This window comes from Methylorubrum rhodinum, from assembly GCF_014199935.1.
Taxonomy (GTDB): domain Bacteria; phylum Pseudomonadota; class Alphaproteobacteria; order Rhizobiales; family Beijerinckiaceae; genus Methylobacterium; species Methylobacterium rhodinum.
In genome coordinates this window covers 1-113,891 of sequence record NZ_JACHOP010000014.1, presented here as the reverse complement: position 1 = coordinate 113,891, position 113,891 = coordinate 1, and the positions used below count along the sequence as shown (strand labels likewise).

97 protein-coding genes and 1 pseudogene (1 of these 98 running past the window's edge) are annotated in these 113,891 nt (G+C 70.0%); 54 read left to right on the top strand and 44 right to left on the bottom strand.

Annotated features, from left to right (window positions below; all coding sequences use genetic code 11):
- The 6 genes from HNR00_RS16010 to HNR00_RS15985 all read right to left on the bottom strand — a co-directional run.
- Positions 1-377, bottom strand: partial view of a UvrD-helicase domain-containing protein gene (locus HNR00_RS16010; protein WP_183571070.1) — the start only. The gene continues 2,974 nt to the left of window position 1, outside the view; only the first 377 of its 3,351 coding nucleotides appear in the window; its start codon is at positions 375-377; its stop codon lies off the left edge, out of view.
- Entirely contained in the window at positions 377-3,034 is a 2,658-nt protein-coding gene (locus HNR00_RS16005) for a PD-(D/E)XK nuclease family protein (RefSeq protein ID WP_183571068.1), read from the bottom strand. The genes HNR00_RS16010 and HNR00_RS16005 overlap by 1 nt, the downstream gene beginning before the upstream one ends.
- Positions 3,035-3,191: 157 nt before the next feature.
- Positions 3,192-4,421 carry a hypothetical protein gene (locus HNR00_RS16000; RefSeq protein ID WP_183571066.1) on the bottom strand — a complete coding sequence of 410 codons (1,230 nt, stop codon included), beginning with the start codon at positions 4,419-4,421 and terminating at the stop codon, positions 3,192-3,194.
- Between the two features lie 504 nt (positions 4,422-4,925).
- Positions 4,926-7,100 carry a DEAD/DEAH box helicase gene (locus HNR00_RS15995; RefSeq protein ID WP_376770390.1) on the bottom strand — a complete coding sequence of 725 codons (2,175 nt, stop codon included), beginning with the start codon at positions 7,098-7,100 and terminating at the stop codon, positions 4,926-4,928.
- A 137-nt stretch (positions 7,101-7,237) separates the two neighbouring features.
- Positions 7,238-8,587 (bottom strand): ATP-binding protein, encoded by a 1,350-nt coding sequence (locus HNR00_RS15990; RefSeq protein WP_183571062.1) that lies wholly within the window; start codon positions 8,585-8,587, stop codon positions 7,238-7,240.
- Positions 8,584-11,856 (bottom strand): TerB N-terminal domain-containing protein, encoded by a 3,273-nt coding sequence (locus HNR00_RS15985; protein ID WP_183571060.1) that lies wholly within the window; start codon positions 11,854-11,856, stop codon positions 8,584-8,586. The genes HNR00_RS15990 and HNR00_RS15985 overlap by 4 nt, the downstream gene beginning before the upstream one ends.
- A gap of 406 nt (positions 11,857-12,262) precedes the next feature.
- Between HNR00_RS15985 and HNR00_RS15980 the strand changes: the two are divergent.
- From HNR00_RS15980 to HNR00_RS15970, 3 genes and pseudogenes are all read left to right on the top strand, one after another.
- A pseudogene (locus HNR00_RS15980) lies at positions 12,263-12,397 on the top strand ((R)-mandelonitrile lyase); the annotation flags it as partial.
- 139 nt (positions 12,398-12,536) lie between these two features.
- Positions 12,537-13,352 (top strand): hypothetical protein, encoded by an 816-nt coding sequence (locus HNR00_RS15975; protein ID WP_183571058.1) that lies wholly within the window; start codon positions 12,537-12,539, stop codon positions 13,350-13,352.
- An 8-nt stretch (positions 13,353-13,360) separates the two neighbouring features.
- Complete coding sequence (locus tag HNR00_RS15970; RefSeq protein WP_183571056.1) at positions 13,361-14,743, top strand: FAD-binding protein; 1,383 nt, start codon at positions 13,361-13,363, stop codon at positions 14,741-14,743.
- A 286-nt stretch (positions 14,744-15,029) separates the two neighbouring features.
- Here HNR00_RS15970 and HNR00_RS25575 read toward each other — a convergent pair whose 3' ends face one another.
- The 4 genes from HNR00_RS25575 to HNR00_RS15950 are packed head-to-tail and all read right to left on the bottom strand — an operon-like array spanning position 15,030 to position 17,801.
- Positions 15,030-15,365, bottom strand: a complete 336-nt coding sequence (locus HNR00_RS25575) for a cupin domain-containing protein (RefSeq protein WP_376770389.1) — start codon at positions 15,363-15,365, stop codon at positions 15,030-15,032.
- A gap of 37 nt (positions 15,366-15,402) precedes the next feature.
- On the bottom strand, positions 15,403-15,717 hold the full coding sequence (locus HNR00_RS15960) for a hypothetical protein (protein ID WP_183571053.1): 315 nt from the start codon (positions 15,715-15,717) through the stop codon (positions 15,403-15,405).
- A gap of 45 nt (positions 15,718-15,762) precedes the next feature.
- Positions 15,763-16,818, bottom strand: a complete 1,056-nt coding sequence (locus tag HNR00_RS15955) for a hypothetical protein (RefSeq protein ID WP_183571051.1) — start codon at positions 16,816-16,818, stop codon at positions 15,763-15,765.
- Positions 16,815-17,801 (bottom strand): nucleoid-associated protein, encoded by a 987-nt coding sequence (locus HNR00_RS15950; RefSeq protein ID WP_183571049.1) that lies wholly within the window; start codon positions 17,799-17,801, stop codon positions 16,815-16,817. The genes HNR00_RS15955 and HNR00_RS15950 overlap by 4 nt, the downstream gene beginning before the upstream one ends.
- Before the next feature lie 442 nt (positions 17,802-18,243).
- Between HNR00_RS15950 and HNR00_RS15945 the strand changes: the two genes are divergently transcribed.
- On the top strand, positions 18,244-18,609 hold the full coding sequence (locus HNR00_RS15945; protein WP_183571047.1) for a hypothetical protein: 366 nt from the start codon (positions 18,244-18,246) through the stop codon (positions 18,607-18,609).
- 203 nt (positions 18,610-18,812) lie between these two features.
- Positions 18,813-19,145, top strand: a complete 333-nt coding sequence (locus tag HNR00_RS15940) for a hypothetical protein (RefSeq protein ID WP_183571045.1) — start codon at positions 18,813-18,815, stop codon at positions 19,143-19,145.
- Between the two features lie 64 nt (positions 19,146-19,209).
- Here HNR00_RS15940 and HNR00_RS15935 read toward each other — a convergent pair whose 3' ends face one another.
- The 3 genes from HNR00_RS15935 to HNR00_RS15925 all read right to left on the bottom strand — a co-directional run bounded on the left by HNR00_RS15935 (position 19,210) and on the right by HNR00_RS15925 (position 21,426).
- Positions 19,210-19,371 carry a hypothetical protein gene (locus tag HNR00_RS15935; RefSeq protein WP_183571043.1) on the bottom strand — a complete coding sequence of 54 codons (162 nt, stop codon included), beginning with the start codon at positions 19,369-19,371 and terminating at the stop codon, positions 19,210-19,212.
- Positions 19,372-20,194: 823 nt separating this feature from the next.
- A complete protein-coding gene (locus HNR00_RS15930; RefSeq protein ID WP_183571041.1) occupies positions 20,195-20,677 on the bottom strand; it encodes a hypothetical protein in 483 nt (160 codons plus the stop codon).
- A gap of 11 nt (positions 20,678-20,688) precedes the next feature.
- The gene (locus HNR00_RS15925) at positions 20,689-21,426 is read right to left on the bottom strand and encodes a hypothetical protein (RefSeq protein ID WP_183571039.1); all 738 of its coding nucleotides are present in this window, start codon (positions 21,424-21,426) and stop codon (positions 20,689-20,691) included.
- A gap of 194 nt (positions 21,427-21,620) precedes the next feature.
- On the opposite strand from HNR00_RS15925, the gene HNR00_RS15920 reads away from it, so the two are divergent.
- From HNR00_RS15920 to HNR00_RS15905, 4 genes are read left to right on the top strand one after another with little or no spacing between them, the layout of a single operon-like run.
- Complete coding sequence (locus tag HNR00_RS15920) at positions 21,621-21,977, top strand: hypothetical protein (RefSeq protein ID WP_183571037.1); 357 nt, start codon at positions 21,621-21,623, stop codon at positions 21,975-21,977.
- A 52-nt stretch (positions 21,978-22,029) separates the two neighbouring features.
- Positions 22,030-22,362, top strand: coding sequence for a hypothetical protein (locus tag HNR00_RS15915; protein WP_183571035.1), 333 nt, complete (start codon positions 22,030-22,032; stop codon positions 22,360-22,362).
- 35 nt (positions 22,363-22,397) lie between these two features.
- Complete coding sequence (locus HNR00_RS15910; protein ID WP_183571033.1) at positions 22,398-22,547, top strand: hypothetical protein; 150 nt, start codon at positions 22,398-22,400, stop codon at positions 22,545-22,547.
- Complete coding sequence (locus tag HNR00_RS15905) at positions 22,544-22,837, top strand: hypothetical protein (RefSeq protein WP_183571031.1); 294 nt, start codon at positions 22,544-22,546, stop codon at positions 22,835-22,837. The genes HNR00_RS15910 and HNR00_RS15905 overlap by 4 nt, the downstream gene beginning before the upstream one ends.
- Here HNR00_RS15905 and HNR00_RS15900 read toward each other — a convergent pair.
- The 8 genes from HNR00_RS15900 to HNR00_RS15865 form a co-directional block, all read right to left on the bottom strand.
- Entirely contained in the window at positions 22,834-23,379 is a 546-nt protein-coding gene (locus tag HNR00_RS15900; RefSeq protein WP_183571029.1) for a hypothetical protein, read from the bottom strand. The genes HNR00_RS15905 and HNR00_RS15900 overlap by 4 nt on opposite strands.
- Positions 23,380-23,432: 53 nt before the next feature.
- Positions 23,433-24,017, bottom strand: a complete 585-nt coding sequence (locus HNR00_RS15895) for a hypothetical protein (RefSeq protein ID WP_183571027.1) — start codon at positions 24,015-24,017, stop codon at positions 23,433-23,435.
- A 91-nt stretch (positions 24,018-24,108) separates the two neighbouring features.
- Positions 24,109-24,690 carry a metallophosphoesterase gene (locus HNR00_RS15890; RefSeq protein WP_183571025.1) on the bottom strand — a complete coding sequence of 194 codons (582 nt, stop codon included), beginning with the start codon at positions 24,688-24,690 and terminating at the stop codon, positions 24,109-24,111.
- Between the two features lie 176 nt (positions 24,691-24,866).
- The gene (locus HNR00_RS15885; RefSeq protein ID WP_183571023.1) at positions 24,867-26,384 is read right to left on the bottom strand and encodes a tyrosine-type recombinase/integrase; all 1,518 of its coding nucleotides are present in this window, start codon (positions 26,382-26,384) and stop codon (positions 24,867-24,869) included.
- 212 nt (positions 26,385-26,596) lie between these two features.
- Entirely contained in the window at positions 26,597-28,171 is a 1,575-nt protein-coding gene (locus tag HNR00_RS15880; RefSeq protein WP_183571021.1) for a sensor domain-containing diguanylate cyclase, read from the bottom strand.
- A 123-nt stretch (positions 28,172-28,294) separates the two neighbouring features.
- Positions 28,295-30,058 carry a methyl-accepting chemotaxis protein gene (locus HNR00_RS25820; protein WP_183571019.1) on the bottom strand — a complete coding sequence of 588 codons (1,764 nt, stop codon included), beginning with the start codon at positions 30,056-30,058 and terminating at the stop codon, positions 28,295-28,297.
- Between the two features lie 258 nt (positions 30,059-30,316).
- Positions 30,317-30,565 carry a magnesium transporter CorA family protein gene (locus HNR00_RS15870; protein WP_183571017.1) on the bottom strand — a complete coding sequence of 83 codons (249 nt, stop codon included), beginning with the start codon at positions 30,563-30,565 and terminating at the stop codon, positions 30,317-30,319.
- 434 nt (positions 30,566-30,999) lie between these two features.
- The gene (locus tag HNR00_RS15865; protein ID WP_183571015.1) at positions 31,000-31,467 is read right to left on the bottom strand and encodes a PAS domain-containing protein; all 468 of its coding nucleotides are present in this window, start codon (positions 31,465-31,467) and stop codon (positions 31,000-31,002) included.
- A gap of 210 nt (positions 31,468-31,677) precedes the next feature.
- On the opposite strand from HNR00_RS15865, the gene HNR00_RS15860 reads away from it, so the two are divergent.
- On the top strand, positions 31,678-33,687 hold the full coding sequence (locus HNR00_RS15860) for a methyl-accepting chemotaxis protein (RefSeq protein WP_246390702.1): 2,010 nt from the start codon (positions 31,678-31,680) through the stop codon (positions 33,685-33,687).
- Between the two features lie 7 nt (positions 33,688-33,694).
- Positions 33,695-34,009: a hypothetical protein gene (locus HNR00_RS15855; protein WP_183571013.1), complete on the top strand. Its 315-nt coding sequence runs from the start codon at positions 33,695-33,697 to the stop codon at positions 34,007-34,009.
- 40 nt (positions 34,010-34,049) lie between these two features.
- On the opposite strand, the gene HNR00_RS15850 is transcribed toward HNR00_RS15855, so the two are convergent.
- Complete coding sequence (locus HNR00_RS15850; protein ID WP_183571011.1) at positions 34,050-35,159, bottom strand: PAS domain-containing protein; 1,110 nt, start codon at positions 35,157-35,159, stop codon at positions 34,050-34,052.
- Positions 35,160-35,600: 441 nt separating this feature from the next.
- Between HNR00_RS15850 and HNR00_RS15845 the strand changes: the two genes are divergently transcribed.
- From HNR00_RS15845 to HNR00_RS15830, 4 genes are all read left to right on the top strand, one after another.
- The gene (locus tag HNR00_RS15845) at positions 35,601-37,079 is read left to right on the top strand and encodes a methyl-accepting chemotaxis protein (protein ID WP_183571009.1); all 1,479 of its coding nucleotides are present in this window, start codon (positions 35,601-35,603) and stop codon (positions 37,077-37,079) included.
- Between the two features lie 39 nt (positions 37,080-37,118).
- On the top strand, positions 37,119-39,401 hold the full coding sequence (locus HNR00_RS15840; protein ID WP_183571006.1) for a chemotaxis protein CheA: 2,283 nt from the start codon (positions 37,119-37,121) through the stop codon (positions 39,399-39,401).
- 15 nt (positions 39,402-39,416) lie between these two features.
- Positions 39,417-39,893, top strand: coding sequence for a chemotaxis protein CheW (locus HNR00_RS15835; protein ID WP_183571004.1), 477 nt, complete (start codon positions 39,417-39,419; stop codon positions 39,891-39,893).
- A 184-nt stretch (positions 39,894-40,077) separates the two neighbouring features.
- Positions 40,078-42,510, top strand: a complete 2,433-nt coding sequence (locus tag HNR00_RS15830) for a putative bifunctional diguanylate cyclase/phosphodiesterase (RefSeq protein ID WP_312886067.1) — start codon at positions 40,078-40,080, stop codon at positions 42,508-42,510.
- A 213-nt stretch (positions 42,511-42,723) separates the two neighbouring features.
- Here the strand turns inward: HNR00_RS15830 and HNR00_RS15825 are convergent, their stop codons facing one another.
- Entirely contained in the window at positions 42,724-46,395 is a 3,672-nt protein-coding gene (locus tag HNR00_RS15825) for a M10 family metallopeptidase C-terminal domain-containing protein (protein WP_183571002.1), read from the bottom strand.
- A gap of 408 nt (positions 46,396-46,803) precedes the next feature.
- On the opposite strand from HNR00_RS15825, the gene HNR00_RS15820 reads away from it, so the two are divergent.
- On the top strand, positions 46,804-46,944 hold the full coding sequence (locus HNR00_RS15820; RefSeq protein WP_183571000.1) for a hypothetical protein: 141 nt from the start codon (positions 46,804-46,806) through the stop codon (positions 46,942-46,944).
- A 27-nt stretch (positions 46,945-46,971) separates the two neighbouring features.
- On the opposite strand, the gene HNR00_RS15815 is transcribed toward HNR00_RS15820, so the two are convergent.
- Positions 46,972-47,667, bottom strand: a complete 696-nt coding sequence (locus tag HNR00_RS15815; protein WP_183571086.1) for a GntR family transcriptional regulator — start codon at positions 47,665-47,667, stop codon at positions 46,972-46,974.
- Positions 47,668-47,834: 167 nt separating this feature from the next.
- Here HNR00_RS15815 and HNR00_RS15810 point away from each other — a divergent pair, with 167 nt between their 5' ends.
- From HNR00_RS15810 to HNR00_RS15795, 4 genes are all read left to right on the top strand, one after another.
- A complete protein-coding gene (locus tag HNR00_RS15810) occupies positions 47,835-48,776 on the top strand; it encodes a ribokinase (protein ID WP_312886066.1) in 942 nt (313 codons plus the stop codon).
- 74 nt (positions 48,777-48,850) lie between these two features.
- Positions 48,851-49,315 carry a hypothetical protein gene (locus tag HNR00_RS15805; RefSeq protein ID WP_183570996.1) on the top strand — a complete coding sequence of 155 codons (465 nt, stop codon included), beginning with the start codon at positions 48,851-48,853 and terminating at the stop codon, positions 49,313-49,315.
- A gap of 277 nt (positions 49,316-49,592) precedes the next feature.
- On the top strand, positions 49,593-50,204 hold the full coding sequence (locus HNR00_RS15800; RefSeq protein ID WP_183570994.1) for a glutathione S-transferase family protein: 612 nt from the start codon (positions 49,593-49,595) through the stop codon (positions 50,202-50,204).
- Between the two features lie 80 nt (positions 50,205-50,284).
- Positions 50,285-50,497, top strand: coding sequence for a hypothetical protein (locus tag HNR00_RS15795; protein WP_183570992.1), 213 nt, complete (start codon positions 50,285-50,287; stop codon positions 50,495-50,497).
- 226 nt (positions 50,498-50,723) lie between these two features.
- On the opposite strand, the gene HNR00_RS15790 is transcribed toward HNR00_RS15795, so the two are convergent.
- Complete coding sequence (locus HNR00_RS15790; protein ID WP_183570990.1) at positions 50,724-51,902, bottom strand: amidinotransferase; 1,179 nt, start codon at positions 51,900-51,902, stop codon at positions 50,724-50,726.
- Between the two features lie 222 nt (positions 51,903-52,124).
- Between HNR00_RS15790 and HNR00_RS15785 the strand changes: the two genes are divergently transcribed.
- The 6 genes from HNR00_RS15785 to HNR00_RS15760 all read left to right on the top strand — a co-directional run bounded on the left by HNR00_RS15785 (position 52,125) and on the right by HNR00_RS15760 (position 58,690).
- Positions 52,125-53,258 carry an HpnL family protein gene (locus HNR00_RS15785; protein ID WP_183570988.1) on the top strand — a complete coding sequence of 378 codons (1,134 nt, stop codon included), beginning with the start codon at positions 52,125-52,127 and terminating at the stop codon, positions 53,256-53,258.
- On the top strand, positions 53,249-53,863 hold the full coding sequence (locus HNR00_RS15780) for an MlaC/ttg2D family ABC transporter substrate-binding protein (protein ID WP_183570986.1): 615 nt from the start codon (positions 53,249-53,251) through the stop codon (positions 53,861-53,863). The genes HNR00_RS15785 and HNR00_RS15780 overlap by 10 nt, the downstream gene beginning before the upstream one ends.
- Positions 53,864-53,956: 93 nt before the next feature.
- Complete coding sequence (hpnI, locus tag HNR00_RS15775; RefSeq protein WP_183570983.1) at positions 53,957-55,153, top strand: bacteriohopanetetrol glucosamine biosynthesis glycosyltransferase HpnI; 1,197 nt, start codon at positions 53,957-53,959, stop codon at positions 55,151-55,153.
- Between the two features lie 58 nt (positions 55,154-55,211).
- Entirely contained in the window at positions 55,212-56,636 is a 1,425-nt protein-coding gene (hpnJ, locus tag HNR00_RS15770) for a hopanoid biosynthesis associated radical SAM protein HpnJ (RefSeq protein WP_183570981.1), read from the top strand.
- Positions 56,637-56,761: 125 nt separating this feature from the next.
- Positions 56,762-57,601 (top strand): hopanoid biosynthesis-associated protein HpnK, encoded by an 840-nt coding sequence (gene hpnK, locus HNR00_RS15765; RefSeq protein WP_183570979.1) that lies wholly within the window; start codon positions 56,762-56,764, stop codon positions 57,599-57,601.
- Positions 57,602-57,829: 228 nt separating this feature from the next.
- Positions 57,830-58,690: a YfdX family protein gene (locus HNR00_RS15760; protein WP_183570977.1), complete on the top strand. Its 861-nt coding sequence runs from the start codon at positions 57,830-57,832 to the stop codon at positions 58,688-58,690.
- A gap of 79 nt (positions 58,691-58,769) precedes the next feature.
- Here the strand turns inward: HNR00_RS15760 and HNR00_RS15755 are convergent, their stop codons facing one another.
- Complete coding sequence (locus HNR00_RS15755; RefSeq protein ID WP_183570975.1) at positions 58,770-61,418, bottom strand: MMPL family transporter; 2,649 nt, start codon at positions 61,416-61,418, stop codon at positions 58,770-58,772.
- Between the two features lie 638 nt (positions 61,419-62,056).
- Here HNR00_RS15755 and hpnH point away from each other — a divergent pair.
- Positions 62,057-63,223, top strand: a complete 1,167-nt coding sequence (gene hpnH, locus HNR00_RS15750) for an adenosyl-hopene transferase HpnH (protein WP_183570973.1) — start codon at positions 62,057-62,059, stop codon at positions 63,221-63,223.
- Here hpnH and HNR00_RS15745 read toward each other — a convergent pair.
- Positions 63,173-63,877 (bottom strand): phosphorylase family protein, encoded by a 705-nt coding sequence (locus tag HNR00_RS15745; RefSeq protein WP_183570971.1) that lies wholly within the window; start codon positions 63,875-63,877, stop codon positions 63,173-63,175. The genes hpnH and HNR00_RS15745 overlap by 51 nt on opposite strands.
- A gap of 115 nt (positions 63,878-63,992) precedes the next feature.
- Positions 63,993-65,159: a polysaccharide biosynthesis/export family protein gene (locus HNR00_RS15740; RefSeq protein ID WP_183570969.1), complete on the bottom strand. Its 1,167-nt coding sequence runs from the start codon at positions 65,157-65,159 to the stop codon at positions 63,993-63,995.
- Positions 65,160-65,433: 274 nt separating this feature from the next.
- Between HNR00_RS15740 and HNR00_RS15735 the strand changes: the two genes are divergently transcribed.
- From HNR00_RS15735 to rpmF, 5 genes are all read left to right on the top strand, one after another.
- Positions 65,434-66,774, top strand: coding sequence for an alpha/beta hydrolase (locus tag HNR00_RS15735; RefSeq protein WP_183570967.1), 1,341 nt, complete (start codon positions 65,434-65,436; stop codon positions 66,772-66,774).
- Positions 66,767-67,309 carry a gluconokinase gene (locus HNR00_RS15730; protein ID WP_183570965.1) on the top strand — a complete coding sequence of 181 codons (543 nt, stop codon included), beginning with the start codon at positions 66,767-66,769 and terminating at the stop codon, positions 67,307-67,309. The genes HNR00_RS15735 and HNR00_RS15730 overlap by 8 nt, the downstream gene beginning before the upstream one ends.
- Positions 67,310-67,317: 8 nt before the next feature.
- Positions 67,318-68,127 carry a Cof-type HAD-IIB family hydrolase gene (locus HNR00_RS15725; protein WP_183570963.1) on the top strand — a complete coding sequence of 270 codons (810 nt, stop codon included), beginning with the start codon at positions 67,318-67,320 and terminating at the stop codon, positions 68,125-68,127.
- 177 nt (positions 68,128-68,304) lie between these two features.
- On the top strand, positions 68,305-69,171 hold the full coding sequence (locus HNR00_RS15720) for a transglycosylase SLT domain-containing protein (RefSeq protein WP_183570961.1): 867 nt from the start codon (positions 68,305-68,307) through the stop codon (positions 69,169-69,171).
- A 186-nt stretch (positions 69,172-69,357) separates the two neighbouring features.
- Entirely contained in the window at positions 69,358-69,546 is a 189-nt protein-coding gene (gene rpmF / locus HNR00_RS15715; RefSeq protein WP_183570959.1) for a 50S ribosomal protein L32, read from the top strand.
- 50 nt (positions 69,547-69,596) lie between these two features.
- Here the strand turns inward: rpmF and HNR00_RS15710 are convergent, their stop codons facing one another.
- Entirely contained in the window at positions 69,597-69,848 is a 252-nt protein-coding gene (locus HNR00_RS15710; RefSeq protein ID WP_183570957.1) for a hypothetical protein, read from the bottom strand.
- 521 nt (positions 69,849-70,369) lie between these two features.
- On the opposite strand from HNR00_RS15710, the gene HNR00_RS15705 reads away from it, so the two are divergent.
- The gene (locus tag HNR00_RS15705; protein ID WP_183570955.1) at positions 70,370-70,579 is read left to right on the top strand and encodes a hypothetical protein; all 210 of its coding nucleotides are present in this window, start codon (positions 70,370-70,372) and stop codon (positions 70,577-70,579) included.
- Between the two features lie 290 nt (positions 70,580-70,869).
- Positions 70,870-71,544 carry a DUF2147 domain-containing protein gene (locus HNR00_RS15700; protein ID WP_183570953.1) on the top strand — a complete coding sequence of 225 codons (675 nt, stop codon included), beginning with the start codon at positions 70,870-70,872 and terminating at the stop codon, positions 71,542-71,544.
- A 163-nt stretch (positions 71,545-71,707) separates the two neighbouring features.
- On the opposite strand, the gene HNR00_RS15695 is transcribed toward HNR00_RS15700, so the two are convergent.
- Positions 71,708-72,877: a zinc-binding metallopeptidase family protein gene (locus HNR00_RS15695; RefSeq protein WP_183570951.1), complete on the bottom strand. Its 1,170-nt coding sequence runs from the start codon at positions 72,875-72,877 to the stop codon at positions 71,708-71,710.
- Positions 72,878-73,113: 236 nt separating this feature from the next.
- On the opposite strand from HNR00_RS15695, the gene HNR00_RS15690 reads away from it, so the two are divergent.
- From HNR00_RS15690 to HNR00_RS15680, 3 genes are read left to right on the top strand one after another with little or no spacing between them, the layout of a single operon-like run.
- The gene (locus tag HNR00_RS15690) at positions 73,114-76,386 is read left to right on the top strand and encodes a transglutaminase family protein (RefSeq protein ID WP_183570950.1); all 3,273 of its coding nucleotides are present in this window, start codon (positions 73,114-73,116) and stop codon (positions 76,384-76,386) included.
- Positions 76,383-78,923 (top strand): circularly permuted type 2 ATP-grasp protein, encoded by a 2,541-nt coding sequence (locus HNR00_RS15685; protein WP_183570948.1) that lies wholly within the window; start codon positions 76,383-76,385, stop codon positions 78,921-78,923. The genes HNR00_RS15690 and HNR00_RS15685 overlap by 4 nt, the downstream gene beginning before the upstream one ends.
- Complete coding sequence (locus HNR00_RS15680) at positions 78,920-79,849, top strand: transglutaminase family protein (protein WP_183570946.1); 930 nt, start codon at positions 78,920-78,922, stop codon at positions 79,847-79,849. Before HNR00_RS15685 ends, HNR00_RS15680 begins: the two co-directional genes overlap by 4 nt.
- A 450-nt stretch (positions 79,850-80,299) precedes the next feature.
- Here HNR00_RS15680 and HNR00_RS15675 read toward each other — a convergent pair whose 3' ends face one another.
- On the bottom strand, positions 80,300-81,457 hold the full coding sequence (locus HNR00_RS15675; RefSeq protein WP_183571084.1) for an alpha/beta hydrolase: 1,158 nt from the start codon (positions 81,455-81,457) through the stop codon (positions 80,300-80,302).
- 460 nt (positions 81,458-81,917) lie between these two features.
- Here HNR00_RS15675 and lexA point away from each other — a divergent pair, with 460 nt between their 5' ends.
- Entirely contained in the window at positions 81,918-82,643 is a 726-nt protein-coding gene (gene lexA, locus HNR00_RS15670; protein WP_183570944.1) for a transcriptional repressor LexA, read from the top strand.
- Here the strand turns inward: lexA and HNR00_RS15665 are convergent.
- Positions 82,637-84,880 (bottom strand): ComEC/Rec2 family competence protein, encoded by a 2,244-nt coding sequence (locus tag HNR00_RS15665; protein ID WP_183570942.1) that lies wholly within the window; start codon positions 84,878-84,880, stop codon positions 82,637-82,639. The two genes, lexA and HNR00_RS15665, sit on opposite strands and share 7 nt — an antisense overlap.
- A gap of 147 nt (positions 84,881-85,027) precedes the next feature.
- Between HNR00_RS15665 and gltX the strand changes: the two genes are divergently transcribed.
- From gltX to HNR00_RS15650, 3 genes are all read left to right on the top strand, one after another.
- On the top strand, positions 85,028-86,452 hold the full coding sequence (gene gltX / locus HNR00_RS15660; RefSeq protein ID WP_183570939.1) for a glutamate--tRNA ligase: 1,425 nt from the start codon (positions 85,028-85,030) through the stop codon (positions 86,450-86,452).
- 213 nt (positions 86,453-86,665) lie between these two features.
- Positions 86,666-87,955 (top strand): citrate synthase, encoded by a 1,290-nt coding sequence (gene gltA / locus HNR00_RS15655; RefSeq protein WP_183570937.1) that lies wholly within the window; start codon positions 86,666-86,668, stop codon positions 87,953-87,955.
- 249 nt (positions 87,956-88,204) lie between these two features.
- Positions 88,205-90,016, top strand: a complete 1,812-nt coding sequence (locus HNR00_RS15650) for a cation:proton antiporter domain-containing protein (protein ID WP_183570935.1) — start codon at positions 88,205-88,207, stop codon at positions 90,014-90,016.
- A 10-nt stretch (positions 90,017-90,026) separates the two neighbouring features.
- Here the strand turns inward: HNR00_RS15650 and HNR00_RS15645 are convergent, their stop codons facing one another.
- Entirely contained in the window at positions 90,027-90,629 is a 603-nt protein-coding gene (locus HNR00_RS15645; RefSeq protein ID WP_246390700.1) for a phospholipase A2 family protein, read from the bottom strand.
- A gap of 112 nt (positions 90,630-90,741) precedes the next feature.
- Between HNR00_RS15645 and HNR00_RS15640 the strand changes: the two genes are divergently transcribed.
- On the top strand, positions 90,742-90,996 hold the full coding sequence (locus HNR00_RS15640) for a hypothetical protein (RefSeq protein WP_056245438.1): 255 nt from the start codon (positions 90,742-90,744) through the stop codon (positions 90,994-90,996).
- Between the two features lie 530 nt (positions 90,997-91,526).
- On the opposite strand, the gene HNR00_RS15635 is transcribed toward HNR00_RS15640, so the two are convergent.
- From HNR00_RS15635 to HNR00_RS15625, 3 genes are read right to left on the bottom strand one after another with little or no spacing between them, the layout of a single operon-like run.
- On the bottom strand, positions 91,527-91,823 hold the full coding sequence (locus HNR00_RS15635) for a hypothetical protein (protein ID WP_183570933.1): 297 nt from the start codon (positions 91,821-91,823) through the stop codon (positions 91,527-91,529).
- Between the two features lie 47 nt (positions 91,824-91,870).
- Entirely contained in the window at positions 91,871-92,275 is a 405-nt protein-coding gene (locus tag HNR00_RS15630) for a cupin domain-containing protein (protein ID WP_183570931.1), read from the bottom strand.
- Positions 92,276-92,279: 4 nt separating this feature from the next.
- Positions 92,280-92,750 carry an RNA polymerase subunit sigma-70 gene (locus HNR00_RS15625; RefSeq protein ID WP_183570929.1) on the bottom strand — a complete coding sequence of 157 codons (471 nt, stop codon included), beginning with the start codon at positions 92,748-92,750 and terminating at the stop codon, positions 92,280-92,282.
- Between the two features lie 227 nt (positions 92,751-92,977).
- Here HNR00_RS15625 and kdoO point away from each other — a divergent pair, with 227 nt between their 5' ends.
- Positions 92,978-93,847 (top strand): Kdo hydroxylase KdoO, encoded by an 870-nt coding sequence (kdoO, locus tag HNR00_RS15620; protein ID WP_183570927.1) that lies wholly within the window; start codon positions 92,978-92,980, stop codon positions 93,845-93,847.
- A gap of 12 nt (positions 93,848-93,859) precedes the next feature.
- Here kdoO and HNR00_RS15615 read toward each other — a convergent pair whose 3' ends face one another.
- Both HNR00_RS15615 and HNR00_RS15610 read right to left on the bottom strand, forming a co-directional pair.
- The gene (locus HNR00_RS15615; RefSeq protein ID WP_183570925.1) at positions 93,860-94,972 is read right to left on the bottom strand and encodes an AI-2E family transporter; all 1,113 of its coding nucleotides are present in this window, start codon (positions 94,970-94,972) and stop codon (positions 93,860-93,862) included.
- Positions 94,973-95,064: 92 nt separating this feature from the next.
- The gene (locus HNR00_RS15610) at positions 95,065-96,165 is read right to left on the bottom strand and encodes a GGDEF domain-containing protein (RefSeq protein ID WP_183570923.1); all 1,101 of its coding nucleotides are present in this window, start codon (positions 96,163-96,165) and stop codon (positions 95,065-95,067) included.
- A gap of 338 nt (positions 96,166-96,503) precedes the next feature.
- Here HNR00_RS15610 and HNR00_RS15605 point away from each other — a divergent pair, with 338 nt between their 5' ends.
- From HNR00_RS15605 to HNR00_RS15575, 7 genes are all read left to right on the top strand, one after another.
- On the top strand, positions 96,504-96,983 hold the full coding sequence (locus HNR00_RS15605) for a hypothetical protein (RefSeq protein WP_183570921.1): 480 nt from the start codon (positions 96,504-96,506) through the stop codon (positions 96,981-96,983).
- Positions 96,984-97,402: 419 nt separating this feature from the next.
- On the top strand, positions 97,403-97,699 hold the full coding sequence (locus HNR00_RS15600) for an acyl carrier protein (RefSeq protein WP_056242804.1): 297 nt from the start codon (positions 97,403-97,405) through the stop codon (positions 97,697-97,699).
- A 16-nt stretch (positions 97,700-97,715) separates the two neighbouring features.
- Complete coding sequence (locus tag HNR00_RS15595; RefSeq protein WP_183570919.1) at positions 97,716-98,180, top strand: 3-hydroxyacyl-ACP dehydratase FabZ family protein; 465 nt, start codon at positions 97,716-97,718, stop codon at positions 98,178-98,180.
- Positions 98,177-99,319, top strand: a complete 1,143-nt coding sequence (locus HNR00_RS15590) for a beta-ketoacyl-ACP synthase (RefSeq protein ID WP_183570917.1) — start codon at positions 98,177-98,179, stop codon at positions 99,317-99,319. The genes HNR00_RS15595 and HNR00_RS15590 overlap by 4 nt, the downstream gene beginning before the upstream one ends.
- A gap of 56 nt (positions 99,320-99,375) precedes the next feature.
- Positions 99,376-100,662 (top strand): beta-ketoacyl-ACP synthase, encoded by a 1,287-nt coding sequence (locus HNR00_RS15585; RefSeq protein ID WP_183570915.1) that lies wholly within the window; start codon positions 99,376-99,378, stop codon positions 100,660-100,662.
- Positions 100,659-101,414, top strand: a complete 756-nt coding sequence (locus tag HNR00_RS15580) for an SDR family NAD(P)-dependent oxidoreductase (protein ID WP_183570913.1) — start codon at positions 100,659-100,661, stop codon at positions 101,412-101,414. The genes HNR00_RS15585 and HNR00_RS15580 overlap by 4 nt, the downstream gene beginning before the upstream one ends.
- A 19-nt stretch (positions 101,415-101,433) precedes the next feature.
- Positions 101,434-101,721: an SH3 domain-containing protein gene (locus tag HNR00_RS15575; RefSeq protein WP_183570911.1), complete on the top strand. Its 288-nt coding sequence runs from the start codon at positions 101,434-101,436 to the stop codon at positions 101,719-101,721.
- On the opposite strand, the gene HNR00_RS15570 is transcribed toward HNR00_RS15575, so the two are convergent.
- Complete coding sequence (locus HNR00_RS15570) at positions 101,703-105,002, bottom strand: PAS domain-containing protein (RefSeq protein ID WP_246390698.1); 3,300 nt, start codon at positions 105,000-105,002, stop codon at positions 101,703-101,705. The two genes, HNR00_RS15575 and HNR00_RS15570, sit on opposite strands and share 19 nt — an antisense overlap.
- A gap of 435 nt (positions 105,003-105,437) precedes the next feature.
- Between HNR00_RS15570 and HNR00_RS15565 the strand changes: the two genes are divergently transcribed.
- Positions 105,438-106,460 (top strand): zinc-binding dehydrogenase, encoded by a 1,023-nt coding sequence (locus HNR00_RS15565; protein ID WP_183570909.1) that lies wholly within the window; start codon positions 105,438-105,440, stop codon positions 106,458-106,460.
- A gap of 97 nt (positions 106,461-106,557) precedes the next feature.
- On the opposite strand, the gene HNR00_RS15560 is transcribed toward HNR00_RS15565, so the two are convergent.
- The 4 genes from HNR00_RS15560 to HNR00_RS15545 all read right to left on the bottom strand — a co-directional run bounded on the left by HNR00_RS15560 (position 106,558) and on the right by HNR00_RS15545 (position 109,480).
- Positions 106,558-107,475: a LysR family transcriptional regulator gene (locus HNR00_RS15560; RefSeq protein ID WP_246390696.1), complete on the bottom strand. Its 918-nt coding sequence runs from the start codon at positions 107,473-107,475 to the stop codon at positions 106,558-106,560.
- Positions 107,476-107,733: 258 nt separating this feature from the next.
- Positions 107,734-108,174 carry a cupin domain-containing protein gene (locus HNR00_RS15555; protein WP_183570907.1) on the bottom strand — a complete coding sequence of 147 codons (441 nt, stop codon included), beginning with the start codon at positions 108,172-108,174 and terminating at the stop codon, positions 107,734-107,736.
- 20 nt (positions 108,175-108,194) lie between these two features.
- A complete protein-coding gene (locus HNR00_RS15550) occupies positions 108,195-109,160 on the bottom strand; it encodes a hypothetical protein (RefSeq protein WP_183570905.1) in 966 nt (321 codons plus the stop codon).
- Positions 109,157-109,480, bottom strand: a complete 324-nt coding sequence (locus HNR00_RS15545) for a hypothetical protein (protein WP_183570902.1) — start codon at positions 109,478-109,480, stop codon at positions 109,157-109,159. Before HNR00_RS15545 ends, HNR00_RS15550 begins: the two co-directional genes overlap by 4 nt.
- A 200-nt stretch (positions 109,481-109,680) precedes the next feature.
- Between HNR00_RS15545 and HNR00_RS15540 the strand changes: the two genes are divergently transcribed.
- Positions 109,681-112,620 carry a phosphoenolpyruvate carboxylase gene (locus HNR00_RS15540; RefSeq protein WP_183570900.1) on the top strand — a complete coding sequence of 980 codons (2,940 nt, stop codon included), beginning with the start codon at positions 109,681-109,683 and terminating at the stop codon, positions 112,618-112,620.
- A 102-nt stretch (positions 112,621-112,722) separates the two neighbouring features.
- On the opposite strand, the gene HNR00_RS15535 is transcribed toward HNR00_RS15540, so the two are convergent.
- Positions 112,723-112,968, bottom strand: coding sequence for a hypothetical protein (locus HNR00_RS15535; RefSeq protein ID WP_183570898.1), 246 nt, complete (start codon positions 112,966-112,968; stop codon positions 112,723-112,725).
- Between the two features lie 208 nt (positions 112,969-113,176).
- On the opposite strand from HNR00_RS15535, the gene HNR00_RS15530 reads away from it, so the two are divergent.
- Both HNR00_RS15530 and HNR00_RS15525 read left to right on the top strand, forming a co-directional pair.
- Positions 113,177-113,395 carry a hypothetical protein gene (locus HNR00_RS15530; protein ID WP_183570896.1) on the top strand — a complete coding sequence of 73 codons (219 nt, stop codon included), beginning with the start codon at positions 113,177-113,179 and terminating at the stop codon, positions 113,393-113,395.
- Positions 113,396-113,406: 11 nt separating this feature from the next.
- Positions 113,407-113,763 (top strand): hypothetical protein, encoded by a 357-nt coding sequence (locus HNR00_RS15525; RefSeq protein ID WP_183570894.1) that lies wholly within the window; start codon positions 113,407-113,409, stop codon positions 113,761-113,763.
- The last annotated feature ends 128 nt before the right edge of the window (positions 113,764-113,891 follow it).

The window sequence follows — 113,891 nt, the reverse complement described above, 5'->3', positions numbered from 1 at the left end:
CGCTGGCAGAAGCCGTGGATGGTCGTGCAGACGAGCTCGTCGAGCCGCGCCTCGGCCTCGGCCAGGTTCACCTCCTGGAGCGGCGACAATCCGTGCGGGAGCGCGAGCCTCAACTCGTTCGGGACCTCGCCGTCGAGCAAGCGGGCGACGACGTCGCCGACCCGTTCAAGGAGTTCGCTCGCGGCGAGTTCGGTGAAGCTGACGGCCGCGATTGCCCCGGGCGCGACGCCTGAGGCGAGCATCAGGGCGATCCGGCCCGACATCAGCGCCGTCTTGCCGGAACCGGCCCCGGCCTCCACGATCATCGAGCGCTCGTGCGCGGCGATGGCGAGGGCCCGCTGGGCGGCGTCGGCCAGGGTCTTGTCGTGCGCGGTCATCAGGCAGCCTCCCAGATCTCCGCGGCCTCGCCGAGCACGGCCCTGACAGCGTCCCGCTTACGCGGGCAGTAGAGCTCGGCGGCGTTGGCCGGGAGCGCGAACGACAGGTCGTTGTAGGCATCCTCCGCGTCGGGGCCGGGATGCGCGTTGCCAGCCCTGAGGCTGTTGCCGGCTGCCGCAAGATGGCGGGCGAGGTCGCCGAGCGCCGTGTCAGGCTGTTCGAGGGGCAGGCAGATGCCTTCCCTCGGGTAGTGAAGTGAGGCGTCGACGGAGACGACCGGGCCCAGGAGGACCCGGGCGGCGTAACCGTACAGGCACCGTTGCAGCTCGCGTCCGCCGGCGAGCACGTCGGTGGACTTGCGCGGCTTCTCGGTCTTGTAGTCACGCACGCGCGCCTCCGAGCGGCACTCGGACAGGTCCAGCCGGTCGATGAAGCCGGAGATGCGAAATTCCGTGCCCGGGATCTCTACCGGCAAGCCGTGGTCCCACGGCACCCCGGCCCCGTCCCGTCTCGGCGCCTGCCCGCCGAACGGAACCTCCACCCAGGTGGTCTGCCCGGCGTAGGCCGCATCCGGATGGGACAGGGCGGCCAGCGAAATCCCGGTCACCTCGTCCAGGGTCCGCCGCCAGACGAGTGCCGGAGGGACCGGCCTTTCGCGCTCCCACGTGGCTGCGACCGACGCCACGGCAGCGGCCAGGGCCTCCCGTCGGCGGTCCGCTGATGCCGCCGCGAAGCCGCCCCCGGCCTCCAGGGCGCCGACGGTGGCTTCGAGGACTTCATGCATGAGGCTGCCGAACCCCCTGTGGTCGAGCGTGAAGGTCTCCTCGCTCGGGTCCGCGGTCTCCAGGCCGAGCCCGTACCGCCAGACGAACCCGAGCGGGTCGCGCAGCAGCTTGCGCAGCGACCGAGCTGAGTGGACGCGCCCGAGCACCGAGAGCACGACGGGATGGTTCGGGCGTATCCGCCCGTCGTGGGCAGTGAGCCCGGCGCCGGCCCAGGCCCTCCAGCAACTCGCGGCGGCCGTGGCCTGGGCTGTCGCCCGGAACTCCTCCGGCCTCGCCATCAGGCGGTCGATCTCGCCGACGGCGTGCTCGGGGACCCGGTTCCGGCCGAGGTGCGTCCCGTCGGGGTAGCCGCGCAGGAGCGGGCTCTTCCCGAGCAGGCGGCCGTCGGCGCCGCGGCGTGGACGCGAGAGAACGACCGCCTCGGAGCTGGTCGACAGGATGGCGGCGAAGTCGCCGCGGTCGGAAACCGAGCGCGGCACCGGATCGAGGATGCGGGACGGCACCAAGTGGTCCGATAGAAGCCGGTCCTCGGAGACCACCTGCGGCCAGCCGCGCGAGCTCAGCCCGAGAAGACGGACGAACCGTCTGGGGGCGCAGGCTAGGGCCGAGGCCGGGGCCCATACGACCGAGGTCCCGGCGTCGGCGTCGTCGTCGATGCGCTGGCGCGACAGCGTCAGGTCGACGACCGCCGGCGAGCCTTCCAGGAGCGCCTTCCGCCAGATCCGCAGCGACAGTCCATGCAGGAGGGTCTCGCCGGCCTCTGCGGCGGCCGACGTCCCCCGTGCCAGGAGCGACAGGATAGCGCGAAGGTCCTTGGCGACGGTCGGCCCGTCGGGGCGGGTCAGGACGTCCCTGCCGGCGAGCAGGCGCTCCCAGGCCGCAAGGTCGGTCAGCGGCGCCTCGCGCGGGAGCATGCCTGTCCATCCGGGCGGGAGCGCCCCGAACGGACCGGGACCCTGGCGCAGGAGCGCGGCGAGGCGTCGGATGCCGTCCTGCGAGAGGCCCCTCACCAGGACATCCGCAAGCGCGGCCGCCGCCTGTCCCTCGCGCACGGAGGCGGACGGGACGCCGTGGACGAACCGGACGTCAAGGTGCGCCTCGGCCCGCAGCGCAAGCACGACGTCGTCGTATTCCTCGGTGCGGCAGGCGGCGATGGCGATCTCGGACGGCTTCGCGCGGCCGGACGCCATCAGCCCGCGGGCCCAGCGGAGCGCCTCTAAGACCTCGTGCCGGGGCGTTGCGGCGCTGCAGACCTCGACGACGGGGGCCGCCGACTCGCTGGAAACAACCCGGACGGCGGTCGCCGCGATCCAGTCGGGTACGGGCCGCGGTCCCGAGGCCCAGGTGACCGCGACGCGCTGGGCGAGCGCGACGACGACGGGGCGCCAGCACGGCGCCAAATCCGGGAGATCAACGAATTCGACGGGCCCGAGGATGGCTGGTGCGTGGTCGATCCGCGCCGCGGCGGCCGCAGCCAGGTCGCAGGGGCGCAGCATGCCCGGCGGCAGCGCTGCGACCACCGCCCGCTCTAGGTGGGCAATGGAGGCGACGCGGTCGCCGCAGCTGGCAGTGGCCTGCAGGTTGAAGCCTGCGGACCATGCCTTGCGCAGCGTTTCCGCTGCCGCGTCGATCATCCCCGGCAGCGCCTTGATGGGATTAAGCTCGCCGAGTTCCGTCTCGGGAAGCACCGCTTTCAGGGTCGACTTGAGCGTCTCCTCGTCGACCGGCCGCGCGAAGCCCCCTGCCAAGCGTGCCACCAGGGCGTCGATGGATAGTACGCGGACGCCATGCTCCCCGCGCCGCGCGGCGCCCAGGCGCGCGTCCGCAGTCGCCAAGCGGCCCTGAACCACGACCGCTCGATGAGACACCATACCAGACATCCTCAATCTCAGGTTGCGAAAACTCTCCGAAATTGCCGACTTGCGGTCAAGCTTAGTAAGCTGTGCATTGCGTGCAGAACTCAGATGCTGAGAAGCAAAGTCTGCCGCTTGGCCCAGTTGCTTGAAGCGATTTCCCGAACTAGCGCGTCTAGCGTGATCCCCCTACGTTGATCGCAGTGACAGTCGCTGTCACGGGGCTTGGAGGGGCCTGTATCGTCAATATCGTTGATAGGAGGGCAAAATTCTTCTTCGAAGTTTTATCCTCATTCAGGATGTAGTACCAGAAACCGTCTCTGTAGGTCTCTACGAAAGAGTTGGCGGGTCTGATCTGACTTTTGGCGATTAGTATAAGTGCTCTATCGCTTCCTAGAGCTCTCAGCACATCGGCCTTGGCTGCGGATGACAGGCCCCGATTGAGGCTTGTATTGAAATAATCCGCCCACTCATCCTGTATGGTACGAGTTTTGGATCGTCCGGCGAAATAAAACTCCGAGTTACCGCAGGAATAGTATTTATTCTCATGTATGATGTGATAAATTTCCTCTGGAGATGCTACGTATACATTCTGTGTTTCTGATTGCTGCAGAGCTCCTTGGCCAGTCCTTGTAAAAACAACAGGTCCTTTCAATTCTTTCACATTCTGTGTAGCGCCGGCAGAATTCAGATTGATAGTTTTTCGATTTGAAACCGAGTAAATTTGTTCGACTTGGCTCCACAAATAATTAATGTCGCCGTGGCTGATGCCATCGATTTTACACTGCAATGGCTGGTCGCCGCTGATCTCCGAGTTGGGAGTTGTCAGGGCTCCTTTACCCATAAAATTAAGCGATAAAACTCTGTCATCGGGAGATGAGACAGTTATAGCTCCGGCGAGATCTAGCAAATATATAAGGTTTATCGCCCTATTATAGTCGGTAAAGCCGGGAGTTAAGCGCACAAAGGACAAAACGAATAATGGAGTTGTTTCGGGAACAGAATTATATATTCTATAAACGTTTGATAGTGAGATAGGGTTGGAAAGTTGTTGTATTAACTCTTGCCCAGATAGCGGAACGTATTTTGCAACCGGGTTGTCTGATGCGCTGATCATACCTGTCAGTTGGCCGAGCGGCAGCAAAGCGCCAAGATTTGAAGACCCACCCGAAGGTCCACCAGACAGACTCCGCGTCGCGTTTATCTCAGGCACGCCTATGAAAGTAGGCGCTTCGAAGAAACGGGCTGCTATGATGTTTTCCAAGATTTGTTCTTGGTTGGTTTGTTTTATAGCCTCCCGATAGAAGGCTCTATCGTTTTTTATTCCAGCAGGACCGACGCCGATGCAGCCTGTCAACGTAGATGCCAGAACGATTCCTGCAACTAGTCGAGATAGACAGAGCACGGGTCGACTCCAAGTATTCTGCTGATTTGGCGGAACTATGCGATCGGCGTCAATTATGTTAAAAATCTTTTTGGCAAATGTTGCAATTATGCGACGCCCATGTTGTTCGATGATATCGGCCTGTATACCGGTGCAGGAGTGTTAACATTGGCGATCATCATACATGAAATATACGCATTTAGCGGCGCATCGGAGATCGAGATGGTCTACAGTATCTGATTGGAATTTCAGAAATATGCACTTTTTATGTTGTAGTCACAAATTTGATCCATCAATGGCGGTCACTGTGCGACCGCAAGCTCAAATTGATCTCGCTGCACGCGTCATTTCGGCGTGCAGATAAGAGGTAGGCGGATTACTATTTAACGAAATTCTACCACCAGCGTAGGCCTCAGTTTCATCAGGACGCTGGTTAGCTTCAGAGCGCCAAGGTCAAGTGGAACATTGTGATGAGCACCATGCTACGCAAGCGTCGATGAACTGAGTTTGCAGAATACATGTTGATCAAGTGCATGGTTCAAGGATGCGGCGGGCGGCGGCCGGTATCGACGCTGCGTCTAGCCGCTCCGCTGTCGCGGCCTTCACGAGCAAGGAGTCCGTAAGGTAGCGGTCGTACTTCTCCCGCGCTGTCTTTGCGGCAACTCCTGCCAGAGCCTCTCCATCGGGCGGCGGCGATGCGGCCATCTCGGACAGGACTGTGCGCAAGTCGTCGGCGGAACAGTCCCGTACCTCGACGGTGTGCCACAGGGGGGATGCCTGGAAATTGCGCGCCAGCAGCGCCAGCGCTAGCGTCTGAAGCTTGAGGCTCCCGACCCAAGGGAAGATCACGCAGTCGCGCTTGATCTGCAGGATGGAGCGTTTGTCGAGGTCGTCCGCACGGAAGGCCTGCCTGCCCTGTTCGAGCAGCGCGCGCGCGCCGGGGTCGAGGAACGCCGGCACGTGCGTGCCGGCTAGGCACCTCCGCATCGCCGCTACGACCTCGTCGTGGATGGCGGCACCGGCCCCACCGAACCGCGGCGGCAACGCGGCCACGGTCGGGCTCACCAGGAGCACCTTGGCGCGCGCGTCGATGCTCTCGATCCGCCATCTCCGGCCGTTGAAGATGATGGTCTGCCCCGGTGCGAGAGTCGTGTCGAGCGGCACGGTGCCCAGGGTCTTACCGCCTGCGACGACCACCCGGTACTCCTCGTCCACCTGAAACACGGCGTAGAAGTCGTAGCCCGCCGCAAGGCGCTCGCCGGCCCGGCCCAGCATCAGCAGGCCGTCCGGGGACATCTCGACAAGGGCCCCTTCCGGTCGGGCGATGGCGCGCAGCACCTCGACGAACAGCTCGCGACCGACGTTCCGGAACGGGCCCCGCCGGCACAGCACCTGCCAAGCCGTGTCCGGGCGCAGGCCCCCGGTCTGGGCGATCAACGCGAGAACCTGATGGATCAGGGTGGAGAGGTGAAGCCCCTGCACCCGCGGCGGCTCACACCACCGGGCGAGGAGAAGCTCGACCATGGCAACCGCCTGAACGAGGTCGAGCCTGAGCCGGTCAGCGGGGTGGAGCGTCGGTGCGAAGGCGTCCTCCGCCACGTAGATGCGGAGGATCGACGGCTTCCCCTTGCGGCGGCCAGAGCGTCCCAGGCGTTGGCGGAGAGACGAGACCGACCAGCCGGGCCCGATTTGGGCCACGCTCTCGACGTCGCCGATGTCGATGCCGAGCTCCAGCGTGGTGGTCGCCACTGCGGTGGTGGGCCGCCCGTCCTCCCGCAGGCGCGTCTCGACCGTCTCGCGCTCGGCCCGCGCCAGGTTGCCGTGATGGGGGAAGAACTCGTTAGGCAGGCGCGCCGCCTCCGAGAGCGAGCGGAGGCGGTCGGTGTAGATCTCAACGTTCTGGCGCGAGCCGGCGAACAGGAGGTTGCGCCGGCCCCGCAGCACCTCGAAGAGGTGTTCGGCGATAGGTCCGACCTCGTCCGATGCCGGGTGGGATCCGTCCTCTGAGCGGACAGGGAGGGTGCCCCTGGCGCCGAGGCCGGCGGGGAGCGCTGGCGTGTCCCGTGACGGCTCCCTGCGCTGGGGGCATTCGTAGCCGCGAACCTGCAGAAGCAAGTCGGAGCCGCCTTCCCCGCTCTCGACCAGCCTGACGCGGTCGGGCTCGCCGGGACGCAGCGCCTCGCGGGCGAGCGCCATGTCGCCCAGCGTCGCCGAGAGCCCGATCCGGTCGATCCGGTCGCGGCCCGCGCCGACCTCGATGCGCGACAACACAGACTGGAGTTGGCGCCCGCGCTCGGTCCCGACGAAGGCGTGGAGCTCGTCGATGATGATGGCGGCCAGGGCGCCGAACAGACGGGGCGCGTCCCCCCCGCGGCGAACGAGCGTGGCCTCCAGGGACTCGGGCGTGATGAGCACTACGCCCTGCGGACGCTCCCTGGCCTTGCGCTTGGCGTCCGCGGACACATCGCCGTGCCAACGGTGCAGCGGCAGGTCGCAGGCTTCGAGCAGGCTTTCCAGGCGTCGGAACTGGTCGTTGATGAGAGCCTTGAGTGGGCTGACGTAGAGCACGGAGAAGCCGGGCCGACCGCCGTCCAGGGTCGGCAGCACCCGTGACAGGAGGGGCAAGAACGCGGCCTCCGTCTTGCCGGCGGCCGTGCGCGCGGCGAGAATCACGTCGCCGCCAGCGAGGATGGCGGGCACGGCCTGCTCCTGGACGTCCCGCAGCTCCGACCAGCCCTGCTGCCAGATCCAACGGCGGACCGGCTCGGCGAGCTGTTCGAAGGCCCGCGAGGCGCGGTCCTCGGAAGGGACCGGGACCGGGGCGGCGGCGGGGCCGGTCACAACTGAAGGCGCGCGAGTTCGTCGTCGCGATGGACGGGCTCGCCGTCGTCCGGGCCGGCCGCGACCGTCAACTCGTCGACGCCGCCGCGGTCCTCCGACACGATCACGACGCCGAGCCGCTCGCGCCAGTCGGTCCCGGGGTTCTGCTCCAGGACCGCGAGCAAATCGACGAAGGCCTTCACCGTGTTGCGGGGCGTGCGGAAGTAGGCGTCGCCGACCCGAGCCCGACAGTGGTCGAGGAACGCGTGCAGCGCCTCGTCCGGCACGAGGTGGCACATCGGATCGCCGCCCGCGAACACGGTCCGCAGCCGCTCCAGCAGGACGAGCATCTCCTCGGGGGTCAGGTTCTGGAGCCTCACCACGGGCCCCGAGAGATCGACGAGCCCATCGGTGGCGAAGCTGTTCCCGGCAAGGCGGGACTGGAGCGCCTCATACGAGTAGAGCCCCCGCCTTGTGTCGAGCATGAACTCGGGCGTGCCCCCGAGCACGAACCCCAGGCCCTCGACGGTGCCCTGCAAGACGTCGTTGAGAATGCGCAGGATCTGCTCGTAATTCTGGTTACGGGCCTGGGCGCTCTGGAGCTTGTAGAGGTTCACGAGCTCGTCGAGGCACACGAACAGCCCGCCGTAGCCCGCCATGCGGACGAAGCGGGCGAGCAGCTTCAGGCTGTCGTAGACGTTGGCATCATCAATGATGCTGCGCACGCCGAGGTCCTGCCGCGCTTCCGTCTTCGTCGTGTACTCGCCGCGCAGCCAGCGAAGGGCGTTCGCCTGCCGCGTTTCGTCGCCGTCCTCGTGGGCGGCCGCGTAGGCCGCCACCACGGTCGCGAAATCGTACCCCCCAACCTGTTCCTGCAGGTCGACGAGCCTTGCGTGTATCCAGGCCTCGGTGCCGCGGCCTTCCCGGCCCGCATGCTCGATGGCCTGGGCGACGAAGCGCTCCAGGACGTTGCGCAGCGCCCCCCCGTCCGGCGCGGTCCGGGTCGCGAGGTTGCGCACGAGTTCGGCGTAGAGCAGGCGAGCCTGTCCACCGGTCGCATGGAGGCGCCGGTCCGGGGCTAGGTCGGCCTGCAGGACGACGAGGTTCTTGGCGAGCGCAAGCTGCCGCACCAGGAACAGGAAGAAGGTCTTGCCAGCCCCATATTCCCCGACGACGAAACGCATCGCGGCGCCCCCGTCGGCCACCCGCGTGACGTCGGCGATGAGCGCTTCGATCTCCCGGCGCCGGCCGACCTGGATGTGCTGGAGGCCGAGGCGGGGGACGACGCCGGCCCGCAAGGCGTTGATGACGGTGTCCCGGTCTCGGGGCTTGATGGGGGGCGCGGACTTGGTCCCGGGGGCGGTCATGCGGCTTCCGACAGGGTCTCGGGGAGCAGGTGCAGGTTGACGTGGACGGGATCGCCCTCCTCGACGAGGACGTCGTCGAAGCAGTCGTAGGCCCACGCGTTCAGGTCTTCCATGGCGGCGCCCGGCATCAGGCCGAACTCGCGCGCGAGGCGGTCGAACTCGGCCCGTGGCCAGGCCGGTCGCGCGATCAGCTCGCGCAGGAGGCGGGCGTGGCGGGGGTCGAGGCCGGCGAAGGGGCCGCCAGCCTCCGCTGCGTCCTCCTCGGCTCGTGCGGCCCCGGTAGATCCGGCGTTCGCCGCCTCCGGCTCGGTATCGAAGACGCCGGCGAGGACAGCGCTGATCGCGAACGTCTCGGCTCTGATCGCCGCCAGGCGCTCGGCATCGACCTGGTCCGCCGCCTCGGCGGCTACCGTGCGTCCGCCCTGGACGCTCGACGTGTCCGTGACTGCCGCCTGTCGCGCGGCCGCCGCCGAGGGGTGGGGCGCGGCGATGGGCGCCAGGGCACCGGGGATGGCGTAGGTTCTCTCACTGTACGTTCCGAGCGCGACGCGCACCAAGTCGTCGGGAGCCTCGGCGACCCGCGCCGCATCGGGGCCGGGACCTGCCCGGTGCAGCGCCGCGTAGAGGCGGTCTTGATCGAGGCCCATCTGCCTGAACGCCTTTTCGAGGAGCGCGATTTCCGCCCGGTGATGGCTGCCGTCACTGGAGGCAACGCGCACGAGTGCGTCGCCGATGGATTGCCTTTGCCCGATATCGAGCTCGGAAAGTCGGGAGCGCAGCGACGGCAGCTCGGCGGGATGGGCTTCGAGCCAGGATGCGTCAGCAGCCAGGCGGCGTCGCTCGTCAGGGGCGAGGCCAGGCGTTGTTGCCACCAATTCGTTCAAGGTGGAGCGCTCATCGTCGGTGACCTCACCGTCGGCCTTCGCGACCAGCATGCCTACCGACAAGGTCAGGAACGCCGCCTTGTAGATGTCCGACGGCGGGCCGACCGACTCGCTCGGGGCGTCCAGAGGGAAGAGCAGCAGGGCCGACGAGGAGGGCGCGCGCACGGGGAAGCGCGGGTCGGGGATGAGCCCCAGCCCGAAGCGGCAGAGCGTGTCCGCGAGGTCGCGGAGCCTTGCCGGCGTGGCCTTCTCCTGGGGCTGCCCACCCACCCGCGCGCACACTTCCTGGAAGGGCACGGGTGCGCCCGCGGCCGCGCGTGCCGCCAGCCAGGCGAGGCCGTCGCCTACGGCCTCGCGCGATGCGCTCTCGCGCCGGCCCGGCGGCAGCAGCGCCAGGGCATGCAGGGTCTCGCCGGCCGAGGCGCCCCCTCTCCCTAGGTGCCGGCTATATGCGTCTAACCGCTCGGTGCACAGGTCCAGCAACTCGCGGCCGGTGGCGAGCGCCTCTGGATAGCGTGCCAAGTCAGGCAAGCCCTCCGCGCCGGCCGGGCACAGGTCGGCGCTGAAGGTTCCGCTCGCGGAGCGGTACCGGATGAGCGAGATTCCGCCCTTGCGGACCTTCAGGGTAAGGCCTCCGGACGGGTTTCTGCGACTGAACTCAGAGGCGAACTCGGACCTGAGATGCTCGAAGGCGCGACGTGCAGGGGTCCGCACCCGCGTTTCGGGATGCGACATCGTCCATGCCAGCAGCCAATCCGCATCGACCGGCCGCCCGTCCTGGATCCGGGCCCCGATCCCGATGCGGATCGCGGGTGGGAGGTCCCCGCCGCTCGGGAAGAAGACGGGCGGTGGATCCTGCCCGGGCGCGAGGTCGAGGATGTCGAGGGCTGCGAGAAGGTCGCCGGCGTAGCGACGGAACGAGCCGTGGTGGCCATACACGGCGAGCAGGCGCTCCACCTCGGCACGGATGGCAGGGCGGTCCTCGACCGACCGCTCCAGCACTGCGCGCCGCTCCAAGCCGTAAAGGTAGACGAAGACGTAGCCGATGTACGTGTCGGGTCCGGAGCGGTCGCCTGACAGCCATTCGAGGAACGCGCGTCGCGAGGACGGTCGCATGCTCTCGTAGGCTGGCCAGTAGTCCATGTGCTGGCCGACGGCATCGGCGTTGCTCTTGGAGACGGTCAGGCCGGGATCGACGAGGCAGTTGTCGTTGCGGCCGTAGCCTTCGGCGGGCGCCAGGATCCGGCCGACGTAGACCAAGCCGGGGATCGCGAAGCCGGCGACCGTCGCCCTAGCGCCCGCGGGAACCCATGCTTTGTCACCGGCAGCCCTGTGTGGCGACGGTTTCGCCGGCGGCTTTGGCGTCGCCGGCTCGCGGTCCGGGCGGCCCGCGGAACGCGGGGGCGGCGCTTCCGCGCTCGCCGAAAACTGAGGAGGCAAGCCCCTCGTGCCGAATGTCGCCCGGGGCTCGGGCGTGGTACTCGGCGAGGTGGCGGGGGGTGCACTGTCAACTTGAACGGACGCTACAGGCGGGACGCTGGGCGGGACGACGGGGGATGGGCCGACAGGCTGGGCTGCCGGAACGTGCGGTGCGCTTGCCGGTGGCTGGTGGACCGTTTTGTCGGGTTGCCCCGGAACGGTCGCGGGTGACGGGACCTGCCCGCCTTGAACGCCGCTTGGCCGCTCCGAAGTCTTGTCGGTGTCGTTCCCGGAGGCACCGCCCTCTCCCGACGCAGCCTGGGAACGCCGACGCATGCCCCAGAACGCCAGGAGGCCGCCAGCCAGGAGTCCAAGCGCCCAACGCGGCATCGCATTCGACCAGCCTGGACCGGAATGGGCCGACGCTTCCCCCTCGGCCTCGCTGGCGTCCGCGAATACTTTCGGAAGGTCGGGCGCGGCATTGGCGGCCGGCTCGGGGGGAGAGTCGGTGACGGGCGGCGCTTGCGGCGCCGGGTCCGAAGTTGCGGCGGTGCCCCCGGGAGTGGTGGGGGACTGGATCCCTCCCTGGGCCGTATCGTCGGCTGTTGCCGCCACAGGAACCGGAAGGGCCGGTGGCGGGGGTGCGCTAGAGGTCGGCCAAGTGGGTGCCGATACGGAAGGGGTGGCCGTCTCGATCCCACCCGGCGGGGCAACAACGGCCTGCCTCCGCTCTCGCAAGCGGGCTACGGTCACGGGGTCGGCGCGTCCGCTTGGAGGCAGGCCTTCCGTTCGCTGAAAGCGGAGAAGGGCTTGAAGCGACTGGCGACCCCATCGACCGTCGATGACGCCGGGATCGAAGCCGAGTGCGTGAAGGTCGGCCTGTACGGCGCGCGCAGGCGCAACTGGCCCACCTTGCTGTGCCGAAGCCGGCGACGGGATGGAACCGCTCCCCGCGAGGGCAGTCATTCCGCAGAGGAGCAGCCACCGCGGCGCGGTTCGCATAGCCTTGGCCACGTAGGTCGCGCCCCCACTCGCAGCCGTCAGATCCCCGGTCCTGCGCCCTTCCAACCGACTGTATTCTAAGTTGCTGGGTCAAACCAAGGCCTCATCTGCAACCTGTGAGACTCACTACCTCCTCACTCCTGGGCTCATGTGAAGGGACGCCTTTCGAGGGTTCACGCCGGCGACCGTCGGTCGACCGATGCCTCGTCCATCCAGTCATGCCTGCCTGCCGTTTGCCGGCCCGCGGCCCGATAGCCTGAGCAGGCCGGCATCCAGCCTGCACAGATGGCAGGCACCAGTTCGTCAGACCCACTCCATCTCGCCCTTGATCGGCTTCAGCCCGTTCGTAGCCTTGAGCCTGCCGGACATCCCGCCCAGGGTGAAGCACTGGCACGGGGCCCTCCCCACCGCCGGGAAGAGCCACATCGCCCTGTCGGAGGCGGTCGACGGCAAGGTCGTCGACTGGCTGGAGCACGTCACCGACGCGCAGTACCGGGGTGAATGAGCCCTTCGAACCACGCGAGTGAGTAGCCCGATAGTCCGGTGCGCAGGCTGGGAAGGCTCTACCGCTCGACGCTGACAAGCCCTATTCTCTTCCCGTGACAAGAAGGGACGTGGGGCCAACCTCGCGTCGGACTAACGGTATGAGCGAGACCAGGGACTTGGCCGAACCTGTCGAAGCTGCGCGCCGCGCCGGCGCCGGTGCGAGCGGGCTTGCGTCTCTGCACGCCGACCTGACCAGTTCGACGAAGCAGCCACAGAAATCGCAGCCCGTCATCGTCCCGCGGTTTAGGGCCCTGGGACCTCACGTATCCGGGAATCCGAAGGGCAAGAAGGCTGCTAAGCGGGAGTTCTGGAGGAATGTCCGCCATGCCGGCGGTTCCGACGCGGCTTCGATGCTGATTCGGAGGGAGAACAGGTTCGATCCCCGAGCTGCCAGGGCCCCTACGGTGGCCCATGCCGTTCCATCCGGTGTGGATGCAGGGTGGGCGGCCCTCGGACAGGAGTTCGGGTTCCTCCCGGTCTGGAACGACATCGCCGTCATCGAGCACCGGAGCCCGACCTATGTCGGGGCGCTGGCCAAGGTTGAAGGCGCATCGCGCAAGGTCGCCAGGCTGAGGGAACTCCTCGCAACGAAGGGCATCGACGACGTCACCGTGGTCCTGGCCATATCGAAGCCGAAAGCCGAGGAGATCGACCTCATCTGCGACCAGGACGCTCATGTCGTCGCGGTGCCGGAAACGTTCTGGGCGCAGGATGCGGCCGGACGGGTCGGCACCTGCAGGGGCTTGATCGCCCAACCCTCGGGCGTCGACCATCTCCTTCCCGGCATCACGGCCGACGAGATGAGGCTTTGCGACCGGGTCGATGGCCAATACTCGGGCAGGAACCCGGACCTGGATGAGGCGGACGTCGAGGAATGGCGGCATAGGGTGTTCGAGACGGCAAGGGTCGCCTAAGCGCCCCGATGCCTAAGGACCCGGTGCTGTCGGCGCACGCCGTCAGCGACAACCTGTTCGAGATCGGCGGAGAGTTCGCGCCCGCGAGCATCCGTGACCAGATGGTCAGGGCGCGCCTCGTCGTGGACCGCCTGATCGAGAACGGTCGCATCGGCAAGGGCGGTCCCGACCTGCTCGTGATCGGAGCCGGTTCCACCGGGCTGACGGCGGCCATCCGCGCGGCGAGCCTCGACGTCAGGACCGTCGTGGCGGACAAGGAACCGCCTGGCTTCCGCCTGAGCCGGTGCACGTCCAGGGACGTCGAGCCGACGCTATATGACTGGCCAGCCTCCCACTGGCCCGAGGCGCGTTTCCCCTGGGGTGGCGAGGCCATGCCGTTGCCCTGGACGGCGAAGAAGGCCAACGAGATCGCCCTCGACTGGGACATCCGGCTTCGGGCCTGGCGCCGCGCCCTCGGCAAACGGCTCGACATCCGTTACCGGACGACGGTCCGGCTCAGTTCGAACGTCCTCGCACCGTCCGCCACGCCGTCGGACCTCGTGGAGGTATCGTGCGTGAACACGGCCGTCCAGGCGCCCGAGAAATTCGGTGCTGTCATCAGTTGCATCGGCTGGGGACAGGAGAGCTGTGAGGGTCTCTCGGCGCCCTACCGAACCAATTATCGCGGCTTCGATTTCTGGGAGAAGGACGAGTTCCAGGATCGGAATTGCGGATTGGCCTCGCCGCCGAACATCCTGATCTCGGGTGGTGGGGACGGTGCCCTGCAGGACCTGATCCGGATCTTGACGCGGAGGAGCGCGGCCCAGGCCTTCGCGCTCGTCCTAGATGCCATGCGGGGGCATCCTGGCGTGCTCGCGGCGGTGACGGAGGAGATCCGCGAGGCCGAGGACATCGCCCGGCGCGCCCTGTCGTGGAACCTGACCGAGCAGCACGACGCCGCCGTGTTCAGGGGCCTGGAGGACGCGCATCTCAGGGCCATCGCCCACCTCAAGGGTTCCGCGGCCTGGCCATCGGTCCTCCGTGCCGTCCGGCTCATGCTGGTCGACCCGGAGCCGATAGTCCACGTGGGACACGGCAACCCGTGGTTCTCGCAGTGTTACCCGCTGAACCGTTTCCTCGGGCTCCTTCTCCTCGACGTGGCGGGCGGACGTATCCGCAAGCCCGAAACCCGCGTCGTGCGCGTCGTAGGCCACGGTCACGTCTGCGGCGGGATTCCCGGGGATTGCCACGGCAAGGCCCACGACGTGTGGATCCGGGATGCCGCGGGTGTCGTCACCCGGCACACCTACGACGTCATCATCCTGCGGCATGGCCTCGTGGGTCCGAAACGCTTCTTCCCCGGCGAAGCCCTTCGCGTCAGGCAGATCCTGCCCTATCGCGTCCAACCCTAGCGCCGGCGGTCGATCGAGGCTTCCCCGGGACCGAATGCGCGATCCGCGACCGGGACGCCGAAGCCTCATACGCCGCGACTGCTGAACTCAGCTCACGACGACATGCCGGAACGAGCGGGTAGTCATCGTGAACGCATCGGATAGGCTGCTCCGGGGATCCTATCCTTCGCCGGCCCCAACGACGTGAGGTCGACTTCGTCTGCGCCGACCGATGGTCATCAAGGCGCCCGACGCCGAGCATCGAGAGCGCACGTCAACCCGGCAGGGTGCCGGTCGTGAAGGTCCGTCAGTCTCGATAGTGCTCGTACTCGACCCGTTCGAGCCAGCTTACGACCTTGCCGTCGACCGCCTTCTGGATGGCGATGTGGATCATGGCGTTCGTCGTGGTCGCGCCGTGCCAGTGCTCGACGCCCGGCGGGATCCAGATCACGTCCCCGGGACGGATCTCGCGCTTCTGCCCGCCGCGTTCCTGAACCCAGCCCAGGCCGGCGGTGACGACCAGCGTCTGGCCGGCTGGGTGGGTGTGCCAGGCCGTGCGCGGCCAGGCTCGAAGGTCGCGGACGCCAGTCCGGCGCGGGCTTGGCGGAAATGGTCGGTTCGAGGATTGGCTCCGGAGCGACATGACGTCGGGTCCCGGGAGCCGCCGCGGTCACGAACGGCTAGGGTCTCGCCGGACCGGCCGTCGCCCACGCGTCCCGGGCCGCGGACACCCATCCCGGTTCCGCCACCGCCACGAGGTAGACGGCTGCCGCGACGTAAAGGGTCGCGACCACCGGCAGGGCCAGGCGATAGACGGCGCGACCGCGACGGATCGGTCGCTCGACCAGCCTCACCCACTCGGTGTTCGAGATGAACGCGTAGAGCTTCATGCGCCACTCCGCCCGGGCCTCGTCCGCGAGCCTGTTGAATCGGGCGTTCGCGAAGACCGTGACGCCGAGGCTGATCGCGAGCAGGAAGGCTGTCGCGAGCGTCACCCACCGCAGGACCTCGGCGCTCGCGATCTGTGGGGCCGTCGGTGATTAGAGCGCGAGCACGACGCCGGCGACAGCAAGGTCCCGCCACAGCGCGGAGAGCAGGTCGCGGGTCGCGGCCTGCGCGCGCGCCACCTCGTCCTGCAGGCTCTTCCTGAGATCGCCGAGCGTTTTCAGCGCGTCCTTGCTCTGGTCCTGCAGGTGGAAGGCGTAGGACTCCCTCGCGCTCGCGAGGCTGCCCGGTAGCAGGTGGAGGAGGCCGTCGGGCCAGTGCAGGCCGTCGCGCCAGTCGAGGGAGAGGTGGTTGTTCAGGAACAGGAACCGCGCCTCAGCCTCGCGCGGGGCGGCGTAGACCCAGGTCGCGGCCTCGGTCAGGGGCTCCCGGATCTGGGTGGGCCAGTCGCTCGACGAGGGGACGACCGCCACCGGGGTGGCGCGGGGCCCCTTCAGCACGACGCGCTCCTCCCCGTCGACGGATCGGACCTCGTACGTCAGGGAGAAGGCGAGCTTCTCGACCGCGACCGCCGACCACGCGTCGAAGACCGCCGAGCCCGTCGCGGGCGGCGTCGTCAGCAGCCAGGGCCCGATCAGCGGCGGGGTACGCCCGTGGGTGAGGTCACGCACCAACTTGCGCGGCCGCTCCGGCGGCGTTCCGGCCTCGGGCGGCGTCCGTGCGCCGCCCCAGGGGGCCACCGTCAGCGTCATCGACGCGAAGGGTGCGAAGGTTGTCGCGACCCAGATGGCGAGAGGCTCGGCGACGAAGTCATCCCGAAGGGACGCCGCGAAGCCGGCTTCCGTCAGGAAGTAGCACCAGCCCGGCTCGCTCGCCTTCGTGAGCACGACGCGGAGCGGTTCCGTCTCCAGGTCTTCGTAGGGATGGGTCGCGGGATCAATCTCCCCCGAGAAGGTCCCGTAGACTTTCAGGGTACCCAGGCCCTCTGCGGCGACGAGCCGACCGACCTCGCCTAGGCGGGCGAGCGCTTCGGCATCGGCGCAGATCGTCTCGTCGACGCGGCAGATCCCCACCGTCTCCGAGATTGCCGCTCCCTCCCGGGCCGACAGGTCGCGGAGCAGGCCGGCGAGGATGTCCCCGGCGGCGCTCATCGTTCGGTCACGTGGCCGGTCCGGATCGTCACGAGCGTCGAGCCGTCCGGTTGGGTCTCGATGCTTAGCGTGTCACGGGCCGCCTCCGGGACCACGATGTTGACGCCCTCCTTCGTGCGATATTTGCGCGGCCCGTCGTTCGGCAGCGCCGTCGCCTCGAAGGTGAAGCCCTCGCCGTCGAAGCCCTGGCCGGCGAGGTGCCGGTCGAAGGTCGCGCGGACGGCGTCGGTTCCGTGGACTCCGAAGTAGTCCCCGAAGAACCGGTCGGCGTCGAAGTCCGGCCTTCCCTCCGCGATGCGCACCAACCGCTGCTTGACCTGCGCAGTGATCTCGGCCGGCAACTCCTCGGCGTGGGCGCGCACCGTCCTGACGAGGGTACGGGTCACGGCCTGGGTGAGTTCGGCCTCCCCGTGCAGCCGCCGCACCCCGAGAAAGTCGCGGAAGAAGTCCGTGATGCCGGTCGGCTTGCTGCGGTCCAGCACGACGAGGCTGCCGCCGTCGGCGTCCAACTCGATGAGCGCGGATTTCTGGAGCGCCTTCGCCGATTCGGTCAGGCCGGTCACGACCGCGCGCAGGGCCGCGCCGGCATCGACGACGTCGAACGCGATGACCCGCTCGTGGTCGTACTTGATGAGCGAGTAGAGTTTGCGGGGGCCCGTCGCCAGCGTCGTCACCATCAGGATGCCGCGTCGGAAGCGCCCGTCGTCCTTGTGGAACTGCCGGGCCAGCGCCTTCGAGGCCTCCACGAAGGCGGCGGGGCCGCCCTCGGCGCTCCTGAGCTCCCCCAGGGTGGAGGACCTTTCCTCGAAGACGAAGCGGTTGCCGCGCAGCGTCTCAACCACGCGCCCGATGAAGAAGGGCTCGAACTCGCCGATGGGCGTGCTGTCGAAGAGCACAGGCTCCGCCTCGCCATGGTGCACGACGTGGAAGATGAAGTTCTCGACGCGCAGATCGGCCTTCTTGGCATCCGTCAGCAGCGGCATCCCCGACCCTTCCCCCGGCCCCCCATCCCAGGATAGAGGTTCCGCATTTGTTCTATCTAGCATGGCTGCTTGGGGTTGCCAGAGCGATCGTTAGGAGGTGGCCAGCAATCCCGATCCGTCCGTGACCGGCCACCTCCGACCACAATCCATTAATGTCGCACAAGGTCAGGACGGCCTTGCGCAGCGGCGACCTCTCCGGCTGGGACCTGTACCGTCAGCCTGCCGGCACGGCCTTGCTGGGCCTCCGGGCCCGGATCGTCCTAGAGCCGGCCTGATCTGACGGGCCGCCGTGCGCCCGCCGTCGGACCGACGTGCGCCCGTGAAAATAAACAAACGTCCAGGTTCGGAACCTACGTCACGATTTCAGCGGCCTCCAGAGTGACATGTCCTGGTTCCTTGCGGCCTCCGGGTCCATCCTCCGGGAAGACGAAGGAGGGATACCATGGCCAAGCGGCTCACACTGCCCCCCGAGGAGCGCGCTGCGCACGAGCGCGCACTCGCCCGTTCGAGGAAGGCTGAGGAGCGCTGTCGCCGGCGCGACGCCGGGCGCCCCGAGCCGGCCATCCTCGACAAGGCGATCGCCGACGCGCTGCGCTCGTTCCTCTCCCGGGACGACCACTCCCTGACCCGGCCGCTCAACCCGGCGGCGCTCCTCCGGACCGTGCAGGAACACCTCCTTCTTCGTAGCGTCAGGGCGGAAAAGGCCGGTCGAGAGCCGGTCGTCTACGACCCGCGGCAGGTCGTCGGGGCCCTGAAGGAGCGCCTGCTCACCCCGGCTTGGAGTTCAAGAAACTCGATTCATTCCTGAGGCTAGCCGTTACAGTCTATAAGAGTAACGGGGGGACAGCTCTTCGTCCCAAAAAGCACTCCCGAGAGGTGGCTGTATTCGGGGGCGACCTGTCACGGCGTTTACCTCCGGCCAGGGATACCTGTCGAACAGGCAGCCAGCCCGGTTGACGGCAGAATCCGGCCAGGCCCATCTTCAGGGCACACAGCCGCCGGAGCCGCCCCATGTCGCACCACGCAGCCTACCTTGCCCTCGATGCCGGCAGCCGGGTCGGTCAGGGCCTCACGCTAGGGCACATGGCCGTCGAGGGGTTCACCGGGGAGATCTGCCGCCAGCGCCGGGCCGCGGCGAACTCGGTCGCCGAGCTTGCGATCCGGCTGGAGGAAGCGCGCGAGGCCGAGGCGATCGCGATGCAGCGAGCCGCCGTGGCTGAGCAGGCCGCCGCGCATGCCCGGCGCGCCGCGGCGAACTTCGTCGCCGAGAACCACGCCATGGCGCAGGAGATCATGGCTCTGCGGGCCGAACTCGCCGCCGCCCGGCGGGGCTACGCCGCCTGAGCGATCCGACCCCGTGAAATGAAGAAGGCCCGCCTCGGGGCGGGCCTTTGCGTTGCGGGGTGCCTCAGCGCACGAAGGCGGGCCGCAGCGGCGGGACCGGGCCGGGGGCCGCGTCGACCTCGCGCTCCTGGCGGGCCTTCCAACGGCGCTCCTCCGCATCGTGAGCCGCCGCCTGGGCGGCCTCCTTCTCCAGGAGGGCGCGCGCCTCCTCTTGGCTAAACCCCATCTGATGCAGGCGCTCCTCCAAGCTGAGGACGGGCCGCAGCTCGGAGACGTAGCCGGGGACCGGAGGCAGAGCCGCGTTCCGGTCACGGGGTCCCGCGCCAGGATGTGCGCTTCGAGCCGCTCGGCGGGCAGGTGCTTGAGCAGGCGGAGCTCCGATTCCGTCAGGGTCCCCATCCACTGGATCACCGTCGTGTCGATAGGCGGGAGGCGGTAGATCGCCTCGCGGTCCCGCTTGAGCCAGTGGTGGGCATACTCCTGGACGAGCTCACCGTGGCGCTCCGGGGCGAGCCAGCGCAGCCCGGGCGAGAGGGGCCTGGTCGAGGCCCGGGCTGGGGTGAGGGCTGGGACGGCGGGCGCCCGCCCGCGGGCGTCATCGTTGGCGACCGCGGCGTCGGCGAGGCTCTTCGCCGTGACCGGCGGGGTCGGGAGCATCGCGCCGAGGGTCCGTCCGACCGTGCCGCCGACGGCTTCGACGGCGGTGCCGGCCACGATCGCGGTGCCGGCTCCGGCCAGGGCGGCCCCGCGACCCACGGCGGCAGCGCCCTTGCCGGCGACTCTGGCGGCCTTGCGGGCGGGCATCAGGTCATCCCACAGCATGGAGAGGGCTTCGGACACCGCCGAGGAGGCGGCGTTGCCGGCCGAGCGGACGCCCGAGACGGCGGCCGTCGCGGCATGCCCGATGGGGGTGAAGAGCGCGGCCAGGAAAGCGAGGAGGCGAGCGAACACGGGGAGGTCTCCCAGGCGGCGAGGAAGGGGAAGGCGAGTGCCGCGAACACACCCTCGGCTCGCGGGATGAAAGTCACAAAGCGTGACGCGTCACTTTTTTATCGGGGCGGTCGGTAGGTGTAGGAGGCGGTCAGGCCGAGCTCGGCCAGCGCCTCCGCCAGGTCGGTGCCGCGGGTCGGGCCGCCCCCCTTGCCGCCCCCGCCCGACGCCGGCGGGGGCGCGACGGGCCCGGGCAGCACCGGCGGTAGGCGGAACGGCCCCGCCGCGGTGCTGCCCTCCAGCCCGTTCGCGATGTGCCGGTGCAGGCGCCCCGCTTCGCAGCCGATGACGAGCCCGAGCTGCGTCGCGTCGAGACGGCTGAGCCACGCGGCGAGCGGCGTGGGTAGGGGCAGCGGATCCGGAAGGCGCTCGTGACGAAACAGCAGCGTCCTCGCGTGCTGTTGGACGAGCTCTGCCACCGGCCAGGACTGCCTCGGCGCGCGGACGACTTCGGGCAGCGGCCAGGGCGCCCGGGCCGTCGGCGCCGGGGCCGGCCTCCCGCCGACGAGGCGGCGCAGGGCGGCACGGATTCCCGAGAGCATCAGGGCCTCCCTCAGAACCCGAGCCGGTCCTGCAGCGCCGACGGCAGCTGCGCGCGGTGCGGATAGACGAGCCGCCGGGCGTGGGCCGCCTGCAGGACGTCGAGCGCGCTGGCCGCCGCGAGCCGGTGCCCGGCGGCACTCGTCACAGCGCTCCAACCTGCGCCGTTCCGATCGCGGCACCTGTCGGCGTCGAGGCCGGAGAGGTGCCGGCAGGCGGCGAGGAGGTCCTCCCGGATGTCGGCCTCCTGCACCGCCGCGAGGTCTTCCTGACCGGCCGGCTCTGCCAGCCGCCGGTCGACCGCGGCGACGACGTCCCGGGCCTCGTGCAGGAGGGCGCGCGCGAATCGGTGCTGCCCCGGCGTCAGCCGCGCGGCCCCCGCGAAGCCTTCCGCGAGGGGCGCCTTGTCCCGAAAGGCCCACGCGTACCTCGCGAGCGCATCCTCCAAATCGGCCTGCACCGCCGCGAGGGCCTCCGCGTCGACGGGCTGGCGGGCCGCCTCGCGCGCCTCAATCGCGGCGAGCTCAGCCCGGGTGACCCGCTCCCAGGCGGCGAGCCGGAACGAGAGCTTCGGCTCGGCCGGGGCCCGGGCGAGATCCCACGCCACCAAGCCGTCCCGAACGTCGAAGCCGGCCTCGCGCACGCCGCTGCGGCACCGATCCCAGGCTGTCTCGGCGAGCCGCGTGCGCGGGGCGATCCAGCGCCCGTCCGGGGCCTGCGTCCACGCGAGGTCAAGGAACGCCGGCGGCAAGGCCACATCGGCAAGATCCGAGCATTCAATCCGTCCAAGCATCGACTACTCCAATCTTTCCCCATGATAATGAACAGCGTTTCACTTCATCATGGGTAATTTTGCACCGTCTACGTGTATTTTTCGCCTTTACGCGCATTTGCGCAAGTGCTCCAATGGGGATTGAGCTTGGATTAGTTCGAGGAGGACCTCCGATGGAAGCCGAAGGCGATCGCTGGGTGCGCCTCGTTACTTACGACGACGTGATCGCCCGCATGCGTGAGGGCGTCGCGCTGGCAGGCTCCCAGCGCGCTTACGCCTGGGCGACTGGCCTGCACGAGGGCGACCTCGGGCAAGTTCTCCGCGACCGGAAGCTGCCCTCCGAGCGGATGTGCAATCTTGTCGGGATTGAGAGGCACCTCGTCGTGATGGGTGAGCCGTACAGCCCAGTTTGGGAGCTCGATCTCAGCGGGGCGTCCGTCCTCGACGCGGATCTCCACGCCCTCAGGCAGCGCATCGCGCGCCTGTCTGCAGCGAAGCGCGCTCGGGCCGCAGCGGAGCCGCCGAGCTGACTGGCGCGCCTCGCCCCTATCCCTTCCCCTTCTTCATCGGTGGTGCTGCATCGTGATCAAGAACGCTTTCCCCCTGACCCCCTTGACCCGCCTCCGCCACGGCCACGACGAGGGCGCCCCCGAGGGCGTCTGCAACGTGCGGGTCGCCGGCCGCGAGGACGGCCTCGACGAGCTCACCGGCTGCTCACGCTCGACGATCGTCCGCCTGGCCGCCGGCGTCGGCATCACGATCGGGCGGTACTGCACGTGGCTCGGGATCTCGCCCGAGCTCGACGCCACCCTGCGCGCGTGGTGCCGGGCGCCCCGCTCGAAGGCTGATCTTGGGCAGGTCTGGGGCGTCCGGCACCACCGCCAGGAGCCCCCGTATGAGTGGCTGCGCGCATGAACCGGAGAGGATCCCTCCGCGCCGCGATCGAGCGCTTGCCCCTCCGCCTCCAGACCGCCGAACGGGACGGCGATCTCGTCCGAGACCGCCTCGTCGCCGGGCAGCCGCCCCGCGTCTACTGCGTTCGCCACTTCCCGAACGGCATCGTCTACGTGCCTGTCACCCTGCCCGGAGCCCGCCTGTGAGCCGTCCCGATCACGCCTCCATCGACGCCGATGTCCTCGATGCCCGCGAGGCCCTGGCCAACCCGCCGGCCGAACGGTCCCGCCGGCTCACACTCTTCGCAGCGTACGCGAGCCGCCTCGTGATCGTGTCGCAGCCGAGGCAGCCCGAGCATCCCCTCGCGGCGGAGGGCCGCGAGCTGCGCGCACGGTTGCGGCAGGCCTTCGAGGAGGACCTCGCCGCGCAGAAGGCAGAGCACTCGGCCGCGATCTCGGCGGCGCGCCGGCGGAACGAGGAGTGGCTGCGACGTTAGGGGGCGAGCCCGCCCAGGGCGTCCTCGTCGTCCTCCGGGATAGGCCCCGGGGGCCTGACCGGGATCGGAGTGCCATCCTCGGCGAGCCCGGCCATCTGCTGCACGTAGTAGCCGACGATGAGCCCGTCGCTCCGCCCGCCCCCGGCCGTCCAGACCCAACGGCGCGAGAGGCCGACCCAATCCCGCCCCCGCCTATACAGCGGCCCGTATTGACCGTAGGCCGCAGCCGCGGTCGTCGTCGCGCTATCCCGCTCGCCCGGCGCGAACCGGCGGCCCTCGGCGCGCCAAATCAGAGCTTGGACCTCGCCGTCCTCCTCGTGCCGGATCGCCTTGAGCACGGAGCGCTCCCAGCCCAGCATGTATGCTCCGAAACGGGGCGCGACGGCCGAGCGCTCGAAGAGCGGGTGCTCCCGGAGGAGCTCCCGGCTATACGGCAGCGTCTTGATCCAGAGCCGGCGCTCCGGGAGATCCCAGTGAGCGTACTGGCCGTGGTCGTCTAGGAGGGCGAGGGAGCTCTTGGCGAGCCGATACGTACCGGGCATGCCGCGGTCCTAGCCGTCCCCCCTTACCGGCCCATTCACGCCATCCCGCCGGGTCAGGGCGCCAGCGTGCCCAGGGCGTCGAGCTCCTCGACCGCCGGCGGCCGGTCGTCGCCGCCTGTCAGGCGATCGTACGAACCCCAGGAGCAGCTCTGCTCGATGCGGCCCGTGAGGCAGAGCCGCGCGTGGAACGGCGTCAGGCTCAGGACGCGCAGCGTGTCTGTCGTGTAGTGGCCGCCTGGGGTGGGGATCGGCAGGAAGCCGAGACCGTCTACTCGAACCGGACGCCCGGGGGCCGGCTGGTCCGAGTAGGCGTAGACGAGGAGGCCGGCACGCCGGCGGATCGCCGGCGTCGAGGGGAGCTTGATCGCGATCCCGACGGGCTCGTACCGCTCCTCGCCGTCCACCTCGTAGACCCGCTCCGCGAGCAGCGCCTTCACCGCTTCTCTGCCGACGCCGTACGTGCCCGTCCGCAGGATCTCGGACGTGGCCTCGGTGAGGCGGTGCTGTTGGTAGATCGAGTTCGTGGAGAGCTCCCGCCAGTCCTCGAAGAGCGACAGCCGGTTCGGCTCCACGAACTCGACGCGCCTAGGGCCGCGTCGCACTCGCCAGTTGCGCCCGGTCTCGCCGACGGAATCCATGACCCATAACGTCTCCGCCGGACGTCGCTTGTACAGCCGCATCGCTCTCCTCCTGGGAGAGCCCCCTACCTCGGCCGGGTTGATGCCCCGTCTACGCCGCCTCCGCGAGCGCGGCCGCCGCGGCGTCCCCGGCCTCTCGGGCCGAATGCTCGTCGAGGACCTCCATGATCTCGGCGAGCCGGACCGGGCGGTAGGCCCAGACGTCGACGCCGACGTCGCAGGATCGGGCGGTCGCCGACAGGGACCCGTGCGAATGCCCATAGAGGTGGATGTCGCCCCGCCACACGTTCGGCCACGTCCGATGAGAGTAATGGGACAGCCAAATTCCCTGGGCGCGCTTCATCCCAGGATCCTGAACGTGGACATGCAGTACATTCACCGGCGCGCCCGCCCACGCAAGCCTGTCGCCCCGCTCCTCATGATTGCCACGAATCAGGAACTTGATGCCGTTTAGGCGATCGAATACTTGCCGCGCGTAGGCATGACTGCACCCGTAGGCGAAATCTCCGAGGTGGTAGACGTGGTCATGCTTGCAGACCCTGTCGTTCCAGCGCGAGATGAGGACCTCGTCGTGCTCCTCAATCGACGCGAAAGGACGGGGCCGGTCCATCCTGGGCGAGAGAATCCCACGATGGCCGAAATGCGAGTCCGACGTGAACCAGGTGACGGGCATGGGAGCCCTCCGAACGCATGGGGAAACGCGGGCCGGCCGGGGATCCCAGCGGCGGTGGCGGCCTTCAGGCCGGACGTTTGCCTATGCGGAGGGGCGTCTTCGTCATCGGGGCAGACTCGGGCATCGGGGGCAGCCGGGCAAGGGGGCGCCCGGCTGGTTGAGGGGTTGTCCCTGGCCTACGCGGCGGCGGCAAGCTCCTCGGGTTTGTCCTCCTCCTCCGCCTCGGGCTTCGTCCGCTTGCCCTTGCCGGCGAGCTCGCGCTCCCGGCGCCGGCGAGCAAGCTCGGCGCCGAGCTCCTCGACCGACGGCAGGGTCGCCGCGGCCGCCTCGAATTGGCGGTCGGCGTAGCTGATCCAGGCCTCCATCACCGGCACCTTGAGATCCAGGCGCTTGTCGTTGGTGTAGTGGCGTTCCAAGACGTTATCCGTCGGTACGCCTTCGCTGTGATCGAGGATCATCTCGACCGTTGCCGGCAGGATCCGCAGCTCGGTCTGGCACAGCGAGGAGAGCCCGCGACGAAGGTCGTGCGGCGAGGCTCGGACGCCCATGTCGAGAAGACGATGATTCAGAGCCGAGGCGGAGAGGTGCCCGTCGGCCGTGCCGCCGGACTTGCGCGGGCGGACCTGCGGGAACAGGAACTTGCTCTTGCCGGCACGCCCGACCTGCACCTGCAGGCGCTGCCACAGCGCCGGGGGCAGCGGGACGCAGTGCAGCGTCTTGTCCCCGCGCTTGGCCGCCGTCTTCCGGTGGATCGGGCGCATCGCCCAGACGCCCCACCCGGGCTGCTCGACGAACTCGACGAAGTCGGCCACCTCGGCCGATGCGACCGGCCGGCGCCGTTGCCCCGTCAGGACCATCAGCTCCATGGCGACGCCGAGGGACGGCTCCAGCACGCCGGAGCGGGCGACCGCGACCGTGTAGCCGATCTCCTGGGCCGAGGCGAAATACCCGCCCGGCACCTTGCCGTTGGCGCGGGGCTTATCCCCCGACGTGCGCTCGGGCGCCTTGAGCTGGGGCATGCCGGCATCGACGCCGCTCTTCTTCTTGTGCTCGTGCCGCGCGAGGTAGGACCACATGGGCCGGAGCACGCTCGCGAGGTGCTCGGCGTGCCGCTCCCGGCCGGAGGCATGGACCGCGTGCACGATCGTGGCGAGATCCTCGATCGTGATGCGCCGAACCCGGCGGCCCTCGAAGACGGCGAGCTCCGGCAGGCTCAGCATCTTCCGGTAGTCCGTGTGCGTGTCGGGGCGCCGGACGCGCGCGACCTCCGCCAGGTAGGCGGCGCGGGCGTCCTCCCACGTCCATTCCCCGTGGCGCAGCATGTCGTCCTCGAACGCCTGGACGATGGCGGGGTCGCGCGGCGGCGGCTCCGCCTTCGGCTCCAGCTTCCGCAGCTTCCGGAGCTGGGCTTCGAGGAAGCGGTCGTCGGGGATGCCGATGCGGTCGACGAGGCGCCGGCGAGCCTCGGTCGCGATCGCGCGGGCCTCGGCCAGGCGGATCGTCTCGGGCGAGCCGAGGGTGAGGCGGTGGGTCTTGTGGCCACTCTCGAACTTGAACGCGAAGCGCGCGCCCCTCGGGCCGACGCGGAGCAGCAGTCCGGGGCAGCCGGTGTCGATCAGGTCGTAAGCCTTGGCCTTCGCCGCGACGTCGGCGAGGGCTTGCTTGACCAGGGTTTCGGTGAGCTTCACGGGCATGCAGCGTTCTCGGGCGGATCTCGGGCGGACCATTTCGGGCGGCGTTCCGCCCGGGCTCGCGCCCATCCCTAGAGGGGGAACCTTGCCAAGACCCTGATTGGACATGCTAAATCCCGGGATATCGACAGCTTCCGGAACGCGCCGAAACGGGCCGAAATCGGCCGACACGTGGAATCATAATCCTTGTGTCGGGGGTTCAAATCCCTCCCTCGCTACCAATTATTTCGGTGTCTTGGACCCGATACGTCAGCCAATTGACGAGCGGCGGCGCGACTTGGTCGCGTTTGTGTCGCAGCTGAGCGCAGAACGCTCGTTTGCTCCAATCCTTCATATCGGTCCGCTTCGATCGGGCTGGCGGTCGCACGCAGAGGGTATGCGGCGCGGATGACATGCTTGGCGGCGTAGAGTTTCATGTCCGCCGCATGGACGAACTCTTCGAAGGTCATCGGCGGTTCGTGCCGAGCGGCGCCGCAGGACATGGCGAGGGGCAGCAGCGTGCGGTCGTCGAGGGCCAACGGGGCGCCGCGCAAGGCCTCCCGCAGGCGCATCGCGATACCCTCGGCCTGGTCGAGTTCGGTCCTGGGGAGCAGGATGAGGAACTCGTCGCCGCCGACACGTCCAATCACGTCGTGCTCCCGCAAGCCGGCTTGAAGGACCGAGACCAAGTGGACCAGGGCCCGATCCCCGGTGCGATGGCCATGCGAGTCGTTGACCTGCTTGAACAGGTCGAGATCGAGGGCGATTAGGCTCAGCGGCGCGCCGGACGGGTCCTGCATCGCGGCGGCGGCCGTGTCGGCGAATGCCGCGCGGTTCAGAACGCCGGTCAGGCTATCGGTGGCCGCGAGGCGGGCCAATTCGGCCTTTTGAAGCTTCAAGACCTCAGTGCTCCGCGACAGCGAGGTGAAGTGTGCGCCTCGCGCCGACAGGGCCGCCGCCACCGGCAGACAGGTCAGGAGGACGCCGGCCAGGAAGATCTGAAACAGGAAGGCTTGTCCGCGCGGGTCCTGTTCGATGACGGCGATCGGTCCATGCCCGCGCAGCGTCGCGACGGTGCCGATCACGGCGATGATGAGCACGGACAGCGTCGTCCCGAGACGCCCGAGCCGGAACGTCACCAGCATGACGGGCCCGAACAGGACGAACAGCACCGGCCTCTCGGCGACGAAGAACACCCCGTAGGCGATCGCCGCCGTCATCATCTGCAGCCCCGCCGCCTCGGCGCGTTGCCGCCAATCCTTGTCGGACAGGCACCGCAGATATTCACCCTTCAGCAAGGCCGAGAAGAAGGGCGTGAGGATGAGGAGGCCGAGGCCGTCGCTGAGCAGCCAGGAGACGAACGACTCCCGGAACCCCTGTCCGTACAGGAGCCAAGCGGTGGCTGCACCACCAATGCCGCTCAGCGCCGGGGCGATGAGGCCGCAGACGACGATGAACCGCCCGACGACGGCGGGTGCGCTCAGGAACCCGTCATCCACGAGAGCAGGCCGCATCAGGCGCGCCGCGACGCCGATTTCAACGAGGTTGCAGAGGCCGAAGAGCGGAAGGCCGACAGTCGGCCCCCGCGTGATCATGTTCGCGGCCAGGTTCGCGAGGAACCCGGCGACGAAAACGCCCGTCCCCCTTCCCGGATCGCGATCGAGCAGGGCGGCGAGGAGCACGGCATTGGCGGGCCACACTGCCGCGATGTCGCGCCCGTCACTCGTCAGATAAATCGTGCCGGCGGCCAGCCCGCATGAGAGAAGGCCGACGATGCTCTCCGCCAGTCTTGCGTTCCAGGCAAGAGTCATGGGGCGCAGCCTTCGCTTTGCTCGCGTTGTCGTCAGGGGCATGACCAGATCGTGCTTGGGAGCATGGGCGTCGGCACGAGGATGAGGGATGTCCTCGCATTCCTCGCTACGCGCGTCGGCGGGTCAGACGCGGTAGGCCATGCGCAGGCCGCCCCAGTGGCGACCGGCGATGCGGATCGGTGAATCGACTTCCTGCATCATCACCGTGCGTCCGCCCAGTTCGCGGGCGTAGGACTGCACCAGGAACGGCTCGACGTTGCGCGCGGCCATCAAGCCGGCCCGGTCGTCGAAGATCCGGCGGCTCCGGCTGTTGGCATCGTTCCATGTCCGGTCTCCCGGGCGCTGCGGCTGCGAATACTTCCGATTGTGCACGGGCAGGTAGCCGTTGTGATCGACCGCGACGCAGAACACGAGGCGCTCGTCCAGCCTGAGCAGCCGCTCCTGGATTGGGGGGAGGAGGCGCTCGAGTGCGGGCACGGCGGCGGTCAGGTGCTGCTGCGGATCGGTACCGGGCACCGGCTGATAGGCCACGTCGAACAGGGCCTCTTCGGTCAGGTCGCCGTCCCGGATCGCGCCTTCGAACGCTGCGGCGATCTCGGCCGCGGCGGCCAAGGCGCGCTCGCCACGCAGGCGGTTCTGCCGATCGAGCGCTTCCGAGAGCGCTTCGACCCGCGCTCCGTAGGCGTCCGACGCGTTCTCGGTCCGCAGATGCAGGCCGAGTCGGCTCCGGGCCACCACCCGCGCCTCGACCTGCCCGAGTTCGTGAATGTCGATGGTCAGGCTCCTGCCCGGCTCGGCGGTGATCTCCTTCTGCGGGGTGAGCAGGAGACCCGTCGGACTCACGTCCACAGTGCGCGCGGCCACGCTTCCGGTTTCCTGTCGGATCCGCGCCTCCAGCACGACGGGAAGCCTGCGGTGGGCGCGGCGATTCCCCAGCTCGTTGTTGCGCAGAACGACGAGGAACCGCCCCATCAAGCGGTCGATCGTCTGCGAGGAGGCGTCGGCCGCTCGGTTCACCGCCGCAGCGGCCTGGGCCTCCCGCTCGATCGCCTCCGTGCTGCCGACCACGCGCGCGACGAACCGCGCCACCGACTCGGCCGAGCGCCGCAACTCGGCAGTCGAGGCAGTCTGCTCTTCGACCGCGGACACGACCTCGACGAAACGGGGCCCGACCTGCTCCACGAGGCGGGCTGCCTCCTCCACGGCATCGGCCGAGACCTGCGCCTCGTCCTGCAGCCGTCCGATCGTCTGTTGAATCCGGTCGGTCGCCCGCGCCGTCTGCTTGGCGAGATCCTTGACCTCCTGCGCGACCACCGCGAAGCCGCGCCCATGCTCGCCCGCGCGCGCCGCCTCGATCATGGCGTTGAGGGCGAGCAGGTTGGTCTGGCGTGTGATGCCCGCGATCAGCTCGATCACGCTGCCGATCTCGTCCGAGGCGGCGCGGAACTGGCCGATCCGGTCCTGGACGCCCCCGATCACGGCGGTCACGCTCTGCAGCAGGCCAGCGGCGGAATGGATCTGCGCGCCGATGCTGTCGGCGGCTGCGGTCAGTTCCTGGGCCGAACCGGCCAGCAGCCGCGCGGTCTCGTCGACAGCGCGGGTCTCCCCCACGAGGCCGTGGGTCCGCTCCCCGATATCGGCGAGCGAAGCGTTCGCCTCGACGACGGCGCGGCCGACTCCGGCGGATGTCTTCTGCACGGATTGAACGAGGAGGTGCAGGTCGGCCTCGATCTGGTCGATGATTTCGCCCGGTTGCCTCGTCAACGTCGCCATCGGCGACGGACCGTCGGGCACAAGCTGAGCCTGGGACATCGCATCGAATAAATCTGATTTTTCTGCTTTGTGATCTTGCGCATATCCTAGAAAATCTCGGATCGCAGTCAGCACGTCACTCTCCCATCTCCGGTCTTTCTGCCATTAAGAATAAATTTTTGCCACAAAGGCTTAAATACCTACTTAAAATATTAATAATATAGAAAATTTTTCAGCAAAATTGTCTGATACAAGTCATGGATTGCTCGGCAGACAAGATACTTACGTAGTCTGCTGAATGTGTCCGGCTGCATATTGGCATTTATGTACTAAAGAGATCTTAATTTAGGTCAGATAACATTAAAAGTCGTGGCATAATTTAGGTCATCATTCTCAAACACCGGTTAAATGACGTTGAATTTGCAATTTTGCATCGTAGTGCTGCAGCCTTTGAGACATCGAGAATCGCACCGAAGCACGATAGGGCAGCCTGGAATCGATGCGTCGAGAGGGGAAGGAGAGCACGTCGAACACGTCCCGGAACAGGGGCTGCATCTCCTCGTCGATGGCTACGAGGTCGCCGAGCTCCAGCTTGCGACAGACTTCGACCGGCAGCACCACGGCCGAGCACAGGCGCATCATGTTCGATCGGGCCAGCTTCAATGATGGTCGTCACGAGCGCCCGTCCTCTACCGACGTCGACCGCTCGTTTTTGGGTGCGTTCTCGCTGATGGGCACGGTCTTAGGAACGCCCGGACGAAACCGTGGGGGTCGGCGCGGCGGTCAACAGCATCAACCGAGCTCCGGGCCTTCTTCGACGCCGGCGGCTTGGGCCGGCCGATAGGGGGGACGGGCGGTCGGTCCGTTGCGTCCCCGAGAACGCGTTCGAGGCGTGCCACGCGGTCAGCCCGACCAAGGCGATCACCGTGACCGTCGACGACCAGCGCGTCGGGAACCCGGCCTGCAACTGCCAACGAAGAACGGCCGGCTTCCTCGCCGCCCGCCTCCACGTTGTTTCTAGAGGCAAGAGCGCGGTTCGACGGCCCCTGCCGGCATATGCCGTTGTCGCTCGGGCCTCACGCGAAGATCGGCATGCCGGAGCCCACCAACGGCAGAGGGGATTGGACCGTCGGACGATAGCGCCGAGTCCCGCCCTCAGCCGGCCTGCCTCGGCGCCGAACGACCTCGCGTTCGAAGGCGATATAGGCCTGCGGGGCGCCGTCGCGGTCCAGGATCGGCCGGACGTCGATCTCGCACAGGTACTCCTCTCCATCCCTACGATAGTTCCGCAGGCAACCCAGGAAGCGCCCTTCCGCCCGCAGGAGCCGCGGCAGGTGTCGCGTGGCCTCACGGTTGGTGTCCGGTCCCTGCAGGATGCGCGGCGTACCGCCGACGAGGTCGGCGGGCGCGTAGCCGCTCATGCGCGCGAAGGCCGGGTTGGCGTAGAGCACCGTCGGTCCCGGCCGCTCCAAGTCGACGTCGGTCAGCACCACCGCGAGGTCCACCGGCTCCGCGAACAGCCGCACCAAGTCCGTGAGTTCCATGGCACGATTCCTCCCATGAGCGTGCCATGGAGCAATAAATCAGGATCCGTTAACGACTTATGCCGCCGCAATGGCATGTTCGACGCGAAGTGTGGAGAATTCAATTCAGGGTTCCGCAATCCCGGGGCAGCGATCATGGGACATCGCCCGAACCGATACGAAACCAGTCGTCGGCACCGGGCTCCAACCGGGACAAGGGAAATGACCGCCATGTTCGATTTCACGGGTGGACGGCGCAGGGCCGACGCCGCGACGCTTGCCGCCATCGGAACGCCGGTGATGAACCTCGACGCGAACGGCGTGGTCGTCGCCCTCAACCCGGCCATGGCCGACCTGCTGCGCCGGCCTGCGGTCGGCCCGTCCGGCGTCCGTCCGGAGGACATCGTGGGCCGCCACGTCGACGGCCTGTGCCGGGACGCGGAAGGCCGTTCGCTGGCCGACCGGCCCGGGCGGGGCGGGGCGACCGTCGTCGCGCTCGGCGGACGCCTCTTCGACGTCGTCGCGGTGCCGGTGCCCGGCAGACGCGGCGTCCTCGGCCAGGCCCTGGCGTGGACCGACGCCGCCCCGCGCCTGGAGCGCGAGGACCAAGCCCGCCGCCTCGCCGCCGTCGAGGCGTCCCAGGCCGTCGTCGAGTTCCTGCCCGACGGCACCATCCTTTCCGCCAACGCCGCGTTCCTCGGCCCGATGGGCTACGCCCTCGACGAGGTCCGGGGGCGCCATCACGGCCTTTTCGTCGAGCCGGCCTACCGCGAAGGCCGCGAATATGCCGCGTTCTGGGACGGGCTGCGCGCGGGGCGGGCCGAGGTGGCGGAGTTCAAGCGCATCGCCAAGGGCGGTCAGGCGGTGTGGATCAAGGGCTCCTACAACCCGATCCGCGACGGGTCGGGGCAGGTCGCGCGGGTCGTGAAGTACGCCACCGACATCACCGCCCAGACCGTCGAGACCGCCGCCCTGAGGGGCCAGATCGAGGCCATCCGCAAGTCGCAGGCGGTGATCAGCTTCGATCTCGACGGACGCGTGCTGGAGGCGAACGCCAACTTCCTCAACGCCGTCGGCTACACGGCCGCCGAGGTGGTCGGTCAGCACCACCGCATGTTCGTCGACCCCGATGACCGCGCCGGCGCCGAGTACGCCCGCTTCTGGGAGGCGCTGCGGCGCGGCGAGTACCAGGCCGGGCAATTCCGCCGAATCGGCAAGGGCGGGCGCGAAGTCTGGATCGAGGCGAGCTACAACCCGGTGCTCGACGCAGACGGGCGACCGGTGCAGGTGACCAAGTTCGCCATCGACGTTACCGCCCAGGTCGAGCAGCGCGAGCGGGTGCGCCGCCTGGAGGAGGAGGCGGCACGGGAGCGCGCCGAGGCCGAGGCGCGGCACAGGGCCGACCTCGCGGGGATGGCGGACGCCTTCGAGCACACCGTCGGCGCCGTCCTGTCCTCGGTGGCATCCGCCGCAACGGAGTTGCAAGCGACCGCCGCGAGCATGTCGGGCATCGCGACCGAGACCGCGCAGCAATCGACGGCCGTGGCCGCCGCGGCGAATCAAGCCTCGGCCAACGTCGGCACGGTGGCGGCGGCCGCCGAGGAACTCGGGGCCTCGGTCGACGAGATCGCGAGACAGGTCGCGGGCTCCGAGGACCTCGCCGGGCAGGCGGTCCGCGAGGCGGAGCAGACGGCGTCACTGGTGCAGGAACTCAGCGAGGCGGTGCGCAAGATCGGCGACGTGGTCGCCATGATCTCCGCCATCGCCAGCCAGACCAACCTCCTGGCGCTCAACGCGACCATCGAGGCGGCGCGGGCCGGGGAGGCCGGGCGCGGCTTCGCCGTGGTGGCCTCGGAAGTGAAGGATCTGGCGAGCCAGACGGCGCGCGCCACGGAGGACATCACGCAGCAGATCGGTCGCATCCAGGGCGCGACCGGCAACGCCGTCGGCGCTATCGACGGCATCCGTCGGCGCATCCAGGAGATCAACACCGTCGCGACCTCCATCGCCGTCGCCGTTCAGGAGCAGGGCGCGGCCACGCAGGAGATCGTGCGCAACGTCACCGAGGCGGCGTCGGGCACCGGCGAGGTGACGAGCAACGTCACCGGTGTCGCCCGGGCGGCCGAGGAGACGGGCGCGGCGGCCACCCAAGTCTTGACGGCGGCCTCGGACCTGTCGCGGCAGTCCGAGCATCTGGGCGGCGAAGTCGCCCGGTTCCTCTCCAAGATCCGCGCGGCGTGAGGATCCGATGGCTGAAGTCCTCACCCTCCCGCTCGACCTGTCCGCGGAAGCATCGCGCCGCCTCCACGTCCAACTGGAACGGGAGATGGCGGCCGGGCTCGATCCCGGCTCGCGCCAAGCGCAGATCGCCTGCCTGTCCGGCTCGCTCACGCGAGCCCTGCATCAGCTACGGGAATCCGTCCGGAGGGCGGTCTCGGACCTGCCCGCGGACGATCCGACCGCGTCGACCCTGCACGAGGCGGCGACGGGAATGGCGTTGCTCGCCCAGGCCGTGATGGCCGGCGCGGCCGGCCTCGGCGCCCAGCCGCTCCCGGAGGCGTGAGACGACGCGGGGGGCGGCGCAGGTCCGGCCCGCCTCCCCCTCACGCCTCCCGGATGCCGGGCTTCCTGCCGGGTTCGAAGATGAACTCGACGCCGGCCGCCTCGAGCGCGCGGCGCACGGCCAGCAGGGTGTCCGGACGCGGGCGGACGGCCGAGGCGGGGTCCTCCAGCCGGTTCAGGGTCGAGACCGAGACCTTGGCCGCCGCGGCCAGGTCGTCCTTCGACAGACCGGTGAGCCCGCGCGCCGCCCTGATCTGGCCCGCGGTCGGCAGTTCCTCCCCGTTCGACGTGGTGGGACGGGAGAAGGCAGGCGGTGGGGGCGGGGCCTCGGTCCCGGGCACCTGGGCGCCGTAGCGGCTGCGCCCCGGCATCTTGAGGCAGACGCCGACCCACTCGCGCACCGAGCCGTCCTGGTTCAGCACCGGCGCGCCGCGTGCGTTGAACCAGCGATAGATCCCGTCGGCGCACAGGACGCGGTAATCGGTGTTGTAGGGCTCGGTATGCTCGACCGCCGTCATCCACGCGGCCTGTGTCCGTGCCCGGTCGTCCGGGTGGACGGCATCCAGCCAGCCCAGGCCCTGCATCTGAGCGTGGGTCTGGCCGGTCAGCGCCATCCACTGCGGCATCTCGCTGGGCTCGCCGTTGGCCTTGTTTATCCAGAAGACCGAGGCCGTCGCGGCGATCAACGCATTGAACCGGTCGTGGCGCTGCATGAGCGCGTTTAAGGAGTCGTGCCGCTCCGTCACGTCGAAGACGACGCCCATGCCCTGGGCCGGGGCGCCGTCGGCGCCGAGGATCACCTCGGCATGGTGCAGGATCCAGCGCTGGGTCCGGTCCGGCCGGACGATGCGGAACTCGCGGCTGATCGGCTGCCCGGAACGCAGGACCGCGATCTGGTCGCGGTGGGCGGCTTGGTCCTCGGGATGGATCATGTCGAGGCCGAAGCCGAAGGTCATCTCGGACGCCGGGTCGAGCCCGAGGATGCGGTAGAGGCCGAGCGAGGCGTCCAGCCGCTCCGTGCGCAGGTCCGCCGACCAGAAGCCGACCTTGCCGGTGTCCTCGACGAGTTTGAGGAAGTGGCGGGATGAGAAGGCGCGTGTGCTCCCGCCCCCCTCGGCCGGTCCCTGCCGCATCAGTGACCGCGTCGGCATCACCCTTCTCCCAGTCTCGACCCGTCCGGTGGAAGCCTTCCTGCCACGACCATGATTCATAATGCGTTAAGAAGGCAGAACTGTCCTTCTGTGCAGTGGCTCCCGGAAGTCGGGCAGCGCGGAAAGCGGTCTCACCGGGCAAGACGCAGCAAGGACGCACCGCAAGCGGTACCTCGCAGGCGGCAATGAATGCCGCGCCGGGAAGAACTTCATAGCCCGGTAACGAACGGCCTGAGGCAGGAGCCGCCACGATAGGGAAATGGGCGCAAATCTGCCAATCCGGCCAGACCTCGCCCCAGGTCCGGTGAAATGACAGGAAATTTGGCCCGGAAACCCGTCGATGTACTCGTTTTTAGCCAATCGGCTTGAGGCGGCGTCAGCGCGGCCGATCCATCCTACTGGAAAGAGAGGCGAACGACCTCCTTTCACTGGGGACTTCACATGCTACTTCGGGGCAACCAACTCAAGTCAAAGCTGAACGCGCTCAATGCCTCGCAAGCGCTGATCGAGTTCGACCTGGACGGCAAGGTCGTCACGGCCAACGCCAACTTCCTGGCCGCCCTCGGCTACGGCCTCGAGGAGATCCAGGGGCGGCATCACTCCATGTTCGTCGATCCCGTCGAGCGCGAGGGCGACGCCTACCGGCAGTTCTGGGCGGCGCTCCGCCGCGGCGAGTTCCAGCAGGCCGAATACAAGCGCATCGGCAAGGGCGGGCGCGAGGTCTGGATCCAGGCCAGCTACAACCCGCTCGTCGGTCGCAACGGCAAGCCCTACGGCGTGTTCAAGTGCGCGGTCGACATCACCGCGCGGAAGCTGCGCAGCGCCGACAACCAGGGCAAGCTCGACGCCCTCGACCGCTCGCAGGGCATCATCGAGTTCGAGCTCGACGGCACCGTCGTCACCGCCAACGCCAACTTCCTCGCGGTGGTCAGCTACGGCCTCGACGAGGTGAGGGGCAAGCACCACTCGATGTTCGTCGAGGCCGCCGAGCGGGGAAGCGCTGCCTACCGCGCCTTCTGGGAGGCGCTGCGGCGCGGCGAGTTCCAGCAGGCCGAGTACCGCCGCATCGGCAACGGCGGACGCGAGGTCTGGATCCAGGCCACCTACAATCCCGTCCGCGACGCCTCCAACCGCCTCGTGAAGGTCGTCAAGTTCGCCGTCGACGTCACCGCCGCCGTGCAGGAGCGCCAGCGCCGGGCCGCGTTGCACCGCGGCATCGACCGCGACCTCGACGGCATCGCCGCGTCCATCTCGCAGGCTTCGCAGCAGGCGGTCGGTGCGGCCGGCGCCGCCGAGCAGGCCTCGGGCAACACCCAGGGAGTCGCCGCCGGCGCGGAGGAGCTGGCCTCATCGGTGGGCGAGATCGGCCGGCAGGTCAACCGTGCCTTGCAGGTCACCGGGCGGGCCGTCGAACAGGCCAACGCGACCTCGACCGTCGTGGCCGGGCTCGCCTCGGCGGCCCAGCGCATCGGCGACGTGGTCGGCATGATCTCGGGCATCGCCTCGCAGACCAACCTGCTGGCCCTCAACGCCACCATCGAGGCGGCCCGCGCCGGGGAGGCCGGCAAGGGCTTCGCCGTCGTCGCCGCCGAGGTGAAGGAACTCGCCGCGCAGACCGCGCGGGCGACGCAGAGCATCGGCGGCCAGATCGCCGAGACGCAGGCCGCGGCGAACCAAGCCGCCGCCGCCATCGCAAGCATCGGCGAGACCATCGGCGAGGTCAACGAGATCTCCTCGGCCATCTCCTCGGCGGTCGAGCAGCAGGCCGCGGTCGCGCAGGAGATGTCGGCCAACATGCAGGCCATGACGCAGGCGGTCACCGAGATCAGCCGCAGCGTCGGCCTGATCGCCGCCTCGACCCAGGAGGTCGAGGCGTCCGCGCGCCTCGTCCGCGACGCGTCCCGCAGCATGGCGGCCTGAGGGCCGCCGCCGCACCCCGCCCATCCGAGGAGAGGACCGATGGACGACCTCCTGCGCGAATTCCTGACAGAGAGCGCCGAGCATCTCGACACCGTCGACGCGGAACTCGTCCGCTTCGAGCGCGACCCCACCGACAAAGACGTCCTGCGGAACGTCTTCCGCCTGGTGCACACCATCAAGGGCACTTGCGGCTTCCTCGGGCTGCCCCGCCTGGAGGCGCTCGCCCACGCGGCGGAGACCCTGATGGGCCGCTTCCGCGACGGGGACCCCGTCGGCGCGCAGGCGGTGACGCTGGTGCTCGCGACCCTCGACCGGCTCAAGCAGATCCTGAACGCCCTCGAGATCGCGGGTACCGAACCGCCGGGGGAGGACGCCGACCTGATCGGCGCCCTCGAATCGATGGCGACCGCACGGGTCGGCACAAGCGGGGCGGAAGCGATCGCGGCGTTCTGGTCGGCGTCGGCGGAAGGCCCCCCGACGTTGCCGGCAAGCGAACCGGCGGCGTTTCTCGACGCGTTGGAGGCGGCCTTCCTCGCCGCGCCCGGCGCCGATGCGCCGGAGGCGCCGGACCGCGTCGAGGAGGCGGCTCCCGTGGTGGCGTCGCGGATGGAGACCGACCCCACGACGGCCAGCGACCGGGGCGGCGCCGTCGCCCATGGCCAGACCATCCGGGTCGGCGTCGAGACCGTCGAGCACCTGATGACGATGGTCTCGGAGCTCGTGCTAACCCGCAACCAACTTGTGGAGATCGCGAGGGCCTCGGGCAGCGACGTCTACAAGGGCCCGCTCCAGCGGCTCAGCCAGGTCACCGCCGAGCTGCAGGACGGCGTGATGCGGACGCGCATGCAGCCGGTGGGCAACGCCTGGCAGAAGCTGCCCCGCGTGGTACGCGACCTCTCGGCCGAGCTCGGAAAGCCGATCGATCTCGTTATGGTCGGCGCCGAGACCGAGCTCGACCGGCAGGTCCTCGACGTGATCAAGGACCCGCTCACCCACATGGTGCGCAACTCCGCCGACCACGGCCTGGAGGCGACCGCCGACCGTGTCGCCGCCGGCAAGACCGCCCGCGGCACCATCCGCCTCTGCGCCTACCACGAGGGCGGCACGGTGACGGTCGAGATCGCCGACGACGGTCGGGGCCTGGACCTCGCCGCCATCCGTCGCAAGGCGGTCGAGCGCGGGCTGGCCTCGCAAGCCGAGGTCGAGCGGATGACCGACGCGCAGGCCGCCAAGTTCATCTTCCACGCCGGCTTCTCGACGGCCTCGGCCGTCACCTCGGTCTCGGGCCGCGGCGTCGGCATGGACGTGGTCAAGACCAACATCGAGACCATCGGCGGCGTCATCGACATCGCCACCCGGCCCGGCCGCGGCACCACCTTCACCATCAAGATCCCGCTCACGCTCGCCATCGTCGCCGCGCTGATCGTGCGGGCCGGCGCGCACCGCTTCGCGCTGCCGCAGGTGGCGGTGCTGGAACTGGTGCGCGTCGGAAGCGGGCAGGCCCAGGACATCGAGCGCATCAACGGCGCGCCGGTGCTGCGGCTTCGCGACAGCCTCCTGCCCGTCGTGCCGCTCTCGGGCATCCTCGGAATGGGGGCCGCGCCGTCGGCCGACGGCTTCGTGGTGGTGGCTCAGGTCGGACGCCAGCGCTTCGGCCTCCTCGTGGACGAGGTCTTCCACACAGAGGAGATCGTCGTGAAGCCGATGTCCTCGAAACTCCGCCACCTGTCGCTGTTCGCCGGCAACACCATCCTCGGCGACGGCGCCGTGGTGCTCATCGTCGATCCGAACGGCGTCGCGGAGCGCGTCGCGGCGGGCAGCCGACAGGACCTCGCCCCGGACACGGGCGACGCACCGTCGACCACGCCGGACGAAGCGTCGCGCTACCTCGTCTTCCGCGCGGGCGGCGACCTCAGGGCGGTGCCGCTGTCGCTGGTGACCCGCCTGGAAACGGTCGAGGCCGGACGGATCGAGTGGCTCGGCGGGCGACCGGTCATCCAGTACCGCGGGCGCCTGATGCCGCTCGTTCCTGCGGAGGATGGCATCCCGGTCCGCCGGGAAGGCAGTCAGGACATGCTCGTGTTCACTCCCGGCGAGCGCCCGACCGGCCTCCTGGTGGACGCCATCGTCGACATCGTCTCCGAGCGCGTCGAGGTCGAGCCCGCGGCCGGCCGGCCCGGCATTCTCGGCACCGCGGTCCTGCGCGGTCGGGCGACCGACATCGTCGATCTCGCGCAGCTGCTTCCGCCCGTGCACGGCCCCGACCGGACGGCGCGTTCCGTCGCCGCAATCCCCCTCGACGCCGTCGGCCTCGCGGCCTGACGAGGAGCGCCACCCATGACCGGTAAGATCCAGGCGCCGGCGTCGTCCGGCGAGGCGGCGGACTACGTCACCGTGACCGTCGGGGAGGCCTTGTTCGGCCTGCCCATCGCCCGCGTGCACGACGTGTTCAGACCGAACTCGATCACCCCCGTGCCGCTCGCGCCGCCCGAGGTGGTCGGCCTGCTCAACCTGCGGGGCCGCGTGGTCACCGCCCTGTGCCTGCGCCGCCGGCTCGGCCTGCCGGCGCCGGACCGGAACGCGATGGGAATGGCAGTCGGCCTGGAACAGGCCGGCGAGACCTTCGGGCTCGTCGTGGACGCGGTCGGCGAAGTCCTGCGGCCGGCCGCGGACACCCGAGAGGCGGTTCCGTCCAACCTCGACCCGCGCTGGCGCGGCCTCGCGTCCGGGGTGCACCGCCTCGACGGATGCCTGCTCGTCGTCCTCGACGTCGATGCCCTGCTCGCCTTCGGGCCGGCGGCCGAAGCCGCCTGACTGACGCCACCTCATCCCGATCGGCACCGATCCCGACCGAGGGTCGGGATCGGTGAGTTCGGCGGACGCCCACCGCCGCGCGGTCGCGCGGGCAGACGGCGATGAGTTCCCCCTCGTCGCCGTCTGGAATCACCCGGCCCCTCCGCGAAGGTGGCAGGCCGCCCCATCGAACGGACCGATCATCGTGAGCGCCCTCGACACGCCCTCCCGTAAGGCCGGCAAGGCCCGCAGCGGATTCGCGACCGCCGGTCGTGGCGCACCCGGCCCCGAGGACGCCCGGCTGCGCCATGAGACCCGCGCCGCGATGCTGGGCGAGACGTTGCAACTCGCCAAATACTCCGCCGTCACCCAGGCCGCGGTCGCGCTGGCGCTCGCCTACATGTTCCGGGACATCGCCCCGCACGGCTACATGGCCGGTTTGGCGACGGCGGTGATCTTGCTCTGCGCCGCCACCTTGACCGCGGCGCGGCGCTACCGCCACGCTTTGGGCGCGGCGGCGACCGAGCGCGCGATCCGCCGCGGCTTCGCGGCCTCGAAGCTGCTCGCCCTCGTGCTCGGCCTGTCATGGGCGAGCATGCCCGCGGTGCTGCTGCCGGGCATGGACAACGCCTATCGGGTCATCGTGGTGGCGGTCTGCGCCGGGCTCGTCTCGGACGCCTACGTCGTCGGCCCGATCTTCGGCGTCGCCGTCCTGCTCGCCGCGCCCGTGGTCGCCGGTTTGTTCGTCGGCCTGCTGGGCTGCGAGGCACCGGTGGGCGACTACATCGCGGTGCTGCTCGCGGTCTACGCGACGTTCGTATTCTTCAGCGCGCGCCGCATGTGCGGGCTGTCGTACCAGCGCCTGTGGGACCGGGCGGTGGTGCAGCAGCAGAGCGAGACCATCGGCCTGCTGCTCAAGGACTTCGAGGAGGGAACCAGCGACTGGCTCTGGGAGACGGACGCGGCCGGGCGCCTGCACCATTCCCGCCGACGCTTCGCCGCCCTTTTCGGCCGGGACGCCGCGGACCTGCGCGACCTCGACGTCATGGCGGTCCTGCGCGCGATCGCCGCCGAGGGGGCCGCGCGCGGGGACATCGAGGCGGTCATCGCCGCCGTCCAGGCCCGCCTGCCGTTCCGGGACCTCACGGTCAGCCTGGCGACGACGGAGGGGACGCGCTGGTGGACCCTCAACGGCAAGCCCGCCTTCGACCGGCAGGGCGCCTTCCTCGGCTACCGCGGCGTCGGCTCGGACGTCACGGCGAGTCGCGCGGCGCAGGCCCGCATCGCCTTCCTGGCCGGCCACGACGCCCTGACGGGGTTGCCCAACCGCACCAACTTCCAGGAGGTGTTGGAGGAGGTCTGCCGCGAGATCCACTCGTCCGAGCGCCGCAGCGCGCTGTTCTACCTCGACCTCGACGGCTTCAAGGTCGTCAACGACACTCGCGGCCATCTCGTCGGCGACAGGCTCCTGAAGGAGGTCGCGGCGCGCCTGCTCGACGTCTGCGGCTCGCACGGCGTCTTTCGCCTCGGCGGCGACGAGTTCGCGGTGGTCGTGCGCGACACGGGGCGGGCCGAGGCGGAGGCCCTGGCCTCGCGGGCCGTGGCGGCGTTGCGCCGCCCCTACCCGATCGACGAGACCCGGCTGGAGATCGGCGTCAGCGTCGGTATCGCCTACGGGCCCGACGACGCCATCGACCCGTCGAGCCTGCTCATGCGCGCCGACCTCGCCCTCTACGCCGCGAAGGCGGACGGCAAGGGCTGCTGGCGCACCTTCGACCCAGCGCTGGAGGAAAAGGTCCAACGCCACCGCCAACTCGACGTCGACATGCGGGCGGCACTCGCCGCCGACGAGATGGAGCTGCACTACCAGCCGCTCGTCGACATGCGCAGCGGGCGCGTCACCGGCTTCGAGGCCCTGCTGCGCTGGAACAAGCCCGGACAGGGCTGGGTCTCGCCTGGCGAGGTCATCCCGGTCGCGGAGGGCACCGGTTTCGTCGTCGAGATCGGTCGTTGGGCGCTCAGGCGCGCCTGCACCGACGCTCTCGCCTGGGACGGGCTGCGGGTCGCGGTCAACATCTCCTCGATCCACCTGCGCATGCCGGGCTTCCACGAGGAGGTCGCCGCCGTGCTGCGGGAGACGGGGCTGAGGCCCGACCTTCTGGAAGTCGAGATTACGGAATCGGTGCTGCTCGATCACGGAGTCGAGGTGCTGGACAACCTCAACAGTTTGCGGGCGCTCGGCGTGCGCATCGCGCTGGACGACTTCGGCACCGGCTACTCGTCCTTGAGCTACCTGACCGAGTTTCCCTTCGACAAGGTGAAGGTCGACCGCTCCTTCGTGCGCGACCTGCAGGGCCGGCCCGAGAAGGTCGCGGTGGTCGAGGCCATCGCCCGGATGGGGCGCGCCCTGTCGATGAACGTCACCGTCGAGGGCGTCGAGACGCGCCAGCAGCTCGACGTGCTGCGCGAGAAGCGCTGCGACGTCGCCCAGGGCTTCCTCTACAGCCCGGCCCGCCCCGCGTCCGAGGTCATGGCGCTGATCGGGCGCATCGAGGGAACGGTGACGGTCGCCCCGGCGGCCGAGAGCGGCCCGGCACAGGACGCACGACCGATTCTCTCGCTGGTCCGCGCGTCGTGACGGCGGCGGCGCATTCGGCCGTCCGTTCGCAACCGGAAGGCCGGATGCCGGCAACGGCATGGGAAAGGCCGCGCCAAGCTCGTCTTCCCGCCTCGCCGCTTCCTTCTCGAAGCGTGATCCACCAAAAACCACGACGAACCATAGCATCGGGCCGATCGACCCGCGAGGCGCGAGCGGGAGGGGACCGCTCTCGGAACGCTCCCCTCCGGGCGATCAAACCACGAGGAAGTCCGCTGCCGTGAGCGCGGCCTTGTTGTCGAGCACGGCGAACTTCACCGATGCCCCGTTCCCCGAGCCATCCGCGTCGTAGAACAGCTCGCCGGTGGCCTGCTTGTACAGAATGCGGTCGCCGGAATCGGCGATGCCCGTGCTGATGTTCTTGAACGCGCCGTCGGCGAGCTGCCCAGGCGCCAGCGCGGAAAAGACACTTTTCGACAGCCGCACCGTGTCCTCGGCCGCGAAGTCAGAGATGCTGTCGACGTTGGTCGAGCCCAGGGCCGTCGAGAAGGCGAAGCTGTCGGCGCCGCCCCGGCCGATCAACAGATCGTTGCCGCCCCGGCCGTCGAGCACGTTGGCGCCGTTGTTGCCCACCAGCTTCTGACCGAACTCGTTGCCGCTGAGGTTGAGCCGTGCCGTGCCGGTCGACGAGAGCAGTTGCAGCGCCTCGATCTCCTGACCTGCCGCGAGCGCGTAGCTCGTCGAGCCCAGCACCGTGTCGCTGCCGCCGCCCGCCGCCTCGCGCACCCGGTCGCCGATATTGTCGATGATGAAGGTGTCGTTGCCGCCGCGCCCCGTCATCGCGTCGCGGCCGATGCCGCCGTTGATGACGTTGTCCCCGTTGTTGCCGACCAGCGATTGGCTGATCGCGTTGCCGGTGAGATCGAGCTTGGTCGTCCCGGTCGAGGCGAGGAGCTGCAGCCCCTCGATCTCCTGCCCGACCTGGAGCGCGTAGCTGGTCGAGGCGAATACCCGGTCGACGCCCCCGCCCGAGGCCTCGAACACCCGGTCACCGGCATTGTCGACGATGAAGCTGTCGTCGCCGGCCCGCCCGTACAGGTTATCGAGGCCGGCCCCGCCGTTGAGGATGTTGGCGCCATCGTTGCCGACGAGCATGTTGGCGAGTTCGTTGCCGGTCAGGTCGATGGCGCCCTTGCCGGTATCGAGGAGCGTGCGCAGGATCTCGATGGATTGGCCGGCCGTCAGCCCGTAGTTCACCGCGGCCATGACGGTGTCGCTGCCTTTGCCCGCGGCCTCGAAGGTGAGGTCGCCGCTGTCGTCGACGTAGTACACGTCGCTGCCGTCGAGACCTTCCAGCTTGTCGGCTCCGGCTCGCCCGTCGAGGCGATCGATCCCGGCGGTCCCGACCAGCGTATCGGCGAAGCCGGATCCGGCCACCCTCTCGATCCCGATGAGGATATCCCCCGCCGCGTCGCCGCCGCTCGCCGCGCCGGTGCTGAGGTTGACCGACACACCCGCGGACGAGGCGCCGTAATCCACGAGGTCAGTGCCGATGCCGCCGTCGAGGGTATCGCCGCCCGCGCCGCCGATCAGGGTATCGTCGCCGTCGCGGCCGTACAGTTTGTCGATCCCGGCAGCGCCGCTGAGGATGTTGGTGAAGCCGTTGCCGTAGAGCGTGTCCGCATAGGCCGAGCCGAGGATGTTCTCGAAATCCACCAGGGCGTCGCCCTCGGCGGTGCCGCCGATGCCGGCGACCTTGCCGGCGCTGATGTCGACGGTGACCCCGGCGTTCGAATCGCTGTAGTAGGCCCAGTCGACACCGTCTCCGGCGAGCATGTAATCGGCTCCGGCCCCGCCGGTGATGCCGTCGTCCCCGGCGCCGCCGCCGATCTGATCCACGCCGCCGGCGCCGGACAGGGTGTCGTTTCCGGCCCCGCCGTTGATCGTGTTGGCGCCCTCGCTGCCGCCGAGGGTGTCGCCGTAATTCGAGCCTTCGAGGTTCTCGATACTGACGAGGGTGTCGCCCTGCGCGTCGCCGTTGGCCACCTTGCCGAGGGACAGGTCGACATAGACCCCCGCGGACGATCCCGCATAGGTCGCCGTGTCGTTCCCGTCGCCGCCGTCGAGCCGATCGCCGCCCGCACCGCCTTCCAGCGTGTCGGCGCCTCCGTTTCCGGTGAGGCTGTCCGTCCCGCCCCGCCCCCTGAAATCGTCGGCCGCCGCCGCGCCGACGAACGTGTCGCCGTAGTTGCTGCCGAGGAAGCGCTCGATCGAGGAGAAGAGATCTCCGGCGGCGTCGCCGGCATGGGCCCCGTTGACCAAGTTCACGGTGACGCCGGCGCTTCCCTCGAAGACGGCTGTGTCGAAGCCGTCGCCGCCGAACACGATGTCGCTGCCAGCACCGCCCACGATGGTGTCGTTTCCGGCCTCGCCGTAGAGGATGTCGTTCGCGCCCAGGCCCCGCAGCTTGTCGTCGCCGCCGCCGCCATACAGGCTCGACGCCGTGGTGGCGCCGCTCAGGTTGTCGGCGAAGGCCGAGCCGTAGGCGCCCTCGATCCCCACGATCGTATCGCCGCTGGCGTAGCCGTCGAGGACCTTGCCGAGCGCGAGGTCGACCGTGACGCCCGCATTCGAGGCGGCATAGCTGACATAGTCGAAGCCGGTCCCGCCATCGATGTAGTCCTTGCCGGAACCGGACCGGAGCGTGTCGCTCCCATCCTCGCCGTAGAGCCCGTTGTCGCCCGGACCGCCATCGAGGGAGTCGCCGCCGGTTCCGCCGTACAGCATGTCGTTGCCGAATCCGCCGTTGAGCGTATCGCCGCCGTCGAAGCCGAAGATCCTGTCGTTTCCGCTGTTTCCGGTGAGGCCGTTGCTGACGGCATTGCCGTACATCGTGTCGTTGCCCGACCCGCCGATCGCCGCTTCGATCGTCGTGTTGCGGGCGATGGCGACGTTGTCGGTCATGCTGCCGATATCGGAGAAGGTGCCCGGCCCGAGATCGATCAACTGGTTCGTGGTGAAGCCGGACACGTCCAGGGTGTCGTATCCGCCGGCATCGTAGATCGCGATGACCGGATCGGTGTTCTGGTTGAAATCGAACGCTCCGCGGCCCGCGTTGGAGTTGAACCCGTAGGTCGTGTTGCCCGTGCGCGTCGTCAGATCGGCGCCGTACTTGGCCTGGATCGCCGAGATGTCGTCGAGGAGTGGGGTCGCGCCGAAGGTCCGATCGAGAGATCCGTTGCGATCGTCGTCGCGTCGGCCGAAATGATCGGTGCCGGACCCGTCCGCGTCCGCGTTGAAATAGGACATGACGGTGTATTTGCGCGTGTCCTGCGCGTATTCGGCATTGTTGTTGTACGTGATTGAGACGCCCGGTGCGGCGTTGTATTTGCCGCCATGGGAGAGGCCGAGGGTGTGGCCGATCTCGTGGACGTAGGTCTGGATTCCGTAGCCGCCGTAGAACATGTCGGCGTCGGTATCGTGGGAATCCCAGCCGGAATTCATCCAGATCCGCTGCTTGGTGATGGTGTCGACGCCGTTGCTGCCCTGCGTCCTAGTCGGCGATGCGTAGGTTCCGCCGTCCTCCGTCACGGAGGTGTAGGCGAAGCTGATGTCGTGGTTGGTCGCGGACGAGGTCTCGACGAGGTCGATGGCGATCAGGTCGTCCCAGAGCTCGAACGATTCGCGGGCGCGCGCGACCATCAGCGCGGTCATGGTCCGGAAGCCCGTCGCCTCGTTGTTGCCGCTGCTCGGCGGCGCCGTCGAGGGGATCGCGTAGACCACCTGTGTCTTCGCCCAGGTCCGGGCGTCGTTGTCGGAGACCCACGAGGTGGTGAGCTGGTCGATGACCGTGGCGAGAGTGCCGACCGGCGGGGCGCCGACCTCCTCCGCTGACGGAGATCCGCTTCCCGCCGAGGGTCCGGACATCCAATGCCTGGAGACGTAGCCCAGCCTGTCGCTGCAAAGGATGCACATCGCCTGATCCCCCCATGAGTCGCCCGCCGTCCCGACCCGCCGGAGCGGTTCGCAGGGAGGGGGCGATGGCGCCGAAGGTCCTGAAGGCATCGCCCTCGAATCGGGCTGCCCGGCGTTTCAAGGGCTAACACGCAAAAATATTCGCCGCTACCAAAATGAGCCCAAAGACCCGCTTTCGGCCAGTAATTGCGAGTCGAGACCGTGAATTGGCTCCCTGATTTGGTACCAAAAAGGAAATCTCCACGCCGGTTCGCAAGGCGGGGCCGAGCCGGAGCATTGCCTCCGCGGCCTCGTCATGGGACCTTGCTCCTGAGATGAGCTTGATTCACGGCTCGGACCGGTCGGGAGGGGCGGCGGACGATGAAGGAGATCCAGTCCAGTCAAGAACAGGGCATCAACATCCTGTGGTGGCAGCCGGTCGCCGGAACCCGCCGCCTGCCCAGCCTCGGCGAAGCCTGGCATCCCGGATTCTGCGATGCCCGAAACGGTCGAGCGTGGTGACCTCACGGCGTGCCAGGGCGGAACGGATCAGGCCCGCAGGTGCAGCCGATAGGCGTAGGTGTCCCCGCGAAAGAGGCCTTCGACATACTCGATCAGGCGCGCATCGGTGCCGTAGGAGCGGCGCTTGATCAGCAGGCACGGGATCGGTTTGGAGAAGCCGAAGATCTCGCATTCCTGCGGCTCCGGCGAGGCCGCCTCGATGGTCTGCTCGCACTCGAGGAGAGGGGCGCCGCACTCGGCCAGACGATCGTAGACCGACCCCGTCAGGTCCGCCTCGGCGAGGCCGGGAGCGATGTCGAGATCGTACCACGCCCGTTCCACCGACAAGGGAATCCCGTCGCCCATGCGCACACGCACGAGCCGCAGGAACCGGGCGGTGGAGGAGAGGCCGAAGATCGAGGCGATGGAGCGATCCTCGCCGATCGTCCGCTCAAGGATGCGGGACGAGGGGACCCGACCGAGTTCCTGCATCTCCTGCGTGAAGCCCTTGAGGCGTTCCATGCCGGGCTTGATGCGGCGAAACCCGTCCTCGACGATGTAGCCATTGCGGCCATGCGCGCTCACCATCCGCTGCTGGCGCAGGGCTTCGTAGCATTGCTGAACGGTCTTCCGGCTGATGCCGAGATCGAGCGCCAGCTTGCGCTCGGCGGGCAGGGTGGCGCCGGGGGGCAGGACACCGTCGGCGATCATGGTCCGGAACTGGTGTTCCAGTTGCCGATACATCGGGAGGGCGGTGTCGTTCTGGATGCGGAGCTTCGCGAGAACGTTCGGCGGTCTGGTCAATGCGGCAGCACCGTGTGCGAGCGTCCGGGCGGCGCACCACGCGCCGATCCTACATGATCCCGCGCCGGATGAGCCACATGGGACACGCTTTTGTGGGACACGCTTTTGTGCTCGGGAGTTTCGTCGCGGCCGGCACGTTCCGGGTCGATCGGCTTCCCCGACCCGGCGAGTCGCTTCGGGCCTCGGCGATCGCCTGGGAGCCGGGCGGCAAGGGCTTCAACGTCGCCGCCGGCCTGCGTCGGCTCGGGATCGCGGTGGACGGTCTGATCCCCATCGGGACGGACCATCTCGCGGCCCTGGCCGAGCCCGCGCTGCGGCGGATGGGCCTGCCGACCTCCATGATCCGCCCGCATCCGGGCTCGACCGGCATCGGCGTCGGCTTCGTCGGCACCGACGGCGAGAACTGCCTCGCGGTCCATCCCGGCGCCAACCTTCTGCTGTCGCGGGAGACGGTGCGCTCGGCGGCGGCGGGCATCCTGTCCAGCGCGATGGTGCTCGCGCAGTTCGAGATCGGCGACGACCCCGTCGCGGAAGCCTTCGCCATCGCGCGCGGTGCCGGGATCCCCACCCTCCTCAATCCGTCGCCGTTCCGGTTGCCCTCGGACGAGATCCTGGCCGCCACCACGATCCTCGTCCTCAACGAGACCGAGGCCGAGGCCCTGCTCGGCCGTCTCGCGGGACCGGCCGGCACCGGCGGGCTGCGCGCGGCGGCGGAGGGACTTGCGCGGGCACTGCACGCGCGCGGCGTCGAGGTCCTGGTGATCACCTTCGGCGCGGCCGGAGCGCGAATCGTCCTCGGCGGTTCGACGATCCTGGATCAACGTGCGTACCAGGTCACCGCCGTCGACACGTTGGGCGCCGGCGACGCCTTCACCGCCGGCCTGGCGGCCGGTTTCGTGGCGGGCCGGCACTGGGATGCGAGCGGCCGGATCGCGGCGGCCTGCGGTGCCCTGATGGTGACGCGCCACGGCGTCCTCGACGGCCTGCCCGATCCCGCGGAGGTCGGAGACTTCCTCCGCATCCACGCGCCCGAGGCGGCCATGTCGTGACGCCCACCCCTTGACGATACCCCGACGAGCCGGTCGCCGGCCCGCATCGCATTCGCAAGACGAGGAGCACAGTCTTGGCCATCACGATCCGTGCCCTGGACCCGTCCTACACCACCCTGGGGATCGCGCTCCATTTCCTCGCCCGCCGCGCGCCGTTCTCCGCCTTCCGGTTCGGCGACCTGACCCAGACCGTCGACGACCAGATCCGTCGCGGCCACGCGCTGTTCGCCTTCGACGACCGGCGGGTCGTGGGTTATCTCGGATGGCACCTCTACGGGCTCGCGGAAGCGCGCGAGTTCGCCCGCACCGGACGGCCGCCGCCCCTCGACCGGCCCGACGGCGCCGACGTGGCCTGGGTCATGACGGCGGCCGCAGCGGCGCCGGAGACGCTCGTCGCGCTGGTGGAGGCCGGCAAGGCTCGGAACATCGGCCGCCGCGCCATGGGCGTCCGCTACAAGAAGACCGGCAGGCGCGTCGTCTTCGATCAGTTGATCGCGCCGCGCCGCACGAACGCCGCCGCACCGCCGGACGGCCCCTGAAGGGGGCCGGCGCATGCCGACCCTGTGCAACCTTCGGATTCTGAAGGCGCGTTCCCCAGGTTGCCCGGGTCTCGTGAAACGCGGCTCGCTCCGTTCCCTATCGTCCCGTGCCGATGATCCGTCGCTCCGGCAAGGTCTGCTCGGTGGACACGAGCGGCCGAAGCATCCATAGGCGATCCGCTCTACGATCACCGGCAGCGACCGCGACGTCGCTCGGTCGCGGATGCATCGGGTATGAGTCGTCCGTCGCCGTCACGAGAGTCGGAGAAGTGCTGCCTTGAAGCTGTTCCACTCGCACACCTCGCCCTTCGTCCGGAAGGTGATGGTGGTCGCCCACGAACTCGGTCTCGCCGAGCGCATCGAGCTGCTGCCGAGCAAGGTCCATCCGGTCGAGCGCGACCGCTCGGTCCTGGCGCAGCACCCGCTCGCCCAGGTGCCGACGCTGATCGACGCGGACGGCCACGCGCTCGCCGACAGCCGGGTGATCTGCGAATACCTCGACGCGCTGGCCGGCGGCGGCCTCTTCCCCCGCGAGGGCGCGGCGCGCTGGCGGGCGCTCAACGAGCAATCGGCCGCCGACGGCGTGCTCGATGCCGCCCTGCTGATCCGCTACGAGCTGACCGCCCGGCCGGAGAGCGAGCGCTCCGCAACCTGGATCAAGGGCCAGAGCGCCAAGATCGAGACGACGCTGGCGTGGTTCGAGGAGCGGGCTGGCGATCTGGCTGAGCGCATCGACATCGGCACCGTCGCGCTCGCCTGCGCGCTCGCCTATCTCGACCTGCGCTTCTCCGACATCGCGTGGCGCGACGACGCTCCCGGCTTGGCCGCGTGGTTCGCGGGGATCAGCGAGCGGCCCTCGATGGTGGCGACCCGGCCGCCCGCGGGCTGATCCGGCGTGATGCACGGCGGCAACGGCGAATCCGGCCCGACCCTTGCTAAGCTTTTCCGGCTCCCGCCGGACGCTTCGCCATGCCCGATTTCATCGCCGCCTTGTTCGCCTCCGCCCTGTTCTGCCTCGCCTTCCTCGCGCTCAACGCCCTGACCCGCCTCGCGCTCCAGGCGCACCTCGCCCCCGACGGGCTGATGGAGGGCGGGTTCGTGCAATATGGCGGCGCCCTGATGGTGGCCGGCGCGGCCTATCGCAGGGCGGTGCGGTCCGGGAGCCGCCTCGCGGGCGAGTGACTTAGAGCATCGTTCCGAAAGGTGGTTTCCGGCTTTCGGAAAAAGACGATGCGGCACAGAAACATAGAGCACCGTCCTGGATCCGATATCCAGGACGGTGCTCTAGGGATCCGAACGGGCCGCTGCCGATCATGCAACCGGCAACGAAGATGGCGCGCCCCGGCCTCCCGGAACGCGCCTCGAAACCCTATTTCGCCGCGGGGATCGCCCGCGGCGGTGACGCGCCTCAGAAGTAGGACTTCAGCACGCCGCGGCGGCGCACGTCGAGCGTGGCGCAGTGGAACGAGCCGCCGAACGGGCCGTAGCTCAGGAACGGCGCCGGGATCGGGTCGAAGCCCCAATCCTTGAGGGCCTTGATCAGCGTCGGCTGGCTCTGGTCGACGACGATCTTCTTCTCGTCGATGGCGAGCACGTTGATCGAGGTCCAGGGCGAGCACATCGAGATCTTGCTCATGAAGCCCGAGACCGGGTCGGGGCGCGGGGCGATCAGCACGTCCCACTTCTTGAGCACGGCGGGCAGCTTCTCGACGTCGATGTAGTCCGGGTTGACCAGCACCTTGCCCGGCGCCAGCGGCATGAACGACGAATCGATGTGCATCGGCTGCGGGCAGCGGCTCTCGATCTCGTGGATGCGGAAGCCGGGGCCGAGATGGCGGCGCAGCCACTCGATGCCCATCAGGTTCGTGACGTTGGAACGGGTCACGAACAGGTCGCGGCCGCAGCGCACGAAGTCGGCCGCGTCGAAGACCGGCTCGAACTCGTTGACCGTGAACTGCATCGGCTCGCCGGCCTTCAGGTTCGGCACCCGGTAGTCGTAGTTGTAGAGGTCGTCGGTGAGCTGCGGACGCGGCGCCGAGGTCCAGCGCGCGCCGGCCCGGAAATACTCTTTAAAGAGCGAGCGGTAGGCGTCGCCCTCGAAGTAGCGCGAGCGCCAGCACATCGGGCTCTCGATGATCTCGTCGCCGATGACGAGGTACGGGTCGCGCGGGCAGGCGACGCAGAAGCCCCGCGAGGTCCAGCGCGGCGCCTTGAACTTCTTCGAGAAGTCGACCGTGTCGGGGCGGCGGACGGTCACGCCTTCGCCGGCCAGGATCGAGATGAAGTTGTCCAGCTCCTGTTGAGCCAACTTCTTCATGAACTTCGGGTATTTCCAGCCAGAGGCGAAGCGGTAGAACGGCTGGGCCGCCCGCGGCAGGTTGAAGATCACGGTGAGGTGATGGGTCGGGATCGTGGCGCCGTCGAGCGAGCCGACGATCACCTCCTCCAGCGGGTCCCACTCGTTCCAGGCCATCACCGGGCTGCGGGGCGAAGGCACACCCCCCTGAGCACCTTGACCGGCATAGCCCCGCGTCGACGGGTCGTCGATCAGGGCGGATTCCGCCGTGATCTGCGGCTCGCGATCCATACTCGGCTCCATAGAAGCGGCGTCCGGCGACAATCGTCGCTTCACCTCCACCGCGGGCGCCGCTTTGCTCCCCGGTGTGTCAATCGGGTGATAGACATGGCAGGGTAAAGCTGCAACCTGCCGAGACCCTTCCTACTGCCGCTACGCTTTCGAAGTCCGGTCGCGGTGGGATTTCGACAACACAAGCCCCTCGACGAAGATCGCGAAGGTCGAAAGAGGCTGATGAAGCGTCTCACCACATGGGCGTCGATCGTAGGACTGGTCACGGCGCTCGCGCTGTTCCTGTCTTCGGGCGTCACGGACGTCGCCGGTGCGCTGGTCGGCGCGGGCTGGGGCGCGCTCGCGGTCGTGGTCGCCCGCTTCGTTGCGGTGGCCTGGGCGGGCTTCGGCTGGCACGTCGTGTTCCCCCGCGGCGCCGGCCCCAGCTTGCGTGACTGCATCCAGTTGCGTTTCGTCCGCGAGGGCATCAACACGCTGCTGCCCGTGGCCCAGGTCGGCGGCGACCTGATCGGCGCGCGCCTGCTGACGCGCCGCGGCACCCCCGGCGGCATGGCCGGCGCCAGCATGTTCGTCGACCTGATGACCCAGGCGCTGACCCAGCTCCTGTTCACGGTGGCCGGCCTCGCGCTCCTCGTCCACTTCACCGGCGACGGGCCGGTGGTGCGCACGGTCGCCGGCGGCGTGCTCGTCGCGATCCCCGCGCTCGCCGCCTTCTACGTCATTCAGCGCCGGAGCGGGCACCGCCTGATCGAGGCCGCGCTCTCGCGCTTCGCCGCCGCCCGCGAGTGGCGCGCGCTCGGCGCCATCGACGTGCTCTACGACAACCTGCGCCGCCTCTACGCCAACCACGCCCGCGTCGGCAGCGCGATCCTGATCCACCTCGTCGGCTGGATCATCGGTACCCTGGAGGTCTGGATCGCGCTCAACGCCATGGGCTACCCCGTCACCTTCGTTGAAGCGTTGGTGATCGAGAGCCTCGCCCAGGCGGTGCGCGGGGCCGCCTTCGTGGTGCCGGGCGCTATCGGCGCGCAGGAGGGCGGCCTGATTGCGCTCTGCGCCCTGTTCGGCATCCCGGCCGAGGCCGCCCTCGCCCTTTCGCTGGTCAAGCGCGTCGCCGACCTCGCGGTGGGCCTGCCGAGCCTCGCCCTGTGGCACGTCATGGAGCGCGACACCGCCGCCGCCCCGACCGACGCCGTGAGCACGGGGCTTGCCGCGATCCGCGCCCGCCTCGGCCGCCGGCCGGAGCGCGCCGCCCCGCTTGCGACGCCGCGGGCGACCGCCTACGGCTTCCCCGCCGGCCGGCCGGCCGTCCTTGCCCCCGACAACGAGCCTGGAGCCTTCAAGAAGTGCGCCTGAACCGCCGCACCCTTCTCGCCGCCGCCGCGGTGCTCGCCCTCCTCGGGTCGCCCCGCGACCTGCGGGCTGCCGAGGACCCCGCCGTGGCGCCGGTCACCAAGCTCTACGCCAAGTTCGAGGAAGCGCTGAAGAACGGCGCGGGCGACCTCAAGACCCGGCTGGCCACCGTCGGCGACACGCTCGCCGCAACCTTCGACACGAAGGCCATGGTGGCGACCGCCGTCGGCCCGAAGTGGAAGACCTTCAAGCCGGAGCAGCAGGCCGCGCTCACCGAGGCGTTCGGCACCTACTTCGTCACCCTCTACGCCAACCGCCTGTCCCAGGCCGCGGGCGGAAAATTCGAGATCAAGCCGCAGAGCGAGACCCGCGGCCCCAACCGCGTCGTCTCCACCCGCGTCTCGAACAAGGACGGTGACGATTCGGACGTCGACTACGTCGTCAACGCGGACAACCGGGTGCAGGACGTGCTGCTCAACGGCAATGTCAGCGAAGTCGCCTCCATGCGGGCGGGCTTCGCCGAGCCGCTCAAGACCGGCGGGGCCGACGGCCTCTTGAAGTTCATGCGCGAGCGCACGGACGGCATGCTGGCCAAAGGCACCAAGTAAAGCCGGCGCCGCCGAACATCGAGCCGGACGGCTCGACCGAAAAAAAGCTCCGCTCCGGCGGCCCGACAACAACGACAAGAGCGACGGCGCGCCATGGACCTGACCGAGATGACGGCCTGGATCTCGTCGCTCTTCCTCGTGCCGGCGCTCGCCGGCTGCCTCTACGCGCTGCTCGCCGCCGTGCTCGCCGGACGCTTCGCCGCCCGCAAGGCGCCGGCCCTCGCCACGGACGCCCCGCGCCCCGGCGTCAGCATCCTCAAGCCGCTCTGCGGCATCGAACCGGACCTTTTCGAGAATCTCGAGACCTTCTGCCGCCAGAGCTATGCCGGCCCGGTCCAGATCCTGTTCGGCGTCCAGAACGCGACCGATCCGGCCATCGCCGTGGTCGAGCGCCTGCGCGCGGCCTATCCGAGCGTGCGTCTCGACCTCGTGGTGGATGCGAGCCAGCACGGCTCGAACCGCAAGGTCTCGAACCTCATCAACATGTCGGGCCTGATCGCCCACGAGACCGTGGTGCTCGCCGACAGCGACATGTCGGTGCGGCCCGACTACCTGGAGCGCATCGTCGCCGAACTCGCCCGTCCGGGCGTCACCGGCGTCACCTGCCTCTATCACGGCGAGCCGGCCGAGCGCGGCCTGTGCGCCCAACTCTCGGCGCTCGCCATCGACGTGCAGTTCGTGCCCAACGTCCTCGTCGGCACCGCACTCGGTCTCGCCAAGCCCTGCTTCGGCTCGACCATCGCGATGACCCGCGAATCGCTCGAAAAAATCGGCGGTTTCCGCGCCTTTAAGGACGATCTCGCCGACGACTACATGATCGGCGAGGCCCTGCGCCGGGACGGCGGCATCGTCGCGATCCCGACCTTCACCATCGGGCATGCCTGCGTCGACACCGAGCTGTCCGGCCTGTGGCGGCACGAGCTGCGCTGGAACCGCACCATCCGCAACGTCGATCCGGCCGGTTACGCCGGCTCGTTCGTCACCCACGCCTTTCCGTTGGCGCTCATCGCCGCGCTGATGCCGGGCGCCGGCAACGCCGCGCTGGCGGTGGCCGCGCTCGCGCTCGCCTGCCGCGTCCTGCTCTGCCTGCGCATCGAGCGCGCCTTCGGGCTGGCGCCCCACGCCTACTGGCTGTTGCCGATACGTGACATGCTGTCCTTCATCAACTTCACCTGGAGCTTCGTCTCGGGTGCGGTGACATGGAAAGGTCACGATTACCGTGTGGTTGCGGACGGTACGCTGATCCCGGAACACGGCCTCGGTCACGAGACCGGCGCCACGTCAGTCTGAGCTTCGCTCGACCCCACCGTTATTGCTCAACCGCCCGAGCCTTGAGGCCTTGAACCCCATGCGCACGCTCTTCCTGCAGGCCCCCACCTTCGACGGCTTCGACGGCGGCGCAGGCTCCCGTTACCAGGCCAAGCGCGAGATCAAGTCGTTCTGGTATCCGACCTGGCTGGCCCAGCCGGCCGCCCTGGTGCCGAACTCCAAGCTGATTGACGCGCCGCCCCACAACATCAAGCTCGACGAGATCGTCGCCCAAGCGAACGACTTCGACCTCGTGGTGCTCCACACCTCGGTCCCCTCCTTCAAGTCGGACGTGAAGACCATCGAGGCGCTGAAGGCGGCCAACCCGAAGCTCATCGCCGGCCTGATCGGCGCCAAGGTCGCGGTCGATGCCGCCGGCTCGATGGCCCAGGCCCCGGTGGTCGACTTCGTCGCCCGCAACGAGTTCGACTTCACCGTCAAGGAAGTCGCCGACGGCGTGCCGATGGCCGAGATCAAGGGCCTGTCCTATCGTGATGCCAACGGTGTCGTGGTCCACAACGAGGACCGCGAGATCATGACGGACATGGACCAGCTGCCCTTCGTCACGAGCGTCTACAAGCGCGACCTCGAGATGGAGAAGTACTTCATCGGATACCTCAAGCACCCCTACATCTCGTTCTATTCCGGCCGCGGCTGCAAGAGCCGCTGCACCTTCTGCCTCTGGCCGCAGACGGTCGGCGGCCACACCTACCGCACCCGCTCGGTCGCTCACGTGATCGAAGAGATCAAGTACTGCCTCAAGGAATTCCCCCAGACCAAGGAATTCTTCTTCGACGACGATACCTTCACGGACAACCTGCCGCGCGCGGAAGAGATCGCTCGGGAACTGGGCAAGCTCGGTGTGACGTGGTCGTGCAACGCCAAGGCCAACGTGCCGCGCGACACCCTGAAGGTCCTGAAGGAGAACGGGCTGCGTCTCCTGCTGGTCGGCTACGAGTCCGGCAACCAGAAGATCCTCAACAACATCAAGAAGGGCATGCGCGTCGAGGTGGCGGAAAAGTTCACCAAGGACTGCCACGACCTCGGCATCGCCATCCACGGCACCTTCATCGTCGGCCTGCCCGGCGAGACCAAGGAGACGATCCAGGAGACGATTCGCTTCGCCAAGCGCATCAACCCGCACACCATCCAGGTGTCGCTGGCGGCGCCCTATCCGGGCACCTTCCTCTACAAGCAGGCGGTCGAGAACGGCTGGCTCGACGTCGAGAACGCCGAGCTGGTCGATGAGAACGGCGTGCAGATCGCGCCGCTCCACTACCCCCATTTGTCGCACGGCGAGATCTTCTCGGCGGTCGAGGAGTTCTACAAGAAGTTCTACTTCCGCGCCCCGAAGATCGCCTCCATCGTCGGCGAGATGGTCCGCTCGCCCGACATGATGAAGCGCCGCCTGCGCGAGGGTGTCGAGTTCTGGCACTTCCTGCGCGACCGCAAGGCCGCCGCGTAAGTCTGCGCGAAGTTGGAAGAACAGGAATGGCCGGGCCGCGAGGCCCGGCCATTCCTGTTTCCAGGGCTCCGCCCTGGACCCGCGAGAGGGCTTGCCCTCTCGACACCCAGGACAGGGGAACGCGCTTGAAGCGATTGGTCGTCACCGCCGACGATTTCGGCCTGAGCCGCGAGGTCAACGAGGCCGTCGAGCAGGCCCACCGCGACGGCATCCTCACCGCCGCCAGCCTCATGGTCTCCGCACCGGCCGCCGCCGACGCCATCGAACGTGCACGGCGCTTGCCCTCGCTGCGCGTCGGCCTCCACCTCGTGCTGGTCGAGGCTTGGCCGACTTTGCCGCCGGCCCAGCTCCCCGACCTCACCGACGCCAACGGCCTGATGCGCACCGACATGGGCCGCCTCGGCTTCGACCTCGCTGCAAAGGCCACCGCCCGCCGTCAGCTCGCCGCCGAGATCGCCGCGCAGTTCGAGGCTTTTCGCCAAACCGGCCTGCCCCTCGACCACGTCAACGCCCACAAGCACTTCCACGTTCACCCGCTGATCGCAGGCGCGGTGCTCGCCATCGGCGCGCGTTACGGCATGCGGGCCCTGCGCGTCCCCCGCGAGCCCCGCGAAATGCTCCGCCGTGCCGAGCCCGGCGCCCGGCCGCGCCCCGCCCTCGACATCGCCCCCTGGTCGGCGCTCCTGGCCGTGCGCGCCCGCCAAGCCGGCCTGCTCATCCCCGACCGCACGCTCGGCCTCGCGTGGTCCGGCGCGATGACGCCCGCCCGCGTCGCCGGCCTCCTGCGCCACCTGCCCGCAGGCCTAACCGAACTCTACACCCACCCGGCCACCGCGGGCGGCTTCCCCGGCGAGGCGCCGGGCTACGCCTACGCCGCCGAGCGCGATGCGCTGGTCTCGCCTGAGGCCGTCGCCCTCGCCGCCCGCCCCGAGATCCACCGTGGCGGCTTCTCGGACTTCGCCTGACGCGCGCGACGGTGGCCACCGACCGCGCTTGCCGTCGTACCCATCCCCCTGACCTTGCGTCGACGATTACTTATAATCATCTTATCATGTCCGGCCGATATCCGGCACGTGTCCGAAATGTAATGCAACGGCAATCGCGCTCATCTGTTTTCCCGTCAGAGCCGAGGCCGACGATCATGTAATCAACGACCGCCGAAGCCGGACAGGCTCTCATCAGGAGATCCGGTCATGACACGTCACACGCTCCTTGCCAGCATCCTCGTCGCGACGACCGCACTGGGCGGCGCGGCCTACGCCGCCGAGCACACTGCGCCGCCGGCCGCGGTCCAGAGCACGATGAAGGAAAGCCCGGCCCAGAAGGCGGCGGATCGGGATGCCCTCAAGCTCTCCGCCGACGGTGCGGCGGCGCTCCGGGACATCGGCGGCACGAGGCTCGCCCTGTTCGAGGCGGAGCCGGCGCAGGCCAAGACGATGATCGAGCGGGCGCAGACCGCCCTGGACCGGGCCAAGACCGACGATGCCGTGTTCACCAAGGCGGAGGCCGCGCTGAAGCCGCCCGCGGGTACGAAGGTGCCCGAGACCGCCGACAAAGCGGCTGTGGCGTGGCTGCCGGTCGACAGCCAGATGACGCTGGGCGAGGACTTCGTGCCGACGCCGGAGAAGAACGCGGCCATCGCCGACGCCAACCACAGCCTGCAATCCGGCGACCGGAAGGGGGCCGCCGAGACGCTGCGGCTCGCCGGCATCGACGTGAACACCACGGTCGCGGTGCTGCCCCTGGCCAAGACCACCGAGGACGTTCACCAGGCCGCGTCGTTGATCCAGCAGGGCAAGTATTACGAGGCCAACGCCGTCCTGAAGCAGGCCGAGGGCCGGATGCGCTTCGACGTGGCCGACATCGCCCTGGTGCCGGACAAGGTCGCGGCGACCACGAAGGCCACCCCGTCGAAGCCGGACACGGCGCAGCCCTATCAGAAGGCTCAGCGCAAGGCGAACCCGTCCGATACGAGCCCGGCCGTCACCGGCTCGAACGCGACGCCGGCCATCACGACCCAGCCGGCGCAGAACACGAGCAAGTATCCGTCGTAAGCCCCGACGCGCCAGAACGAAAGAAGCCCGAAGGCCTCCCCGGCCTTCGGGCTTCTTCGCGTCGGATACTCCGAAAAACCTACTTCACCGCTGCGGTCTCGCGGGCGACCGCGCCCGGCGGAACCGCCGCGAGATCGCCCTCGGGGCGGTTGGCGTCGGGGTGCTTCGGCGGGGGACCCAGGAAGGCCGGCACGACGAAGAAGGCGGCCAGCAAGGTGAAGAACAGCGACAGCGCGAGCAACTCGCCCATGCTCGCCGTGCCCGGATGGCTCGACAGCATCAGCGAGCCGAAGGCCGTGCCGGTGGTGAGCGCCGAGAAGAAGATCGCCCGCGTCAGGCTGGAGGCCAGCATGTCGACGACGCCCGCCCGCCACGCGATCACGTAGTAGATGTGGAAGGCCACGCCGACCGCGAGCATCAGCGGCAGGGCGATGATGTTGGCGAAGTTCAGCGGCATGCCGATGATCTTGAGGGTCATCAGGGTCCACAATGTCGCCAACACCAGCGGCCCGAGCGTCATCGCCACGTCCCAGGGTTTGCGGAGCGCCACCGAGAGGATGATGAAGATCAGGACAAGCGCCGTGATGCCCGCCTGCACGAAGGCGCCGAGGATGGTGTAGCTCGACTCCGTCGTGGCGATCGGCGCGCCGGTGGCGTGCGGATCGATCGTCTGCACCTCCTTGGCGAAGCGGCGCAGCACCTCGTCGTTGTTCGAATCGCCCTTGGGATGCACCTCGATGCGGGCGCGTCCGTCGGCGGTCACCCACTCGGCCTTGAGCTGCTTGGGCAGGTTGTCCAGCGTGATCTTCCTCGGGTCGAGCAGGCCGGACAGACGGCCGATCAGCGTCCTGAGGTCGGTGGTGAGCGCGACGCTCGCCGCCTCTCGCTTTTCCGCCGGGGCCGAGGCCAGCGTCTCCAGAGTGGCCGACAGCGTGTCGGCGGCCTTGTTGCCGGGCTCGGAGCCGCCCCCGATGGTCTTGAGCGCGGCGGCGGCCTCGCGGATCGCCTTGACGTTGTCGGCATCCGTCGGCGGCGGCGGCTTGCGACTGGGATTGAGCGCGGGCGCGAGCAACTGCGCCGTCTCCTGGATGGTCGCGAGCTTCTGGTCCTGGTCGCGCGGCACGAAAGTGTCGATCGAGTGGACCTCGGCGACCGTATCGAGCTTCAGCAGGCGCTGGCTGAGCGCGGGCACGGCGGCGACGTCGGGGGCCAGCACGTCGATGGTGTTGGGGCTCGTCGCCGGGTCCTTGATCAGGTCGAGATAGGTCGCGATCGATTCCACCTTCGGGCTGCGCAGGTGCATCGGGTTCGAATCGAACGGCAGCTTCACGAGCAGCGGGATGCCGGCCACCGTGATGAGCCCGACGCCGATCAGCACCCATTTGCGGTGCGTGACGATCCAGTGATCGACGCCGGCCATCCACGTGGTCTCGACCGCCCGCTTCTCGCCGCGCGGGTTGAACACCGCGATCAGGGCCGGCAGCAGGGTGAGCGAGAACAGGTAGGCGACGATCATGCCGACGCCCGCGATCAGGCCGAGTTCGGACACGCCGCGGAACTTCGTGGGCAGGAAGGCGAAGAAGCCGGCCAGCAGCGACACGGCCGCCAGCGTCAGCGACCAGCCGACGCCGCGGGCGGCGGCGCGGATCGCGGTGTCGCAATCGCCGGTCTCGTAGCGGTCGGCCCGGTAGCGCACGGCGAACTGGATGCCGAAATCGATGCCGAGGCCCACGAAGAGGGCCGCGAACGCGACCGAGATCGGGTTCAGCTCCCCCACCATCGCGAGGCCGAGCGCCGCGGTGACGATGAGGCCGGCGAACGTGGTGATCAGCACCGCAACCACGAGGGGCGCCGAGTGGAGCGCGAGCGCCAGGAACAGCACGATCGCCGCGGTGGTCAGCGAGTAGTTGAGGCCTGCGTCGTCGGCGAGCGTGGCGAATTCGTCGTCGGCGACCGCCACCGGGCCGGTGAGCCGAATGCGCAGGCCGTGGGCCGAATCGATGTTCTGCTCGGCGGCGATCCGCCGGATCAGCTTGGTCGCCTCGCGGCCCGGCTCCAGGGCGTTGTAGTCGAGCACCGGCTGGATCATCACGAACTTGCGGGTGTCCGTGACCTGGGTCTTGCCGCCGGCGAGCAGCGTCTGCCACGACATCCGCGCGCGCTCGCCATTGAGCACCTTGCGCAGGGTGTCGTCGATCTGCGTCATCGGCTGGGCCAAGTCCTCGACCTTGGCGTCGCCGCTCTTCACGCCCTTCACGCCGAGCGTCAGCACCCGCATGACGCCGCGCAGCGAAGGGTCGGCGGCGAGCGGCCCGAGCAGGCCCTGCTGCTCGATCAGGCGCTGCGTCGTCTGCTCCAGTTCCTGCTGCGACATCAGCAGCAGCCCGTTGCGGTCGAAGAACGGGCCGCCATCGGGGCGGTAGACCGTCTCGATCTCGGAGCGATGCGTCTTGAGCGCGTCGGCGAAGCGCGTCGCGGCCTCCTCGGCGATCTCGGGCGTCTGCCCGTCGATCACCGCGGCGACGAGGTTGGTGCGCTGCGGGAACGCCTTCTCGAAGGCGATCTCGTCCTGGCGCCACGGCACGCTCGGGTCGATCAGCCGCTCGACGTCGGTGTTGATGCGGAACAGGTGGGCGGCCGCCGCCACGCCCGCGACCGTGAGGATCGCCGCCGTGACCAGGACGAGCCAGCGGCGCCTGACGGAAAACGCGACGAGACCTTCGATCACGTAGAACCCTGCCTGCCCTGACGATCCGGGCCGCGCCCTCCCGCAACGGTTCGGGAAGCGTCCTGCGTCCCCCGCGCGGCGTTGGACCGCGGCGTTCCCGGCAGGCGGCGTCTCCGGATCGGATGCGGTTCGCGGGCCCCGGACGAGCCCTCGGAATGAAGTGCCGGGCGGACCCGGACGACACGAATCAGGCCCGATGGCGCTCCACCGGGCATCCGTGCCTTTGGGGCGCTACGTACCGGCCCCGGTCCCGGAATGCAACGCGAGCACAGAATCGTGCGACGGCACGGGCCGGCCCCTTCGCCTTCACCGCGAGCGGTGCGATATCGCACCGCACCCCGATCACGGGATGAAACAAGGCTAAGCTACGGCCAAGCAGTCAAACATCCGCCGCAGAACCGCGAAAACAGCGGGACGTCCTCCCTCCGCTGCATCGACGCGGACGTCCTCCCGCATCGGGCCGACACTCGGTCCTGCACCCTGTGGAGAGGACGGAGAAGCCGACTTGCCACAGTCCGGCTTTTTACGCGCCGCGCAGTGCCGAATCCGAACGGTTCCAGCCTAGAGCGCTGGAATTCCTGTCCTTCTTTCGCTAAGCAACCCGGCAAAGTCTGGGGCCAGAACAAAGGAGCCGCGCCTTGGGAATCCCCATCCGGTACGTCGCGAAGATCGGCGGCTACATCCTCAAGCAGCACATCACCGGGCGGAAGCGCTACCCGCTCGTCATGATGATGGAGCCGCTGTTCCGCTGTAATCTCGCCTGCGCCGGTTGCGGCAAGATCGACTATCCCGACGAGATCCTGAACAAGCGTCTGCCCGTCGACGAGGCGCTCGAATCCGTGCGCGAGTGCGGTGCGCCGGTGGTCGTGATCGCGGGCGGCGAGCCGCTTCTCCACAAGGATCTGCCGCAGATCGTCCAGGGCATCATCGCGCAGAAGAAGTTCGCGATCGTCTGCACCAACGCGCTGCTGCTCGAGAAGAAGATCAAGGACTACAAGCCGTCGCCCTACTTCACGTGGTCGATCCACCTCGACGGCGACAAGGAGATGCACGACGGGTCGGTGTGCCAGCGCGGCGTCTACGACAAGGCGGTGGCGGCGATCGCGAAGGCCAAGGAGATGGGCTTCCGCGTCACCATCAACTGCACCTTCTTCAACAACTCGTCGCCCGACAAGATCGCCGACTTCTTCGATTCGGTGACCCGCATGGGCATCGACGGCATCACCGTCTCGCCCGGCTACGCCTACGAGCGCGCGCCCGACCAGCAGCACTTCCTCAACCGCAAGGCGACGAAGGATCTGTTCCGGGGCGTGTTCCGCCACGGCAAGGAGAAGGGCCGCGAGAAGTGGACCTTCCAGCAGTCCGGGCTCTTTCTCGACTTCCTGGCCGGCAACCAGACCTACCACTGCACGCCCTGGGGCAACCCGACCCGCACGGTGTTCGGCTGGCAGAAGCCCTGCTACCTGCTGGGCGAGGGCTACGCCGCGACCTTCAAGGAGCTGATGGAGGAGACCGACTGGGACGCCTACGGCACCGGCAACTACGAGAAGTGCGCCGACTGCATGGTCCATTCGGGCTACGAGGCGTCCTCGGTGGTCGATTCCGTGCGCAAGCCCTGGAAGCCGCTGGTGCACGCGATCCGCGGCATCAAGACGGAAGGCGACATGGCGCCCGAGGTCAGCCTGGAGAACCAGCGCCCGGCCGAGTTCGTGTTCTCCCGCAACGTCGCCCAGAAGCTCTCCGAGATCAAAGCCTCAGGCGTCGACACCAAGCGCGAGACCCAGAAGCGCGCGAGCGCGGCTTAAACCGCGGAACGCCTCGCCCGAATCGCGGGCGAGGCGCACCAGTTCGCCGAACTTCGCGTCGCGGCGGAGCAGGGCGAGGAGCACCGCCGACACGTCCGGATCGCCGTTCGGCTTGAGGGCGCTCGCGGCAAACGCGGGCAGCGCCCGCCCGGCCGGATCGCACACCACGCGGAGCGCCGCGAAGGGCAGGCCATGGGCCGCGGCGTAGGCCGCCGCCACCTGCGATTCCATGTCGACCGCCGCCGCCCCGGTCCGGGCGCGGAGCGCCGCCTTGGCCGCCGGCGTCATCACCGCGGCCTCGACCCCCGCGAGATCGGCCACGACCACCCGCGCCCCGAGGGCCGACAGGCGGGCGCGGAAGCCGGCGACGAGCGGTTCGGATGCCGGAAACGGCTCGGGGCCTGCCGCACTCTCGCTGACGACGGCACGAGCCACCACGATAGCGCCGGGCGCGAGCGCCGGGTCGAGCCCCCCGGCGATACCGAAGCTCACAACCGCCCGCAGATCCGCGGCCGTGTGCCCGGCCAGCAGCGCCCGCAGCCGGTCCGCATCGCCGCCGGCCTGGACCGCCTCGACGCCGGGACCGGCGGCGATGCGGGCCTCGCGGGCGAGGCCCGCCACCGCGAGGACGACGGCTCCGGACGCGGGCGGCATTCGGCGGAACATCCCTGAAGCCTCGTCCTCGATACCGGATCGAGGACGAGGCTCTACGTCTCCGTTCCGCATCGTCTTTGTCCGAAAGCCGGAAACCACGTTTCGGGACGATGCTCTAGCGCGACAGCCGGTAGATGGAGGCGGCGGATCCGACGGGCGAGGCGACGGTGGAGACGACGCTGAGCACCTTGGCGACCTCGGAGAACGGCGCGCTCGACACGTAGAGCAGGTCGCGGTTGCGCATCCGGAAGGTCTGGGTCAGGAACAGGCTCTGCGGATCGCGCATGTTGATCCGGTACACCACCGGCACCAGCGGCGTGTCCAGCAGCGGCGAGTTCGGCCGCAGCCGCCGCACCAGGGGCGCCGGCTCGTAGCGGAAGATGTAGACGCCTTCCGGGTTGGCCCGGCTGTCGCTGAGGCCGGAGGCGCGCGCCAGCGCCTGCGCCATGGTCAGGCCCTCGGCCCCGAACGGGATCTCGGTGGTGCTGCCGACCGCGCCCACCGCCAGGAAGGTCTGCGGATCGCGCACCAGCGTGAGGGTATCGTTCGCGCGGACAAAAATGTTCTCGCGCGGGTTCGAGACGATGGTGCTCATCGGCACGGTGACGGTGCGGCCGGCCCGCGACAGGCGCACGAAGGTCTCGGCGACGGGGGAGCGCACGCCGCCGGAGAGCGCGATCACGTCGAGCAGGCGGTCGCCGCGGCCGGTCAGCGGCACGCGCGAGCCGCCGGCGGCCTCGCCGGTGACGGTGACGGATTGCGAGACCGGCCGGGTGACGGTGACGAGCACCTGGGGCTGGATCGCCTTGCCGGCGAGTTCGGTCTCGATCAGGCTCTGGACGTCCTGGGTGCGCCGTCCGGCGACCTTGATGCGGCCGGCATACGGCACGGAGATCGCGCCGTCGGGCCCGACGATCTGCTCGGGGATGGTGGCGGACTTGGAGCCGGCGGAGAAGCGGTCGGCCACCAGCGGGCCGGAGAACAGGCCGCCCGAGCCCGCCTCCCAGACCTGGACCGAGACGGCGTCGCCCACGCCGATGAGCGGCTCGGCCGCCGGCCGGTTGTCGCCGAAGGTGACGAGCAGGCTGTCGAGGGGGCGGGTGCGCAGGGCCTCGACGATGGCGGGATCGATATCGATGATCTCGTAGCGGGCGAACGTGCCCTCGGCCGTGGCGACGTCGGCCCCCGCCTCGATCGCTCGCGAGGTCGGACCCGAGGTCGGAAGCACCGAGCACCCCGACACCGCGAGCGCGGTGAGGAGGAGAGTTGCAGTGACGCGCATTCAGGTTCGCCTGACGGTTTATCTCACAGGCTGCCTACCCCGAAAACGGTGAAGCTGTCCGTGGCGACACCGCCACACAGGCTCCGCGACTGCACGGGCCGCCCGCCTGTCCCCGCTGCCCACACCTGTTTCGGCCGCGCCCGCCGATTTGCCGGGCGCGGCGGGTTCGGGCTAGAGCGCTCCCCGTCGACACGGGGGACCGTTCGGCGAGGGCGCGCGTCACGGCTTCGCAGCCGGCCGCCGGCCCCATGCGATGGCGATCCGCAGGGCAGGAATGTCGAAGCCCGTCAGCCACACACCGCCCGGCGTGCCGGAGCCGCGCCCGGGACGGGTCGGGCGGCGGCACGTCTTCTACCTGCCGGGCTACGATCCCGAGGCGCGCAGCCGCTACCGGCTGCTGTTCGTGCGCGAGCTGACCCGCTACGCCAAGGTGTTCGGGCAGGGGAAGCGCGAGATCGGCCGGGCGGAGGCCGGGCCGCTCCTGGGCGAGAATCCGGGCCAGGACCTGAATCATGATCCGCGGGGCGAGCCCCTGGTGCAGGCCTGGCGGGTCGCGGCGCATCCCCGGACGGAGGGCGCCGAGACCACCTACGAGGTGCTGCTGTGGGACGATCTCGTCGCCCGCGACTTCGCCCGCTCGAAATTCGTCAGTTCCGTCCTGCTGCTCGCGGGTACCGCCCACGCCATCGCGGCGGGCAAGCTCGTGACGTTCTACCGGCTGCACTGGAAGTACGGGAACGTCATCCTCTACCCCTTCGTGATGCTGCTGATGCTCGCGGCGGCGGCGGGCGCCGTGGCCTACGCGGTCCATGGCGCGCTGGGAGAGGGCGGGGCGCTGGGCCTGAGCCTTCCCGCGCCCGTCACGGTGCCGGCGGGCCTCCTGGCGGGGCTGGCACTCCTGGCCGCCATGGAGGCGGCGCTCAACCGCATCTTCTTCTGGCAGCTCCTGAACGACTGGGTGTTCAACTGGCAGCACGGCCAGGGCTGGCGCACCGATTACGAGCGGCGCCTCGACGCCTTCGCCGACCACGCCCTGGCGCGCGTGGCGGCGTTCGAGGCCGCGAGCCCGCCGCCCGACGAGATCCTGATCGTCGGCCATTCCTCCGGCGCGCTCACCGCCGTCGAACTCGCTGCCCGCCTGATCACCCGCCATTCCCGCCTCGGCGAAGCCGAGGGCCCGAGCCTCGGGCTCGTCACCCTCGGCTCCGGCCTGCCGCTGGTGGCGCTTCAGCCGCGGGCGCGGCGCTTGCGGGCCGAGATCGCGAGCCTCGTCACCTGCCGCCGGCTGGTCTGGGTCGATTACGGCGCGCCGCAGGACTGGATGAACTTTCCGGGCTTCAACCCCGCCGCCGACCTCGATCTCGGCCTGGGCGCCGATGCGGTCGTGGCGAACCCCGTCATCCGCTCGGCGCGCTTCCGCGACATCATCTCTCCGGAAACCTACCGGCGGGTCCGCTTCCGGCCGTTCCGGATGCATTTCCAGTTCCTGATGTCGAACGACCGGCCGGGCGAGTACGACTTCTTCGACATGACGCTGGGCCCACGCCGCCTGCTCGACCGTGTCCTCGACGCGCAGGACGAGGAGGCCGCGCCCGAGGCCATCGCGCATGGCTGAGGCCGGGCCGCACGATCCGGTCGTGCTCGTGGTGACGGGGGTGTCGGGCTCCGGCAAGAGCACCGTGGCCTCGCTGCTGGCCGAGCTGCTCGGCCTGCCGTTCGCCGACGGCGACGACTTCCACACGCGAGAGAGCGTCGCGCGGATGCGCGCGGGCCATCCCCTCGACGACGAGGCGCGCGCACCCTGGCTCGCGCGCATCCGTGCCTGGATCGATGCGCGGCTTGAGGCCGAGGAAGGTGGGGTGGTCGCCTGCTCGGCGCTCAAGCGCGGCTATCGCCGAACGCTCATCGGCGACCGCGAGGACGTGCGCATCGTCTATCTGGAGGGGAGCCGCGACCTGATCGGGCGCCGGATCGCGGCCCGGCGCGGCCACTTCATGCCGGCCGGCCTCCTCGACAGCCAGTTCGCCGCCCTGGAGCCGCCGGGCCCGGACGAGAACCCGATCGTCGTCGGCATCGAGGACGGGCCCGACGCCATCGTGGCGGCGGTGGCGGCCCGGCTCGGGCGCACCCCCGGCGACGCCTGCGGATAGGAGCTTCGATGCGCAAGCCCATCGCCCTCGTCGTCACCGACGTCGACGGCACCCTGGTGACCACCGACAAGAGTCTGACCCCGGCCACCCGCGCCGCGGTGCGCCGGCTGGGCGAGGCGGGAATCGGCTTCACCGTAGCCTCGAGCCGCCCACCGGTCGGCTTGAAGGAGCTCGTCTCGGCCCTCGACCTGCGCCTGCCGATGGGCGCGTTCAACGGCAGCACCGTCTGCGGGCCGGACCTCACGACCCTTTCCGAGGTGCTGATCCCGGAGGCGGCAGCGCGGGAGGCGCTCGCGCGCTTCGACACGGAGGGCATCGACGCGTGGGTCTTCGCCCGCGGCGGGTGGCACCTGCGCGACCCGTCCGCGCCCTACACCGATCTGGAGCGGCGCACGCTGCAAGCCGAGCCGGATGTGGTCGCCGACCTCACGCCCTTCCTGAGCGAGGCGGCCAAGATCGTCGGCGTCAGCCGCGATCACGCGCGGCTCGCCGCCCTCGAAGCCTCGCTCGCCGCCGATCTCGGCGACCGGGCCGCCGTGCATCGTTCGCAGGCCTATTACCTCGACGTGACGCCGCCCGGTACCGACAAGGGCGGCTTCGTGCGCGACATCGGGTGCCGCCTCGGCATCCCGCCGGAGCGGATCGCCACCTTGGGCGATGCCGGCAACGACGTGGCGATGTTCCGCGCCAGCGGGCTCTCGATCGCCATGGGCAATGCCGAGGCGGCGGTGAAGGAGGCGGCCGGCGCCGTCACCGCGGACAACGATTCGGACGGCTTCGCTGAGGCGATCGAGCGATTCGTTCTCGCCGCGGTGTGAGACCGCACGGCGCCCGTCGCGGCGGCTCCGTCGGCCAAAGCTGTGCCATTCCGGCGACAGGCGGGGGCCGAAGCCGGGGACGGGCGATCCCGAGCCCCGGAAATCCACGTTCCCGCCTCATTTCGACCCGACCCCTGCGGGCACAAACTGAGCCGTACAAAAAACAACGGGTCTCCCATGCGCCTCGTCCTCGCCGCCCTGCTCGCCGCCGCCGTCCCGGCGCCGGCCTTCGCCCAGGCGGCGCGGGACAACATCGACGCGCTGATCACCGAGCATGCCCGGGCCAACAAGGTGCCCGCCGAGTTCGTGCATCGCGTGGTCAAGCGGGAGAGCAACTACAATTCCCGCGCCAAGGGCGGCTCGGCGCTCGGCCTGATGCAGATCAAGCACGCCACCGCCCGCGGCCTCGGCTATGGCGGCGACGCCGCCGGGCTCTACGATCCCGACACCAACCTGAAATACGGGATCGCCTACCTCGCCGGCGCCTACCGTGCCGCCAAGGGCGATCTGGACCAGGCCTACCGCTACTACAACCGCGGCTACTACTACGTCGCCAAGCGCCTCGGCATCGAGGCGGACGTGCCGCAGGAGACGACGACCGTCGCCGCGGCCTCGACGGCGAAATCCGCCAATGGCTTCGACGGCCTCTTCGCGCTCCGCGGCAGTGCGCCGACCGCCGGCACCCAGGCGCTCGCCTACGCCGCCCCCGGCACCGCCCCGGCGGATGCCGTCGAGGTGCCGCTGCCGCCGCGCCGGCCTGCTTCCCTGTCGGGCGCAGCCGAGCCGGCCCAAGCCCCCGTTCAGGTCGCCCCCGTTCAGGTCGCCGCCATCCCGGCTGCGCCCGTCGCCTACACCGCCGCGCCGGCCTCCCCGGCTCAGGCCGGCGCCCCGACTGTCCAGGCGAGCGATGCCGTCGAGGTGCCGCTGCCGCCCCGCCGGCCGTCCGAGACCGTTCTCGCCGCCGTCGCGCGCCCGGTCGCCGTCGCCCGCAAGGCCGCCGCGGCTCCGGTCCTCGAAGCCGCCGCGATCGCCGGCACGCCCTGATCCGACGCTTCGAAAGCGTCCGGCCTCACGCCCTTGAGGATCGCGTCGGACATCGATCGGGGACGACTAGCCAGTCGGCATCGGTCTCGCTATACAGCCCGCCTCGAATCTCCGTCATGCACGCGGTGCCATCGGCGATCCTCGGATGAGGATCCCTCGGGCGCCCTATTACCCTGAGGTACTCCCATGGCCGTTCCGAAGCGAAAGACCTCCCCCTCCCGCCGCGGCATGCGCCGCTCCGCCGACGCCCTCAAGGCCCCGACCTATGTCGAGGACAAGAACTCGGGCGAGCTGCGCCGCCCGCACCACATCGACCTGAAGACCGGCATGTATCGAGGCCGTCAGGTCCTGAAGGTGAAGTCGGCCGAGGCCTGATTTCGATCCGGCGCCTCGGCGCCGATCTTCGAAAAATAGCCCGAGGGGCGTCAGCCCCGTTCGAAGGCCGCGGTCCGCGCGTAGAGCGCGACCGCGGCCTTCGTGCGTTCGGAGCGGGCCGGACGTAAGCGCGGATCGGCGCTGACGATGAGCTGCGTCAGAAATTCCGCGAGCGGGCGCCCACCGCAGACCCGCGGCAAGGGGCTGGCCGGCGTCCCCGCGACGAGCGCGCGACCGGACGCGACCACGTCGGCACGGCCGTGCTCCGTTTCGGTACCGTCTCGCGTTCCGGAACGATCCATCGTCGCCTCTCCGGCCCCCGCACGGGTATTTCGTGCAAGAGCGGGGCCGACGTTAACCGGATCTTAACCTCCTGTCGCGGGACGGCGCGGGCCAATCCATTCCTTGCGCATTCGCCGCAGAAGCCCTCGCACCGTCGGAGAGGTGTACGACTCGACCCCGCGACCCATGGGGGAGGGTCTCGGACGCTCGCTCGTCCTTGCGAGGCGGAGCCGACGCAATCCAGCGCTCCGCAATGTCCGGCGCACAGGCACGCGTGACAGTGTCGTCGGCGCAGTCTCGCCTTCTCCGAACAGGTCGCGCCCTGGATCGCTTCGGCTCCGCCTCGCGATGACGGGGTGGGGCGGATGCCGAGCGGACCAACCGTCGGCGAACGGGCGGCGCTCGGCGCCTGCTGCTTGCCCGGCTCACAATTCAGAATCGTTCTAAACTGCTTGACGCTTCTCTGGAACCACTCTAATTAAAAACAGGAAGGCGCACCGGTTCCGAGCCGGGCGCCGCGGAAACCCTCGGAGAGAGAGCCATGTCGAGCAACACCAGCGCCGCCTGCCAAAGCTGCCGCTTCTTCGACGAGCACAAGACCAATGCCGGCCAGGCCTCGGGCGACGAGGGCCTCTGCCGCTTCAACCCGCCGGTGAGCCAGCCGGAGCCGCAGGGCCACGGCCTTTGGCCGGTGGTCGCCTCCAAGGACTGGTGCGGCCACTTCGCCGCCGACGTCACCCCGGCGGAGTAATTCGACGCCCCGGCGGAAACGCCGGGGAGGATCTTCGGAAAGGGGTCGGCGCCCAGGCGCCGGCCCCTTTCGCGTTGCGCGGGGCTTCCATCCTCGAGCGCCGCGAATCGCTTTGCAGAAATGCTTCGGGCGTGCCGCCAAGCGGTCATGATCCGGTCACCTTCCCGTTCGATGGCTGCGGCCAGAAGGCAACGGACCCGAAAAATCGGGCCAGCCGCCATCCGGCCCCGAGGCCGGAGCTAGGTCGGGACGAGCGGCGCGGCCCGCCGTGCCGGAACGAGGATGACTGCATGACCTTTGGACCGATCGCTGCCCTCGCCTCCGCCCGCACGGTGTTTCGCGCGGGCGTGTTCGCAGCTCTCGCGACCCTGGTGGCCGCGCCGGCGATGGCCGCCCCGCACCGGGACCCGTCGGGGACCTGGCTGACGCAGGATGGCAAGGCGCGCATCCGCGTCGAGAAGTGCGGCCCGCAGGAGAAGAACCTGTGCGGCTACGCGGTGTGGCTGAAGGTGCCCAACAACGACGAGGGCAAGCCACGGGTCGACTTCCGCAATCCCGATCCGAAGAAGCGCACCCGCGCCTCGCTCGGCCACCAGCTCATCCTCGGGCTGAAGCTCAACGAGGATGCCCGCTACGAGGGCAAGATCTACAACGCGGAGGACGGCAAGTTCTACGACGTGACTGTCTGGTCGGAGGAGCCGGAGGAACTGACCGTCAAGGGCTGCCTCATCGCCTTCCTGTGCCAGTCGCAGACCTGGAAAAAGGTCACTGACACGGCGCCGGGCCAGCTTCCCGGCCCGACCAACGGCCCGAACGGCCCGCGCGCCGATGCCGAGTGGGCGCCCAAGCCTGCGGCGGCGGCCGCGAACGGCCCCACCGCCACCGGCACCGCCGGCCCTGCCCCCGGCGCCAAGCCCGCGGCGCCCAAGCCCGCCGCCCCGAAGGCGGCGCAGCCGGCGGAGTGATCGCGGGGCTCCGCGTCACCCATAGGCCGTCAATTCGGGGCTGCGCCGCGGAACCCGGACCCCACGATGGGCCGCAACGCCGGCTGGCACCGCGCATCACGGATGGAGTCCGGGTTCTCGCCTTCGGCGAGTCCCGGAATGACGGGGTGGAGACGGCAAAGAATCAGGGCGTCGGCGCGGCCACGCGCTGGCGCAGCCCTGCGATCACCGCCTTCAGCATCTCGCCGCCCTCCACCTCAATCCCGCCGGGCATACGCGCGGCGTAGATGCGCTCGTGGACGAAGGCGAGCTTGGCGATCACCGCGGGCGTCAGCGTGAACGGGTAGAGCGGCGGCTGGCCCATGGAGCGGTTGAGCGAGTTGACCGCGTAGGTCAACGGGATCCAGGCCTCCACCACGCGCTGGAAGTCCGGCGTCTCGTAGGGGTCGAAATCGACGGTGACGGCGCCCGTCCCCTCGGCACCCGCCCGGTGCTTGGGCCGCACCCGGATCTCGAAGGCGTTGGCCGTCTCCAGCGTGTCGACGATGTGGAGGTAGTGAGCGAAGGTCTCGGCGAAATCCTCCCAGGGATGGGCGGTGGCGTAGGCCGAGACGAACGATTCCTCCCAGCGCGGGGCCGGGCCGTCGGCATGGTAGCGCCGCAGGCTGATCCCGTAATCGACGCTCTCGTCGCCGAACACGGCGCGGAACATCGGCAGGCTCGCGTTGAAGCGGACCAGCAGGTTCCAGAAGTAATGCCCGATCTCGTGGCGGAAATGCCCGAGCAGCGTGCGGTAGAACTCGCCGAACAGCTTGCGCCGCCGCTCGCGCTCGACGTCGTCGGCCTCGGCGATGGAGAGCGTGATCAGCCCGTCGAGATGGCCGGTCATCACCGGAGGGCCGGGCGAATGCGTCTCGGCCGGATCGACCAGGAAGTCGAAGGCGAGGCCGTCGGAATACTGCGCCCGCGTCACCAGCGGCAGTTCGAGCCGCAGCAGCGAGTAGAACAGCCGGTGCTTGGCGGCCTCGATCTGGCGCCAGCGCGCGACGTTGGCCGGCACCGCGAGGTCGGGCACCACGCGGTTGTGCCGGCAGGTGACGCAATAGGGCTCGTCGGATTCCTCCGGCACCAGCCAGTTGCAGGCGTCGTGGGCGGCGTTGACGCAGAAGCGGTACTTGCGGCCGGGATGGGCATAGGCGCGAAACAGCGGGCCGCGGGCGTCCTCGCCGCAGGGTTCGAGCGCCGAGACCGCATGCCGGTCGCAGACATAGCCGAGCCGCCGCTCGCAGCTCTGGCAGACCGTGCTCTCGAAGCTGACCGGCTGGTCGCAGGCTTGGCACTGGAAGATCTTCATGGGTCCGGCTCGCGCAGCAGAGCGGATCGTACGAGCATCGGGCCGCGCGCCGGGCCCCACGGGACTCAAGGAGGATATCCCTCCCACAGTTCCACCGGCCCCGTGGAGAACCTTCCAAAGCACGCTTCTTGCTTTTCTCGCGTGCCTCGCCCCGCCGCGGCCGTATAAGCGCGGGAAGCAACCGCCAGACCGCGCCGCGAGGCCGTTCGCGATCAGACGAGACGTCCGGAGATTCCGTGTCGATCCAAGCCGCCCTGCACCACGTCACGCATTACCGCTACGACCGGCCCATCGCGCTGGGGCCGCAGACGATCCGCCTGCGTCCGGCCCCGCACACGAGAAGCCGGGTGCCGGCCTACGCGCTGAAGGTCGTCCCCGAAAACCACTTCATCAACTGGCAGCAGGATCCGAGCGGCAACTGGCTCGCCCGTCTCGTCTTCCCGGAGAAGACCACCGAGTTCCGGGTCGAGGTGGATCTCACCGCCGACCTCGCGGTGATCAACCCGTTCGATTTCTTCGTGGAATCCTACGCCGAGCGCCGTCCCTTCGCCTATGCCGACGACCTGAAGCTCGCGCTCGCCCCCTATCTCGACCTCGCCGACGCGGGCGGCCCTCAGATCGACGCCTTCCTCGAGCGGGTGCCGGAGGAGACCCACACGGTCACCTTCCTCGTGGCGCTCAACGAGCTGGTGGCCCGCGAGGTCGCCTACGGCGTGCGCATGGAGCCCGGCGTGCAGACGCCGACCGAGACGCTGACGCTGAAGAGCGGCTCCTGCCGCGATTCCGCGTGGTTGCTGGTGCAGGTGCTGCGCCGCCTCGGCTTCGCCGCGCGCTTCGTCTCGGGCTACCTGATCCAGCTCGTGCCCGACACCACCGCGGTCGACGGGCCCGCGGGCACCACCACCGACTTCACCGATCTCCACGCCTGGGTCGAGGTCTACCTGCCGGGGGCCGGCTGGATCGGGATGGACGCCACCTCGGGGCTGCTGACCGGCGAGGGCCACATTCCGCTGGCCGCCACGCCGCACTTCCAGGCCGCGGCGCCGATCTCCGGCCTCGCCGAGCCCGCCGAGGTCGAGTTCGCCTACGAGATGAAGATCACCCGCGTGGCGGAAGCGCCGCGCATCACCAAGCCGTTCTCGGAGGATGTCTGGTCGGACATGGATGCGCTCGGCGAGCGCATCGACGCCGACCTCGCGGCGCAGGACGTGCGCCTGACCATGGGCGGCGAGCCGACCTTCGTCTCGATCGACGACTTCGAATCGCCCGAGTGGAACGTCGCGGCCGTCGGTCCGACCAAGCGGGCCTTGGCCGACACGCTGATCCGCCGCCTGCGCGACCGCTTCGCGAAGGGCGGTATGCTGCATTACGGCCAGGGCAAGTGGTATCCGGGCGAGAGCCTGCCGCGCTGGGCCTTCGCGCTCTACTGGCGCAAGGACGGCACGCCGATCTGGCAGAACGCCGACCGGATCGCCGCGGAGAACGGGCCCAAGGACGCCACCGTCGCGGACGCCAGGGCGCTGCTCGGGGCGCTCGCCGAACGCCTCGGCCTGAACCGCTTCGTGTTCCCGGCCTACGAGGACGCGGTCTACTGGAAGAGCCGCGAAAGCGAGCTTCCGGTCAACGTCACTCCCGCCGCGCCGCAGACCGGCAGCGTCGAGGCCGACGCCCGCTTCAAGCGGGTGTTCGAGCGCGGCCTCGACGAGCCCGTCGGCTTCGTGCTGCCGCTGGCCAACCTCGCCGTCGGCGAGGGCAGGGCCTGGATCTCGGAAACCTGGACATTCCGCCGGGGCGGGGCCTATCTCAGCCCCGGCGACTCGCCGATGGGCTTCCGCCTGCCGCTCGGCTCGCTCCCCCACGTGCCGCCGGATTCCTATCCCTATTATCACCCGCAGGACCCGCTGGAGGCCCGCGGCGACCTGCCGCGAGAGCCGGGCGCGCCGCTGCCCAAGGGCGAGGACCGCGCGAACGGCGCCGGCCTCTCGGGCGTCGCCGTGCGCACCGCGCTGGCGGTGGAGCCGCGCGACGGCGTGCTGTGCGTGTTCATGCCGCCGCTGGAGCGGGCCGACGACTATCTCGATCTCGTCGGCCACCTCGAGAAGGCGGCGGAATCGGTCGGCCGCACCCTCCACATCGAGGGCTACGAGCCGCCCTACGACCCGCGCCTTTCGGTCATCAAGGTCACGCCCGATCCCGGCGTGATCGAGGTGAACGTTCACCCCGCCGGTTCCTGGCGCGAGGCGGTCGCCATCACCCGCGGCCTGTACGACGAGGCGCGCCAGATCCGGCTCGGCGCCGAGAAGTTCATGATCGACGGGCGCCACACCGGCACGGGTGGGGGCAACCACGTCGTGCTCGGCGGGGCCAGCCCGGCCGATTCGCCGTTCCTGCGCCGGCCCGACCTCCTGAAGAGCCTCGTGCTGACGTGGCAGCGCCACCCCTCGCTCTCGTACCTGTTCGCCGGCCTCTATGTCGGCCCGACGAGTCAGGCGCCGCGCATGGACGAGGCGCGCCACGACGGTCTCTACGAGTTGGAGATCGCCATGGCGCAGGTGCCGGGGCCCGGCGAGGCCAACATCCCGCACTGGCTGGTGGACCGGCTCTTCCGCAACATCCTGGCGGACGTGACCGGCAACACCCACCGCGCCGAGATCTGCATCGACAAGCTGTTTTCGCCCGACGGCCCGACCGGGCGGCTCGGCCTCCTCGAATTCCGCTCCTTCGAGATGCCGCCGGACGCGCGCATGAGCCTCGCGCAGCAAGTCCTGCTGCGGGCCATCGTGGCGTGGCTCTGGCGCGAGCCGCGGAGCGGCGGCTGTGTCCGCTGGGGCACGGCGCTCCACGATCGCTTCATGCTCCCGCATTTCCTCTGGGCCGACTTCCTCGACCTGCTGGAAGACTTGGCGGCGGGCGGCTACGAGTTCGACCCTCAGGCCTTCGTGGCGCAGCGCGAGTTCCGCTTCCCCGTCTTCGGCCGGGTCGAGCAGGGCGGCGTGAGCCTGGAGCTGCGGCAGGCGCTGGAGCCCTGGCACGTGCTGGGCGAAGAGGGGACCGCCGGGGGCACCGTGCGTTTCGTGGATGCATCCGTCGAGCGGCTTCAGGTGAAGGTCGAGGGCTTCGTGCCCGGCCGTCACGTGATCGCCTGCAACGGCCGGCGCCTGCCGATGACGCCGACCGGCGCGGTCGGCGAGGCGGTGGCGGGCCTGCGGTTCAAGGCGTGGCAGCCGGCCTCCTCCCTGCACCCGACGATCCCGCCGCACGGGCCGCTGACCTTCGACATCCTCGATTCGTGGAGCGGCCGCTCGCTGGGCGGCTGCCGCTACCATGTGAGCCACCCGGGCGGGCGCAACTACGAGAGCTTCCCGATCAACGCCTACGAGGCGGAAGGGCGGCGCCTCGCCCGCTTCGAGGCCATGGGCCACACCCCCGGCACCGTCGCGATGCCGCCTGAGGAGCGCACCACCGAGTTCCCGCTCACCCTCGACCTGCGCACGCCCGCCCCGCGATGAGTGCTCTGGCCGCCTTGGTGGACGGGCCGGCGCGGCCCGACCCGGCCGAGGCGGCCGACGACGCGGCGGCGCGCATCCGCCGCTGGACGCAAGGCTACGCACCGCGCCCCGGCCTCGCCGACGAACTCGTCGGGGCCGACGGCGCGTTCAGAGGGGCTTGGCCGCGCTTCCTCGACCGGCTCGGGCGCCTCGACGACCGCGAGATCGCCGCCCGCTTCCTCTCCGCCGAGCGGCATATCCGCGACGCGGGCATCTCCTACCGGGTCTACGGCGACAAGCAGGAGCATCCCTGGCCGCTCGGCTCGCTGCCGCTCGTCATCGACGCCGCCGACTGGGCCGAGCTGTCGGCGGGCATCGTCCAGCGCGCCGGCCTGATGGAGCGCATCGTCGCCGACATATACGGGCCGGGCCGGCTCGTGGCGGAAGGCTTGCTGCCGGCCGGCGTCGTGGCGGGCAGCCCCGAATACCTGCGCCCGGCCCACGGGCTGAGCCCGCCCGGCGGGCGCTGGCTGCCGATCTACGCCGCCGACGTGGGCCGCGGGCCCGACGGCCGCTGGCAGGTGCTCGCCGACCGCACGCAGGCGCCGTCCGGCCTCGGCTACGCGCTGGAGAACCGGATGGTGCTGGCCCGCGCCTACCCGGACCTGTTCGCCGACCTCCATGTCGAGCGCCTGCCGGGCTTCTTCCAGGCGTTCCGCTCCGGCCTCGCCGCGGCCTGCGAGCGCAGCGACCCGCGCATCTGCCTGCTGACGTCGGGCCCCTACAGCAGCACCTATGTCGAGCAGGCCGCGCTCGCCCGCTATCTCGGCTTCCTCCTCGTCGAGGGCGACGACCTCCTGGTCAGCGACGGGCTCGTCCACGTGCGCACCGTCGCCGGCCTAAAGCGCGCCGACGCACTGTGGCGCCGGATCGACGCCGACTATCTCGACCCGCTGGAGTTGCGCACCGATTCGCGCCTCGGCGTGCCCGGCCTCCTCGACGTGCTGCGCCGGGGCGGCGTGGTGATGGGCAACATGCCGGGCTCCGGCGTGGTCGAATCGGCCGCGCTCAGCCCCTACCTGCCGCGGATCGCCGAAGCGCTCACCGGCGAGAGCTTGCGCCTCTCGGGCCCGCGCACGTGGTGGTGCGGCGACCGGCAAGGCCTCGCCCACACCCTCGACCATCTCGACGCCCTGACTTTGCGCCCGGCCGCCACCGCCGTGCGCGGCCCCGAGCGCGACGCGCTTCTCGCCCCCATCGCCTTCGGCGCCGCCCGCGAGCGCGCGCTGGCGGCGCTCCGCGAGCGCGCCTTCGACTGGGTGGCGCAGGAACCCGCCCCGCTCTCGACCATGCCGACATGGCAGGACGGGGCGCTGGTGGCCCGGCCCTTCGTCATGCGGGTCTTCGCCGCCGCGACCCCGGACGGCTGGCGCGTCCTGCCGAGCGCCTTCTGCCGCGTCGCCGAGCGCGAGGATGCCGACCCGAGCGAGATGCGCGCCGGTATCCGCTCGGCCGATGTCTGGGTCCTATCCGACACCCCCGTCGACACCCCGACCCTCGTGCTGACCACGCCGCCGCGCATCCGCCGCATCGCCGGCCACCTGCCGTCGCGCGCCGCCGACAACCTGTTCTGGCTCGGGCGCTATCTGGAGCGGGCGGAGGCCGTGATCCGCCTCGTCCAAGCGCATCTGGGCGGCTTCGGCGAGGCCATCACCGCCGACCCCTGCGCCGCCGAGGACGCGCCGACCGCCCGCCGCATCCGCGCGCTCTTGAAGGAGTGGCATTGCGTCGAGGCCGCCGACCTCCCCACCGCCGCCCTCGCCCAGGAGGCGCTGAGCGGGCGCGACCATTACGGCTCGGCCCTCAACCACGCGCTGGAGGCCCGCCGCATCGCCGCTTCGCTTCGCGAACGCCTGCCCGCGGAAGCGTGGCGCTCGCTGGCGGACCTGCGCGACACCCTCGTCTTCAGCGAGGTCTTCACCCCCACCGAGGCGCAACTGCGCGGCCGGGCCGAACGCGCGCTCGGCCATCTCTCGGCACTCACGGGGCTCGCCCACGAGAACATGAACCACGGCACCGGCTGGCGCTTCGTCGATATCGGCCGGCGGATCGAGCGGGCGATCAACACCTGCGGCTTCGCCGCCGCCTTCTGCGCCGAGGACGCCAGCGCCGACGATCTCGGTGTGATGCTGGCGCTGGTCGATTCGCAGATCGCCTACGGCGCCCGCTACCTCGCGGGCGTCAGCCGCGACGCGGTCTGCGACATGGGCGTGCTCGATCCCTTCAACCCGCGCTCGGTCGCCTATCAGATGGGGGGAATCGTCGCCCATCTCGAAGCGCTGCCCGCGCTCGCCGCCGACGGCCTGCCCGAACCGCACCGCCGCCACGCCCTGACGCTGGCCGGCACCTTCCAGACCGCGCAGGCCGCGGAGATCGACGGCGAGGGCCTGGAAACGCTCGCCGAGGAACTGGAGCGCCTCGCCGACCGCATCGCCGGCCGCTACTTCCCCAGCGGCGCCGAGGCGCTGCGGCCCGAGAAGCTGACGGGTCTGGCGTGATCTACGGCCTGCGCCACCTCACCACCTACCGCTACGCCCGCAAAGTCCGCTCCGCGCGCTGTACCTTGCGCCTGCGCCCCCGCGACGGCGACGGGCAGCGGGTGCTGGAGAGCAGCGTCGCGATCACCCCCGCCCCGAAGAGCCGCGTGGAGCGGCGCGACTTCTTCGGCCTCGACACGGTCGGCCTCGTCCTCGACGAACCGCACGAGACCTTCTCGGTCGAGGCCCTGTCGCGGGTCTCGGTCGAGCGTCCGCCGCCTCCGCCGCCGGAATCCGGCCCCGGCTGGGAGGCCGTGCGCGAGGCGGCGCTGGCCCTGCCGAGCCTCGGCCCGGACGGGCCGGCCCATTTCCAGTTCCGCAGCCAGCGGGTACCCCTCGTCCCGGCGGTGACCGACTACGCCCGCGGCAGCTTCTCGCCCGGCCGCAGCGCTTACGGCGGCGCCGTCGAGCTGATGCGCCGCATGCGAGACGATTTTCGGTTCGACGCCAAGGCCACCACGGTCTCGACGCCGCTGGCCGAGGCCTTCGCGCTCCGGGCCGGCGTCTGCCAGGATTTCGCCCACGTGATGATCGCGGGCTTGCGCGGCCTTGGCCTGCCCGCGGCCTATGTCAGCGGCTACCTGCGCACGCGCCCGCCGCCCGGCCGTGCGCGCCTGCGCGGGGCCGACGCCAGCCACGCCTGGGTCGCGCTGTGGTGCGGGCAGGACCTCGGCTGGATCGGACTCGACCCGACCAACGCCTGCATCGTGCAGGACGACCACATCGTCGTCGCCCGCGGCCGCGATTACGGCGACGTGGCTCCCATCGACGGCATCGTCTCCTCGGCGGGCGCGCAGAAGCTGAGGGTCGAGGTGGATGTGATCCCGGAGGACGAGCCGGTCGAACCGCCGGATCCTGCGCGTTGTCGTGGGACGGGTGAGTCGTGACGAGGGTGGCGGGAGCCCGTCGCGGCGGGCCGGGCGCAAAGCTTCGATGAAGTGCCGGATCGGGAGACGGTTCTGAAGGCTGGAGCCACGTCGGCGGGCCGGCCGACCGGCGCGATCCCCTCGCGCCCGTCCAGCGCAGGAGCGCGCGAATCGTACCGAAGCCCTTCAATTCCGCTGAAATACAATATACTTTCGCCTTTTTTGGCAATCTTCGATTTTCAAATGGACAATTCTAAAGCATTGTCTAGTGTCGCATCTGCTTTTTAGGCAAGCCGAACCCCAATTTCCGGATCAATGCTCTAGCGATTGCCGTCGTGTCCTTGTCGATGAACGGGCATCATTACCTGATATACTTTCGTGGGGTCAAAAACTCCCTCTGGGCAGCCGGAAATCTTGCGAAACCTCACGCCGCAGCGAACCGACGGGAAACGGTGCGGACGGCACGCGCTCTCATGGCTGCCGCCCGCTGCTCGCGCCAGGGCTCGCCGGGGCGTGGGGTTTGGGCACCTCCACGCCGAGGCGCTTCACCGGCCAGCCGTCGCTCCAACGCTGCATGTCGCTGAAGGCCGGGTTGGCCTTGAGGCTGGCGGCGTCCTTGGCCGTGAAGGCGGCCGCCGCCGCCATGTCGAAGCTGCGCCAGAAGGCGAGGAAATCGAGGCTGTCGGCGCGCGCGTTGTTGATCTGGGCGACGAGCTGGGTCTGCTCGCCGGACAGCGCCATGTCGGCCGACCAGCGGAACGGCGGCGGCTTCTCGCCGGGCGGGTCCGGCGGCAGCTTGATCGCGCCCGAATCGTAGGCTGCGTCGAGCCCGGCGGGCGAGGCGAGCGTGGCAGTGAGCGCCGGGAAGCCGTGATCGTCCGACAGCGCCCGCACGAACAGCTTGCGCTCGGCCGGCACCGCGGTCGCATCGCGCAAGATCTTGCGCGCGGCGGCGTCGGCGGCGCGAGCGTCCTTGTCGCCGATCAGGGTGACGAGCATCGTGCCGGGATCGATGGTGTTCAGCTCACCCAGCGGGATGCCGCGGGACTTGGCGTCGCGGGCGATGCCGCCGGGCATCACCGCGAAGACGAGTTTCGGCGCGGGCAGGCCGTTCTGCGCGGCCTCCGCCGCGATGTGGGCGGCGAGCGGCGCGCCGGCCAGATGCCCGATCAGGGCGAGGCGGCCGGTATCGGGCTTGGCGTCGGCATCGCTCGCGAGGTCGGCGAGCGCCGACTTGACGAGGCGGGCTGCGATGGCCGGCGCGTCGGAGGGCTTGGTGCGGTTCAGTTCCTGGAAGCGGGGAAACAGCACCAGCCAGTCGTTGCGGGCGAGATGGTCGATCCAGGCGCCGTAGGCCTGCGGGTTGGCCGCGCCCCAGGCGTGCAGGAACACCGCCACCGGCCGCCCGCCGGAGGGCGCGGGGCCGGCCTTGTGGAACACGAAGGTGGCGGCGCTCGCCTTGCCGACCGCGCGCTTGGCGATGGTGGCGCTCTTGTCGCCGACGCCCCCCGGCCCCTCGGCGGGCTGCACCGGCGGCGTGGCGGCCTGCGCCGGCGCGGCCGCGAGGGCGGCCAGCATACCCATGATGGCGGGCATGGCGGCGAGGCCGAAACCGGACTTCGGGCGCATTTCACTCTCGAACGGCACGATCGGATCGGCCACACGGGGCCGTGACCGCCTGAATAGCAGATTCTCCGGGCGAGGCGACCGAAACGCCTGCGGTCCAAACCTCTTCATCCGAGGGGAATGCGCCCCTGGAACGTCCGACACCGCTGCATTCCCCGCCGACAACGGAAAAGCATCAATTTTTGCAGGTGTTTAGGTAAATTTCCGTCGCTATCTGGCGAGCTTCGGCTCGGACGTTCGAGCTTCCCGTCGGCAAAAGCCTAAACGTCTGCCCTTCCTGGCATTTTTTCGGCCTTCGCCAATGAGCGACGGCAAGCGATCCCCCGATAATCGAGAATCGCCCCAGCACCACCGGAGCGGCCGAGGACGCCCTTGCGGAACAGGTGGGGAACGTCTAGCCTGTTCGCGATTTGTTTTTCGACGATCGGGGAGCGCTTCGGCCGCCCCCGACAGCAGGTGCCGCATGCTGACCCGCAAGCAACTCGAACTGCTCCAGTTCATCCAGGCCCGGATGCAGGAGAGCGGCGTCCCCCCGTCCTTCGACGAGATGAAGGACGCGCTCGATCTCAAGTCGAAGTCCGGCATCCACCGCCTGATCATGGCCTTGGAGGAGCGCGGCTTCCTGCGCCGCCTGCCGAACCGGGCGCGTGCGCTCGAAATCCTGCGCATGCCCGAGGCGCCCGCCGCCAAGCCGGCCGCTCCCGCCGAACCGCGCCGCTTCACCCCGAGCGTGGTCGAGGGTGGGCTGTCCGGCAAGCCCCCCGCGCCGAAAGCGCCGCTCCTTCAGGCGCAGGACGGCGAGGGCCGTCCGGTGATCGTGCCGGTGATGGGCCGGATCGCCGCCGGTACGCCGATCTCGGCGATCGAGAGCCAGAGCCACACCATCGCGATGTCACCGGACTTCCTGGCCGGCGGCGAGCATTACGCGCTCGAGGTGCGGGGCGATTCGATGATCGAGGCCGGCATCCTCGACGGCGATCTGGTGGTGATCCACAAGCAGGAGACCGCCAACAACGGCGACATCATCGTCGCATTGATCGACGATGAGGAGGCGACCCTGAAGCGCCTGCGCCGCCGCGGCTCCTCGATCGCGCTGGAGGCCGCGAACCCGGCCTACGAGACCCGCGTGCTCGGGCCCGACCGGGTGCGCATCCAGGGCAAGCTCGTCAGCCTCGTGCGCCGCTACTGAAGCGATTCCGGCGACGGGTCGGCGGGCTCGGGTGCGAACGCACCGCCGGTCGCCGGAGGGGAGGGCGGCGGCCCGGTGGTGGGCCGCGCCTGCCAGGGTCTCGGCGTGCCGCTGCCTCGGGCGGTGACGATCTCGGGTCCCGCCGGGCCGAGGCGGATCGCGGTCGCGCCCTGCGCCGCGAGATGGGCCCGGTCGATGCGCAGCGGCGCGACGCAGCCCGGCGGGATGGTCAGGCGCGTGATCAGGATGTCGGCGCGGGCGCAATCCTCGGCAAAGGCGCGCTTGTCGGTGACCAGGGCGATCTTGCGGCCGTCCGTGGCCGTCATGGTGCAGCCGAGGCGGTCGCAGCGCACGTCCGGGCCGCCGCTCACGTCGGCGGCCGGGCGCGAATCGCCGTCCGCCTTCAGCCACTGCTCCAGCACGAAGGCCGGCGGCCTCCCGAGTACGGCGAGGCGCCCATCGGCCCCGCGGAGCGCCGCACCCGCGCCGTCGCGGTCGATGTAGAGGTCGAAGCGCGCCGGGGTCGCGGCCAGCGCCAGTCCGCAGGCGGCCGGCAGGACCGCGAGCGCCTTCAGCCGCGAGACCGGCAGGGTCGCGAGCAGAAGCGCGAGGGCAAGCAGCATCAGCGCCCCGGTGCCGAAGGCCGGCAGCACGACGTTGGCCTGACCGAAGCCGGCGATCCAGGCGGAGATGGCGAGCATGCCGCGCACGGCGAGCCCCATCAGCCACCAGACCGGTCGGTCGAGGGCGAAGGGGTAGGCGAGCATCCCGAGCACCGCCGCGGGCATCACCGCGAGCGAGACCAGCGGCAGCGTCAGCGCATTGCCGACGAGGCCGAAGGGCTGCACCGTCTGGAAATGGTAGGTCGCAAACGGCGCGGTGGCGATCTGCGCGACCAGCGTCGTCGCCAACGTGCCGACGCCGACCGTCATCAGCCAGGACAGGGCGCGGGCGGGCCACGAGCCGCCCTCCCGGCGAAAAAACCGCCCGTCGAGGAGCGGCGCGCAGGCGATCAGCCCGGCCACCGCTCCGAACGACATCTGGAAGCTCGGGCCGAGCAGCGACTCCGGCTCGCGGGCGAGCGCGAGGATGGCGGCGAGCGCGAGGTTGCGCATGCTGAGCGCCGGCCGGTCGACCAGGATCGCCCCGAGCATCACCAGCGTCATGATCAGCGCCCGCTCGGCCGCCACGTCCCAACCGGAGAACGCGCAGTAGGCGGTCACGCCCACCATGGCGACGCCGGCCGCGATCTTCTTGATCGGGACCGCGAGCGCCAGGATCGGCACGAGGGCGAGGCCCGCCCGCACCAGCCAGAACACCACGCCCGCGGCGAGCACCATGTGCAAGCCGGAGATGGAGACGACGTGGTAGATGCCGGCTGCCCGCAGCACGGCGTTGGTCTCCTCCGAGATCAGCCCGCGCTTGCCGGTCACCAGGGCGGCGGCGACCGCGCCGGCCTGTCCGCCGATCGCCTCGGTGATGCGGCGGGTCAGGACGTTGCGGGCCTCGTCGATCGACGCTCCCAGGCGCAGTTCGGTCGCCAGCGGCGCCGACGGTGGAAGAACCTCGACCTTGCCGGTGAGCGAGCCGACGGCGCCGATGCCGCGGAAATAGGCGTCGCGGGCGAAATCGTAGCCGCCGGGCCGCGCCGCTTCCGGCGGCGGCAGCAGGCGGGCGGTGGCGCGGAGGGAATCGCCCGGCCGCAACACTTGAGCCGTGCGGTAGGAGACGCGGACGCGGCGCGGGCGCGCCGCCTCGGACAGGTCGCCGAAGCTCTCGACCCGTACGATGAGCCGGGCGCCCCCCTCGCGCTCGTCCAGCGCCTCCACCACGCCGGTGAGCGGCGCGATGGTGGTGCGGGCGAGGACCGGTCCTGCGACCGAGGCGACGCGCCGGACGCCCGCGGCGAAGCCGAGGAAGGCGGCGGCGAGCCCCAGCATCACGCCGAGCCAGACCGGCCGCGCCCGCAGCAACGGCGTCAGTCCAAGGCAGAGGGCCGCCGCGATCAGCGGTGCGGCGAGGGAGGGCGTCCCGTCGGTCGCGGTGAAGAAGACGAGGATGCCGGCCCCGAAGGCGACGGCGAGCCACGGAAACAGCCGCCGCTGCTCCGCCTCGCGGGCGAGCCCGCCGCGGAACTCGGCCGCAGCAACCTCGAAGAACCGTGCGGCGGCGGGGAGGCGGCCGGCGGCGAGCGCGGGCAGCGCCCCCCGCACCGCCCTGCCGCTCTCCTCCGCCATGATGCCGCACCCCGTGCCGGCGCCGTGCCCATGCGGCGGGCACCGATGACGATTTCTTAACGCATCCGCATCCTCGTGCTACACGCCCGCGACAGAGCGGCCGCGGTCGCCCTCCCGAAATCCCACGTTTTATTCAAGAAAAGATCGATGTCGGCACCCGTCGTCACGCGCTTTGCGCCCTCGCCCACGGGCTTTCTCCATATCGGCGGCGCGCGCACGGCCCTGTTCAACTGGCTCTATGCCCGGCGCTTCGGCGGCAGGATGCTGCTGCGCATCGAGGACACCGACCGCGATCGCTCGACCCAAGGGGCCATCGACGCGATCCTCGACGGGATGCGCTGGCTCGGCCTCGATTGGGACGGGGAGGTGATCTACCAGTTCGCCCGCGCGGACCGCCACCGCGCGGTCGCCGAGAGCCTTCTGGCCTCCGGCAACGCCTACCATTGCTACGCCACCGCCGACGAGCTGACGCAGATGCGCGAGACCGCCCGCGCCGAGGGCCGGGCGCCGCGCTACGACGGGCGCTGGCGCGACCGCGACCCCGCCGAGGCGCCGGCCGGCGTCAAGCCGGTGATCCGCCTGCGCGCGCCGACCGAGGGCGAGACCGCGGTGGAGGACGGGGTGCAGGGCCGCGTCACCTGGGCCAACCGCGACCTCGACGACCTCGTGCTGCTGCGCTCCGACGGCACGCCGACCTACATGCTCGCCGTCGTGGTGGACGACCACGACATGGGCGTGACCCAGATCATCCGCGGCGACGACCACCTCACCAACGCCGCCCGCCAGAGCCAGATCTACCGCGCGCTCGGCTGGGACGTGCCGGCGATGGCGCATATCCCGCTGATCCACGGGGCGGACGGCGCCAAGCTGTCGAAGCGCCACGGCGCGCTCGGCGTCGAGGAGTACCGCGACCGCGGCTACCTTCCCGCGGCGCTGCGCAACTACCTCGTCCGCCTCGGCTGGAGCCACGGCGACCAGGAAATCTTCTCCACCGAGGAGATGGTCGCGGCCTTCGACCTGAAGGCGATCGGCCGGTCGGCGGCGCGGTTCGACTTCACCAAGCTCGAGAGCGTCAACGGCCTCTACATCCGCGGCAGCGATGATACCGCGCTGGTGGATGCCATCGAGGCGATCCTGCCGGCCCGCGGCCCCGAGCGCGGCCTGCCGACGGAGCTGACGCCGGCGTTGCGTGCAAAACTGATCGCGGCGATGCCGGGGCTGAAGGAGCGCGCCAAGACCCTGGTCGAACTCTTGGACAGCGCCTTCTACCTCTACGCCCCGCGCCCGCTGGCGCTCGACGCCAAGGCGGAGGCGCTGCTGGCGGGCGAGGCGCCGGAGCGGCTGCGCGCCCTGATTCCCGCCCTCGAGACGCTGCCCGAGTGGTCGGCGGCGGCCACCGAGGCCGCGGTACGTCGCTTCGCCGAGGAGGCCGGGGTCAAGCTCGGACAGATCGCCCAGCCGCTGCGGGCGGCGCTGACCGGGCGGGCGACCTCGCCGCCGGTCTTCGACGTGCTGGCCGTGCTCGGCCGCGACGAGTCGCTGGCGCGGCTGCGGGATCGCGTCGCGGCCTGAGGCCGGGCTGCTGCACCGCCGGTGACAAATCGGCCCGGATCTCGCATCTGCGAAGGACGGGTGGCACCCGCCCGTTGCTGGGCGGGAGCCGATCCGCTAACCCGGTATTCCAGTGAGCAGGCGCAGCGTCCCGCTGCGGCGCCACAACGGAGCGGGAGGCGGTTCGGCTTCCGGTCCGGTGCTGTCCCCGTCGCGAGAAAGGTCCGCGTTCCCATGAGCGCTTCCGCCAGCACCATCATCGTGGGCGACAAACACGTCGAGCTCCCCGTCAAGTCCGGTACCATCGGCCCCGACGTGGTCGATATCGGCAAGCTCTACGCCCAGACCGGCAAGTTCACCTTCGATCCGGGCTTCACCTCCACCGCCTCCTGCGAATCGAAGATCACCTATATCGACGGCGACGAGGGCATTCTGCTCTATCGCGGCTACCCGATCGAGCAACTCGCCGAGCAGGGCGACTTCCTCGAGACCGCCTACCTGATGCTGTTCGGCCAGTTGCCGACCTCGGCCCAGAAGGCCGATTTCGACTACCGCGTCACGCGCCACACCATGGTGCACGACCAGATGAACCGCTTCTTCCAGGGCTTCCGCCGCGACGCCCACCCGATGGCGGTGATGGTGGCCTGCGTCGGCGCGCTCTCGGCCTTCTACCACGACTCGACCGACATCTCGGACGAGAACCAGCGCATGATCGCCTCCTTGCGCATGATCGCCAAGATGCCGACGCTCGCGGCGATGGCCTACAAGTACACCATCGGCCAGCCGTTCGTGTATCCAAAGAACGACCTCGACTACACCTCGAATTTCCTGCGGATGTGCTTCGCGGTGCCGTGCGAGGAATACGTCATCAACCCGATCTACGCCCGCGCGCTGGACAAGATCTTCATCCTGCACGCCGACCACGAGCAGAACGCCTCGACCTCGACGGTGCGTCTGGCGGGCTCGTCGGGCGCCAACCCGTTCGCCTGCATCGCCGCCGGCATCGCCTGCCTGTGGGGGCCGGCCCATGGCGGCGCCAACGAGGCGGCGCTCAAGATGCTGACGGAGATCGGGCATCCCGAGAACGTGCAGAAATACGTCGCCAAGGCGAAGGACAAGAACGATCCCTTCCGCCTGATGGGCTTCGGCCACCGGGTCTACAAGAACTACGACCCGCGCGCTCGGATCATGCAGAAGACCACCCACGAGGTGCTGAACGAACTCGGGCTGAAGGACGACCTGCTCGAAGTCGCGGTGCAGCTCGAGCAGATCGCGCTCAAGGACGAATACTTCATCGAGAAGAAGCTCTACCCGAACATCGATTTCTACTCGGGCATCACGCTCAAGGCGCTCGGCTTCCCGACCTCGATGTTCACGGTGCTGTTCGCGCTGGCCCGCACGGTCGGCTGGATCGCGCAGTGGGCCGAGATGATCGAGGATCCGTCCCAGAAGATCGGTCGCCCGCGCCAGCTCTATGTCGGCCCGGACCGCCGCGACTACGTGGCGATCGGCCAGCGCGGCTGAGACGTTCGACGGCCCCGGCCCCCGGAAGACGAGCGTGACCTTCGGCACACGCCGCCTTCCGGGGCCGATGCGGGTGCGGACAGGGGCCGAAGACTTGCGCTAGAGCCGTATCCGTCCTGATTGCATCAGGCCGGCGGCTCTCGGTCCTTGTTTTGCCGCGCATTCTCCCGACGAACCGGTGTCCACTTCGTCGGAATGCGCTCTAAGGAACCACGGGGCGAGAGGCCGCTCCGCAGGGGCGCATTCGCGTTGCATCACGCCACCGGACTCATCTCGATCATCGCGCTGGGGCTGGTCGGCGCCTTCATCGGCGGCATGGCGGCGCAGAAGCTTCGGCTGCCGCCGCTGGTCGGCTACCTCGTGGCCGGGATCGCGATCGGGCCGTTCACGCCGGGCTTCGTCGGCGACCCGGAGCTCGCAGCCCAACTCGCCGAACTCGGCGTGATCCTGCTGATGTTCGGCGTCGGCCTGCACTTCTCGCTCAAGGACCTGATGGCGGTGCGCGCCATCGCGCTGCCCGGCGCCGTGGTGCAGATCGCCGCCGCCACCGCCATGGGGGCGGGGCTCGCCGCCGCCTTCGGCTGGTCGCTCGGGGCCGGCATCGTGTTCGGGCTGGCGCTCTCGGTCGCCAGCACCGTCGTGCTGCTGCGGGCCCTCGAAGGGCGGGGCCTGCTCGACAGCGACAAGGGCCGCATCGCGGTGGGCTGGCTCATCGTCGAGGACCTCGCCATGGTGCTGGCGCTGGTGCTGCTGCCCGCGCTCGCGCCCTCCCTCGGCGGCGTGGCGCCCCAGAACGCCCAGGGCGGCGCGCTCCTCGGCCTGTGGACGACGCTGGGGCTGACGCTCGCCAAGGTCGGCGTGTTCATGGCCGTGATGCTGATCGGCGGGCGGCGCTTCGTGCCGTATCTGCTCGGGCTCGCGGCGCGCACCGGCTCGCGCGAGCTGTTCACGCTGGCGGTGCTGGCCTCGGCGGTCGGCATCGCCTTCGCCTCGTCCGAATTGTTCGGCGTGTCCTTCGCGCTCGGCGCCTTCTTCGCCGGCATGGTGCTCGCCGAATCCGACCTTAGCCATCAGGCCGCGGCTGATTCCCTGCCGTTGCAGGACGCCTTCGCGGTCCTGTTCTTCGTCTCGGTCGGGATGCTGTTCGACCCCGGCATCCTGATTCGCGAGCCGCTGTCCGTGCTCGGCGTCCTCGGCGTCATCGTCGTCGGCAAGTCGCTCGCGGCCATCGCCATCGTGCTGGCCTTCGGGCATCCCGTCGGCACCGCGCTCACCATCGCTGCGAGTCTGGCGCAGATCGGCGAGTTCTCGTTCATCCTGGCCGGGCTCGGCATCAGTCTGAAGCTGCTGCCGGAGCCCGGCCGCGACCTGATCCTCGGCGGCGCGCTGCTCTCGATCACCCTCAACCCGCTGTTCTTCGCGCTGGCCGAGCGGGCCTCGGCGTGGCTCGGCGAGCGGCCCGAATTGCGCCGCCGAATGGAGCGTCGGCACGCCGCCGCCCTGCCGGTGGCCGGGCACGGGCCGGGGATGCGCGGCCACGCGGTGCTCGTCGGCTACGGCCGGGTCGGCAGCGCCATCGCCGGGGCGCTCGCCGATTGGAACCTGCCCTACGTCGTGGTCGAGCGCGACCGCCGCCGGGTCGAGGAACTGCGGGCCGAGGGCGTGCCCGCGGTGTTCGGCGAGGCCGGCGCGCCGGGCATCTTGGAGGCCGCCGACATCGCCTCCGCCCGCCTCCTCGTCGTCGCCACGCCCGATTCGCACCAGGGCCGACGCCTGCTGGCCAAGGCGCGGGCGGCCAACCCCGGCATCGACAGCGTGGTGCGCACCCACAGCGACGCCGAGCGGCGCCGCCTGGAGGAGGACGGCGTCGGCCTCGTGCTCATGGCCGAACGCGAACTGGCCCTCGGCATGATGACCTACGCCCTGCGCAGCCTCGGCGTGCGCGAGGGCGAGGCCCGCCTGTTCGTGGACACCAGCCGCACCGAGAGCCAGGTCGCCCCCTCGACCGAGCCGGAGCTTCCCGCCCCCGAACTGCGCCAGCGCCGGGACGAGACGGAGTAACCACCCCCCGTCAAGGCTGGCTGCACGCCATCGCCGCGGCGGCCTGGGTCACGCTGAGCGCCCGGCGCCGCGTCTCCAGCGGCACCGAGGGATCGTCCGAGACGAGGGTCGCCTCGCGCCGGAGCGTCGCGTCGCAGGCGCAGGAGCTGTAGCCGGCGGTGCCGTAGCAGGCATCGTGGCGCATGCAGGCGGCGTCGAGCGCGTCGATCGGCGCAATCCCCTCGCCGCGGTTGCCCTTGCCGCAGTAATGGCCGTGGAACAGCGCGCGGCCGGCCAGCACGTTGACGAGTTCACCCTTCGGCGGCGCGGGCGCCTCGGTGCGGCCGCCAGGATTCAACTCGTTGGCCGGTCCGCCCGCCCGCGAGCCGGAGGCCCGCAGGGATTTGGGGATGCCGGAGCGCTCGTCGGGCTCGTTCAGCGCCGTGCCGGCGCGCCCGTTCGGGTCGGCGAGATCGGGCAGGGGCGGGGGCGGGCCGGGGGCTACGTCGTCCTCGGTCGCCGGCACCTCCTCGACGATGCTCGGCGCCGCGGAGCCTTGAGCGAGCGCCGCCTGCGGCGCGGCCAGAAGCATCGTTGCGAGAAGGACGAGGGCGGGGCGCAAGGCGGGCTCCATTGGCGGCCTCCTCAACGCGAGGCGTCAGTCTCCCGTTCCGGCCCGGCTCAATGCAACGCTTTGCCGGCCTCGCGACTTTCTGAAGGGATTTCCTCGAAAGGTCGAAGCCCCCATGCCGGTTCGTCTCATGCTGTCCGCCGCCCTCCTCACCGGCCTCGCCTCGGCGGCGCTCGCCGCGCCGATGTCGCCGGAAGACAAGGCGGTGCTGCAGCAGCAATGCATGGGCGACTTCACCCTCCACTGCGCCGGCCTGCCGCCCGAGGACGGCCCCGAGGTCCAGGCCTGCTTCCAGAAGAACATGGCCAAGCTCTCGCCGGGCTGCCAGAACGCGATCCAGACCTTCAAGCAACAGGGCAAGAAGGGCTGATTGTCGAGCCTTCGCGGATTGCCGCGGACCTTCGGCTCCCGCCTCTCTCCGTCGTGGCGAGGCGGAGCCGAAGCAATCCAGCGCTCCGCATGGTCAGGAAAAGTCGCGCGCGGCCCCGTCGTCGGCGTGGTCTCACCGTCTCCGCAGAACGCGCGCCCTGGATCGCTTCGGCGCCGCCTCGCGATGACAGTGTGGGTTGGAAGGCCGGGCGGGCGTTTCCGGGCCCCCTCTCATCCTCAGCTCGACTTCGGCCAATCGGGCTGTGTCTTTTCGGGGTGATGAAGGGGGTGTGACGGGTAGGCTTGAGGTGTCCCCGCCAAGAGACGCCCGATGCCGGTCCTGCCTGCCCGCTTCGCCGGGATCATCCTGGCGTTCGCGCCGCTGTTCGTCCACCGCTCGTGGCGGCACGCCCAGGCGCGGCACGCTCAACCCCTGCTGATCGGCGCTCCTGTGCCCTCTGCACAGTCGCATGTTTGGCCAAAGTCGAGCTCAGGATGAGAGTGTGGATGGGAGCAAGGCCACCAAGGGAATCAGAAGTCCCCGAAACGGTCGTTGCGGCTCGGCTCGTAGCAGGTGAAGCCGACGAAGCAGGCCGGGGTGTCGCGGGCCGGCACGAAGGCGCGGCGGCCGATCTCGGTCGGCTCGCAGAAATTGCGGTCGCGCACGAAGCGGTCGTAGGTCTGGCCGCCGGTGCCGAGCACCGCCGCACCCTGGCGCAGCACCACGTTGCGAGCCTGGGCGCAGGTGAGGTCGACGGTCGAGAGGCGCTGGGCCACCGCTTGCGTCAGACCGGCGGCGAGCAGGGCGGTGGCGAGGGCGAGGCGCATGGGACTCGATCCGGGAGAGAGCGAATTGCCCTCTCAACGGGCCGGCCTCACGGATGTATCCCGTCGAGGTGGGGCAGCAGAACGACGCTCTCCTGCTCGTTCGGGTCGGTGCGGGCGATGATCGCCGTGCAGGGCTCGGTGGCGCTCGGATTGTAGGGCAGGTGCGGCACGCCCGCCGGGATGTAGAGATAGTCGCCGGGCTTCAGCTCGGCGTGGTGCTCCAACGCTTCACCCCACCACATCCGGGAGATGCCGCTGAGCGCGTAGATCGCGGTCTCGTGGCCCTCGTGCTTGTGCGCCTTGGCCCGCGCGCCGGGCGGGATCGTCACCATCTGGAGGTGCAGGCCCCGGGCGCCGACCGATTCCGCCGAGATGCCGGGGGCGTAGAGCAGGTCCTGCTTGCCGGTGAAGGTCTCGCCCGGACGCACGACGCGGCAGACGGGGTCGGTCATCGCCTCACAGGTCCCCGAAGGCGAACTGTCCCTGCGGCGCCGGCTTGCGCGGGGCCGCCTTCGCCCCCGCTTTGGCGCCCGACTTCGCCACGGTCTTGCCCGCCGACTTGCCGATGACCCGCGTCGGGCGCGGCTTCGGGTCGGCGCGCATGCGGGCCTTGGCCCGGTCGCGGGCGACGGCCTCGGGGGCGTGCGGATCGTCGTCGAGCCACTTGCCGCGCTTCAGCACCTCGTTGACCCGGCCCTGGTTGACCCCGACCTTGAAGGCGATCTCCTGCTGGGTCATGCCGGTGGCGGCGTGCAGTTCCTGGATCTGGCGGGCGAGTTCGGGCGTCATCTTCTGGCCGGTCAGGCGGCGGGCCGGGCGGATCGTGCGGGTCTGCCGGTCGCGCTCGCGCAGGCGCTCCAAGAGGGCGAGCGCCATGTGCATGCCGTGCTCGCGCAAGGCCTCCTCGAACTCCTTCAGCGTCGCCATGTCCGGCTCCTCGCCCGATCTCGAAACGGGCCTGCCGGCGAAACGCCGCGCTCATGCCCGAAGTTGCCGGCCAGGAGACGCGCGCGCGATGGGCGTGGCAAGGGGCAAAACGCGAACACGGCCGCCTTTCCACCACGGATGCCCGTCGCGACCCTGCCGGCTTGGCACCGAGCGACCGGCTCGGGTAAACCGCTGGCGCCCCAGGATCGCGCGAGAGCCGTTTCGACATGATCAGCCCCATCCTCCCGGTCTCCCGCAGCGAGGCGAATCCGGGGGTGCCCGGCCTGGTCGAGGCGTTGGAGAGCGGCTCGGTGCTGGTGTTCCGCGATCTCGACTTCCCCCTGGACACGTTCGAGCAACGCTTCGTCGAGCGTCCGTTCGCCGACGGCAAGGCCAAGAACGTCGCGATTCGCAGCGAGACCGCCGAATTGCGCGGCGCCGCGGGCAGCGAAGAGGAGCAGGCGCGGCTCCGCGCCCTGCTGGTGCGCTACCGTCGCTTTGCGGAAGAGCTGATCGCCACCTACCTCCCGGCCTATGCCGGCAAGGTGAGCCTCGCCGGCACCTCCTACCGCCCGTTCGACGTCGACAAGCGCAAGTTGAGCTGGCGGCGCGACGACACCCGCATGCACGTCGATGCCTTCCCTTCGAACCCGATCGGCGAGCGGCGCATCCTGCGCATCTTCCGCAACATCAACGCCGAGGGGCAACCGCGCCACTGGCGCGTCGGCGAGGGCTTCGGCGAGATGGCGGAAAAATTCCTGCCGAAGCTTCCGGGCTATTCCGGCCTCTCGGCGAGCCTGCTCGCCGCGCTCAAGATCACCAAGGCCAAGCGCTCGGAATACGACCACCTGATGCTGCACCTGCACGACGCCCTGAAGCGCGACCTCGATTATCAGGCCCGCGCCCCGCAGGCGGACGTGCATTTCCAGCCCGGCGAGACCTGGGTGACCTTTTCGGACCTCGTGATGCACGGTGCCATGGGCGGGCGCTACATGCTGGAGCAGACCGGCTATCTCGCGGTCGCCGATCAGGCCGACCCTGAGAAGGCGCCGCAGCGGATACTTGCGAGGAAGCTGGGGCGGCCGCTCAAGCACTGAGCGGGCACGCGGTCATTTCGCTGCTGCGGGCGCGTCATGGGTGCCGGTGAAATCCCGCCACAGCAAAATCAGCGCCGCCATCACTGCCGGCCCGACGAACAGGCCGACGAGCCCGAAAGTCTCGACGCCACCGAGAATCCCGAGCAGCACCCACAGGAACGGCAGGCGGGTGGTGCCGCCGATCAGCGCCGGCCGCACGACGTGGTCGGCGACGAAGGTAATGACGAAGCCCGCCGCCACGACGACGACGGCCGGCACCACGGCCCCCTTCGCCACCAGCAGCAATGCGGCGAGCCCGAAGGCCAGGGGCGCGCCGAACGGGATCATCGCGGCGACCGCCGTCACCGCTCCGAGCAGCACCGGGTGCGGCACGTCCGCGAAATAGTAGACGATCCCGAGGAGCACGCCCTCGCCGAGGCCGACCAGCACGAGGCCGTCGACGGTCCCGTGGACGGAGGCCGCCATCTGCCGGGCGACACGCTCGCCGTGCGGACCGAACAGGCGCCGGCTCGCCCTGAGCCCCTGCTCGGCGAGCGCCCGGCCGTCGCGGAACAGGAAGAACAGGGCGAGCAGGCAGAAGCCGACGAGCACCACCCGGTGGACGATGCCCTTGCCGACGGTGCGGCCGAAATCGCGGTTCGAGGCGGTGTTGAGCCGCTCGCTCAGTTCCTGCGCCCAGCCGGCATGCGCCAGATGCGCGTTCCACCAATCGGCGACGGCTTGCGCGCCGTAGGGCAGGTGGGCGACGAAATCCGGCACCGGAATGCCGTTGCGCTCGGCCTCGCGGGCATAGGCCAGGACGTCGTGCGCCTCGCGCAGGGCCTCGACCGCGAGCGCCACCACCGGCAGCAGCAGCGCGAGCGCCACGAGCCCGGTGAAGAGCGCCGGCCACAGGATGTCGTGCCGTCCCGGCGGAAATCGCCGCCGGGCGCGCGCGTAGAGCGGCCACAGGGCCACCGCGAGCACCACGGCCCAGACCAGTGCGCGCAAGAAGTCCGACAGGATGTAGAGGCCGAGCCCGAGCAGGGCGACCGTCAGGGCGGCGCGGAAGAAACGTTGCGTCCGCTCGCTCTCCCGATGGTCCGGGGAGAGGGGCCGCGGCCCGGTTTCGGTGGTGGGGGACATGGGCCGGCTCTCGCGACGCCGCCGCGACGGAGCGGTGCGCCGGCCAACCTATGGCGAGGGCGGGCGCGGACCAGCCCTCGTGCGTGCCGGGCTCAAGCGGCGCGGTCGCGGCCTGCCGCCTTGGCCCGGTAGAGCGCGGCATCGGCCCGCTCGATCGCCTGCGCGAAGTCGCGGTCGCCGGGCTCGACCGCGGCGATGCCGAGGCTGATCGTCCAGGGTGGAAGGTCCGAGGCGCGGCGGATGGCGTGGCGGACCTCGTCGGCGAGCCAGCTCGCCTCGGCCCGGCTCTGGTCCGGCAGGACCATCACGAATTCGTCACCGCCGAGCCGGGCGATCTCGGCGCCCTCGGGCAGCACGGTGCGAGCGCTCGCGACGAGCGCGGTCAGGATGCGGTCACCCGCCCCGTGGCCGTGCCGGTCGTTGATCGTCTTGAAGTGATCGACGTCGAGCACGATCACCGCATGGCCCGGCCGTAGCAGGCGCGGCGCCAGCGCCGCGAGGCCCGCCCGGTTCCAGGCGCCCGTCAGCGGATCACGCAGGGCCGCCTCCCGCAGGCGCGCCTGCGCCCGCTCGCCCGGCATGGCGATGAGGCCGAGATTGAGCACCGCGAGGAGGAGCTGGTCGGCGAGCATCGGGATCAGCGCCGCCATGTTCACGCTCGCGACGCCGAAGGCCTCCGCCGTGATCGCCGCGAGGAAGCAGGGGATGTAGGCGAGATAGGCGGCCCCGGCGATGCGCCGGCCCGGCGACGCCGCGCCCCGACCCCCGAAGACGAGGAGGCCGCCGGTGATCGCCATCGTCAGGATACTGCCGCAGGTGCCGCCGATGCGGGCGGCTGCGCTGTCCGCGCCGAACAGGTGGGCGGGCACGCCGTAGCCGAAGCCGGAGACCAGGATCGGCAGGATGAGCCAGAGCGGGAACGGCGCCAGCCCGTCGAAGCGGCGCACCCCCGACAGCGACAGGAGCGTGCTCGCCGAGAGCAAGGCGTAGAGCAGGCCGTCCTGAAGCGGCGTGTGCCCCGAGATGTCGAAGCTGAGGATGGTGAGCGTGTAGAGCAGCGAACTCGCCGCCCAATACAGCAGGTAGACCGCGTCGCGCTGCCCGAGCCAGAGACGGGCGAACACGCCGAAGAAGGCGAAGCTCGCCAGCATGCTGCACAGGCGCAGGGTCTGGATGTCCGGTAGATCGGGCATGGACCGCGACGGAAGGCCTTCTCGAAGGTGATCGCCGAATCGGACGATGCGGCAGGGTCGTCAGGAAATTGTTAAGGACACGGAGAACGGTGACGGCCGCTCCGGCCTCGGAGGACGGATCGCAACGGCCCGATCGACACATAATGCAATTGCGGCGCTGCCATGGCCCATCTTAGGATCGCTGCGCCCGCCTATCGTTCGGACGACCGCCTTCGCCCGAGGAAATCGGAACAGATTGCGAACGAGCCCTTGACCACATCGGCGCACGGGGCCACTGTTCATGGAACGTTCCAGACCCGATTCGCCCCCTCGCGGCGGCGCCCAGGCAGGAGGTCTCCATGCTCGAGATCGGTTTCGACGGCGATGTCTTCGACCGGACCGAGGACGCGGTGCGGCCGGCGGTGGCGCGGCCGACCGTCGATCCGGACTGGCGCCTGCGGGAGGACGGGCTGGAGCACAAGGGCACCGGCTACTTCATCGCCCGCGAGGAGATCGACTACCGCCGCGGCGACGGGCTCTGGACCTGGCCGATGCAGCTCGCCGAGAAGGCGTGGTGTGCGCCGACCGGTTTTCGCCGCTCGTTCCTGGCGGCGCTCGACCGCTACGGCGTCGCCTCGGACGCGTCGCTCGCCCGCTCCTTCGCCATCGGCTTCGGCCTGCACGATCCCGGCCAGCGCAAGAACGACGGCTTCGTCGCGTTGGGCGAGCTGGTGCGGCCCCGCAGCCCCGAGCGCAAGCGCGCCGCCGCGGCCGAGGCCCGCCGCCCGGCCCGCGAACGCCCCCGCACCGAGCCGCGGGTGCTGGCGCACGCGCCCTGAGGCCGTTCCTGGCAATGACCTCGGCTTCCGCCTCACTCCGTCATCGCGAGGCGAAGCCATGACGAGGTTGGACGGCTTGAGTCAGGCGCGCCGAGTCCATCGCGCGAGCACCGCTGCTTGCAGAAGGAACAGCCGTATGCCCGGCGCGAAGAGCGCCGCGCGCAGCGGCCTCGGCTTTCGGCCGAGGCATCCAGCGAACCGACAGCCCAAGCCCGCGGATGCGGGCGCCGGCGAATGAGGCAAGGGAGAGAGAGTTGCCCGGCCTCGGCTGCTTCGTGTAAGGGGTCGCGATCTTTTCAAGAGCGTCATCGGGAACCGGCGGCGACGCGTGAGCCGCCGACCGGGTCGGGCGCCGTGGGGGCGTGCCGCGCGACGGGTCGGCGACGCCGGACACGAGAACGAGAAAGCGGCCAGCCTCCATGTCCAACGAGACCGCCACCTTCGACCGCGTCGCGGACATCATCGCCGAGACGGCGGACATCCCGCGCGACAAGATCACCCCCGAGAGCCACGCCATCGACGATCTCGGCATCGACTCGCTCGCCTTCCTCGACATCGCCTTCGCGGTCGACAAGGCGTTCGGCATCAAGCTGCCGCTGGAGCGCTGGACCCAGGAAGTGAACGAGGGCAAGGTCCCGGCCGAGGAGTACTTCGTCCTCAAGAACCTCTGCGCGCGCATCGACGGCCTCGTGGCCGAGAAGGCCGCCAAAGCCTGACGGCGGGGCGCCCGCCATGCGGCTCGAATATTTCGAGATGATCGACCAGGTGGTGCGGCTCGACCGCGCCGCCGGGCGCATCGAGGCGCGGGCCCTGGTGCCGGACGCCAGCCCCGTCTTCGAGGGGCATTTTCCCGGCCATCCGCTGGTGCCGGGCGTCTTGCTGACCGAAACGATGGCGCAGGCCTCGGGCTACCTCGTGCTCGCCCATCTCGACTTCGCGCAGATGCCGTTCCTGATGGCGGTCGACAAGGCGCGGTTCCGCTCCTTCGTCGGCCCCGGCGCCGCCCTCGACATCGAGGCGAGCCTGGAGCACGACGGCTCCGGCTACGCCGTGACCAAGGCCGCCATCCGCCACGAGGGCAAGGCGCTGTGCGACGCGGAGCTGCGCTTCCGCACCATGCCGTTCCCCCCCGGTCTCGACGCGCCGATGCGCGAGCGCGCCCGCCGGATCGGCCTCATCGACGGGACCGCGGAATGAGCCGAAGCACGGGTCGCGATGTCGTCGTGACGGGCATCGGCCTCGTCTCCTGCGCGGGCGAGGGGATCGAGGCGCATCTCTCCGCTTTCGCCTCGAAGGAGGCACCGCGCACCGATGCCGAGACCTTCGCACCCTACCCCGTGCACCCCGTCGTCGCCCTGACCCTCGACGCGCAAATCTCAAAAAAATCGGATCAGCGGCAGATGGAGCCGTGGCAGCGCCTCGGCGTCTATGCCGCCGGCCTCGCCCTCGATTCGGCGGGCGTGAAGGGCGACGCGGCGTTCAAGGCCGCGCTTCAGCTCGTGGTCGCGGCGGGCGGGGGCGAGCGCGACTACGCAGTCGACGGGGCAATCCTGTCCGGGCTGCGGGGCGCGGCCGATCCGGGCGCCTTCCTCAACGAGCGGCTGCTGAACGACCTGCGGCCGACGCTGTTCCTGGCGCAGCTCTCGAACCTGCTCGCGGGCAATATCAGCATCGTCCACGGCGTGACGGGGGCGTCCCGCACCTTCATGGGCGAGGAATCCTGCGGGGTCGATGCCCTGCGCATCGCCCATGCCCGCGTCGCCTCGGGGCAGATCGACACGATCATGGTCGGCTCGTCCTACAACGCCGAGCGGCCGGACGTGATGGTCATTCACGAGATGGGTGGCTTCCTCGACAAGCCCGTCTACCGCCCGGTCTTCGAGCGGCGCGAGGACAACGGCGGCTTCGTGCTCGGAAGTGCCGCGGCCTTCCTGGTGCTGGAGGCGGCCGAGCACGCTTCGGCGCGCGGCGCCCGGGCGCTCGCCCGGCTGATGCCCGTCGCCAACGATCGCGTGGCCCGCGCGCCCGGCAGCGTTTCGGCGAGCCTGACCCGGCTCATCGGCGAGGCGGGCATCGAGCGGCCGGACGTGGTGCTCTCCGGCGCCACCGGTCTCGCCGACCTCGCCGCCGAGGAGATCGCGGGCATCCACGCAGCGCTTCCCGGCGCGGGCATCCGCGCCACCGGCGACATCGTCGGCCATCCGATGGAAGTGGCGGCCCCCTTCGGCGCGGCGCTCGCCGCCGCGCTCTGCGCGGTCGGCGCGGCGCGCGAAGTCGCGGTCACCTCGGTCGGCCATCGCCGGGGCGAGGGCGTCGTCCGCGTTCTGGCCGCCTGACCGCGCGGACTGCCGGGTAGGATGCACGCCCGGCCAAAAAGTGATTGAAGGCTCGGATGCCAGAACCCCGCTCCTCGTCCACGCACGACGCGCAAGGCCGCCCGCTCGTCGCCGTCACCGGCCTCGGCATCGTCACTTCGCTCGGACGGGGCGCGGCCGAGAACTGGGACGCGCTCACCGCCGGCCGCTCCGGCATCCGCGCCATCCGCCGCTTCCCGACGGAGGGCCTGCGCACCCGCATCGCCGGCACCGTCGACTTCCTCGACACCGATCCGCTGGTGGCCCCGCTCCTGTCCGAGCGCTTCGCCACCGTCGCCGCGGAGGAAGCCATCGCGCAATCCGGGATCGGCGGGGCCTTCCCCGGCGCGCTGTTCGTGGCCGTGCCGCCGGTCGAGATGGAATGGCCCCAGCGCGAGGCGCTGGCCGCGGCCGCAAGCCCGAACGGGGGTGAGATCTCCTACGCCGACCTGCAGCGGGCGGCGGCGAGCCGGCGGTTCGATCCCTGGCACGACCTGTTCATCTTCGGCACCGTGGCCGACCGTCTCGCCGACCGCTTCGGCACGCGCGGCTCGCCGATCTCGCTCTCGACCGCCTGCTCGTCCGGCGCCACCGCGATCCAGCTCGGCGTCGAGGCGATCCGCCGGGGCGAGATGGAGGCGGCGCTCTGCATCGGCACCGACGGCTCGGTGAACCCGGAATCGCTGATCCGCTTCTCGCTGCTCTCGGCGCTCTCGACCCAGAACGACCCGCCGGAGGCCGCCTCGAAGCCGTTCTCGAAGAATCGCGACGGCTTCGTCATGGGCGAGGGCGCCGCCGCGCTCGTCCTCGAGAGTGCGGAATCGGCGAGGTCGCGTGGGGCCAACATCCTCGGCTACGTGCTCGGCTGCGGCGAGAAGGGCGACGGCTTCCACCGCACCCGCTCCAGCCCCGACGGCGCCCCGGTGATCGCGGCGATGCGGGCGGCGCTCGACGATGCGGGCCTGGCGCCCGAGGCCATCGACCACGTCAACGCCCACGGCACCTCGACGCCGGAGAACGACAAGATGGAGGCGCTGGGCTGCTCGGCCGTGTTCGGCGAGCGCGCCGGATCGCTTCCGATCTCGTCGAACAAGTCGATGATCGGCCACACGCTGACGGCGGCGGGCGCGATCGAGGCGGCGGTCTCGCTGCTGACCATCCGGAACGGGCGCATCCCGCCCACCATCAACTACGTGGTGCCCGACCCGGCGCTGCTGCTCGACGTGGTCGACCGCACCCGCGACGTTCGGGTGTCGCGCGTCCTGTCGAACTCCTTCGGCTTCGGCGGGCAGAACACCTGCCTCGTCCTGGGGGACGAGCCGTGAGCGCCGGATCCGTCCTCGTCGTCGGCGGCGCCTCCGGGCTCGGCGCGGCGACCGTGCGTGCCCTGGCTGCCGGCGGCCACGACGTGCACTTCACCTACCGCTCCTCCGCCGCGAAGGCCGAGGCCCTGGCCGCCGAGCTGGCGCAGGCCTATCCCGAGCGCACCGTCTCGGCGCGACCGCTCGACCTTTCCGACCGTGCCGCGATCGAGGCGTTCTGCGACGCGGTCGAGGGCGAGGGGTTCTACGGCTACGTCCACAATGCCGGCCAGTCGGCGGACGCGCTCGCGGCGATGCTCGACCGGGACCGCGCCGAGGAGGCGATGCAGGTCAATTTCTGGTCGCTGACCCGGATCGCCAAGGCGCTGGTGCGCGGCATGATCCGGGCGCGCGCCGGCCGCATCGTCGCCATCGGCTCGGTCGCCGCGCTCCAGGCGAATGCCGGAAACGCGGCCTATGCCGCCACCAAGGGCGCGCTGATCGCCTATTGCCGCACGCTGGCCATCGAGTCGGCCAAGCGCGGGGTGACGGTCAACGTGATTGCGCCGGGCTTCATCGACACCGAGATGCTGGCCGCCTACGCCGCCCATCGCGCGGGGATCGAGCGTCAGATCCCCCTCGGACGCTTCGCCGCGCCCGACGAGGTCGCGGCGCTCGCCGCCTTCCTGATGGGAGAGGGCGGTGCCTATATCACCGGCGCGGTGCTGCCCGTCGACGGCGGCCTGACCGCGATGATGGGCATCCACCGAACCTGATCGCCATGACCTGATCGCCATGACCTGTCGCCCGCTGCCCGCCCTCGCCGTGGCCGTCCTGCTCGCCGCGGCGGGGCCGGCGGACGCCGCCGAGCCGTTCCGCGTCGAGGGCCTGCCGCGGGACGACAGCCTGACGATCCGCGAGACCCCGGACGGCGCCGCCCCGGCGCTCGGCCAGATCCCGGTCGGCCGCCGCGTCCTCGGCTTCGGCTGCACCAACGACACGCCGAGCGGGCTGACATGGTGCCGGGTCAAGTTCGGCCGCACGGTCGGCTGGGCGCGCCGACGCTACCTCACGCCGGATTGAGACCCGGCGGCGCCGAGCGTCCGCGCGAGGCTCGCCACGATCCGGCGCAGGGCGACGGGTTTTTCCAGCCGCGGCACATCGGCGAATTCGGGCGGGATCGCCTCCTCTCCGTAGCCGGTCACGAACACGAACGGAACGCCGCGGGCGACGAGCGACCGGGCGAGGACGAAGGACAGCCGGCCGCCGAGGTCGATGTCGATCACGGCACCGGTCGGCGCGTCGCGACCGAGGCACTCCAGCGCCGCCGCCTCGGCGGCGAAGGGGCCGAGCACCGCCGCGCCGACGCCGTCGAGGGCCCGCGCGGTGTCGTTGGCGAGGTAGAACTCGTCCTCCGCCAGGAGGATGCGGTGGCCGGCGAGATCGGGCTGGCCCGTCATGTCGAGGTGTCCGCCGACCACCCGCGCGAGCGGCGGCGCGTGGGTCTCGAGAATGCTGGCGCCCCCGGTGAGCGGGAACTCGAGACGGCAGCAGGCGCCCTCCGGGGTCAGCTCGATCCGTCCGCTGCCGCCCAGCTCGTACGGAATCATCCGCTCGATCAATTCTCTGCCGAAGCCGCGCCGCCACGAAGCGTCCCCGCCCGTATCCGGGGGCGGGCCGCCGGTTTCGGTCCAGACGAAGCTCAGCCAGGGTTGGTCCACCCGATCGACGCCCTGCCAGCGCACCGAGACCCGGCCGCGCGTGCTCGAGAGCGCACCGTGCTTGAGGGCGTTGGTGGTCAATTCGTGCACCGCGAGCGTCAGCACCTCGGCGGCCTTGGGCGAGAGCTCGATCTCGGGCCCGGCGAGATCGTACTGGTCTTCGCGCTCGGCCTGGGCACCGATCTCGTCGCGCAGGATGGCGGAGATCGCCACGCCGGCATTGGCCGCGCGGGTAAGGCGGCTCTGGACGCGGGCGAGGGTCACGAGCCGCCCTCCGACGAGCGCCGCGTAGTCGGGAACGCTCTCGGCGCGCACCCCGGAGCGCACGACGATCGAGCGGGTCAGCGCCATGATGTTGCGCACCCGGTGCTGCAGTTCCGCCAGCAGCACCTTCTGATGCTGTTCGGCCTGCCTGATGTCGGTCACGTCGCTGGAGATGCCGCCGATCCGGTGCACCCGGCCGTCCTCGTCGAACAGCGGGAAGGCGTGGTTGCGGATCCAGCGGAAGGATCTGTCCGACGGCCTCAGGATACGGAACTCGTACATCACCGACTCGCCGGCGCGCACCCGCTCCAGTTGCGTGAACGTCGCCGCCCGATCCTCGGGGACGATCGGAGCGGCCCATTGGCGGGCATCGCCGCGGATCTGCGCGGGGGAGAGGCCGTAGATCCTCTGCAGGGCAGGACTGGCGAACTCGGAGGCGAAGCGTTCGGCGTCGGTGATCCAGAGGACGTCGGAGGAGGCCTGCGCGAACTCGCGGAAGCGCGTCTCGCTCTCGCGCAGGCGGCCCTCGGCGCGCTTGCTCAGCAGCGCGTGCCGGATGGCGGGGGCGAGTGCCTCGGCCACCTCCAGATCCTCCGGCCGATAGCCGCCCGGACGGCCGGCGAGGCCGATCAATCCGGCGACCGCCTCGCCCTGCATCAGGGGCACGGCGAGAAAGGCCGTCGGAGGCGCGGCTCCGGGAACGCCCTCGGGGTCCCGGCCGAGGCCGGGATCGTCGGCGATGCGGGCGCGCCCCTCGCGCAGCACCCGCTCGCAGGGAACCCGGACCGCGCTCCAGAGCGATGGCGGCGGCGCCCGCCGGCCATCGGCCGGAGCCTCGCCGGCCGCATTCCATTCGCTCGCCGTGGCGGCATCGGGCCGGCCCGTGCGTGCATCGACCTCGCACAGGAAACCGGAGGCGCTGCCGGTCAGCGCCCCGGCGACCTCCAGGGAGACGCGTGCGAGCTCCGCCTCGGAAGCGGCGCCGAGCGTCGCGCTGAAGATGCGGTTGATCGCCTCGAGCACCGCATTGTTGCGCTTCAGGCGCTCCTCGGCCTCGTGGCGCTCGGTGACGTCGATCGAGACGCCGACATAGCGGTCGGCACCGAGAGGCCGGCCGGAATGGATCAGCCAGCGATACTGCCCGTCGGCGCGGCGCACCCGTGCCTCGCGGGTATAGGGGCGCCTCCGGGCATAGGCGTCGCTGTAGGCCGCGATGTAGTCCTCGGCATCGTCGGGATGCAGGAAGCCCTTCCAACCGCCCTCCACGACGCGCTCGAAGCTCACGCCGAAGAAGGCGAGGTAGTGATCGTTGACGAAGACCATCCCGGTCGCGTCCACGTCCCAGATCAGCACCGGCGCGGCGTCGGCCATCGTGCGCAGCCGGATCTCGGCGTCGCGCGCCGACCGCTCCGCCCGCGCCCGCTCGACGGCGGCCCAGATGCGCTCACCGGTTTCGCCGACGAGGGCGACGTCCGCCTCGCTCCAGGCGTGAGGTCTGTCGCGCGCGGCGCACAGGGTGCCGACCAGCGAGCCGTGCTTGATCAAGGGAACCGAGATCCAGGCGATGGTCTTCGCGGCGGCGAGCGATGCGCGCTCCGCTTCCGAGATCGTGTCCGCGGTCGCGAGATCGGAGACGACGACCGGACGGCCCGCCCGGTGGACCGACAGACCCCCTCGAAGAGCCGACAAGGGACTGGTCCCGACGAAGGACGGCCTGCCGGGGGCATGGTCCTGCGCGACGATCACGACGCCTTCCGACTCACGGACCTCGGCGTAGCAGGTATGCTCGGTGCCCAGGTGCTCGCCGAGCAGGCGGCAGGCCGCCCCCTGGATCTCGGCGGGGTCGGCCAGCGGCTGCAGGGCGTCGGAGAGCCGGAGGAGGAAGGCCTGCTGCGCCTCCCGCTCGGACCGCACCCGCTCGGCGAGGACGCGCTCGGTGGTCTCGAAGCCGGTGACGTAGAAGCCGGCGACGGTGCCGTTCTCGTCACGCAAGGGCGTGCGGCTTCCGGTGAACCAGCCTCCGGGCCGTCCCGGACGGGAGGGCGTCGCGAAATACTGGTCGATGTAGTGCGAGGAGCGTCCGCCGAGCGCCGCACCGATCACATCCCCCGGACCCTGCACCTTCCACACGTCGGTATAGGTCCGCCCGAGCGCCGCGGGATGGCGCGCACCGAGGAGCGCGGCGCAGGCGTCGTTGTAGAACAGGGTGAGCGCCGGCCCCCAGGCGAGCGTCGTGAATTGCGGCGAGCCGAGCATCAGGTCGACGGCGTTCCGCAGGCTCTGCGGCCAGCGCTCGACCGGGCCGAGCGGCGTCGCGGCCCAGTCGTAGGCGCGGATGCGCTCGGCCATCTCCCCGTCGCTGTGAGGCCAGTCCGTCATCGCTCCTCGCATCGGCGCAGGGCTTCTCCGAAGCCCCCCGGGCATCGGGCCTGCGGTTCGGAACGACCGGCCGCGACCGCGCGAGACATCGCGGTGCGATCCTGCGTGCGGATACGCTCGGCCATCGGGCTCGGGCCCTCGAACCGAGGCGCGATGACCTCGCTCGTCGCCGTCCTCGGGATATCCCGCGGGCTCCGAAGACGATCCGTCTGTCACATGGGGGGCGCGAAGCAATCGATTCTCCGCCCGTTCAGCGACGCCCAGACGCCGATGTCTCCGATCCGTGCGGCGATCCGAACCCACGATTGCGACGCGTGTCGGGAGACCACTTCTGTCGGCCCGGATTGAGCCGCGCACGGTTTCGACCGATAAGCCGTCCGGCCCCGCCGCCTGCGCGGGTCCCGCGGACACCGACGGCAGACGAGACCGATCCTGATGCAAGCCCTCCAGCTCTTCGGCGACCGCGACCTGCGCCTGACCGAGGTCGAGCCGCCGCCCGCGCCGGGCCCCGGCGAGGTGCAGATCCGCATCCGCGCGGTCGGGCTCAACTTCATCGACGTCTGGGGCTTTCGCGGCATGGCCTTCGCCAAACGCAAGCTGCCGCTGACGGTGGGGGCCGAGGCCGCGGGCGAGATCGCCGCGCTCGGGGCGGGCGTCGAGGGGCTCGAGGTCGGCGATATGGTGGTGCCCTACGGCGCCATGACCTGCGGCCGATGCCGCGCCTGCCGGGAGGGCCGGGACAACCTCTGCGAGGACGTCTCCGGCGTCATGGGCTTCCATCTCGATGGGTTCGGCCGCGAGTTGGTCAACATGCCGGCCCGGCTCGTCGTGAAGGCGCCGCCGAACGTCGAGGCGGTGCAGGCGGCCTGCGCCGGCATCGCCTTCGGCACGGTCCAGCACATGCTGTTCGACAACGCGCGGCTGGAGCCCGGTGAATCGATCCTGGTGCATGCCGGCGGCTCGGGCATCGGCACGACGGCGATCAAGATGGCGAAAGCCATCGGCTGCACCGTCTACACCACGGTGGGCGACGACCGGAAGGGCGAGAAGGCGCGCGAACTCGGCGCCGACCACGTCGTCAACTACCGCGAGGAGCGCTTCGAGGGCGAGGTGCGGCGGCTGACCAAGCGCAAGGGCGTGGACGTGGTGTTCGAGCATGTCGGGCCCGAGACCTGGAACGGCTCGCTGCTCTGCCTTAAGCGGGGAGGGCGCCTCGTCACCTGCGGCTCGACCTCGGGCGTCTCGGTGCAGATGAACCTGATGCAGCTGTTCCAGCAGCAATACCGCATCTTCGGCTCGTTCGGCTGCCGCATCGCCAACATGCGCGAGAGCCTCGACAAGATGGCGACCGGCCTGACCCCGGTGATCGACACGGTGCTGCCGCTCGCCGACTTCGCCCAGGGGCTGGAGCGGCTGGAATCGCGACAGGTCTTCGGCAAGATCATCGTGACGATCTAGAGAATCGTCCTGGATCTCGGATCCAGGACGATTCTCTAAGATTCTGTGCCGCATCGGCTTTTCCCGAAAGCCGGCATCCACCTTTCGGGCCGATGCTCTAGGCGAACAGGCGCCCGCCGCTGCCCGACACCTCCCGGACGCTCGCCGCCACGTGGCCCGCGAGCGCCTTCGCCGCCGGGCCGGCGCCGTCGCGCAGGCGCAGCAGCACGTCGTAGCCGCCGAGCGGCGGCAGATCGGTCAGGCGGCGGAAGGGCCGGCGGGCGACGTTCATCGGCAGCGGCGCGACGGCGAGGTCGGCCTCGACCGCCGCGATCTGCCCCTGGCAATGCTCGCTCGAATAGGCGATCCGGTAGGGGATGCCGGCCCCGTCGAGGGCGTCGAGCGCCGCCGCGCGCCACGCGCAGCCGCTGTTGCAGAGCGCGAGCGGCAGGGGCCGGCGCGCCTCGGCCAAGCCGCCTTCGAGCCCGACCCAGACGAGGTCCTCCGCCTGGACCACGGTGGCCTCCCGATTCGCCCCGGCGGCGCCGGTGTAGAGGACGAGGTCGAGGGCGCCTTCCCGGCAGGCCTCCCGCAACGCCTTGCTCGCATCGAGCCGCACATCCACCTGAACCTGCGGATGGGTGACGGCGAAGCGCCGGAGCATCGCCGGCAGGGTGAACAGGCCGGAATCGTTGGGCGCGCCGAAGCGGACGCGCCCCTCCATCGGCGGCGCCTCGAAGAAGGCCACCACCTCGTCGTTGACCGCGAGCAGACGCCGGCCGAGGCCGAGCAGCGCCTCGCCGTCCGCCGTCGGCACGATGGTGCGGGGCCGGCGCAGGAACAGGGCGCGGCCGAGGCGCTCCTCCAGCCGCTTCACCTGAAGGCTGACCGCCGAGGGCGTTCGCCCCACGCGCTCGGCCGCGCGCGAAAAGTTGCCCGCCTCGCAGATCGTCACGAAGGTACGCACCAGATCGAGGTCGAGCGGGGCGGGATTAGGCGTGCTCACAGGGCGATCCTCGTCGATTGCCATGAGCATCGCTCATCGATCCCTTGAGATCAATTCGTTCGACTCAATGAACGAGGCAGGCGATTCTTCCCCGACAGACAGGGAGGAAGCGATGGTTCGATGGATCGAGGCGACGAGGCGCGGGGTGGCGGCCGGCTTCGCGCAGTGGCGCAGAGCCGTGCCGGCCGGTCCCGGCAAAGCCCTGGCGGAACTCGACGACCGGCTTCTCGCCGATCTCGCGGTGACCCGCGCCGGCGCGCCGCTGCCCGCAGAGGCGCTGCGACCGGTTCAGCGCCGCGGCGTCGGGCGCCAGTCCGGCGGGGCCATCTCGAAGCCGGAAAAATCGAAGCCGGGCGAGACGGTGCAACTCACCAGGGTCCAGGCGCCGAGACTCGTCGCCGTCTGCCAGTGACCGGCCGGCACCACGATCTGCGGGCGCTGGCCGCGCAGCAGGTCGGGCCCGAGATGGTGGGCGGAGGCGTCGTGGCCGTTGGGGCTGAGCGTGATCACCATCGGCGCGCCCGCGTGCCACAGCCAGATCTCGGCGGCATCGACCCGATGCCAGGCCGAGGTCTCGCCGATGCCGAGCAGGTAGTAGATCGCCGTGCCGACCGAGCGGCCCTCGACCTCGCGGGCATCGCGGAACGTCTCGCGGTAATGGCCGCCCTCCGGGTGCGGCGTCAGCCCCAGCGCGTCGATCACCTGGGCGGCGGTCAGGCTGTCGCTCATGTCGTTTCCTCGAAGGCCAATCAGGGGATCGCGCCCTGCGGCAGGGGGACGGCGGGCCGGGGCGGGGCGCTCTCCGGCCGCGGCGCCGCCTGCCGCGTCGGCCGGCCGCGCTCCTTCGGTTCCGCCCCGCCCTCCGGCGCGGCGGCCTCCGGCGAGGGTGCGGTGCGGCGCGCCTTGGGGGCCGCCAGCGTCCGGGCCGCAGGCGCGGTGCCGCAGGCGCGGAACGCGAACTCCGCCAGCACGTCGCCCGAGTCGGACAGGATCGGCAGGGCGTCGGGCAGGGCGACGAGGCTCGCATCCCATCGGATGGCGCCGCCGATCACGCCCTCCAGCACCGCCGGCCCGGCGCCGCGGCGCAGGGACAGCAGGTCCGGCCCGTAGGCAGTGGCGACCTTGCCCCCGATGACCACCTGCAGCACGCGGGTCACGTCCGGGGTGAGGGGACGCAGGGGATTGTCGATGGTGATCGTGCCCGAGCGCGTCACCCAGAGATCGAGCTGGGTCGGGCCGGCATTGCCCTTGCCGGGCTTCGCCGGCGCCTCGTAGCGCACCGCCTCGCCCGGCTGGCAGGCGACGGGCGGCGCGGCGGCCAGCGTTTGCGAGGGGGGCTGCGCGGGGGAGGGCACCGTCGCGCCCGGCAGCGGTGCCCCGGCCGCGTCGCCGGTCGGGGCGGGGGACGGCACACCCTGGACCGGAGGCTTGGCCTGTTCAGGCGTCCTGGCTTCAGGCATCTTGGCGTCAGGAGTCTTGGCATCAGACGTTCTGGCTTCGAGCCCCTTTGCCTCGTCGGACACCTTGGCTTCGGCCGGCGCCTCGGCCGGCTTGGCCTGCGGCTTCGGGCGCGGTTTCGGCTTGGGCTTGCGCGGCGGAGGCGCGGCCTCGGCAGGCGCGTCCGGCTCGGGCTCGGCCTCCTGCGCCGAGGCAGGGCATGACAGGACCGCCAGCAGCGTCAGGCCGGCGACCGAGGCGAGGAAGGACCGCCTCATCCGATCCGCCTCTGCCTCCCGGCGGCATCCGGCTCGGGTCGGCGGTTGCGGTCGAACATCAGGTTCATCTGCGCATCGAGCGCACGGGGATCCAGCGGCTTCGCCTCCAGGGCCTCGACGTCGAGCACCGGCGCGTTGCGGTCGATCGGGCTCGGGCGGTCGGGGGTGAGCTTGCGGATCGTCCCGGCCTCGTCGTCCGCCCAATCCTCCTCCTGCGGCAGCAGCAGCGGCGGGCGCCGGCCCGCCCGGACCAGCCCCGCCATCAGGATGCAGCCGATCACGGTCGCCGCGATCGCGGCCAGGATCACGAGGTTTTCCATACCCGGCCGACCCTAGACCGGATCGCGCCCGCATGCACGCCCCGCCGGGAGCCCAGCCCCGGGAGTGCCCCGGCCCGTCTCGCGTCGATGCGCGAAGGGGCTTGAAAACGAGGAACGGTCCTTGCGTCGCTCCGCGAAACGGTGAGAACCGCCGTCAAGGGTCGAACCGATCGCCGGCCGCTCACCTTCAGGGATGCACGATGCCGCTCGAAGACCGTCACACCGGCTCCGCCGTGCCCGGCCCGGAGACCTCAGCCTCGCCGTCCGCCGTTCCCGGCCGTGATCTGGAGCGCGATCTCCTCGACCTCGTGGGCAAGAGCCGCGAGCAGGCGAGCGAGGACCCCTTTCGCAATCCGGTGCTCGCGGTCACCCTCGCGATCACCCGGCGGCTCGACCGCGAGGAGATCGGCGAGAGCGATCTCGACGCGCTGCTCGCAACGCTGCGCCGCCGCGCGCTGATCGAACGGACGGCGCGCCTGCGCGCCTATGTCGGCCTCGACGGTCAAGGGGACGCCGAAGCGACGGGCACGCTCGCCGACCTCGCCGGGCGCCTCGTCGCCGCCGTGCCCCGCGGCGCCTCCGATTTCGAGACGTTTCGCGAGCGCGTCGGCCGCACGGGCTTCGCCGCGGTGTTCACCGCGCATCCGACCTTCGGCATGCCGCGCGCGGTGGCCGAGATGATCGCCCGCGCCGCCTCGCTGCCCGAGGAGGGCGCCCGCGCCCCGATCCTCGGCGAGGCCGCCGCCCGCTCCAGCCGGCCCGATCCGGGCATCAGCCTCGACGACGAGTTCGAGCAGGCCTGCGTGGCCGCCAACAACGGCCGGGCCGCGATCGACACCTTCAACGCCGCCCTCTTGGAGGCCGCGCGCCAGCGCTGGCCCGAAAGCTGGACCGAGCTGGTGCCGAAGCCGCTCGCCATCGCGAGCTGGGTCGGCTGCGACACCGACGGGCGCACCGATATCGGCTGGTGGGACACGGTGCGCTACCGGCTGATCTCGAAGCGGATGCAGTTCGACCGCATCCTGCGCGACCTGCCCGATGCGCCCGCGACCCGCGTGGTGCGCGACCTCGTCCAGGGGGCGCGGGCCGCGGTCGAGCGTCAGCTCGCGGGCGCGCCGCTTCTCGGCACCAAGCCCTCGCTCGAGACCGTGCACCGCTTCGCGCTGGCCCTCATCATCGAGCGCGAGCGCGCCCAGATCGATGCCGGGCCGCTGCTCGCCGGACTCGCCGCCGCCATCGGCGCCGCGTCCTCCGACGCGGATCGCCGCGCCATCGCGGTCCTGCGCTCGGGCGTGGCGGCGCACGGCCTGTCGAACGCGCTGCCGCATTTCCGGCTCAACGCCAGCCAGATCCACAACGCGGTGCGCCGCGTGATCGACCTCGAAGGCGAGCCGACCGACGCGGCGCAGCGCCGCTCGCATCTCGCGGCGATCAACACGCTGCTCAACGACGTGCGCCCGGTGCCGGTCGATTTCGGGGCGCTCGCCGCCGAGCGAGCCTCGGCCGCGCGGCTGATGATGACGATCACGCAGATCCTCAAGCATGTCGACGGCACCCATCCGGTGCGCTTCCTCATCGCCGAGACCGAGACCGGCTACACCCTGCTCGCGGCGCTGTGGCTCGCGCGCCATTACGGCATCTCGGACAAGCTGGAGATCACGCCGCTGTTCGAGACCGCGAGCGCGCTCGAACAGGGCATCCGCGTCCTCGACGACGCGCTGCGCAACCCGCATTGGCGCGCCCACCTGAAGCGGCTCGGCCGGCTCTCTGTGCAGTTCGGCTACTCGGATTCCGGGCGCTACGTCGGCCAGCTCGCCGCGACCTTCTGGATCGAGCGCTTACGCCTGCGCATCACCGAGCTGATGACCCAGAACGGGCTGTCCGACATCGAACTCGTCATCTTCGACACCCACGGCGAGTCGATCGGGCGCGGCGCCCACCCGACCAGCTTGCGCGACCGCCTCGCCTATCTCGCTCCCGAGGATCCCCGCCGCCGCGATTCGGACGCGGGCATCAAGGTGCGGCTCGAATCGAGCTTCCAGGGCTCGGACGGCTACCTGATGTTCGGCTCGAGCCAACTCGCCGACGCCTCAGTGGCGCGCATCGCCGAGCACCTCTTCGCCGACGTGCTCACCGAGGACGACGCCTTCCCGGACTACGCGCTGAGCGACGGCAAGGCCCTGAGCCCGGCCGCCGACCCGATCTACGAGGAGAGCGACTTCGCCGCCGAGTTCTTCCGCACCGTGCGCCAGGACATGGAGGCCCTGGTCGACGACCGCGGCTACGCGGCGATGCTCGGCACCTTCGGCCCGAGCCTGATCGACCGCACCGGCTCGCGGCCCGTGGCCCGCCAGTCGGATTCCGGCGGCCCCGCGACGATCACCCATCCGCGCCAGATGCGGGCGATCCCCAACAACGCCATCCTGCAGCAGCTCGGCTTCCTCGCGAACTCGCTGCACGGCGTCGGCCGCGCGGCACATCGTTCGCCCGAAACCTTCCGGCACATGCGGGGCGGCTCGGTGCGCTTCTCCCGCGCCTTCCGGCTGGTGCAGCATGCGGCCAGCGTCGGCGACCTCGACGTGCTGCGCGCCTACATCGACACCCTCGATCCGGCGGTGTGGCTGGAGCGGGCGCGGCGAACCCGCCGCGACGGGCGCCGGGAGGAGCTGATGACGGTGGCGGCCGCGCTGGAGCGCCTGAGCCTCGCTCCGGACCTGCGCCGGCTGTTCGGGCGGCTCACCCGCGACTGGCTCTACCTTCAGGCCGCGGCCCCGGACCTGGACACGATGTCGTCGCGGCTGACGCTGCTCCACGCCATCCGCCTCGCGCTCATCCACCGGATCTGGTTCCTCGCCGCCCACATCCCGGCCTTCCGGCCCCAGGCCGGGCTGACCCGCGAGATGCTGATGGAGCGCTTCCTGCGCCTCGACATCGACGGCTGCCTGAAGCTCCTCGACGAGATCTTCCCGGTCATCCCCGACCCGACGCTCGGCCTCAATTTCGGCGAACCGCCGGGCCCGCGTGATGTCGGCACCTACGAGACCGAGCACGGCACGCTGTTCGGGCCGATCCGCCGGATGTTCGAGCGGGTGCGGGAGATTTCCGGGATCATCCAGCACGAGGTCGGCGCGTTCGGGTAATTCGCCAGCAGGGGCGGGCCGACCGGGCGATCGCCCTTTAATCCTCCGCGCGCGTCATTCCGGGGCGCCGCAGGCGAACCCGGAATGACGGTCGGCGTAAAATCAGTGCCGCATGATGCTCTCGATGCCGGCATCCGGCTCGACCTTGCCGGCGAAGCGCGACAGCCGCGACAGGCTGGGCTCCGTGAGGCCCCCGGCATTGGCGAAGGTCGCCAGCGCGAAGCTCACGAGGAATTCCGCCTCCTCGTGGGTCATCGCCCGGCCGCTGAGCGTGCTGGCGGCGCCGCGTACCGCGAGGACGGCTTGGCGGAAGGCGGGATCGTTCTTCAGTTCGTCCAGGCGACTCATCGGGCGTCCTCGGGGCCGTGTCTCGTTGGCGTTCGGCAGACATGCCGCGCAGGTCGCGACCTGTGCGGATTCTCAGTGAACTCCGCCCGAACGAAAACGTCGCGTCGCGACCGGTTCCGCCTCGTTTCACGCGGGGCCCCTCTGTCCGCCCCTCGCCGCGCCGCCGCCGAGCGGTAGATGACGAAGAGCACAGCGGGAGGGCCGAGCCATGGATGCGACCGAGGGCAGGGGCGAAGGGGCCGGGACCGCGGAGGACGTCACGCAGGACGCCGTCCATGCCGAGGGCCGCGCCGCCGCCGAACGCGGCGAGGGTGCCGACAAGAATCCCCATTCGGCCGGCTCGTCGGAATACCGCCGCTGGGCCGACGGCCACGCCTCGGTCACCGCCCCGGACGCCGTCGCCGACGACCTCGCCGACTTCGCCTGACGGGGAGCGCCATGCGCGTGCTGGAGACCCCGGACGGCCGCTACATCGTCGTCCACGGCAGGCTCTGGCGCCGCCATCGGCCCGACCTGGAGCCGGTGCGCCGCGACCGGCTGATCCGCGAACTGATGGACGCCCGCCGCGCGGTGCGCGCCGCCAAGCGCTCCGGCGAGGCGGAGGCGTTGCGCTCCGCACGCGACGCGGTCGATGCCGCCAAGCACGGGCTCGGCGAGCGCGGGCCGGTGTGGTGGACCGACGGCACGCCCGACCTCAACCGGCGGATGATCGCGAACACACCCTATGCCGAGTGGTATGCCGGTCTGCCGGAGGCGGCGAAGGCCGATCCCGACCGCAGGAAGAGTTCGGGTTAGGGTGTCACTGGACTCGGTACGACCAACTCGCGCCCGTCATTCCGGGGCGCCGAAGGCGAACCCGGAATCCATATGTGGACGGCCCCCTTCTCGCAAGGTTTGGAGCGGTGATCTGGTTGCGCTGACCT

Excerpts from the sequence above, each read along its gene's own strand:
- HNR00_RS16005 (WP_183571068.1), bottom strand. The coding sequence starts at position 3,034 with ATGGTGTCTCATCGAGCGGTCGTGGTTCAGGGCCGCTTGGCGACTGCG.
- HNR00_RS15990 (WP_183571062.1), bottom strand. The coding sequence starts at position 8,587 with ATGACCGCCCCCGGGACCAAGTCCGCGCCCCCCATCAAGCCCCGAGAC.
- HNR00_RS15985 (WP_183571060.1), bottom strand. The coding sequence starts at position 11,856 with ATGACTGCCCTCGCGGGGAGCGGTTCCATCCCGTCGCCGGCTTCGGCA.
- HNR00_RS15975 (WP_183571058.1), top strand. The coding sequence starts at position 12,537 with ATGAGCGAGACCAGGGACTTGGCCGAACCTGTCGAAGCTGCGCGCCGC.
- HNR00_RS15970 (WP_183571056.1), top strand. The coding sequence starts at position 13,361 with ATGCCTAAGGACCCGGTGCTGTCGGCGCACGCCGTCAGCGACAACCTG.
- HNR00_RS25575 (WP_376770389.1), bottom strand. The coding sequence starts at position 15,365 with ATGTCGCTCCGGAGCCAATCCTCGAACCGACCATTTCCGCCAAGCCCG.
- HNR00_RS15955 (WP_183571051.1), bottom strand. The coding sequence starts at position 16,818 with ATGAGCGCCGCCGGGGACATCCTCGCCGGCCTGCTCCGCGACCTGTCG.
- HNR00_RS15950 (WP_183571049.1), bottom strand. The coding sequence starts at position 17,801 with ATGCCGCTGCTGACGGATGCCAAGAAGGCCGATCTGCGCGTCGAGAAC.
- HNR00_RS15945 (WP_183571047.1), top strand. The coding sequence starts at position 18,244 with ATGGCCAAGCGGCTCACACTGCCCCCCGAGGAGCGCGCTGCGCACGAG.
- HNR00_RS15940 (WP_183571045.1), top strand. The coding sequence starts at position 18,813 with ATGTCGCACCACGCAGCCTACCTTGCCCTCGATGCCGGCAGCCGGGTC.
- HNR00_RS15935 (WP_183571043.1), bottom strand. The coding sequence starts at position 19,371 with ATGGGGTTTAGCCAAGAGGAGGCGCGCGCCCTCCTGGAGAAGGAGGCC.
- HNR00_RS15930 (WP_183571041.1), bottom strand. The coding sequence starts at position 20,677 with ATGCTCTCGGGAATCCGTGCCGCCCTGCGCCGCCTCGTCGGCGGGAGG.
- HNR00_RS15920 (WP_183571037.1), top strand. The coding sequence starts at position 21,621 with ATGGAAGCCGAAGGCGATCGCTGGGTGCGCCTCGTTACTTACGACGAC.
- HNR00_RS15900 (WP_183571029.1), bottom strand. The coding sequence starts at position 23,379 with ATGCCCGGTACGTATCGGCTCGCCAAGAGCTCCCTCGCCCTCCTAGAC.
- HNR00_RS15895 (WP_183571027.1), bottom strand. The coding sequence starts at position 24,017 with ATGGATTCCGTCGGCGAGACCGGGCGCAACTGGCGAGTGCGACGCGGC.
- HNR00_RS15890 (WP_183571025.1), bottom strand. The coding sequence starts at position 24,690 with ATGCCCGTCACCTGGTTCACGTCGGACTCGCATTTCGGCCATCGTGGG.
- HNR00_RS15885 (WP_183571023.1), bottom strand. The coding sequence starts at position 26,384 with ATGCCCGTGAAGCTCACCGAAACCCTGGTCAAGCAAGCCCTCGCCGAC.
- HNR00_RS15880 (WP_183571021.1), bottom strand. The coding sequence starts at position 28,171 with ATGACTCTTGCCTGGAACGCAAGACTGGCGGAGAGCATCGTCGGCCTT.
- HNR00_RS15870 (WP_183571017.1), bottom strand. The coding sequence starts at position 30,565 with ATGATGCGCCTGTGCTCGGCCGTGGTGCTGCCGGTCGAAGTCTGTCGC.
- HNR00_RS15865 (WP_183571015.1), bottom strand. The coding sequence starts at position 31,467 with ATGGAACTCACGGACTTGGTGCGGCTGTTCGCGGAGCCGGTGGACCTC.
- HNR00_RS15860 (WP_246390702.1), top strand. The coding sequence starts at position 31,678 with ATGTTCGATTTCACGGGTGGACGGCGCAGGGCCGACGCCGCGACGCTT.
- HNR00_RS15855 (WP_183571013.1), top strand. The coding sequence starts at position 33,695 with ATGGCTGAAGTCCTCACCCTCCCGCTCGACCTGTCCGCGGAAGCATCG.
- HNR00_RS15850 (WP_183571011.1), bottom strand. The coding sequence starts at position 35,159 with ATGCCGACGCGGTCACTGATGCGGCAGGGACCGGCCGAGGGGGGCGGG.
- HNR00_RS15845 (WP_183571009.1), top strand. The coding sequence starts at position 35,601 with ATGCTACTTCGGGGCAACCAACTCAAGTCAAAGCTGAACGCGCTCAAT.
- HNR00_RS15840 (WP_183571006.1), top strand. The coding sequence starts at position 37,119 with ATGGACGACCTCCTGCGCGAATTCCTGACAGAGAGCGCCGAGCATCTC.
- HNR00_RS15835 (WP_183571004.1), top strand. The coding sequence starts at position 39,417 with ATGACCGGTAAGATCCAGGCGCCGGCGTCGTCCGGCGAGGCGGCGGAC.
- HNR00_RS15825 (WP_183571002.1), bottom strand. The coding sequence starts at position 46,395 with ATGTCCGGACCCTCGGCGGGAAGCGGATCTCCGTCAGCGGAGGAGGTC.
- HNR00_RS15820 (WP_183571000.1), top strand. The coding sequence starts at position 46,804 with ATGAAGGAGATCCAGTCCAGTCAAGAACAGGGCATCAACATCCTGTGG.
- HNR00_RS15815 (WP_183571086.1), bottom strand. The coding sequence starts at position 47,667 with ATGTATCGGCAACTGGAACACCAGTTCCGGACCATGATCGCCGACGGT.
- HNR00_RS15795 (WP_183570992.1), top strand. The coding sequence starts at position 50,285 with ATGCCCGATTTCATCGCCGCCTTGTTCGCCTCCGCCCTGTTCTGCCTC.
- HNR00_RS15790 (WP_183570990.1), bottom strand. The coding sequence starts at position 51,902 with ATGGATCGCGAGCCGCAGATCACGGCGGAATCCGCCCTGATCGACGAC.
- HNR00_RS15785 (WP_183570988.1), top strand. The coding sequence starts at position 52,125 with ATGAAGCGTCTCACCACATGGGCGTCGATCGTAGGACTGGTCACGGCG.
- hpnI (WP_183570983.1), top strand. The coding sequence starts at position 53,957 with ATGGACCTGACCGAGATGACGGCCTGGATCTCGTCGCTCTTCCTCGTG.
- hpnJ (WP_183570981.1), top strand. The coding sequence starts at position 55,212 with ATGCGCACGCTCTTCCTGCAGGCCCCCACCTTCGACGGCTTCGACGGC.
- HNR00_RS15760 (WP_183570977.1), top strand. The coding sequence starts at position 57,830 with ATGACACGTCACACGCTCCTTGCCAGCATCCTCGTCGCGACGACCGCA.
- HNR00_RS15745 (WP_183570971.1), bottom strand. The coding sequence starts at position 63,877 with ATGCCGCCCGCGTCCGGAGCCGTCGTCCTCGCGGTGGCGGGCCTCGCC.
- HNR00_RS15740 (WP_183570969.1), bottom strand. The coding sequence starts at position 65,159 with ATGCGCGTCACTGCAACTCTCCTCCTCACCGCGCTCGCGGTGTCGGGG.
- HNR00_RS15735 (WP_183570967.1), top strand. The coding sequence starts at position 65,434 with ATGTCGAAGCCCGTCAGCCACACACCGCCCGGCGTGCCGGAGCCGCGC.
- HNR00_RS15730 (WP_183570965.1), top strand. The coding sequence starts at position 66,767 with ATGGCTGAGGCCGGGCCGCACGATCCGGTCGTGCTCGTGGTGACGGGG.
- HNR00_RS15725 (WP_183570963.1), top strand. The coding sequence starts at position 67,318 with ATGCGCAAGCCCATCGCCCTCGTCGTCACCGACGTCGACGGCACCCTG.
- HNR00_RS15720 (WP_183570961.1), top strand. The coding sequence starts at position 68,305 with ATGCGCCTCGTCCTCGCCGCCCTGCTCGCCGCCGCCGTCCCGGCGCCG.
- rpmF (WP_183570959.1), top strand. The coding sequence starts at position 69,358 with ATGGCCGTTCCGAAGCGAAAGACCTCCCCCTCCCGCCGCGGCATGCGC.
- HNR00_RS15710 (WP_183570957.1), bottom strand. The coding sequence starts at position 69,848 with ATGGATCGTTCCGGAACGCGAGACGGTACCGAAACGGAGCACGGCCGT.
- HNR00_RS15705 (WP_183570955.1), top strand. The coding sequence starts at position 70,370 with ATGTCGAGCAACACCAGCGCCGCCTGCCAAAGCTGCCGCTTCTTCGAC.
- HNR00_RS15700 (WP_183570953.1), top strand. The coding sequence starts at position 70,870 with ATGACCTTTGGACCGATCGCTGCCCTCGCCTCCGCCCGCACGGTGTTT.
- HNR00_RS15695 (WP_183570951.1), bottom strand. The coding sequence starts at position 72,877 with ATGAAGATCTTCCAGTGCCAAGCCTGCGACCAGCCGGTCAGCTTCGAG.
- HNR00_RS15685 (WP_183570948.1), top strand. The coding sequence starts at position 76,383 with ATGAGTGCTCTGGCCGCCTTGGTGGACGGGCCGGCGCGGCCCGACCCG.
- HNR00_RS15675 (WP_183571084.1), bottom strand. The coding sequence starts at position 81,457 with ATGCGCCCGAAGTCCGGTTTCGGCCTCGCCGCCATGCCCGCCATCATG.
- lexA (WP_183570944.1), top strand. The coding sequence starts at position 81,918 with ATGCTGACCCGCAAGCAACTCGAACTGCTCCAGTTCATCCAGGCCCGG.
- HNR00_RS15665 (WP_183570942.1), bottom strand. The coding sequence starts at position 84,880 with ATGGCGGAGGAGAGCGGCAGGGCGGTGCGGGGGGCGCTGCCCGCGCTC.
- gltX (WP_183570939.1), top strand. The coding sequence starts at position 85,028 with ATGTCGGCACCCGTCGTCACGCGCTTTGCGCCCTCGCCCACGGGCTTT.
- gltA (WP_183570937.1), top strand. The coding sequence starts at position 86,666 with ATGAGCGCTTCCGCCAGCACCATCATCGTGGGCGACAAACACGTCGAG.
- HNR00_RS15645 (WP_246390700.1), bottom strand. The coding sequence starts at position 90,629 with ATGGAGCCCGCCTTGCGCCCCGCCCTCGTCCTTCTCGCAACGATGCTT.
- HNR00_RS15640 (WP_056245438.1), top strand. The coding sequence starts at position 90,742 with ATGCCGGTTCGTCTCATGCTGTCCGCCGCCCTCCTCACCGGCCTCGCC.
- HNR00_RS15635 (WP_183570933.1), bottom strand. The coding sequence starts at position 91,823 with ATGCGCCTCGCCCTCGCCACCGCCCTGCTCGCCGCCGGTCTGACGCAA.
- HNR00_RS15630 (WP_183570931.1), bottom strand. The coding sequence starts at position 92,275 with ATGACCGACCCCGTCTGCCGCGTCGTGCGTCCGGGCGAGACCTTCACC.
- HNR00_RS15625 (WP_183570929.1), bottom strand. The coding sequence starts at position 92,750 with ATGGCGACGCTGAAGGAGTTCGAGGAGGCCTTGCGCGAGCACGGCATG.
- kdoO (WP_183570927.1), top strand. The coding sequence starts at position 92,978 with ATGATCAGCCCCATCCTCCCGGTCTCCCGCAGCGAGGCGAATCCGGGG.
- HNR00_RS15615 (WP_183570925.1), bottom strand. The coding sequence starts at position 94,972 with ATGTCCCCCACCACCGAAACCGGGCCGCGGCCCCTCTCCCCGGACCAT.
- HNR00_RS15610 (WP_183570923.1), bottom strand. The coding sequence starts at position 96,165 with ATGCCCGATCTACCGGACATCCAGACCCTGCGCCTGTGCAGCATGCTG.
- HNR00_RS15605 (WP_183570921.1), top strand. The coding sequence starts at position 96,504 with ATGCTCGAGATCGGTTTCGACGGCGATGTCTTCGACCGGACCGAGGAC.
- HNR00_RS15600 (WP_056242804.1), top strand. The coding sequence starts at position 97,403 with ATGTCCAACGAGACCGCCACCTTCGACCGCGTCGCGGACATCATCGCC.
- HNR00_RS15595 (WP_183570919.1), top strand. The coding sequence starts at position 97,716 with ATGCGGCTCGAATATTTCGAGATGATCGACCAGGTGGTGCGGCTCGAC.
- HNR00_RS15590 (WP_183570917.1), top strand. The coding sequence starts at position 98,177 with ATGAGCCGAAGCACGGGTCGCGATGTCGTCGTGACGGGCATCGGCCTC.
- HNR00_RS15585 (WP_183570915.1), top strand. The coding sequence starts at position 99,376 with ATGCCAGAACCCCGCTCCTCGTCCACGCACGACGCGCAAGGCCGCCCG.
- HNR00_RS15575 (WP_183570911.1), top strand. The coding sequence starts at position 101,434 with ATGACCTGTCGCCCGCTGCCCGCCCTCGCCGTGGCCGTCCTGCTCGCC.
- HNR00_RS15570 (WP_246390698.1), bottom strand. The coding sequence starts at position 105,002 with ATGACGGACTGGCCTCACAGCGACGGGGAGATGGCCGAGCGCATCCGC.
- HNR00_RS15565 (WP_183570909.1), top strand. The coding sequence starts at position 105,438 with ATGCAAGCCCTCCAGCTCTTCGGCGACCGCGACCTGCGCCTGACCGAG.
- HNR00_RS15560 (WP_246390696.1), bottom strand. The coding sequence starts at position 107,475 with ATGCTCATGGCAATCGACGAGGATCGCCCTGTGAGCACGCCTAATCCC.
- HNR00_RS15555 (WP_183570907.1), bottom strand. The coding sequence starts at position 108,174 with ATGAGCGACAGCCTGACCGCCGCCCAGGTGATCGACGCGCTGGGGCTG.
- HNR00_RS15550 (WP_183570905.1), bottom strand. The coding sequence starts at position 109,160 with ATGAGGCGGTCCTTCCTCGCCTCGGTCGCCGGCCTGACGCTGCTGGCG.
- HNR00_RS15545 (WP_183570902.1), bottom strand. The coding sequence starts at position 109,480 with ATGGAAAACCTCGTGATCCTGGCCGCGATCGCGGCGACCGTGATCGGC.
- HNR00_RS15540 (WP_183570900.1), top strand. The coding sequence starts at position 109,681 with ATGCCGCTCGAAGACCGTCACACCGGCTCCGCCGTGCCCGGCCCGGAG.
- HNR00_RS15535 (WP_183570898.1), bottom strand. The coding sequence starts at position 112,968 with ATGAGTCGCCTGGACGAACTGAAGAACGATCCCGCCTTCCGCCAAGCC.
- HNR00_RS15530 (WP_183570896.1), top strand. The coding sequence starts at position 113,177 with ATGGATGCGACCGAGGGCAGGGGCGAAGGGGCCGGGACCGCGGAGGAC.
- HNR00_RS15525 (WP_183570894.1), top strand. The coding sequence starts at position 113,407 with ATGCGCGTGCTGGAGACCCCGGACGGCCGCTACATCGTCGTCCACGGC.